Annotated in this window: 107 protein-coding genes (2 of these 107 cut by a window edge); 37 read left to right on the top strand and 70 right to left on the bottom strand. The window is 70.9% G+C overall.

Translation table 11 applies throughout. The features are described from left to right. From ACFUTX_RS14615 to ACFUTX_RS14630, 4 genes are all read left to right on the top strand, one after another. Positions 1 to 123, top strand: partial view of a TlpA family protein disulfide reductase gene (locus tag ACFUTX_RS14615; protein ID WP_378866154.1) — the end only. The gene continues 315 nt to the left of window position 1, outside the view; the window shows 123 of its 438 coding nt (coding positions 316–438); the start codon falls outside the window, past its left edge; the stop codon is at positions 121 to 123. After that, the gene (locus ACFUTX_RS14620) at positions 116 to 652 is read left to right on the top strand and encodes a DUF4395 domain-containing protein (RefSeq protein ID WP_378866157.1); all 537 of its coding nucleotides are present in this window, start codon (positions 116 to 118) and stop codon (positions 650 to 652) included. Before ACFUTX_RS14615 ends, ACFUTX_RS14620 begins: the two co-directional genes overlap by 8 nt. Before the next feature lie 123 nt (positions 653 to 775). After that, on the top strand, positions 776 to 1,201 hold the full coding sequence (locus tag ACFUTX_RS14625) for an OsmC family peroxiredoxin (RefSeq protein ID WP_378866160.1): 426 nt from the start codon (positions 776 to 778) through the stop codon (positions 1,199 to 1,201). Then, positions 1,194 to 2,120, top strand: a complete 927-nt coding sequence (locus ACFUTX_RS14630; protein WP_378866163.1) for a TIGR01777 family oxidoreductase — start codon at positions 1,194 to 1,196, stop codon at positions 2,118 to 2,120. The genes ACFUTX_RS14625 and ACFUTX_RS14630 overlap by 8 nt, the downstream gene beginning before the upstream one ends. Here the strand turns inward: ACFUTX_RS14630 and ACFUTX_RS14635 are convergent, their stop codons facing one another. Further along, positions 2,121 to 2,570: a hypothetical protein gene (locus ACFUTX_RS14635; RefSeq protein ID WP_378866166.1), complete on the bottom strand. Its 450-nt coding sequence runs from the start codon at positions 2,568 to 2,570 to the stop codon at positions 2,121 to 2,123. Continuing rightward, positions 2,567 to 3,385 (bottom strand): 4-hydroxy-tetrahydrodipicolinate reductase, encoded by an 819-nt coding sequence (gene dapB, locus ACFUTX_RS14640; RefSeq protein WP_378866169.1) that lies wholly within the window; start codon positions 3,383 to 3,385, stop codon positions 2,567 to 2,569. The genes ACFUTX_RS14635 and dapB overlap by 4 nt, the downstream gene beginning before the upstream one ends. A gap of 58 nt (positions 3,386 to 3,443) precedes the next feature. On the opposite strand from dapB, the gene ACFUTX_RS14645 reads away from it, so the two are divergent. After that, positions 3,444 to 3,953, top strand: coding sequence for a GNAT family N-acetyltransferase (locus tag ACFUTX_RS14645; protein ID WP_378866171.1), 510 nt, complete (start codon positions 3,444 to 3,446; stop codon positions 3,951 to 3,953). Here the strand turns inward: ACFUTX_RS14645 and ACFUTX_RS14650 are convergent. The 3 genes from ACFUTX_RS14650 to ACFUTX_RS14660 all read right to left on the bottom strand — a co-directional run bounded on the left by ACFUTX_RS14650 (position 3,941) and on the right by ACFUTX_RS14660 (position 8,235). Then, positions 3,941 to 4,543: a histidine phosphatase family protein gene (locus ACFUTX_RS14650; RefSeq protein WP_378866456.1), complete on the bottom strand. Its 603-nt coding sequence runs from the start codon at positions 4,541 to 4,543 to the stop codon at positions 3,941 to 3,943. The genes ACFUTX_RS14645 and ACFUTX_RS14650 overlap by 13 nt on opposite strands. A gap of 98 nt (positions 4,544 to 4,641) precedes the next feature. Continuing rightward, positions 4,642 to 5,682 (bottom strand): aldo/keto reductase, encoded by a 1,041-nt coding sequence (locus tag ACFUTX_RS14655; RefSeq protein ID WP_378866174.1) that lies wholly within the window; start codon positions 5,680 to 5,682, stop codon positions 4,642 to 4,644. A gap of 273 nt (positions 5,683 to 5,955) precedes the next feature. Continuing rightward, complete coding sequence (locus tag ACFUTX_RS14660; protein WP_378866177.1) at positions 5,956 to 8,235, bottom strand: polyribonucleotide nucleotidyltransferase; 2,280 nt, start codon at positions 8,233 to 8,235, stop codon at positions 5,956 to 5,958. Between the two features lie 319 nt (positions 8,236 to 8,554). Between ACFUTX_RS14660 and ACFUTX_RS14665 the strand changes: the two genes are divergently transcribed. The 3 genes from ACFUTX_RS14665 (at position 8,555) to ACFUTX_RS14675 (ending at position 9,346) form a co-directional block, all read left to right on the top strand. Continuing rightward, the gene (locus ACFUTX_RS14665) at positions 8,555 to 8,893 is read left to right on the top strand and encodes a hypothetical protein (RefSeq protein ID WP_378866180.1); all 339 of its coding nucleotides are present in this window, start codon (positions 8,555 to 8,557) and stop codon (positions 8,891 to 8,893) included. A gap of 72 nt (positions 8,894 to 8,965) precedes the next feature. Further along, positions 8,966 to 9,148, top strand: a complete 183-nt coding sequence (locus ACFUTX_RS14670) for a DUF5302 domain-containing protein (protein WP_378866182.1) — start codon at positions 8,966 to 8,968, stop codon at positions 9,146 to 9,148. A gap of 12 nt (positions 9,149 to 9,160) precedes the next feature. Next, on the top strand, positions 9,161 to 9,346 hold the full coding sequence (locus ACFUTX_RS14675) for a hypothetical protein (protein WP_378866185.1): 186 nt from the start codon (positions 9,161 to 9,163) through the stop codon (positions 9,344 to 9,346). A 48-nt stretch (positions 9,347 to 9,394) separates the two neighbouring features. On the opposite strand, the gene ACFUTX_RS14680 is transcribed toward ACFUTX_RS14675, so the two are convergent. Continuing rightward, entirely contained in the window at positions 9,395 to 10,846 is a 1,452-nt protein-coding gene (locus tag ACFUTX_RS14680) for a cation:dicarboxylate symporter family transporter (protein WP_378866188.1), read from the bottom strand. 115 nt (positions 10,847 to 10,961) lie between these two features. On the opposite strand from ACFUTX_RS14680, the gene ACFUTX_RS14685 reads away from it, so the two are divergent. Genes ACFUTX_RS14685 through ACFUTX_RS14695 form a run of 3 tightly spaced genes read left to right on the top strand, consistent with a single transcriptional unit; the run spans position 10,962 to position 13,583 of the window. Then, a complete protein-coding gene (locus ACFUTX_RS14685) occupies positions 10,962 to 11,642 on the top strand; it encodes a YrhK family protein (protein WP_378866191.1) in 681 nt (226 codons plus the stop codon). Between the two features lie 4 nt (positions 11,643 to 11,646). Next, on the top strand, positions 11,647 to 12,900 hold the full coding sequence (locus tag ACFUTX_RS14690) for an ATP-binding protein (RefSeq protein WP_378866194.1): 1,254 nt from the start codon (positions 11,647 to 11,649) through the stop codon (positions 12,898 to 12,900). After that, positions 12,897 to 13,583, top strand: coding sequence for a response regulator (locus ACFUTX_RS14695; RefSeq protein ID WP_378866197.1), 687 nt, complete (start codon positions 12,897 to 12,899; stop codon positions 13,581 to 13,583). The genes ACFUTX_RS14690 and ACFUTX_RS14695 overlap by 4 nt, the downstream gene beginning before the upstream one ends. Positions 13,584 to 13,589: 6 nt before the next feature. Here the strand turns inward: ACFUTX_RS14695 and ACFUTX_RS14700 are convergent, their stop codons facing one another. Continuing rightward, positions 13,590 to 15,569 carry a glycosyltransferase gene (locus ACFUTX_RS14700; RefSeq protein ID WP_378866200.1) on the bottom strand — a complete coding sequence of 660 codons (1,980 nt, stop codon included), beginning with the start codon at positions 15,567 to 15,569 and terminating at the stop codon, positions 13,590 to 13,592. A gap of 140 nt (positions 15,570 to 15,709) precedes the next feature. Between ACFUTX_RS14700 and ACFUTX_RS14705 the strand changes: the two genes are divergently transcribed. Both ACFUTX_RS14705 and ACFUTX_RS14710 read left to right on the top strand, forming a co-directional pair. Then, positions 15,710 to 16,312, top strand: a complete 603-nt coding sequence (locus ACFUTX_RS14705; RefSeq protein ID WP_378866203.1) for a DedA family protein — start codon at positions 15,710 to 15,712, stop codon at positions 16,310 to 16,312. Positions 16,313 to 16,344: 32 nt separating this feature from the next. Then, positions 16,345 to 17,163, top strand: a complete 819-nt coding sequence (locus ACFUTX_RS14710; protein WP_378866206.1) for a DNA/RNA non-specific endonuclease — start codon at positions 16,345 to 16,347, stop codon at positions 17,161 to 17,163. A 22-nt stretch (positions 17,164 to 17,185) separates the two neighbouring features. Here the strand turns inward: ACFUTX_RS14710 and ACFUTX_RS14715 are convergent, their stop codons facing one another. Next, positions 17,186 to 17,830 (bottom strand): FMN reductase, encoded by a 645-nt coding sequence (locus tag ACFUTX_RS14715; RefSeq protein WP_378866209.1) that lies wholly within the window; start codon positions 17,828 to 17,830, stop codon positions 17,186 to 17,188. 1 nt (position 17,831) lies between these two features. Then, a complete protein-coding gene (locus tag ACFUTX_RS14720) occupies positions 17,832 to 19,037 on the bottom strand; it encodes an LLM class flavin-dependent oxidoreductase (RefSeq protein WP_378866459.1) in 1,206 nt (401 codons plus the stop codon). Between the two features lie 206 nt (positions 19,038 to 19,243). Here ACFUTX_RS14720 and ACFUTX_RS14725 point away from each other — a divergent pair, with 206 nt between their 5' ends. Together ACFUTX_RS14725 and ACFUTX_RS14730 are read left to right on the top strand one after the other, a co-directional pair. Next, positions 19,244 to 20,419, top strand: a complete 1,176-nt coding sequence (locus ACFUTX_RS14725; protein ID WP_378866211.1) for an acyltransferase family protein — start codon at positions 19,244 to 19,246, stop codon at positions 20,417 to 20,419. A 62-nt stretch (positions 20,420 to 20,481) separates the two neighbouring features. Beyond that, the gene (locus ACFUTX_RS14730) at positions 20,482 to 21,522 is read left to right on the top strand and encodes an isopenicillin N synthase family dioxygenase (RefSeq protein ID WP_378866214.1); all 1,041 of its coding nucleotides are present in this window, start codon (positions 20,482 to 20,484) and stop codon (positions 21,520 to 21,522) included. A 284-nt stretch (positions 21,523 to 21,806) separates the two neighbouring features. On the opposite strand, the gene rpsO is transcribed toward ACFUTX_RS14730, so the two are convergent. Beyond that, a complete protein-coding gene (gene rpsO, locus ACFUTX_RS14735; protein WP_005048780.1) occupies positions 21,807 to 22,076 on the bottom strand; it encodes a 30S ribosomal protein S15 in 270 nt (89 codons plus the stop codon). Between the two features lie 163 nt (positions 22,077 to 22,239). Here rpsO and ACFUTX_RS14740 point away from each other — a divergent pair, with 163 nt between their 5' ends. Both ACFUTX_RS14740 and ACFUTX_RS14745 read left to right on the top strand, forming a co-directional pair. Further along, the gene (locus tag ACFUTX_RS14740) at positions 22,240 to 23,547 is read left to right on the top strand and encodes an MFS transporter (RefSeq protein ID WP_378866217.1); all 1,308 of its coding nucleotides are present in this window, start codon (positions 22,240 to 22,242) and stop codon (positions 23,545 to 23,547) included. A gap of 83 nt (positions 23,548 to 23,630) precedes the next feature. Continuing rightward, complete coding sequence (locus ACFUTX_RS14745) at positions 23,631 to 24,641, top strand: DMT family transporter (protein ID WP_378866220.1); 1,011 nt, start codon at positions 23,631 to 23,633, stop codon at positions 24,639 to 24,641. Between the two features lie 12 nt (positions 24,642 to 24,653). On the opposite strand, the gene ACFUTX_RS14750 is transcribed toward ACFUTX_RS14745, so the two are convergent. The 3 genes from ACFUTX_RS14750 to ACFUTX_RS14760 all read right to left on the bottom strand — a co-directional run bounded on the left by ACFUTX_RS14750 (position 24,654) and on the right by ACFUTX_RS14760 (position 27,303). Beyond that, the gene (locus ACFUTX_RS14750; RefSeq protein ID WP_378866223.1) at positions 24,654 to 25,217 is read right to left on the bottom strand and encodes a YceI family protein; all 564 of its coding nucleotides are present in this window, start codon (positions 25,215 to 25,217) and stop codon (positions 24,654 to 24,656) included. 160 nt (positions 25,218 to 25,377) lie between these two features. Then, the gene (locus tag ACFUTX_RS14755; RefSeq protein WP_378866226.1) at positions 25,378 to 25,746 is read right to left on the bottom strand and encodes an FKBP-type peptidyl-prolyl cis-trans isomerase; all 369 of its coding nucleotides are present in this window, start codon (positions 25,744 to 25,746) and stop codon (positions 25,378 to 25,380) included. A 339-nt stretch (positions 25,747 to 26,085) separates the two neighbouring features. Then, positions 26,086 to 27,303, bottom strand: coding sequence for a PrsW family glutamic-type intramembrane protease (locus tag ACFUTX_RS14760; protein WP_378866229.1), 1,218 nt, complete (start codon positions 27,301 to 27,303; stop codon positions 26,086 to 26,088). A 63-nt stretch (positions 27,304 to 27,366) separates the two neighbouring features. Between ACFUTX_RS14760 and ACFUTX_RS14765 the strand changes: the two genes are divergently transcribed. Further along, positions 27,367 to 28,230: a fumarylacetoacetate hydrolase family protein gene (locus ACFUTX_RS14765; protein ID WP_378866232.1), complete on the top strand. Its 864-nt coding sequence runs from the start codon at positions 27,367 to 27,369 to the stop codon at positions 28,228 to 28,230. A gap of 43 nt (positions 28,231 to 28,273) precedes the next feature. Here ACFUTX_RS14765 and ACFUTX_RS14770 read toward each other — a convergent pair whose 3' ends face one another. From ACFUTX_RS14770 to ACFUTX_RS14795, 6 genes are all read right to left on the bottom strand, one after another. Continuing rightward, positions 28,274 to 28,762, bottom strand: a complete 489-nt coding sequence (locus ACFUTX_RS14770; RefSeq protein WP_378866235.1) for a DUF4190 domain-containing protein — start codon at positions 28,760 to 28,762, stop codon at positions 28,274 to 28,276. A gap of 116 nt (positions 28,763 to 28,878) precedes the next feature. Then, entirely contained in the window at positions 28,879 to 29,184 is a 306-nt protein-coding gene (locus ACFUTX_RS14775) for a DUF4190 domain-containing protein (protein ID WP_378866238.1), read from the bottom strand. Positions 29,185 to 29,274: 90 nt separating this feature from the next. Continuing rightward, a complete protein-coding gene (locus tag ACFUTX_RS14780) occupies positions 29,275 to 30,750 on the bottom strand; it encodes an aspartate ammonia-lyase (protein WP_378866241.1) in 1,476 nt (491 codons plus the stop codon). Positions 30,751 to 30,882: 132 nt separating this feature from the next. After that, positions 30,883 to 31,839: a phosphodiesterase gene (locus tag ACFUTX_RS14785; RefSeq protein ID WP_378866244.1), complete on the bottom strand. Its 957-nt coding sequence runs from the start codon at positions 31,837 to 31,839 to the stop codon at positions 30,883 to 30,885. 43 nt (positions 31,840 to 31,882) lie between these two features. Then, positions 31,883 to 32,215 carry a peptidase gene (locus ACFUTX_RS14790; RefSeq protein ID WP_378866247.1) on the bottom strand — a complete coding sequence of 111 codons (333 nt, stop codon included), beginning with the start codon at positions 32,213 to 32,215 and terminating at the stop codon, positions 31,883 to 31,885. Then, complete coding sequence (locus ACFUTX_RS14795; RefSeq protein ID WP_378866250.1) at positions 32,212 to 33,507, bottom strand: anion permease; 1,296 nt, start codon at positions 33,505 to 33,507, stop codon at positions 32,212 to 32,214. Before ACFUTX_RS14795 ends, ACFUTX_RS14790 begins: the two co-directional genes overlap by 4 nt. A gap of 201 nt (positions 33,508 to 33,708) precedes the next feature. Here ACFUTX_RS14795 and ACFUTX_RS14800 point away from each other — a divergent pair, with 201 nt between their 5' ends. Continuing rightward, positions 33,709 to 35,832, top strand: coding sequence for a S9 family peptidase (locus ACFUTX_RS14800; protein WP_378866253.1), 2,124 nt, complete (start codon positions 33,709 to 33,711; stop codon positions 35,830 to 35,832). A 159-nt stretch (positions 35,833 to 35,991) separates the two neighbouring features. On the opposite strand, the gene ACFUTX_RS14805 is transcribed toward ACFUTX_RS14800, so the two are convergent. From ACFUTX_RS14805 to coaBC, 6 genes are all read right to left on the bottom strand, one after another. Next, positions 35,992 to 36,549, bottom strand: coding sequence for a hypothetical protein (locus ACFUTX_RS14805; RefSeq protein WP_378866256.1), 558 nt, complete (start codon positions 36,547 to 36,549; stop codon positions 35,992 to 35,994). Between the two features lie 630 nt (positions 36,550 to 37,179). Further along, positions 37,180 to 38,208 (bottom strand): ATP-dependent 6-phosphofructokinase, encoded by a 1,029-nt coding sequence (locus ACFUTX_RS14810; protein WP_378866259.1) that lies wholly within the window; start codon positions 38,206 to 38,208, stop codon positions 37,180 to 37,182. A gap of 102 nt (positions 38,209 to 38,310) precedes the next feature. Next, positions 38,311 to 40,464 (bottom strand): DEAD/DEAH box helicase, encoded by a 2,154-nt coding sequence (locus tag ACFUTX_RS14815; protein ID WP_378866262.1) that lies wholly within the window; start codon positions 40,462 to 40,464, stop codon positions 38,311 to 38,313. A gap of 198 nt (positions 40,465 to 40,662) precedes the next feature. Beyond that, on the bottom strand, positions 40,663 to 41,310 hold the full coding sequence (locus ACFUTX_RS14820) for a hypothetical protein (RefSeq protein ID WP_378866265.1): 648 nt from the start codon (positions 41,308 to 41,310) through the stop codon (positions 40,663 to 40,665). A gap of 99 nt (positions 41,311 to 41,409) precedes the next feature. Continuing rightward, entirely contained in the window at positions 41,410 to 42,306 is an 897-nt protein-coding gene (locus ACFUTX_RS14825) for a glycerophosphodiester phosphodiesterase (RefSeq protein ID WP_378866268.1), read from the bottom strand. 77 nt (positions 42,307 to 42,383) lie between these two features. Beyond that, entirely contained in the window at positions 42,384 to 43,610 is a 1,227-nt protein-coding gene (gene coaBC / locus ACFUTX_RS14830) for a bifunctional phosphopantothenoylcysteine decarboxylase/phosphopantothenate--cysteine ligase CoaBC (RefSeq protein WP_378866462.1), read from the bottom strand. Positions 43,611 to 43,657: 47 nt separating this feature from the next. Between coaBC and ACFUTX_RS14835 the strand changes: the two genes are divergently transcribed. Further along, the gene (locus ACFUTX_RS14835; RefSeq protein ID WP_378866270.1) at positions 43,658 to 44,374 is read left to right on the top strand and encodes an NRDE family protein; all 717 of its coding nucleotides are present in this window, start codon (positions 43,658 to 43,660) and stop codon (positions 44,372 to 44,374) included. A 20-nt stretch (positions 44,375 to 44,394) separates the two neighbouring features. Here ACFUTX_RS14835 and ACFUTX_RS14840 read toward each other — a convergent pair whose 3' ends face one another. The 5 genes from ACFUTX_RS14840 to ACFUTX_RS14860 all read right to left on the bottom strand — a co-directional run bounded on the left by ACFUTX_RS14840 (position 44,395) and on the right by ACFUTX_RS14860 (position 49,394). Beyond that, a complete protein-coding gene (locus ACFUTX_RS14840) occupies positions 44,395 to 45,258 on the bottom strand; it encodes an aldehyde dehydrogenase family protein (protein WP_378866273.1) in 864 nt (287 codons plus the stop codon). Next, complete coding sequence (locus tag ACFUTX_RS14845; RefSeq protein ID WP_378866275.1) at positions 45,255 to 46,763, bottom strand: aldehyde dehydrogenase family protein; 1,509 nt, start codon at positions 46,761 to 46,763, stop codon at positions 45,255 to 45,257. Before ACFUTX_RS14845 ends, ACFUTX_RS14840 begins: the two co-directional genes overlap by 4 nt. A gap of 18 nt (positions 46,764 to 46,781) precedes the next feature. Next, the gene (gene deoC / locus ACFUTX_RS14850) at positions 46,782 to 47,789 is read right to left on the bottom strand and encodes a deoxyribose-phosphate aldolase (RefSeq protein ID WP_378866278.1); all 1,008 of its coding nucleotides are present in this window, start codon (positions 47,787 to 47,789) and stop codon (positions 46,782 to 46,784) included. 229 nt (positions 47,790 to 48,018) lie between these two features. Next, positions 48,019 to 48,978 (bottom strand): bifunctional riboflavin kinase/FAD synthetase, encoded by a 960-nt coding sequence (locus ACFUTX_RS14855; protein ID WP_378866464.1) that lies wholly within the window; start codon positions 48,976 to 48,978, stop codon positions 48,019 to 48,021. After that, entirely contained in the window at positions 48,975 to 49,394 is a 420-nt protein-coding gene (locus ACFUTX_RS14860) for a hypothetical protein (protein WP_378866467.1), read from the bottom strand. Before ACFUTX_RS14860 ends, ACFUTX_RS14855 begins: the two co-directional genes overlap by 4 nt. Positions 49,395 to 49,588: 194 nt before the next feature. On the opposite strand from ACFUTX_RS14860, the gene ACFUTX_RS14865 reads away from it, so the two are divergent. After that, positions 49,589 to 50,812 (top strand): peptidoglycan DD-metalloendopeptidase family protein, encoded by a 1,224-nt coding sequence (locus tag ACFUTX_RS14865; protein WP_378866281.1) that lies wholly within the window; start codon positions 49,589 to 49,591, stop codon positions 50,810 to 50,812. Positions 50,813 to 50,819: 7 nt separating this feature from the next. Here ACFUTX_RS14865 and ACFUTX_RS14870 read toward each other — a convergent pair whose 3' ends face one another. From ACFUTX_RS14870 to ACFUTX_RS14880, 3 genes are read right to left on the bottom strand one after another with little or no spacing between them, the layout of a single operon-like run. Beyond that, a complete protein-coding gene (locus tag ACFUTX_RS14870; RefSeq protein ID WP_378866284.1) occupies positions 50,820 to 51,188 on the bottom strand; it encodes a hypothetical protein in 369 nt (122 codons plus the stop codon). Then, the gene (gene truB / locus ACFUTX_RS14875) at positions 51,185 to 52,072 is read right to left on the bottom strand and encodes a tRNA pseudouridine(55) synthase TruB (protein WP_378866286.1); all 888 of its coding nucleotides are present in this window, start codon (positions 52,070 to 52,072) and stop codon (positions 51,185 to 51,187) included. Before truB ends, ACFUTX_RS14870 begins: the two co-directional genes overlap by 4 nt. Continuing rightward, entirely contained in the window at positions 52,072 to 52,758 is a 687-nt protein-coding gene (locus ACFUTX_RS14880) for a uridine kinase (protein ID WP_378866289.1), read from the bottom strand. Before ACFUTX_RS14880 ends, truB begins: the two co-directional genes overlap by 1 nt. A 61-nt stretch (positions 52,759 to 52,819) precedes the next feature. Here ACFUTX_RS14880 and ACFUTX_RS14885 point away from each other — a divergent pair, with 61 nt between their 5' ends. Further along, positions 52,820 to 53,686, top strand: coding sequence for an A/G-specific adenine glycosylase (locus ACFUTX_RS14885; protein ID WP_378866292.1), 867 nt, complete (start codon positions 52,820 to 52,822; stop codon positions 53,684 to 53,686). Positions 53,687 to 53,688: 2 nt separating this feature from the next. Here the strand turns inward: ACFUTX_RS14885 and rbfA are convergent, their stop codons facing one another. The 4 genes from rbfA to nusA form a co-directional block, all read right to left on the bottom strand. Next, entirely contained in the window at positions 53,689 to 54,126 is a 438-nt protein-coding gene (gene rbfA, locus ACFUTX_RS14890) for a 30S ribosome-binding factor RbfA (RefSeq protein ID WP_378866295.1), read from the bottom strand. Positions 54,127 to 54,275: 149 nt separating this feature from the next. Then, a complete protein-coding gene (infB, locus tag ACFUTX_RS14895) occupies positions 54,276 to 57,011 on the bottom strand; it encodes a translation initiation factor IF-2 (RefSeq protein ID WP_378866470.1) in 2,736 nt (911 codons plus the stop codon). Positions 57,012 to 57,123: 112 nt separating this feature from the next. Next, a complete protein-coding gene (locus ACFUTX_RS14900) occupies positions 57,124 to 57,375 on the bottom strand; it encodes a YlxR family protein (protein WP_378866298.1) in 252 nt (83 codons plus the stop codon). A 41-nt stretch (positions 57,376 to 57,416) separates the two neighbouring features. Next, positions 57,417 to 58,403: a transcription termination factor NusA gene (gene nusA, locus ACFUTX_RS14905; RefSeq protein WP_378866301.1), complete on the bottom strand. Its 987-nt coding sequence runs from the start codon at positions 58,401 to 58,403 to the stop codon at positions 57,417 to 57,419. A gap of 142 nt (positions 58,404 to 58,545) precedes the next feature. Here nusA and ACFUTX_RS14910 point away from each other — a divergent pair, with 142 nt between their 5' ends. Next, positions 58,546 to 59,367, top strand: coding sequence for a DUF1206 domain-containing protein (locus tag ACFUTX_RS14910; protein ID WP_378866304.1), 822 nt, complete (start codon positions 58,546 to 58,548; stop codon positions 59,365 to 59,367). 9 nt (positions 59,368 to 59,376) lie between these two features. Here the strand turns inward: ACFUTX_RS14910 and ACFUTX_RS14915 are convergent, their stop codons facing one another. Next, positions 59,377 to 61,440, bottom strand: a complete 2,064-nt coding sequence (locus tag ACFUTX_RS14915) for a PhoX family protein (RefSeq protein ID WP_378866307.1) — start codon at positions 61,438 to 61,440, stop codon at positions 59,377 to 59,379. Between the two features lie 183 nt (positions 61,441 to 61,623). Here ACFUTX_RS14915 and ACFUTX_RS14920 point away from each other — a divergent pair, with 183 nt between their 5' ends. Continuing rightward, a complete protein-coding gene (locus ACFUTX_RS14920; protein WP_378866310.1) occupies positions 61,624 to 62,145 on the top strand; it encodes a pyridoxamine 5'-phosphate oxidase family protein in 522 nt (173 codons plus the stop codon). Between the two features lie 18 nt (positions 62,146 to 62,163). Here ACFUTX_RS14920 and ACFUTX_RS14925 read toward each other — a convergent pair whose 3' ends face one another. After that, on the bottom strand, positions 62,164 to 63,963 hold the full coding sequence (locus ACFUTX_RS14925; RefSeq protein WP_378866313.1) for a proline--tRNA ligase: 1,800 nt from the start codon (positions 63,961 to 63,963) through the stop codon (positions 62,164 to 62,166). 103 nt (positions 63,964 to 64,066) lie between these two features. Between ACFUTX_RS14925 and ACFUTX_RS14930 the strand changes: the two genes are divergently transcribed. Next, positions 64,067 to 65,086: a 1-aminocyclopropane-1-carboxylate deaminase gene (locus ACFUTX_RS14930; RefSeq protein ID WP_378866316.1), complete on the top strand. Its 1,020-nt coding sequence runs from the start codon at positions 64,067 to 64,069 to the stop codon at positions 65,084 to 65,086. Positions 65,087 to 65,127: 41 nt separating this feature from the next. Here ACFUTX_RS14930 and ACFUTX_RS14935 read toward each other — a convergent pair whose 3' ends face one another. Beyond that, the gene (locus tag ACFUTX_RS14935; RefSeq protein ID WP_378866319.1) at positions 65,128 to 66,171 is read right to left on the bottom strand and encodes a hypothetical protein; all 1,044 of its coding nucleotides are present in this window, start codon (positions 66,169 to 66,171) and stop codon (positions 65,128 to 65,130) included. A gap of 92 nt (positions 66,172 to 66,263) precedes the next feature. Continuing rightward, positions 66,264 to 67,394, bottom strand: a complete 1,131-nt coding sequence (ispG, locus tag ACFUTX_RS14940; protein WP_378866473.1) for a flavodoxin-dependent (E)-4-hydroxy-3-methylbut-2-enyl-diphosphate synthase — start codon at positions 67,392 to 67,394, stop codon at positions 66,264 to 66,266. A gap of 120 nt (positions 67,395 to 67,514) precedes the next feature. On the opposite strand from ispG, the gene ACFUTX_RS14945 reads away from it, so the two are divergent. Then, the gene (locus ACFUTX_RS14945) at positions 67,515 to 68,753 is read left to right on the top strand and encodes a low temperature requirement protein A (RefSeq protein ID WP_378866322.1); all 1,239 of its coding nucleotides are present in this window, start codon (positions 67,515 to 67,517) and stop codon (positions 68,751 to 68,753) included. Between the two features lie 168 nt (positions 68,754 to 68,921). Continuing rightward, positions 68,922 to 70,862, top strand: a complete 1,941-nt coding sequence (locus ACFUTX_RS14950; RefSeq protein WP_378866325.1) for an anthranilate synthase family protein — start codon at positions 68,922 to 68,924, stop codon at positions 70,860 to 70,862. A gap of 16 nt (positions 70,863 to 70,878) precedes the next feature. Here ACFUTX_RS14950 and ACFUTX_RS14955 read toward each other — a convergent pair whose 3' ends face one another. The 3 genes from ACFUTX_RS14955 to ACFUTX_RS14965 form a co-directional block, all read right to left on the bottom strand. Then, the gene (locus ACFUTX_RS14955; protein WP_378866328.1) at positions 70,879 to 72,138 is read right to left on the bottom strand and encodes an RNA polymerase sigma factor; all 1,260 of its coding nucleotides are present in this window, start codon (positions 72,136 to 72,138) and stop codon (positions 70,879 to 70,881) included. Then, positions 72,135 to 72,500, bottom strand: coding sequence for a YciI family protein (locus ACFUTX_RS14960; RefSeq protein ID WP_378866331.1), 366 nt, complete (start codon positions 72,498 to 72,500; stop codon positions 72,135 to 72,137). Before ACFUTX_RS14960 ends, ACFUTX_RS14955 begins: the two co-directional genes overlap by 4 nt. Positions 72,501 to 72,578: 78 nt before the next feature. Continuing rightward, the gene (locus tag ACFUTX_RS14965) at positions 72,579 to 73,928 is read right to left on the bottom strand and encodes a M50 family metallopeptidase (protein ID WP_378866334.1); all 1,350 of its coding nucleotides are present in this window, start codon (positions 73,926 to 73,928) and stop codon (positions 72,579 to 72,581) included. A gap of 70 nt (positions 73,929 to 73,998) precedes the next feature. Here ACFUTX_RS14965 and ACFUTX_RS14970 point away from each other — a divergent pair, with 70 nt between their 5' ends. From ACFUTX_RS14970 to ACFUTX_RS14980, 3 genes are all read left to right on the top strand, one after another. Beyond that, a complete protein-coding gene (locus ACFUTX_RS14970; RefSeq protein ID WP_378866337.1) occupies positions 73,999 to 74,580 on the top strand; it encodes a hypothetical protein in 582 nt (193 codons plus the stop codon). Positions 74,581 to 74,651: 71 nt separating this feature from the next. Next, complete coding sequence (locus tag ACFUTX_RS14975; RefSeq protein WP_378866340.1) at positions 74,652 to 75,386, top strand: DUF1775 domain-containing protein; 735 nt, start codon at positions 74,652 to 74,654, stop codon at positions 75,384 to 75,386. A gap of 58 nt (positions 75,387 to 75,444) precedes the next feature. Continuing rightward, positions 75,445 to 77,109 (top strand): Mur ligase family protein, encoded by a 1,665-nt coding sequence (locus tag ACFUTX_RS14980; protein WP_378866343.1) that lies wholly within the window; start codon positions 75,445 to 75,447, stop codon positions 77,107 to 77,109. A 71-nt stretch (positions 77,110 to 77,180) separates the two neighbouring features. On the opposite strand, the gene dxr is transcribed toward ACFUTX_RS14980, so the two are convergent. Beyond that, a complete protein-coding gene (gene dxr / locus ACFUTX_RS14985) occupies positions 77,181 to 78,266 on the bottom strand; it encodes a 1-deoxy-D-xylulose-5-phosphate reductoisomerase (protein ID WP_378866346.1) in 1,086 nt (361 codons plus the stop codon). A gap of 34 nt (positions 78,267 to 78,300) precedes the next feature. After that, a complete protein-coding gene (locus tag ACFUTX_RS14990) occupies positions 78,301 to 79,266 on the bottom strand; it encodes an FKBP-type peptidyl-prolyl cis-trans isomerase (protein WP_378866349.1) in 966 nt (321 codons plus the stop codon). A gap of 182 nt (positions 79,267 to 79,448) precedes the next feature. On the opposite strand from ACFUTX_RS14990, the gene ACFUTX_RS14995 reads away from it, so the two are divergent. Beyond that, positions 79,449 to 80,165, top strand: coding sequence for a lysophospholipid acyltransferase family protein (locus tag ACFUTX_RS14995; RefSeq protein WP_378866476.1), 717 nt, complete (start codon positions 79,449 to 79,451; stop codon positions 80,163 to 80,165). A 94-nt stretch (positions 80,166 to 80,259) separates the two neighbouring features. Here the strand turns inward: ACFUTX_RS14995 and ACFUTX_RS15000 are convergent, their stop codons facing one another. Then, positions 80,260 to 80,733, bottom strand: a complete 474-nt coding sequence (locus tag ACFUTX_RS15000; RefSeq protein WP_378866352.1) for an OsmC family protein — start codon at positions 80,731 to 80,733, stop codon at positions 80,260 to 80,262. 51 nt (positions 80,734 to 80,784) lie between these two features. Here ACFUTX_RS15000 and ACFUTX_RS15005 point away from each other — a divergent pair, with 51 nt between their 5' ends. Both ACFUTX_RS15005 and ald read left to right on the top strand, forming a co-directional pair. Continuing rightward, complete coding sequence (locus ACFUTX_RS15005; protein ID WP_378866355.1) at positions 80,785 to 81,774, top strand: asparaginase; 990 nt, start codon at positions 80,785 to 80,787, stop codon at positions 81,772 to 81,774. A gap of 55 nt (positions 81,775 to 81,829) precedes the next feature. After that, entirely contained in the window at positions 81,830 to 82,945 is a 1,116-nt protein-coding gene (ald, locus tag ACFUTX_RS15010) for an alanine dehydrogenase (RefSeq protein ID WP_378866357.1), read from the top strand. A 48-nt stretch (positions 82,946 to 82,993) separates the two neighbouring features. On the opposite strand, the gene ACFUTX_RS15015 is transcribed toward ald, so the two are convergent. The 7 genes from ACFUTX_RS15015 to ACFUTX_RS15045 all read right to left on the bottom strand — a co-directional run bounded on the left by ACFUTX_RS15015 (position 82,994) and on the right by ACFUTX_RS15045 (position 94,213). Beyond that, a complete protein-coding gene (locus ACFUTX_RS15015; protein WP_378866360.1) occupies positions 82,994 to 84,559 on the bottom strand; it encodes an APC family permease in 1,566 nt (521 codons plus the stop codon). A gap of 11 nt (positions 84,560 to 84,570) precedes the next feature. Continuing rightward, positions 84,571 to 87,429: an FtsK/SpoIIIE domain-containing protein gene (locus tag ACFUTX_RS15020; RefSeq protein WP_378866362.1), complete on the bottom strand. Its 2,859-nt coding sequence runs from the start codon at positions 87,427 to 87,429 to the stop codon at positions 84,571 to 84,573. A gap of 89 nt (positions 87,430 to 87,518) precedes the next feature. Continuing rightward, the gene (locus ACFUTX_RS15025) at positions 87,519 to 88,364 is read right to left on the bottom strand and encodes a PP2C family protein-serine/threonine phosphatase (protein WP_378866365.1); all 846 of its coding nucleotides are present in this window, start codon (positions 88,362 to 88,364) and stop codon (positions 87,519 to 87,521) included. A gap of 51 nt (positions 88,365 to 88,415) precedes the next feature. Further along, the gene (locus tag ACFUTX_RS15030; RefSeq protein WP_378866368.1) at positions 88,416 to 90,488 is read right to left on the bottom strand and encodes an ABC transporter ATP-binding protein; all 2,073 of its coding nucleotides are present in this window, start codon (positions 90,486 to 90,488) and stop codon (positions 88,416 to 88,418) included. Continuing rightward, on the bottom strand, positions 90,485 to 92,218 hold the full coding sequence (locus ACFUTX_RS15035) for an ABC transporter ATP-binding protein (RefSeq protein ID WP_378866371.1): 1,734 nt from the start codon (positions 92,216 to 92,218) through the stop codon (positions 90,485 to 90,487). Before ACFUTX_RS15035 ends, ACFUTX_RS15030 begins: the two co-directional genes overlap by 4 nt. Before the next feature lie 144 nt (positions 92,219 to 92,362). Further along, positions 92,363 to 93,361, bottom strand: a complete 999-nt coding sequence (locus ACFUTX_RS15040; protein WP_378866374.1) for an aldo/keto reductase — start codon at positions 93,359 to 93,361, stop codon at positions 92,363 to 92,365. Positions 93,362 to 93,424: 63 nt separating this feature from the next. Beyond that, entirely contained in the window at positions 93,425 to 94,213 is a 789-nt protein-coding gene (locus ACFUTX_RS15045; protein WP_378866376.1) for a large exoprotein, read from the bottom strand. Between the two features lie 153 nt (positions 94,214 to 94,366). On the opposite strand from ACFUTX_RS15045, the gene ACFUTX_RS15050 reads away from it, so the two are divergent. Further along, the gene (locus ACFUTX_RS15050; RefSeq protein ID WP_378866379.1) at positions 94,367 to 94,852 is read left to right on the top strand and encodes a DUF4282 domain-containing protein; all 486 of its coding nucleotides are present in this window, start codon (positions 94,367 to 94,369) and stop codon (positions 94,850 to 94,852) included. An 18-nt stretch (positions 94,853 to 94,870) separates the two neighbouring features. Here the strand turns inward: ACFUTX_RS15050 and ACFUTX_RS15055 are convergent, their stop codons facing one another. The 13 genes from ACFUTX_RS15055 to prmC form a co-directional block, all read right to left on the bottom strand. Further along, positions 94,871 to 95,620 (bottom strand): YaaA family protein, encoded by a 750-nt coding sequence (locus tag ACFUTX_RS15055; protein ID WP_378866382.1) that lies wholly within the window; start codon positions 95,618 to 95,620, stop codon positions 94,871 to 94,873. Between the two features lie 110 nt (positions 95,621 to 95,730). Beyond that, positions 95,731 to 95,991, bottom strand: a complete 261-nt coding sequence (locus tag ACFUTX_RS15060; RefSeq protein ID WP_378811590.1) for a F0F1 ATP synthase subunit epsilon — start codon at positions 95,989 to 95,991, stop codon at positions 95,731 to 95,733. Between the two features lie 2 nt (positions 95,992 to 95,993). Then, positions 95,994 to 97,442, bottom strand: coding sequence for a F0F1 ATP synthase subunit beta (gene atpD, locus ACFUTX_RS15065; protein WP_378866384.1), 1,449 nt, complete (start codon positions 97,440 to 97,442; stop codon positions 95,994 to 95,996). A 22-nt stretch (positions 97,443 to 97,464) separates the two neighbouring features. After that, the gene (locus ACFUTX_RS15070; RefSeq protein WP_378866387.1) at positions 97,465 to 98,361 is read right to left on the bottom strand and encodes a F0F1 ATP synthase subunit gamma; all 897 of its coding nucleotides are present in this window, start codon (positions 98,359 to 98,361) and stop codon (positions 97,465 to 97,467) included. 20 nt (positions 98,362 to 98,381) lie between these two features. Continuing rightward, complete coding sequence (atpA, locus tag ACFUTX_RS15075; RefSeq protein ID WP_378866390.1) at positions 98,382 to 100,022, bottom strand: F0F1 ATP synthase subunit alpha; 1,641 nt, start codon at positions 100,020 to 100,022, stop codon at positions 98,382 to 98,384. A gap of 60 nt (positions 100,023 to 100,082) precedes the next feature. Next, positions 100,083 to 100,874, bottom strand: coding sequence for a F0F1 ATP synthase subunit delta (locus ACFUTX_RS15080; RefSeq protein WP_378866393.1), 792 nt, complete (start codon positions 100,872 to 100,874; stop codon positions 100,083 to 100,085). Further along, positions 100,874 to 101,458, bottom strand: a complete 585-nt coding sequence (locus tag ACFUTX_RS15085; RefSeq protein WP_378866396.1) for a F0F1 ATP synthase subunit B — start codon at positions 101,456 to 101,458, stop codon at positions 100,874 to 100,876. Before ACFUTX_RS15085 ends, ACFUTX_RS15080 begins: the two co-directional genes overlap by 1 nt. Positions 101,459 to 101,488: 30 nt before the next feature. Then, positions 101,489 to 101,728: an ATP synthase F0 subunit C gene (atpE, locus tag ACFUTX_RS15090; RefSeq protein WP_056121278.1), complete on the bottom strand. Its 240-nt coding sequence runs from the start codon at positions 101,726 to 101,728 to the stop codon at positions 101,489 to 101,491. A gap of 46 nt (positions 101,729 to 101,774) precedes the next feature. Further along, positions 101,775 to 102,566: a F0F1 ATP synthase subunit A gene (gene atpB / locus ACFUTX_RS15095; protein WP_378866479.1), complete on the bottom strand. Its 792-nt coding sequence runs from the start codon at positions 102,564 to 102,566 to the stop codon at positions 101,775 to 101,777. Between the two features lie 131 nt (positions 102,567 to 102,697). Next, entirely contained in the window at positions 102,698 to 103,225 is a 528-nt protein-coding gene (locus ACFUTX_RS15100; protein ID WP_378866399.1) for a hypothetical protein, read from the bottom strand. Further along, the gene (locus ACFUTX_RS15105) at positions 103,222 to 104,385 is read right to left on the bottom strand and encodes an MraY family glycosyltransferase (RefSeq protein WP_378866402.1); all 1,164 of its coding nucleotides are present in this window, start codon (positions 104,383 to 104,385) and stop codon (positions 103,222 to 103,224) included. Before ACFUTX_RS15105 ends, ACFUTX_RS15100 begins: the two co-directional genes overlap by 4 nt. Continuing rightward, positions 104,382 to 105,068 (bottom strand): L-threonylcarbamoyladenylate synthase, encoded by a 687-nt coding sequence (locus ACFUTX_RS15110; RefSeq protein ID WP_378866405.1) that lies wholly within the window; start codon positions 105,066 to 105,068, stop codon positions 104,382 to 104,384. Before ACFUTX_RS15110 ends, ACFUTX_RS15105 begins: the two co-directional genes overlap by 4 nt. Before the next feature lie 62 nt (positions 105,069 to 105,130). After that, the gene (gene prmC / locus ACFUTX_RS15115) at positions 105,131 to 106,009 is read right to left on the bottom strand and encodes a peptide chain release factor N(5)-glutamine methyltransferase (RefSeq protein WP_378866408.1); all 879 of its coding nucleotides are present in this window, start codon (positions 106,007 to 106,009) and stop codon (positions 105,131 to 105,133) included. A gap of 98 nt (positions 106,010 to 106,107) precedes the next feature. On the opposite strand from prmC, the gene cysK (ACFUTX_RS15120) reads away from it, so the two are divergent. Genes cysK (ACFUTX_RS15120) through epsC form a run of 3 tightly spaced genes read left to right on the top strand, consistent with a single transcriptional unit; the run spans position 106,108 to position 108,614 of the window. Continuing rightward, on the top strand, positions 106,108 to 107,046 hold the full coding sequence (gene cysK / locus ACFUTX_RS15120; protein WP_378866411.1) for a cysteine synthase A: 939 nt from the start codon (positions 106,108 to 106,110) through the stop codon (positions 107,044 to 107,046). 27 nt (positions 107,047 to 107,073) lie between these two features. Next, positions 107,074 to 108,027, top strand: coding sequence for a cysteine synthase A (gene cysK / locus ACFUTX_RS15125; RefSeq protein WP_378866414.1), 954 nt, complete (start codon positions 107,074 to 107,076; stop codon positions 108,025 to 108,027). Next, positions 108,024 to 108,614, top strand: coding sequence for a serine O-acetyltransferase EpsC (epsC, locus tag ACFUTX_RS15130; RefSeq protein WP_378866417.1), 591 nt, complete (start codon positions 108,024 to 108,026; stop codon positions 108,612 to 108,614). Before cysK (ACFUTX_RS15125) ends, epsC begins: the two co-directional genes overlap by 4 nt. Positions 108,615 to 108,760: 146 nt before the next feature. Here epsC and ACFUTX_RS15135 read toward each other — a convergent pair whose 3' ends face one another. The 3 genes from ACFUTX_RS15135 to rho form a co-directional block, all read right to left on the bottom strand. Next, positions 108,761 to 109,162, bottom strand: a complete 402-nt coding sequence (locus ACFUTX_RS15135; protein WP_378866420.1) for a hypothetical protein — start codon at positions 109,160 to 109,162, stop codon at positions 108,761 to 108,763. 141 nt (positions 109,163 to 109,303) lie between these two features. Next, a complete protein-coding gene (gene prfA / locus ACFUTX_RS15140) occupies positions 109,304 to 110,383 on the bottom strand; it encodes a peptide chain release factor 1 (protein ID WP_378866482.1) in 1,080 nt (359 codons plus the stop codon). Positions 110,384 to 110,415: 32 nt separating this feature from the next. Beyond that, on the bottom strand, positions 110,416 to 112,155 hold the 3' portion of the coding sequence (rho, locus tag ACFUTX_RS15145; protein ID WP_378866423.1) for a transcription termination factor Rho. It continues 387 nt past the right edge of the window; 1,740 of the gene's 2,127 nt are visible here — the last part of the coding sequence; its start codon lies off the right edge, out of view; its stop codon occupies positions 110,416 to 110,418.

Raw genomic sequence — 112,155 nt, forward strand, 5'->3', positions numbered from 1 at the left:
ACCCCGACCACCCTCGTCCTCGACCGGGACGGCGTGATCCAGACCCGGTTCGGCGGCACGCCGAGCCGCGAGGTGCTCGAACTCGAGCTCAACCGTCTCGCCTCGGAGGGCGCCCATGTCTGACCCGTCGACCCCCCGCGGCATCGATCCGCGCGGGCCGCGCTTCGTCGCCGGCATCACCGCGGTCCTCCTCCTCGTCGACGTCCTGCTCGGCCTGACCGGACTGTCGACGGCGCAGACGAGCACCGGAGGCTGGGCGCTCCCCTCGGCCACGCTCGCCGAGCGGGCGCTGGACCCCGCGTTCCTGCTGCTGCTCGTCATCGCGCTGCTCTTCCTGTGGTCGGTCGTGTCGCCGCGCACCGCGCCGTGGGGTGCGCTGTACCGCACCGCCGTCGCGCCCCGGCTGAAGCCGCCGACCGAGCTGGAAGACCCGCGCCCGCCGCGCTTCGCGCAGGGCGTCGGGCTGTTCGTGACCGGCATCGGCCTCGTGCTGCAGCTGTTCGGCGTTCCGCTGGCGCTCCCCATCGCGGCCGCCATGGCGTTCGTCGCGGCGTTCCTCAACGCCGCGTTCGGTCTGTGCCTGGGCTGCCAGCTCTACCTCGTGCTGCAGCGCGCGGGCCTCGTCGGACGCGCCCGGCCGGCCGCCGCCTGACGGCCCTCCGCGGCGGCAGCGAACACGCTCACGAGGCGTCGTCCACCCATCGCGCCAGGCCCTCGCCGCCGGTTAGGCTGACCGCGAGGCGCCCGGTCGGGGCGCGCGAGACGGAGGCACCCCATGACGGTCACCAGCGAAGCCACCACCGCCTGGAAGGGCGACCTCTTCACCGGCGGCGGCGAGGTGACGTTCGTCTCGTCCGGCCTCGGCACCTTCGAGGTCAACTGGAAGGCGCGCAGCGAAGGGTCGACGTCGACGACGACGCCCGAAGAGCTCATCGCCGCAGCCCACTCCTCGTGCTTCAGCATGGCGTTCTCGCTGGCGCTCGCCGAGAACGGCACTCCTCCGGAGTCGATCGACACGACGGCATCCGTCACCTTCAAGCCGGGCACGGGCATCACCGGAAGCCATCTCAACGTCAACGCGGTCGTGCCGGGCCTCGATGCCGAGACCTTCGAGCGGCTCGCGCAGGCCGCGAAGGCCAACTGCCCCGTGTCGCAGGCGCTCGCCGGCGTCGAGATCACGATCGAGGCGACGCTTGCCTGATGCCGAGGGCGCCGAGGCTGCGACGCGTCGTGTCGTCATCGCCGGCGCCTCCGGGCTGATCGGCTCCGCGCTCACCGAAAGCCTTCGCGCCGACGGTGTCACGGTCACCCGCCTCGTGAGGCACCCCGCCACGGCACCGGATGAGGTCGAGTGGCTGACGGACGACCGGCCGCTCGACCCCGGCGCGCTGGCGGGCGCGGAGGCCGTCGTCGGTCTGAACGGGGCGAGCATCGGCCGGTTCCCCTGGACGTCGGGGTACAAGAAGACCCTCCTGTGGTCGCGGGTCACGCCGACCGCGGCGCTCGCGCGAGCCGTCCGCGAACTGGGAGCGGATGCCCCGGCCTTCGTGTCGGCGTCGGCCGTGGGCTACTACGGCTCGGTGCCCGGCGAGCGCCTCGACGAGCAGTCTCCGCGCGGCGACACGTTCCTGGCGGATATCTGCGGGGAGTGGGAGGCGGCGGCACTGGGAGCGGGCGACGACGCGCGCGTGGCCCTGCTGCGCACCGCCCCCGTCGTTCACAAGGAGGGCGTGCTCAAGCCGCTCCTGCTGCTGACCCGACTCGGGGTGAGCGGGCCGATCGGCCGCGGGACGCAGGTGTGGCCGTGGATCTCGCTCGACGACGAGGTGCGCGCGATCCGGCACGTCATCGACGCCGGCCTCACCGGGCCGGTGAACCTCACCGGGCCCACGCGCGCCACCGCGAACGATCTGGGCTTCGCGCTCGCCCGGCGGATGAACCGGCCGTTCGCCCTCCGGGCACCCGTGTGGGCGATACGGACCGCGCTCGGCGCCGACGCCACCGAGGCCATCCTGACCTCCGACGCCGACGTCGCCCCCGCCGTGCTCGAGGCATCCGGTTTCACCTTCCGTCACCGCACGGTCGAGGAGGCCGTCGCCGCCGCGGTGCCCGCTCACTGATCAGGCGCGGCGGTCGTCGCCCTCGAGGCGGATCGCGCGGCGTACCGCCTCGCGCGCCCGGCGTCGATCGCCGGCGGCGTCGTAGACCAGGCCGAGCCGGTACCAGCTGCGCCAGTCGTCGGGGTGGGCCTCCGCGTCGGCGCGGTACGCCGGGAACAGGGCATCCGCCTCGGAGCGCTCGACGCGCCCGCTGGGACGCACCGCGACCTGTTCCGTGGGCAGACCGCCCTCGGCTTCGAGTCGGCGCCCGAGCCGTTCGGCGCGCACGCCGAACCACAGCTCGCGTCCGAGTGCCCACAGCGCCAGCAGCGGCAGCACGAGGAGCGCCGCGCCCATGAGCACGCCGACGGTGTCTCCGCTGGTCAGGAGGAGCCAGGCGCGCTGACCGACCAGCACGATGTACACCGCGAGGAGCACCGCCATCACCGCGACGCCGATGCGCGCGCTCATGCGCTCGTGACCCGGGCGACCTGACCGGGCACGTCGCCCTCGTCGACCGGTCGCGATGCCGGCGCTGCCGGTCCGGGCCGGCGCAGGCCCAGATCGAGGAAGCTGTCGAGACCCACGATCACGCCCTTCGCATCCAGGGCGGCGGCGAGCGCGAGACGGATGCCGGGGCCATAGGCGAGCGCCGGCTCGATGGTGTCGTGCACCACCGTGAGGCTCTCCCCCGGCCCGGACAGGATCGTCTCCTGCCGCGCGACCACCCCCGGCCGTCGCAGCGAGTGGACCGGGATGCTCGCGACCTGCTGACCTCGGGCTCGCTGGTCGACGTGGGGCGACTCGACCGGTCCGACCTCGGTGCGCGCGGCCGCGATGAGCTCGGCGGTCCGCACGGCTGTCCCGCTCGGCGAGTCGATCTTGGTCTCGCGGTGCGCCTCGACGATCTCGACCGACGGGAAGAAGGGCGCGGCCACCGCCGCGATGGCCGAGCCGATCACCGAGCCGAGCGAGAAGTTCGGGATGAAGACCGCACCGGTGCCGGCCGCCTCCACGAGCGGCCTCACGAGGGCGATCCGCTCCGCGGACCACCCCGACGTGCCCACGAGCACGTTCACGCCGCGCTCGATGGCGGCGCGGACGATGTCGATCGACACCGCCGGCGTCGAGGCATCCACCACGAGGTCTGCGCCGTCGAGGTCTGCCAGCTGCGAGCGGGAGGACAGCACGGCCGAGACGTCGAAGCCGTCCTCGCTCTCCACCACGTCGCGGATGATCCCGCCGAGCTTGCCGGTGCCGCCCACGATGGCCACGCGCGTCGTCATGTGGACCATCCTAGGCGGGCGCCTCCGCCGGTCTCGGCGCTCCACCTAGGCTGGACGAATGGCCTCCGTCCGCGACTCCCCCGTCGACGCGCACGACGCGCACGAGCTCCTCGCCGAGTACTTCCGCTCCCGCACGGAGGGCTTCGCCGAACTCGACGTGGAGTACACCACCACGTTCCCCGCTCCGGCGGCTTTCGTGCCGCCGGCGGGCGTCTTCCTCGTGCTGGACGACGACGAAGGCCGGCCAGCGGGGTGCGGAGGCATCCGGCACATCGCGGACGGCCCATCGGGCACCCGCTACGAGGTCAAGCACCTGTATCTGCGGCCGCAGACCCGCGGCCGAGGGTGGGGACGACTGCTCATCGACACCCTCGAGTCCCGTGCCCGGGAGCTCGGCGCGCGAGAGCTCGTGCTCGACACGCACCACTCGCTCGAAGCCGCCGCGGCGCTGTACGCCCGCACGGGCTTCGTCGCCATCGACCGTTACAACGACAACCCCAACGCCTCGCGCTGGTACGGCAAGGTGCTGACCCCCGCGTCCGAGCGGATGCCGGGTCAGACGGGGTAGACCTCGGGGAGGCCCGTGCGCAGCTCCACCGGGAGGTGCGCCATGTCGTTGTGAGAGAGGAGCGTCCACGGCCGCCCCTGCTTCTGCGCGATGACAGTCAGGCCGCAGTGCGCCTGGTTGAGCGTCATCCACCGCCACTCCTGCGCCTGCAGCACCTCGCGCACGAACCAGCCGATGACGAAGTTGTGCGTGATGAGCAGCTCGTGCACCTCGCCCCGCTTGCGGGCGAGATACTCCGCGACGGCGTCGGCCATCTGCGCCCTGCCCGCTTCGATCTCGGCCTCGGTCACCGAGCCGAAGAACGGCTCGTACGCCGCCGGCGTGTCGTCGGTCATCCCGGTGGGGACGCAATCGAAGAGAAGCGCGGAGGGCTGCGGCTCGAGCGACGGCATGCGCTCCTTGACCGCCGCGGCGGTCTGGCTCGCGCGCTGCAGCGGGGAGTGCCACACGGCATCGAACGGCACGCCCGACAGCCGGTCGGCGAGGAGGGATGCCTGGCGCCGACCCCGCGGCGAGAGCGGGCCGTCGACGAGGCCGTGCTCGGCATCCTGGTGCTCACCATGTCGCACGAGGTAGATGTAGTGCGTCACGCAGCTCACTCCGTCGGGGGTCACGTGCCCCGACGGGACACCTCTTCCACCCTACGTCACGGGACGGTCACGGCCGGGGCGCCCCGGGCGGGAGTCGCCTACTCGGCGGCGCGTGCGATGTCGGACAGCTGCGACCGGCTCAGTCGGACGCCCACGCCCTGGACGAGCTCTTCCACCTGCTGGGGCGCGTACGCGTTCACGATCGGCGCCGTGACGAGCTTCTGGGCCAGCAGCCAGGCGACCGCGACCGCGGCGTCGGGGACGCCGAGCTCGGAGCCCACGAGGTCGAGCGCCTTGAGGGTGCGGCTGCCGCGCCGGTTCAGGTTCGCCGCCAGCTGCGCACCGCGCACCGACAGGGTGCCGCGCTGGCGGGTGCGCTGACGACCTGCGAGGAACCCGTGCTCGAGCGCGTGCGACGGGGTCACGGCCATGCTCTGCGCACCGGCGACCAGACGCAGGTCGGCGTCGAACTCGTGCCGGCGCAGGATGTTGAACGGCACGTCGAGCACGGTGATGCGGGGATACCCGGCCGACGAGAAGATGCGGGCCTCGACCAGCTGCGCGGCCGTGTAGCCGATGGCGCCGACGGCGCGGACCTTGCCGCTCTCGACCAGCCATTCCGCGGTCGCGAGGGTGTCTTCGAGGACGGCCGTCGAGTCGGTCGTCGCGTCGAGGTAGAGCACGTCGATGCGGTCGGTCCGCAGCCGCGTCAGGGATGCCTCCACCGCCCGGACGAGGTTGACGGGGCCGAGCCCCGGGTTGTCGGCGTGCCCGCCGACCCGCACGGCCACCGCGATGTCGTCGCGCAGTCCTCGCGAGTGGAGCCACTGCCCGATGATGTGCTCGCTGCGACCGGCTGAGAAGCTGTCGGACGTGTGGACGGCGTTGCCCCCGAGCTCGACATACGTGTCGAGGATGCTGTGACTGGACTCCAGGTCGACGTTCCAGCCGAACTCGGCGCCGCCCAGGATGAGAGGGAACACCGACACGCCGCTCTCGCCGAGCGCGACACGGACGTTCGAACCGACCGAAGGACCCTGGACCGGGATCGGGGCGGACGGGTGCGCGGCCTGCGGCGCGACGGCGCTCGGGCGGGGGCTCTCCGAGGAGAGCGCCGCGTCAACGCCGAAGAAAGCCATGTCCCACCCCCACGACGGCTTCCGACCGGAACCCTCGTGATCACCGATTCCGCACCCCCCGGCGCGTTATCTATGAGGGTAGGCCAGTCCTGCGACATCCCCGGTCGATGGCGAAGACTCGCGGTAAACATTCCATAACGCTTTGGTCACGGGCAGGGGCCACCCGCTGTCGGTGCGCGGCGCGGTCGCCGGGCGTGACCGGCCGCGCGGCACCGACGACGGATGCCCGCCTCCCCCGGAGGGGAGACGGGCATCCGGATCCTGCGACGAGGATCAGCTCTCGACGGGAGCCTCCGCGGTCTCGGCCGCGGCCGGCGCCGCGTCCTGCTCGGCGGCCTCTTCGAGAACCGGCTCGAGCGACAGCTTGCCGCGGTCGTCGATCTTGGTGATGCGCACCAGCAGCTTCTGGCCCACGCCCAGCACGTCTTCGACGTTCTCGACGCGCTTGCCGCCCGCCAGCTTGCGGACCTCGCTGACGTGCAGCAGACCGTCCTTGCCGGGAAGGAGCGAGATGAAGGCGCCGAAGGTCGCGATCTTCACGACCGTGCCCAGGAACTGCTCGCCCACCTCGGGGTTCGTCGGGTTCGCGATCGCGTTCACCTGAGCGCGCGCCGCCTCGGCCGACGGGCCGTCGGTCGCTCCGATGTACACCGTGCCGTCCTCCTCGATGGAGATCTGCGCGCCGGTCTCGTCCTGGATGGCGTTGATCGTCTTGCCCTTGGGCCCGATGAGCTCGCCGATCTTGTCGACGGGGATCTGCACGCTGATCACGCGCGGGGCGGTCGGGGCCATCTCGTCGGGACCGTCGATCGCGGCGTTGAGCACACCGAGGATCGTCAGCCGGGCGTCCTTCGCCTGGGTCAGCGCGGCGGCGAGCACCGACGACGGGATGCCGTCGAGCTTCGTGTCGAGCTGGATCGCCGTGACGAACTCGCTCGTGCCCGCGACCTTGAAGTCCATGTCGCCCAGGGCGTCCTCGGCGCCGAGGATGTCGGTCAGCGCGGCGTAGCGCGTCTGCCCGTCGACCTCGTCCGACACGAGACCCATCGCGATGCCCGCGACGGGAGCGCGCAGCGGCACGCCGGCGTTGAGGAGCGACAGGGTCGACGCGCACACCGAACCCATCGAGGTCGAGCCGTTGGAGCCGAGCGCCTCGGACACCTGACGGATCGCGTAGGGGAATTCCTCGCGGCTGGGCAGCACCGGCACGAGCGCGCGCTCGGCGAGGAAGCCGTGCCCGATCTCGCGTCGCTTGGGGCTGCCCACACGGCCGGTCTCACCGGTCGAGTACGGCGGGAAGTTGTAGTGGTGCATGTAGCGCTTGCTCGTGACGGGCGACAGCGAGTCGATCTGCTGCTCCATCTTGAGCATGTTCAGCGTGGTGACACCCAGGATCTGGGTCTCGCCGCGCTGGAAGATCGCCGAACCGTGGACGCGAGGGATGACCTGCACCTCGGCGTCGAGCGGACGGATGTCGGCGAGGCCACGGCCGTCGATGCGGACGCCCTCCGACAGGATGCGGCCGCGGACGATCTTCTTCGTCACCGACTTGTAGGCGGCGCTGAACTCGAGCGTGGCCACCGCGGGAAGCTCGCCGGCCTCGACGGCCGCGAGGAGATCCGCCTTGACGGAGTCCTTGATCTCGTCGTCGGCGTTCTGGCGCTCCTGCTTGTCGGCGATCTGGTACACCGGCACGAGGCGGTCGTATGCACGGCCCGCCACGAAGTCGTAGACCTCCTGGCTGTACGGCAGGAAGACCGGGTAGGGCTGGATCTCCTTCGCCGCGGCGTTCGCCACGACGTTCTGCGCGGCGACGAGCTCCTTGATGAACGGCTTCGCCGCCTCGAGGCCCTGGGCCACGATCTCTTCGCTCGGCTTCGTGGCGCCGGCCTTGATGAGGTTCCAGCTGTGCTCGGTGGCCTCGGCCTCGACCATCATGATCGCCACGTCGCCGTCGGGCAGCACCCGGCCGGCCACGACGAGGTCGAACACGGCCTCTTCGAGCTGAGTGACGGTCGGGAATGCGATCCACTGGTCGGCGTGCTCGCCGTGGCCCGGGATGAGCGCCAGGCGCACACCGGCGATCGGACCCGAGAACGGCAGACCCGAGATCTGCGTCGACAGGGACGCGGCGTTGATGGCGAGGGCGTCGTAGAACTCGCCCGGCGCGATCGAGAGCACTGTCACGACGATCTGCACCTCGTTGCGCAGGCCGTCGACGAACGACGGGCGCAGCGGGCGGTCGATGAGACGGCAGACCAGGATCGCCTCGGTCGAGGGGCGGCCCTCGCGCCGGAAGAACGAGCCGGGGATCTTGCCCGCGGCGTACGAGCGCTCTTCGACGTCGACGGTGAGCGGGAAGAAGTCGAATCCTTCGCGCGGCTGCTTGCTGGCGCTGGTCGCCGACAGCAGCATCGTCTCCTCGTCGAGGTAGGCGGCGACGGAGCCCTGCGCCTGCTGCGCGAGGCGCCCGGTCTCGAACCGGACTGTGCGGGTGCCGAAGCGTCCATTGTCGAGGACGGCTTCAGCGGCGGTGATTTCCGGACCTTCCAAGAGGTCCCTCCTTCTTTGTTTAGGCTCGCGGGTCCGTGTGACGCGCGAGCATCTCGAAGGAGCAGGAACAGGCAGATCTCGGCGCGCGGCTGTCGCCGCGATGTTCGCGCCAGCACTGGCCACCAGTAGAAATCCACCCTCCGTCGATCGAAGGAGAGGAGACCACCACAGGGGACCAGCTAGCTGCCGGCCTGCTCCGTGAGCTCATGTTGAATTGAGCGGATGCCTCGAAGGCAGCCTCAGCGATCCTATCAGCGGGCGGCTCCCCGCGCCGCGAGGCGCCCCTGATCCGCCCGCGACGCCCTGCTATCGTCCCCCCATGACCGACCAGACGGCTCCGGCCCCGGGCGCACCCGCGACCCCGACGTCCCACCGCGGCCTCGCCGTGGCCGCCGCGATCCTGGGCGTGAGCACGGTCGCCACGCTCGCGATCGGCTGGGCCCTCGCCGCGAACGCCGCCGGGATGGAGGGCCTCGGGATCGCCGTGATGACCCTCTTCGCGATCACGATCGTCGGGGTCGTCTCGCTGACCGTCGGGATCTTCGCCGTGGTCCTCAGCCGTCCCCGGTGGCCGGCGGTGGTGGGGCTCGTCCTGACCGTGGCGCCGCTTCTCTTCGTCGCGGCGCAGTTCGTGCCGTGGAGCTCGCTGCGCGGCTGAGCCCGACGATCCGCACGTGCCGGGCCCGGCAGAGCCTGGCGCGTCCGGGCGACCGTGCCTAGGGTTGGGGTCATGAGCACCGACGAGAAGCCGGCGGGCGCGGCATCCGAAGAGATGAAGCGCAAGTTCAAGGAAGCGCTCGACAGGAAGAACGCGCAGCACCGCGAAGGCGAGGCGCACATGGACGGCGATTCGGCGATCCACGGCACCCATGGCGCCGTCACCAAGCGCGAGTTCCGGCGCAAGAGCGGATGACGCGGGTGTGACATGAGCGACTTCCGCGAGCGCATCCCCGACGACGAGCGCGAGGTGCCGATCGACGACGAGACGGAGTTCGAGCTGCCGCCGGCCACGCTCGACCCCATGGAGTCGGTCGAGGAGCAGATGGACGACCTCGACCTGGAGGAGCGGGAGGCCGCGATCGAGGCGGGCGAGATCGACCCCAGCCCCTGACGCGTGAGCGGGCCCGCCCGCACCGGCGGACGGGCCCGGCGGCCTTGGTCAGGAACGGGTCGCCGCCACGCGCTCCCTGGCCCGCTGCTCCTTCGCCTCGGCCTCGGCGACGGCGGCCTCTTCGAGGCCCTGCACGCCGACCGCGTCGCCCGACTGCGACATCCCGTCGTGGCCGTCGCCCGAGAGCGTCGTCTCATCGAACGGCAGTCCGCCCGCGAGCACGCTGCGGGCACGGTCGGCGTCGAACTCCTTCGTCCAGGCGCCGATGAGCACCGTCGCCACGGCGTTGCCCGTGAAGTTCGTGAGCGCGCGACCCTCCGACATGAAGCGGTCGATCCCCACGATCACGCCGACGCCGTTGACCAGGTCGGGGCGGTACGCCTGCAGACCCCCGGCGAGAGTGGCCAGGCCGGCTCCGGTGACGCCGGCCGCGCCCTTCGAGGCGATGATCATGAACACCAGCAGTCCGATCTGCTCGCCGATCGACATCGGCGCCCCCATCCCGCTGGCGATGAACAGCGATGCCATCGTGAGGTAGATCGCGGTGCCGTCGAGGTTGAAGGAGTACCCGGTGGGCACCGTGATGCCCACCACCGGCTTCGACACGCCGAGGTGCTCCATCTTGGCGATGAGGCGCGGCAGGGCCGACTCGGACGACGACGTGCCGACGATGAGCAGGTACTCGCGGGCGAGGTACTTCACGAGGCTGAAGATGTTGATGCGCGTCACCGCGTACAGCTGCGTGCCGAGAACGCCGACGATGAAGACGACGCACGTGATGTAGAAGGCGATCATGAGGGTTCCCAGCGCCCAGATGGCCGCCACGCCGGTGTTGCCCACCACGGCCGCGATCGCTCCGAAGGCGCCGATCGGCGCCAGCCACAGGATCATGCCGAGGATGCGGAAGACGAGCGCCTGCAGGTGCTTGACGGCGTTCATGATCGGCTGGCCCTTGTCGCCCATCTGCTGCAGCGCGAAGCCGACCAGGAGGGCGATGAAGAGCACCTGGAGGACGCTCTCGCCGGTGAACGCGGAGAAGAACGTCGTCGGGATGATCCCCAGGACGAACTCCTGCGTGGTCTTCGCCTCGCCGGTCGCCTCGTAGCTCGAGTTCGCCATGTCGAGACCCTGGCCGGGGTGGATGATGTTGCCGACGACGAGACCGATCGCGAGCGCGAACGTCGACATCACCATGAAGTACAGCAGCGCGAGGCCGCCGATCTTGCCGACGGTCGCGGCTTTCGCGATCGAGCCGACCCCGACGACGATCGTGCAGAAGATGATGGGCGCGATCATCATCTTGATCAGTGCCACGAAGCCCTCGCCGAGGGGCTTCAGCGCGACGCCGACCTCGGGCCAGACGAGGCCCACGACGGCGCCGAGCACCACGGCGGCGATCACCGCGATGTAGAGCCACGTGTGCTTGTCCCACGCCTGCTTGCCGCGGCGCCAGTTGAAGCCGGGAAGTGTGAACGAAGTCGTCCGTGTCGAAAGAGCCATCATCGCCTCCAAGGGATGGACAGTCGCTGTCCTCTTCGTGCCGGGAGTTCCGCCGGCGTGTCCTCCAGCGTGCGAGGACGCGCGCGCAGGGACGAGTTGTGGTCGTATTGGTCGCATGACGACGCCCTCGCCCACTCGACGGCTCCGGCGCGAAGCCTGGGGCTTCGCGGTCGGCTCCCTGTGCTTCCTCGCCGGATCGCTGCCCTTCTACGCGGCCTGGGCCGGAGCGGTCGGCACGAACACGACCTTCTTCGTCGGCTCGATCTTCTTCACCCTCGCCGCCTTCATCCAGTTGAGCCTGAGCGGCAGACGCCTCCCCCGCGGCGAGATGTCGGCGCCCGATCGGGCCGACTGGTGGGCCGCGGCGATCCAGTTCGCCGGCACCCTTCTGTTCAACGTGTCCACGGGAGTCGCGCTGGCTGCGGCGATCGCGCAGCCCGACGCGGTCGGGGTCGGGTGGGTTCCCGACGCCTGGGGTTCGGTCGCCTTCCTCGTCTCGAGCGCACTCGCCGTCGTGGCGACCAAGGACCGCGGGCTCCTGTGGGACTGCGACGCCCGCACGTGGCACGGGACGGTGCTGAACTTCCTGGGGTCGGTCGCCTTCGGCATCTCGGCGGTCGGCGCCTACGTCTCGCCGTCCACGGGCGACCTCGTCAACGAGGAGTGGGCGAACGGCGGGACCGCGATCGGGGCGGTGTGCTTCTTCGTCGCCGCGCTGCTGTCGCGGCGGACCATCCCGCGGGAGGAGCCACGGCACGTGAGGGGCGAGGATGGAGACAGCGCGAGAGGGGGGTGATGCGATGCCGCAGCGCACAGCGAACCGCAGTGCGGCGTCGCGGGTGTTCCTCGTGGTCGCGTGCGCGGTGGCGGCCGCGGCCGCGCTGCTGGCCGTGCTGCTCGTGCTCGACGCGCAGCGGTCCGCGCGCACCGAGGCGGAAGAGGTCACTCGCGCCGTCGCGTCCTCCCTCGCCGTGACGCCCGCCGTCGCCGCCGGTCTCTCGGGCCGCGACGACCTCCAGCCCTTCGCCGAATCGGTCATGGACGGCGCCGGCGTCGACTTCGTGACGATCATGACGCCGGACGGCACCCGGGTGACCCACCGCGACCGCGACCAGATCGGGCGCCCCTACCTCGGGACGATCCCCGGGTCCGCGAGGGTGATGACCGAGGAGTTCACCGGGACGCTGGGCCCCAGCGTCCGCACGATCGCCCCGGTCACCAGCGCGTCGGGCGATCTGGTCGGCTGGGTGTCGGTCGGTGTGACCGTCGGCAGCATCACCGGCGACATCCTCCCCCGTCTGCCGGGCGTCTTCGCCATCGCGGCGGGTCTGCTGGCCGCGGGAGTGGTCGGGGCCTATCTCGCCCAGCGCACCACGCGGCGCGTGGCCGGCGACCTCCCGGCGGGGACGATCCGCGACGCCCTCTCGTCGTACGAGTCCGTCCGAACGCTCGGCGAGGCTCTGCGTGCGCAGACGCACGAGCACGGCAACCGCATGCACACCGCGGTGTCGCTGCTCGAACTCGGCCGCACGCGCGAGGCGATCGAGATCCTCACCGAGACGTCGCGCCAGAGCCAGGCGCTGGTCGATCAGGTCGCCGCCCGGCGAGGCGGCGACCCGACGGTGGGCGCTCTGCTCCTCGGCAAGGCGTCCCAGGCACGCGAGCGGGGCGTCGAGTGGATCGCCGACATCGACGAGCACGCTCCCCGCAGCACGCTGACGCCGGTGGACGCCGTGTCGGTGGTCGGGAACCTCATCGACAACGCTCTCGATGCCGCGGCATCCGGCCCCTCGCCGCGGTGGGTGCGCGTCGCGTTCACGACGACGGACGACGGGATGCTGCGCATCGACGTCTCCGACAGCGGCACGGGTGTCCCTCCCGAGCTCGCGGACCGCGTCTTCGAGCGGGGCTTCTCGACGAAGCCGGCCGACGCGGCGGGACGGGGCGTCGGTCTTCCGCTGGTCCGATCCATCGTCGAGAGCGCGGGAGGCTCGGTCTCGCTCTCGCCCGACCCGACCGTGTTCACGGTGCTGCTGCCAGCGGTGCGCGGATGATCGGCGTGCTGCTCGTCGACGACGACGCCCTGACGCTCGAGCTCCATCGGACCTACCTCGAACGCCTCGAGGGCTTCGAGGTGGTGGCCGAGTGCACGGGTGCGAGGGCCGCGATCTCGGCCGTGCTCGAGCACGGCGCGGGGATCGACCTCGTTCTGCTCGACATCACCATGCCCGACGGGACGGGTCTCGACGTGCTCCGGCACCTGCGTGCGCGCGGAGCGGACGTCGACGTGATCGCCGTCACCGGGGTGCGCGATGCGGACGTCGTGCGCCAGATGGTCGGACTCGGCGTAGCCCAGTACCTGGTGAAGCCGTTCAGCTTCGGGATGTTCCGGGAGCGCCTGGAACAGTACGTCGACTACCGTCGTCGCGCACGGGCCGCGGCCGGAACGACGACGACCCAGTCCGAGATCGACGCGCTGCTGGGCGCCCTGCGTCCCGCGGCGTCGGTGGACCTGCCCAAGGGGCTCTCCGCCGACACCCTCGCGCGCATCACCGAGGACGTGCGTTCGCACGAACCCGTGTCGGCGGCGGAGTCCGCGGCCCGGCTGGGGATCTCCCGGGTCTCGGCGAGGCGCTACCTCGAGCACCTCGTTGCGGTGGGGGCGGTGCAGCGCGCCCCCCGGTACGGCGCGCCGGGGCGGCCGGAGTCGGAGTATCGGAGCCGCCCGGGCGGCTGACCGCGGTCACGACAGCTCGGACGCCACCGTCGCCGGCACATCTCCGCGTCCCGGCACGACCACATACGCCGAGTGCTTGGCGTCGACACCATCGCCGGCGGTGCGGCCGCGCATGCGCCGCCACAGCCACGGGAGGGCGTCCCGCCGCAGCCAGGTGCCGGGGAATACGGGATCGTCGTCGGCGTGGAGGGCGGCGTCGAGGCCGCCGAGGGCCTCCGCGTCGCGCACGCCGAGGAGATCGGCCGCCCGGTAGGCGAGGAAGCGGTGACCGCGCGAGCGGAGATGCACCTTGTCGTCGGCCCACAGATCGAGGTCGCCGATCGCCGGCACAGCCTCGAGGTCGAGCAGCATCGCACCCGTCGAGGCGGCGATCCGTCGCAGCTCCGACGCGAAGCGCGCGAAGCGCCGCGCGAAGAGGAGCGCGGCCCGCCGCCGCGGCAGGAACGGCGTCACCAGCAGGACATCGGCGCCCGCGGCACGCAGCACCCGCACGGCCGACTCGAGCTCGGCGGCGAGCGCGGCGACGTCGACCCGGAGAGCGACGAGGTCGTTGGCCCCCATGAGGATCGAGACGAGGTCCGGCCGCAGGGCGACCGCCGTCGGCAGCTGGTCGGCCGTGAGGTCGCGCATGCGACGGCTGCGCACCGCGAGGTTCGCGTAGCGGAACGGCGTCGCGCCGTTGCCCTCGTGCGCGAGCAGCTGGGCGAGCCGGTCGGCCCACCCCCGGTGGACGCCGTCGGGCATGCGCGACGTGTCGCACAGCCCCTCCGTGAGCGAGTCGCCGAGCGCGACGAACCGCGTCCATCCGGGGCGGCCGGACCGCGCCGGACGCGGCGCCGACGGCCGGATGCCGGCGCGCTGCAGCAGCGCGTCGTCGATGGGCCGCAGCATCCGGGCGTCTTCGTAATGGCCGACGAGCTGTCGGCAGACGGCGTCCCACGTGCGGTCGCGCACGGAGTGGGAGGCGGCGGTCGAGAAGGCCCGGCGCTTGCCCTCGTCGCCGGCCAGATCGGCCACGCGGGCGCGCAGCTCGCGCAGGTCGCCGGGGCGGTAGAGCCACCCGTCCACGCTGGATCGCACGAGATCGACGGGGCCGCCCGTGCCCGTGGCGACCACCGGCACACCGCTCGCGAGGGCCTCCTGGATCGTCTGGCCGAAGGTCTCGCTCTCGCCGGGGTGGACGAAGACGTCGAAGCTCGCCAGCGCCGCAGCCAGGTCGTCGCCCGCCAGGTGGCCGGTGAAGACGGCGGTGGGCAGGGCGCGTTCGAGCGCCGCCCGCGAGGGGCCGTCGCCGACGATCACGAGGCGTGTGCCGGGAAGGCCGGCGAGGGCGCGGAGATCCTCGACCTGCTTCTCCGGCGCCAGGCGCCCCATGTATCCGACGATCGTCTCGCCGGGCGCGACGCGGGCCCGCCACTGCTCGTCGCGGCGGTCGGGCGAGAACTGCGCGGTGTCGACGCCTCGCCCCCACCGTCGCAGCCGGTCGACGCCCAGCTGCTCGAGCTGGCGGACGGACGCCCCTGACGGCGCGAGCGTCAGGGTCGCGCGGCGGTGCAGTCGTGCGACGTGGCGTTCGACGAGGGCTGTGGCGCGGGGCATGCCGTACTTCTCGGCGTAGGCCACCACGTCCGTCTGGTAGACGGCCACCGACGGCACGCGCAGCGCGTCGGCCGCGGCGAGCCCCTGCCACCCCAGGACGAACGGCGACGCCAGGTGCACGACGTCGGGCCGGAAGTCGCGCAGGATGCCCGTCAGCCGGGCGGCGCGGGCGAAGACGACGCGCACCTGGGGGTAGCTCGGGAGCGGAACCGAGCGCAGCAGCTCGGTGCGGGCGCCGTGCAGATCGTCGGCGACATCGCCCGCACGCGGCGCGATCACGAGCGTCTCGTGTCCGTGGGCGGCGAGGTGACGAAGGACGTGGAGCACCGATCCGGTGACCCCGTTCATGTGCGGGAGGAACGATTCCGCGAGGAGTGCGACTCTCACGGTTCCAGGGTGGGGGCCGCGCGCGGCACCGGATGCCTCGACCCGGCGGGCTTCCGCGAGAGTTCACCCGATGCACCGCGGCGCGTCACCGGACGGGTGCCGTTGGTACTCCGTTCACCGCGGACGGGTAGCAAGGTGACGTGCTCGAGGACCTGCTCTCCACGGTGGCGATGAGCCCGTGGGCGCTTTCCCTGCTGTTCGCCCTCGTGATCGCCGACGCGTTCCTGGTGGTCGTGCCGGGTGAGGCCGCGGTCACCGCGTTCGGGGCGCTGGCGGTTTCGCAGGGGGAACCGGCGCTGTGGGCGGTGGTCGCCGTCGCGGCCGTCGCCGCGGCGTGCGGCGACGCGGCCTGCTACGTCGTCGGCCGGACGATCGGCCTCGAGAGGTGGGGCTGGATGCGGCGGCCGCGGGTGCGCGCCGCGTTCGCGTGGTCGCGGACCCGCCTGGAGCGCCGCGCGGCTCTCGTGCTCTTCACCGCGCGGTTCATCCCGTTCGCCCGGCTGGCCGTCAACCTCACCGCGGGCGCCAGCCGGGTCCCGGCGCCGCGGTACCTCGCGATCGCGTCGTGCGCCGCGCTGGCGTGGGCGGCCTACCAGGCCTTCATCGGCGCGACCGTCGCCGCCCTGCTGCCGGGCGGTCCGGTGGTCGCCGTGGTGGTCTCGGTGGCGCTCGCGGTGGGGATCGGGGTCGCGATCGACGCGATCCTGGCCCGCCGTCTGCGCGGGAGGACCACGGATGGATGACCGGCGTCGCAGGCGGGCGCGAAGATGGTGCGATGGCAGCTGAGACCGGGTACGACGACCGTTTCCTGGGGATCCCCGTCCCCCTTCCCGTCCCGTTGGGGGACGCCGAGGTGAAGGTGCTCCCCTACCCGCGGTTCACGGTGGTGCTCGACCCGGATCGCGGGCTGGCCGTGTCGACGGCGGTCAACATCGACGGCGCGTCGCTTCGAGACCTGCCGCGCACCGGCGAGTGGCGCCTCGACCCGCGGGTGTCGGCCGCCGAGCAGACCGGACCGGCGGTGTACGCCGGCAACGACCTCGACCGGGGGCATCTGGTGCGGCGTCGCGACCCGGGATGGGGCACGGTCGCCGAGGCCACGGCCGCGACCGAGGCGACGTTCTTCTACACCAACGCCGCGCCGCAGGCGGGAGCGTTCAACCAGTCGAAGGAGCTGTGGCTCGGGCTCGAGGACCACGTCCTCGCGTACGCCGACTCCACCGACCAGCGGATCAGCGTGTTCACCGCGCCGGTGCTCGCGCCCGACGACCCGCTGTACCGCGGCACCCGGCTCCCCCGGCGATTCTTCAAGGTCGCCGCGTGGGCGACCGACGACGGTGCCGGTGGTCGCCTGCTGCAGTCCGCGGGCTTCGTGCTCGACCAGTCCGAGCTGATCGCCGACGCAGGACCCACGCTCGCGGTGCCGCCGCTCGGGGCCTTCCGCACCTTCCAGGCACCGGTCTCCGACATCGAGACGCTCGCGGGCGTCGACCTCGGGCCGCTCGTCGACGCGGATGTCCTGCGACGCACCGGGGTGCGCGAGGCGGACGCGTGGCATCCCCTCGCGCACCCGGGCGACATCTTCCTCGGCTGAGCGGCGGCGTCCGGGTGCCGGCTCACTCGCCGGCGAGACCGCCCAGCAGGTGGCCGAACGAGCGACCCTCGCCGAGGTAGTTGGCGGGGTCGAACGGGTCCTCGCTCTTGGCCGGCTCGCGCCGCGCAATCGCCTCGGCCAGTTCGCGCGCGCCGCGCTCGATCCGCTCGCCGAGAGGGGCGACCTGGTCGCCCGAGGCTCCCCAGTCGCTCGATGCGGCGAACACGCCGGTCGAGACCGGCTCGGAGTGGAGGTAGGTGAACAGCGGCCGGATGGCGTAGTCGATGGCCAGCGAATGACGCGCCGTGCCCGCGTTCGCACCGATCAGAACGGGCTTGCCGGTGAGCGCATCGGGGTCGAGCACGTCGATGAACGACTTGAACAGACCCGAGTAGCTCGTCGAGAAGATCGGCGTCACGGCGATGACGGCGTCCGCGGAGACGACCGCGTTGATCATCGACTCCAGGGCGGGCGGGGCGAACCCGGTGAGGAGGTTGTTCGTCACGTCATGCGCGTAGTCGCGCAGTTCGAAGACGTCCACCTCGACCTCGATGCCCCGCTCCGCCAGGTGCCGTGCGGTCGCCCCGGAGAGGCGATCGGCCAGCATCCGCGTGGAGGAGGGGTTCGACAGGCCCGCCGAGAGCACCGCGATGCGTCGCGTGGCCATGTCAGGCTCCCATTCGGGTCGCGGCGGCGCCGAAGGCGGAGCCGGCCGGGGCGGGCGCGTCCTGGTACGGCGAGCCCGCCGTCAGGTTGTCGCCGCGGTTCGCGCCGGGGACGGCCTGGCGGGGGGCCTGGTCGCCGTAGGTCGCGGCGACGAGGTTCGCGTGGGTCGGGGCATCCGGAACCTCGGCGGGGCGGTCCTTCTGCAGCTCGCGCCGCAGCACCGGAACGACCTCGCCACCCAGGATGTCGAGCTGCTGGAGCACCGTCTTCAGCGGCAGACCCGCGTGGTCGATGAGGAACAGCTGGCGCTGGTAGTCGCCGTAGGTCTCGCGCATGGACGCGTAGCGGTCGATGATCTGCTGGGGCGAGCCGACCGTCAGGGGCGTCATCTCGCTGAAGTCCTCGAGCGAGGGTCCGTGACCGTAGACCGGCGCGTTGTCGAAGTACGGCCGGAACTCCCGGACCGCGTCCTGCGAGTTCTTGGCCATGAAGACCTGGCCGCCCAGACCCACGATCGCCTGTTCGGGAGTGCCGTGCCCGTAGTGGGCGAAGCGCTGCCGGTACAGCGTGATGAGCCGCTGGTAGTGCTCCTTCGGCCAGAAGATGTTGTTGGCGAAGAATCCGTCTCCGTAGTAGGCGGCCTGCTCGGCGATCTCGGGCGTGCGGATCGATCCGTGCCACACGAACGGCGGCACACCGTCGAGGGGACGCGGCGTGGAGGTGAATCCCTGCAGCGGTGTGCGGAACTGGCCCTCCCAGTCGACGACGTCCTCACGCCAGAGGCGGTGAAGGAGGTTGTAGTTCTCGATGGCCAGCGCGAGGCCCTGGCGGATGTCCTTGCCGAACCACGGATACACCGGGCCGGTGTTGCCGCGGCCGAGGATCAGGTCGGCGCGACCGCCGGACACGTGCTGGAGCATCGCGTAGTCCTCGGCGATCTTCACCGGGTCGTTGGTGGTGATCAGCGTGGTCGCGGTCGACAGCACGAGTCGCTCGGTCTGGGCGGCGATGTACGCCAGGGTGGTCGTGGGCGACGACGACCAGAACGGCGGGTTGTGGTGCTCGCCGAGGGCGAAGACGTCGAGTCCCACCTCCTCGGCGTGCTTGGCCACGGTGATGGTGTTGCGGATCTTCTCCGCCTCACTGGGCGTGGTGCCGTTCGTCGGATCCTCGGTGATGTCGCTCACCGTGAAGATGCCGAACTGCATTCCGGACCACGTGGTGCTGTCGCTCACGATCGCTCTCCCGCTTCTGCGTCAGGGCGGGTTCTCCGCTCGAGACGAATCTATGCAAATGAATGTATCTCGTGCAACGCGTGCAGTCCCAGGTTATTCCCGAGCCGGCGACGACGGCCGCTTTCGCCGGCGCCGGCGCCTCACGGCACTACTCTGGTGACGGCCGGCGAGGAGGATCGATGACCGACAGCGGGAATCCGCCCCCGGCGGCGACCGGCCAGGTCGCTCGCCCCCGACGACGGGTGCCCTTCTGGGACAACGCCCGATTCGCCTGCATCGTCCTGGTCGTGCTCGGCCATGCGGTGCAGCGGCTCACCTACGACTCCGACATCGCGCTCGGGCTGTACTTGCTCATCTACGCGTTCCACATGCCCGCGTTCGCGGTGATCTCGGGCTACTTCTCGAAGTCCGACGCGCCGACACGACGGCAGATGGCGCGCATCATCACCGACATCCTCGTTCCCTACGTCATCTTCGAGGGGCTGTGGACCCTCTTGAAGTGGGTGGTCGAAGGCCGCGCCAATCCGAACCTGACCGAGCCCTCGTGGACGCTCTGGTTCCTCCTCGCACTGGGCATCTTCCGGCTGGTGCTGCCGTACCTCGCGCTGCTGCGGTGGCCGCTGCTGTGGACCGTACTGATCTCGATCGGCGCCGGGTACCTCCCCAACATCGACTCGACGTTCTCCCTGTCGCGCACGCTCGGCCTGCTGCCCTTCTTCACGCTCGGCTGGTGGCTGCGCGAGCACGACGTCGTCGAGCGGTGGGGCCTGCTCCGGCAGCGCCCGTGGTGGGCGCTCGCCGGGGGCATCGGCATCTTCGCCGCCGCCGCGTGGGCCGCCTGGTTCTTCGTCGACGACTGGCGGGCGATGAATCTGCGGGAATGGCTGTTCTACGACGACAACTACGCCGCCATCGGCGGCACCCAGTGGTGGGCGGGCGGCGTCCGCCTGGCGCTGATGCTGGTCGCCGTCGTCCTGAGCACGGCGTTCTTCGCACTCCTCCCACGGCGCACCCACTTCTGGACGCAGTTCGGGCAGTACACGATGTACGTCTACCTGCTGCACTCGTTCGTGCTCTACCCGTTCCGGGAGTCCGGCGTGCTGCGCGACCTCGACCCGACCTGGCTGTGGCTGCCCCTCGTGGTCGTCGCGTCGGTGCTCATCGCCCTGGGACTCGCGACGAAGCCGGTGCGGCGCGTGTTCCGGCCGCTCATCGAGCCCCGCCCGGGGTGGCTGTTCGCCGACCGGTCGCTCGCCGCGAGCGAAGGACGCCGCAACGACCCCACCGGCTCCCGGCGCCCGCGTGAACCGGCGGCGCCACGTCGCGCGCACGCCGACCCGCGGCAGAACGGCTGAGGTCGAGGGTAACCCTCGGTAACAGACGAGCGGATGCCGCGGCATCCGCTTACTCTCGCTCCATGACCGACCTGAACCTGCCGATCCTCGATCTCTCCCAGCTCGACGAGGGTCCCGAAGCCGCCGCCCGGTTCCGGGAAGAGCTGCGGACGGCGACCCACGATGTGGGGTTCTTCTACCTCACGGGCACCGGCGTCACCCCCGAGCTGGAGTCCCGGCTGCACCGGGCGGCCCGCGACTTCTTCGCGCTGCCGGAGGCCGACAAGCTGGCGATCGAGAACGTCAACAGCCCGCACTTCCGCGGGTACACCCGCATCGGCGGCGAGCGCACGCAGGGCAAGGTCGACTGGCGCGAGCAGATCGACATCGGCCCGGAGCGCGAGGCCGTGACCGATCCCGCTGCCGCCGACTTCTTCCGGCTGGTGGGACCGAACCTGTGGCCGCAGGCGCAGCCCGAGCTGCAGGACGTCGTGTCGGAGTGGCACGACCACCTGTCGGGCGTGGCGCGCAAGCTGCTGCGGGCATGGGCGCTGTCGCTCGGAGCGCCCGAGAACTACTTCGACGAGCACTTCGGCGAGCCCTCCACGCTCATCAAGATCGTGCGCTACCCCGGCAAGGAGGACCCGACCCCGCAGCAGGGCGTCGGCGCCCACAAGGACTCCGGCGTGCTCACGCTGCTGTGGGTGGAGCCGGGCAAGGGCGGCCTCCAGGTCGAGCGCATCGACCCGGTCACCGGCGAGTCGCACTGGGTCGACGCTCCCCCGGTGCCGGGCGCCTTCGTCGTCAACATCGGCGAGCTGCTCGAGTACGCCACGCAGGGTTACCTCATCGCGACGAACCACCGGGTGATCTCGCCTCGCTACCCCGACGACCGCATCTCGGTGCCGTTCTTCTTCAACCCGGCGCTCGACAAGCGGCTGCCGCTCATCGAACTGCCGCCCGAGCTCGCCGCCCAGGCACGCGGGGTCACGCAGGATCCCGCCAACCCGATCCACGCCCTCTACGGCGAGAACGCGCTCAAGTCGCGCCTTCGCGCGCACCCGGACGTGGCGGCGATCCACCACGCCGACCTTGTGGAGGCGCGGGCCGCGAGCGCGCAGTAGCCGCGCCCCGACGGCATCAGGCGATCCGGCCGACGCAGGACGATCCTCCGCAGAACGTCCTGCGTCGGCGGAATGGCCTGTCCCGGTGCACGGCGACGGGCACGCATCGACCGCCGCCCGGAAATGACGAAGGCCTCCCCACACCGTGGGGAGGCCTTCCAAGAATGTTTTGCGCGATTGAACGCTGGGTGCGATGCCCGATCGACCCTGCGCCGCTCAGCGGCGCAGACCGCATCTCGATACGCGCCCTCGGGCGCTACTCGATGACCAGGCTTGGTCGTCGCCTAGCGGCGAAGACCAAGTCGCTCGATGAGCGAGCGGTAACGGTTGATGTCGATGTCCTGGAGGTAGCCCAGGAGACGGCGGCGCTGACCGACGAGCAGGAACAGACCACGACGCGAGTGGTGGTCGTGCTTGTGCTCCTTCAGGTGCTCCGTGAGGTCCTTGATGCGCTGCGTCAGCATCGCGACCTGCACCTCGGGGGATCCGGTGTCACCGGGGTGCGTCGCGTACTCTTCGATGATCGCCTTCTTGACGTCTGCTTCCAGTGCCATAAAGTGATCCCCTTTCTCGTCGTTGCGCGGTGCCCGACGCCGGATGCGTGAGCTCTCTTTCTCCGCGGCCGATCTAACGGCAACCTCAAGAGTCTACCAGCCGGATCGGCCCGCGCGGAACGGCCCGAACCTCGGCACCCGCGCCCCGGGTTAGCCTCGTGGGATGCCCCGCTTGCGTCGCGACCACTTCATCGACCTGCGGCCCTTCACCACCAGTCCCGCCTTCGCCCGCATGTGGATCGGGTCGACCCTGGCCGGGCTCGGCGGTCAGCTGACCATCGTCGCCATCATGCTGCACATGTACGAGCTCACCGGCTCCACCTTCGCCGTGGCGATGATCGCCGTCGCGGGGCTGGTTCCGATGATCGTGGCCGGTCTCTACGGCGGCATGCTCGCCGACGCCTTCGACCGGCGCACCGTCGCGCTGATCGCCGCCGCGGTGACCTTCGCGTCGACCGTGGTGCTCGCCGTGCTCGCCTGGAGCGAGCTCGAGACCGTGTGGTGGCTCTACGCGCTCAGCATCGTCAACTCGTCGGCGAACTCGATCGTGATGGCGGCGCGGCAGGCGATCGTGCCCCGGCTGCTCCCGCGCGAGCTGCTGCCCGCGGCATCCGCTCTCGGCGGCATCACCGTCGGGATCATGGTCATGGCGGGTCCCGCACTGGCGGGCGTGCTGGTCGCGCTCGTGGGATACGCCTGGACGTACACGCTCGACGTGGTGCTGATGACCTCGCTGTTCCTCGGCCTGTGGACCCTCCCCCGGCTGCTGCCCGAGGGAGAGCTGGTTCGTCCCGGGCTGGAGTCGCTCAAGGACGGCGCCCGGTTCCTGCGGCGCGCGCCGAACATCCGGCTGCAGTTCGTGCTCGACATCATCGCGATGACTTTCGGCCAGCCCCTGGCGCTCTTCCCGGCCATCGGCGCCGTGCTGCTCGGCGGCGGACCGATCACGACCGGCATCCTGACGGCGTCGGTCGCCGCCGGTGCCTTCCTGTCCAGCCTCTTCTCCGGTCCCGTGGGCCGGGTGCGGCACCACGGCCTGGGCATCGAGCGGGCGATCCTCGTCTACGGCGGCGCCATCGCGGCGCTCGGCGCCGTGCTCGGTGCGGCGGCCCTCGGGTGGTTCTCCCCGGGGATGGTCGGCGAGACGTCGCCCAACCTCGTGCTGATCTCGCTGGCGTGCCTGACCCTGGCGATCGCGGGCGCCGCCGACAACGTCAGCTCGATCTTCCGCAGCACGATGGTGCAGGCCGCCGTGCCCGACGCGATCCGCGGAAGGCTCCAGGGCATCTTCATCGTCGTGGTGGCCGGCGGCCCCCGCCTGGGCGCGCTCTACGCGGGAACCCTCGCGACGATCACGTCGCTGTGGTTCCCGCCGCTGCTCGGCGGATTCGTGATCCTCGCGCTGGTCGGCCTGCTCGTGCGCGCGAGCCCGAGGTTCCGGGCGTACGACGCCGAGCACCCCGAACCGTAGCAGGACGGCCGCGCATCGGCGGATTTCGGACGTCGCATCCGGTGCCGGTCGTCGGGGTCGGCGGTCGGGCGTAGAGTCGCCGGGTGTCCACCGCTCGCACCCGCACCACCGCGACCGCAGTCGCCTCGAACGCCGAGGCGGCACCCGCCGAGCGCGCGTCCGGCTCGGCGTGGGTCACCACCCAGTTCGTCCTGGCAGGCGTCGTGTGGGGCGCGAGCTTCCTCTTCATGAAGGTCGCGCTCGAGGGCATCTCCCCCGCCCAGGTGGCGTGGACGCGGATCATCCTCGGCGCCCTGACGCTCGGCGCGCTCGTGCTGCTCCGCCGCGAGAAGATGTCGCGGAGCCTCGTCGTGTGGGCCCACCTGACGGTGCTGGGCCTCACTTTCTGCGTGATCCCGTTCCTGCTGTTCTCCTGGGCGCAGCAGCACGTCACGTCGGGCGTCGCCAGCATCTTCAACGCCACCACTCCGATCATGACCGCGATCATGGCGTGGCTGGTGTTCCGGGTCGAGAAGCTCCGGCTGCTGCAGATCCTCGGCATCGGCGTGGGAGTGCTCGGCGTGGTCGTCATCATGGCGCCGTGGCAGGGCCTGGCGTTCGACGGCAGCCTCGTCGCCGAACTCGCGATCCTCGGCGCGACGGCGAGCTACGGGTTCAGCCTGGCCTACATGCGAAGATTCGTGTCGAACACGGGGATGTCGGCGCTGGCGTTCACCTTCGGCTACATCGCCATGGCGGGGGTCGTGATGGCCCTGCTGACGCCCTTCCTCGTGCTCACGCCGGTGCGGCTCGACGCGGGGATCGTCGTCAGTCTCCTCCTGCTGGGATGCCTCGGCACGGGGTTCGCGTACGTGTGGAGCCAGAACTCCGTGCGCGCGTGGGGTCCGACCCGCGCGTCGACCGTCACGTACATCACGCCCGTCGTCGGCGTCGTGCTCGGCATCCTGATCCTCGGCGAGACGGTGTCGTGGAACGAGCCGGTGGGCGCACTGGTCGTGTTCCTCGGCATCCTGCTCGCGCAGGACCGTGTGCGCATCGGGCGCCGGAACGACGAAGGGACGGATGCCGCAGCATCCGTCCCCCGTCAGCGCTGAGGTTCGCCGATCTCAGTCCTGCTGCAGCGCGCCCTGCAGCTCGAGCGTGATCGTGATGTCCTTGCCGACGAGCACCCCGCCGGTCTCGAGCGCGGCGTTCCACGTGAGCCCGAAGTCCTCGCGGTTGACGACCGTCTTGGCGGTCGCGCCGGCCTTGTAGTTGCCCCACGGGTCGGTGCCGAAGCCGCCGAACTCGAAGTCGAAGGTCACCGGCTTGGTGACGCCGCGGATCGTGAGGTCGCCGTCGACGAGGAAGTCGCCGTCCTCGATGCGGGTCCGGGTCGAGCGGAACTCCATGGTCGGGTGGTTCTCGACGTCGAAGAAGTCCGCCGAGCGCAGGTGGTTGTCGCGGCCCTCGTCGTTGGTGTCGACCGAGGCGACGTCGACGCTGGCCTCGACCTTCGCGTCGAGCGGGTTCTCCGGCGCGACGAGGGTGGCGCTCTTCATGCCGAAGGTGCCGCGCACCTTCGAGATCATCATGTGGCGCACGCTGAAGGTCACCTCGCTGTGCGAGGGGTCGAGCACCCAGGTGCCCGTCTTGTAGCCGGGAACGTCGATCGTCGTGGAGTCGGTCATGGTCTTCCTTCGTGTCGGGGTAGCCGCCGAGGGCGGCGGGCATACCGACCCCAACAGGGGGTCGGGTCAACTCTATTCCCGTGAATGGAAAATTCTTCGCGCCGGAATGACGAGGGGCGGATGCCGCAGCATCCGCCCCTGTCAGGAAATCCGGTGCGGCTCAGCCGACCGCGATGAGGTCGATGATGAAGACGAGCGTCTTCCCGCCGAGGAAGTGACCGCCAGCCGGTCCGTACGCCAGGTGCGGCGGGATGACCAGCTCGCGGCGGCCGCCGACCTTCATGCCGGGGATGCCGTCCTGCCACCCCTGGATGAGCCCGCGAAGGGGGAACTGAATGCTCTCGCCCCGGTTCCACGACGAGTCGAACTCCTCGCCGGACTCGTACTCGACACCGGCGTAGTGGACGGTCACGGTGTCGCCGGGCTTGGCCTCGGCTCCGTCGCCCACGATGATGTCGCGGATGACGAGCTCAGTGGGCGCGGGCCCTTCGGGCGCGTCGAACTCGGGCTTGGTGCGGTCGTCTGTCATGGTTCCATCCAACCCGAGGGCTCCCGCCGGGTCAACGCGGGGGTCTTGACATGCTCGCGAGGCCCCCGGCATCCTGGGGAACGGACCAACTCAGCGCTCGGTAGTCACGCAGGCATCGCCGCGGCACCGGGCGCTGAGTCTTGCTACGGACGAACTCAATGCGCGGAGCGCGTTGAGTCCGTCGCGTAGCAAGATCGAGTGCGCCGCGCAGCGGCGTGTATCGAGATCTCGCCCCTCCGCCTCCCTCCCCCGGGCGATACGCGCGGGATGGGGCGCGGAACCGGCGCGACACCCCGCATGCGCGGGCGCGGCGCGCATAACCCGCGCCCCAGACACGGTCTACGGCGCGAACAGCGCGGCGCGAGCGGCGACGGTGCGCTGCAGGAGCACGCCCTCGTCTTCGGCGGCGTGCGGGTCGCGGCCGGTGATCGCTCGCTGGCGCGCCGCGGCGAGGGCCGTGGCATCCGTGATGAATCCCTTCATCAGGGCCGTCCGGTCGCCCCGCAGCGTGCTCGCCCAGGCGAGGCCCGCCTTGCGGCCGGCGGGGGTCGCGAGCATGTCGACCTCCTGCGCCGTGAACCATCCCGCGTCGGCGTAGTCGCCGAGCCGGCGTCGGGTCAGTCGCGACTCCTCCCGGCGGAGGGCGAGGATCCCGAGGATGAACCCCACGAAGAGCGGCACCTGGAGGGTGAGGTACAGCTGCCAGAAATCACCCAGCACCGCGGAGGCGTTCCAGATCGCGTGCAGGATGGTGGCCCCCATCATCCCGACGATCCACGGGCCGACGGCGGCACCCGCCCGCGCCCCGCGTCGCGCGGCCAGCCCGAGCGCGAAGCCGGTGACGCTGGTGAACATGACGTGTGCGAAGGGCGAGAGGATGCCGCGCATGAAGAACGTGGTCGTGGTGTCGGCCGCGCCGCCCTCGATGAAGCTGATCGCGAAGTACTGGATGTTCTCGGTGAACGCGAAACCCGCGCCGATGAGCGCGCCGTAGACGATGCCGTCGACCGGCCCGTCGAACGCGCGGCGCGCCGTCGCGAAGATGATGAAGACACCCAGCCCCTTGCCGAACTCCTCGACGATCGGCGCCTGGATGATCGCCGACACCGCGTCGCCCGCGGGGGACGACGCCGTCCCGAGGACCATCGTCAAAAGCAGATCCACGCCGAGGGCGATGCCGACGGCCGCGATGGCTCCCCACGCCACCGCGAAGACGACGAGGTTGCGCGGCTCGGGCTCCCACCGGTCGATGATGCGCACCGAGATGAGCACGGCGGTGAGCGGCACGAGCGCCAGCACCATGCCGATGAGGGATGCCGCGGGCCCGAGGGCCTGGAGGAAGTAGCCGATCAGCGCCACGAGCACCAGCACGAGGATGCCGGCGATCCAGATCGGCGCCGTGCGACCGCGACGCGGCGGCACCGGCATCGCCGGCGGCGACGTGGACGCGGCGGGGATGATCGCCGGAGACGCGATCCGCGGCTGCGCGAGCGCCGAGGGGAAGGGCGGCGGAGTCAGCGACGGGCGGGAGCGGTCATCCCCCAGGTTCGACGTCATGCGCACAGCCTAAGCGTGCGGAGCGCGACCGCCGCCGGCAACGGTGACGGGTAGGTTGGAGGAATGCGTTTCGCCCATGTGATCCGGCCTGGGTCGGACGACCCTCGACTGGTGCTCGTGGACGACGGGGACGCGATCTTCGTCGAGGACCTCTTCGAGGGGGCGCCGCGCTTCCTCGAAGACCTCATCTCCGGTGGCGACGTGCTCCTCGAGAAGGTCGCCGACGCAGCCGACCGCGGGACGCGGCATCCGCTCGGCGAAACCCGATTCGCGTCTGCCCTGCTCACTCCGCCCCTCATCCTCGCCATCGGACTGAACTACGCCGCTCACTCGAGCGAACTGGGACTCAAGACCGACTCCACGCCGACGGTGTTCGCGCTCTGGCCGAACTCGCTCAGCGGCCACGACGCGACCACCGTGTGGCCGCGCTCACTGAGCGAGTCGGTCGACTACGAGGCCGAGCTGGGTGTGATCATCGGCCGGGCGGCGAAGGACGTCCGCCCCGAGGAGGCACTCGATCACGTGTGGGGCTACACGGTGGTCAACGACATCACGGCCCGCGACATCCAGTACTCCGAGGCGCAGTGGTCGCGATGCAAGTCATTCGACGGCTTCACTCCCACGGGGCCGTTCGTCGTCACCGCCGACGAGGTTCCCGACCCGCAGGATCTCCACATCTGGACCGTTCTCGACGGAAGGACGATGCAGGACGCCTCGACCGCCCAGATGGTGCGACCGGTGGCCACGCTGATCTCGCACCTGTCGCAGTCGGTCACCCTGATGCCCGCGACTCTCATCTCGACGGGCTCGCCCGGTGGCGCCGGCTACTCCCGCGACCCGCAGGTCTTCCTGCGCGACCGCTCCACCGTGACCGTAGGGATCGACGGCATCGGCGAGCTGACCACGCACTGTCGCATCACCGGCTGACTCCCGCGGCGCCGCCCGCGTCGAGCGGCACCGCGGCAGCGTGTTACGGGCAGCCCGACAGCGTGATCGTGGTGCCGCCGATCTCGTGGACCCCGTTGCCGTACTCCGAGCACAGCCGCAGGAACTCCGCGGTGGCCGCCGGAACGATCACGGCGAACACGATGATCAGCACGATGATGCCGATCACGATCAGCACCGAGCTGATGATGATGGCGGCGAGGGCCCAGCCGTTCTTCTGTCCCGCCTTGCGGCTCTGCACGAGCGCCACGATGCCGAGGATGAGCGCGATCAGCTGCACGAAGAACGACAGGATGAAGGCGACGATGCCCAGGGTGCGGCCGGGCACGGCGGTATCGGCCGGCGGCCCGTAGGCGGGCGGCGGGGCGGCCGGGTACTGCGGCTGGCCGTACCCCGGCGGCGGGCTCTGCGGCTGGCCGTACGCGGGCGGCGGAGTCTGCGGCTGACCGTACGCGGGCGGGGCGGGCGGCACGTTCGAGGCAGGCGGATCGGCGGGGTTCTGCGGGTCGCTCATGTCGTTCCTTCCGTGAGGATCTCGCAAACGACGGTATCGGCGCACGGCACGCGGGGCAATGACACACGACGAAGCCCCCTCGCTGCGGTCTGCGGCGAGGGGGCTCGGGTCGGACGTCAGCTGCTGATGCTCGCCGCGGTGGCGAAGAACACCGCGAACAGGATGCCGCCCAGGATGCCGAGGATCAGGAAGATCCAGCCCAGGATGATCGCGATCTTGGCCGGGGTGTTCTCGAAGCCGGCCTTGCGGCTCTGCGAGCGGGCGACGTAGCCGAGGATCAGGCCGAGCAGCGAGATGAAGAACACCGCGACGAGCGCGACGATGCCGAGCACCTTGCCCGGGTCTTCCGTCGGCGCGGCGCTGTACGTCGGCGGGGCGGAGGCGTACTGCGGCGGAACGCTCGTGTTCTGCGGGTCGGTCATGGAGTATTTCCTCTCAGGTGGACTTTGGCACGACCGTAGCGGTGCCGGGCCCTCCGGGCAAACACCCGGCCGACACGGCGCGTCACAGACTCAGATCTGCGGATCGTCCACCATCACCGGCACCTCCGAGGCCACGACCGGAATGGATGCCGTGATCACCTCCAGTCCCGACAGACGCGCCGGTGACAGCTGCTTGGTGACCTCCTCGCGCGACATCAGTCCCGCCTCGACGACGAGGTCGGCGACGTTGCGGCCGGTGAGGAGCGCGGTCTTGGCGAGGGCCGCCGCGGCCGCGTAGCCGATGAACGGGGTGAGGGCGGTGATGACGCCGACGGATGCGCCGACCATCGCTCCCAGCCGCTCGCGGTTCGCCGTGATGCCGTCGACGCAGTTGATGCGCAGCGTGTGCATGGCTCGGCGCATCCAGGTGATCGACTGGAAGATGGAATGCGCGATCACCGGTTCGAAGGCGTTGAGCTGCAGCTGCCCGCCCTCGACCGCCATCGTCACCGTGAGGTCGGCGCCGGCGACCGCGAACGCGACCTGGTTCACGACCTCGGGGATGACGGGGTTCACCTTGCCCGGCATGATGCTCGACCCCGCCTGCCGCGCGGGGAGGTTGATCTCGCCCAGGCCGGCCTGCGGACCCGACGAGAGCAGGCGCAGGTCGTTGCAGATCTTCGAGAGCTTGATGGCGTTGCGCTTGAGCGACGACGAGAACGACATGAAGGCGCCCGTGTCGCTGGTCGACTCGACGAGGTCGGTGGCCAGATCGAGGTCGAGGCCGCTGATGCGACGGAGGTGCTCGAGCACCGCCTTGCTGTAATCCGGGTGCGTCGTGATGCCGGTGCCGATGGCCGTCGCGCCCATGTTGATCTCGTAGAGCAGGTAGGCGTTCTCGTTGAGCCGGCTGTAGTCCTCGCCGAGCGTGGTGGCGAAGCCGTGGAACTCCTGCCCGAGCGTCATCGGAACGGCGTCCTGCAGCTGCGTGCGGCCCACCTTGAGGACGTCGCGGAACTCGACCGCCTTGGCGAGGAAGGCGCGCCGCAGCAGGTCGAGCTCTTCGAGCAGCGTCTGCAGGTCGAGGCCGAGGCCGACCTTGATCGCCGTCGGGTACACGTCGTTCGTGGACTGGCTGCGGTTCGTGTCGTCGATCGGCGACAGGAAGGCGTAGTCGCCCTTCTCGCGTCCCGCCAGCTCGAGCGCGATGTTGGTGATCACCTCGTTCGCGTTCATGTTGGTCGACGTGCCGGCGCCGCCCTGGATCACGCCGACGACGAACTGGTCGTGGTACTGCCCGTCGATCACGAGCTGCGCGGCCCGGTCGATCAGGTCGGCCTTTTCGGGGCTCAGCACCCCGATGTCGCGATTGGCGCGCGCCGACGCCTGCTTGACCATAGCGAGGGCGCGGACGAGGTCTTTGTAGACCGAGATCGGCCGCTTCGAGATGGGGAAGTTCTCGAGCGCGCGGGCGGTGTGGATGCCCCAGTACGCGTCGGCCGGGATCTCGAGGGATCCGAGGGAATCGGTCTCAGTACGTGTGCGCATCGTTGCGTCGGAAGCCATGGTTGCAAGTCCTTGTGGGTGTGTTCACGGCGGTGTGGAGCCTCTCTCACCCTACGCGGGGTGGCCGGCACGATCCGTGTACAGCGGGTACATCGGTCTGCCGCCCCTGTACGCCGCGTCTATGGCGCGGTCTCAGGCGCGTTTGCGCGAGAAGGCCTCGAGCCGCTCCTGCGGCGTGAGCTGCGACATCCGCTCGACCCACTCCGCCGAGAAGTAGTCGCCCGTGGGCGCGTCGACGACGGGCACCACCGCGTGCGTGATCGTGTGGTCGTAGACGTGGACCAGGTGGAAGGACTGCCCGGCATCCATGCCGTTGACCTCGACCCCCGGACGAGCGAGGTTCATGGTGTAGCAGGTGGCTGCCGCGACGCTCACCGGAACCCCCGCGAACGTGCCGCTCGTGGAGTAGTGCAGATGACCCGCCAGGATCGCCCTCACATCGCTTCCCTCGATCACGCGTGCGAGCCGGGCCTGATCGCGCAGCTCGAGGATGTCGAAGAGCGGCACGTGCGAGGGCAGGGGCGGGTGATGCAGGGCCAGGACCGTGCCCAGCGGAGCCGGCGTGGCGAGCTGCTCGCGCAGCCATTCGAGCTGCGCGGCGTCGAGGTCGCCGTGATGCCAGCCCGGCACCGTCGAGTCCAGCGCGATGAGGCGCAGTCCCCCCAGATCCCACACGCCCGTGATGGGCTCCTCTGTGGCGTCCAGCCCGAGCAGGTCGCGGCGCATCGCGGTGCGCTCGTCGTGGTTGCCGGCCACCCACACCACCGGCGCACCCATCCGCGCGGCCACGGGAGCGACCGCCTCGCGCAGGGCGGCGTACGCGGCCGGCTCGCCCAAGTCGGTCAGGTCGCCGGTGAAGACGATGGCATCGGGACGGATGCCGGTGGCCTCGGCGGCCTCGAGCGTGCGAGCCAGGTTCGCCGCCGTGTCGAACCGGCCCGCGAGTGCGCGGTTGTCGGCGAGGAGGTGGGTGTCGCTGAGGTGCAGCAGCGTGCGGCGCGCGGGCGGGTACTGACCGAACCGGACGGGCCCGGGGTCCGCCGACGCTTCGTCCGCCTCGGCGGCGTCGGGAGGTTGCGGTGACACCATGGCTTCAGCCTACGACGGGGCGCCGACGCGGCCCCCAGCGGGGTCAGTGGTTGAAGACGATCAGCAGCAGGCCGCCGAGGACCGCGAGCCCCGCGACGGCGAACGAGGCGTAGGCGCCGACCAGTGCGACGCGCTTCTGCGCGACGGTGAGCGGATTCTTCTTCGCCGCCTTGGCGGCAGCCTTCTCGGCCCGGCGCGCCTCCTTCTCGGAGATGACCGTGATCGCGTCGGTGAACTCCGCAGGGGCGACGACGGGCGGGCGACCCGCTCTCACGAGCAGCCGAAGACCCGTCGCGTACGCGGTGACCACGATCGTCGCGGCCAGGAACGCGGCGACGAACACCTCCACGAAGGCGATCCAGTTGATGGTGATCACTTCACGCCCCCGTCCCTCGGTGTGCGAGCAGACCTCTCCGCCGCCTTGGCGGCCTTCTTCTCGGCCGCCGCGTGGGCGGCCACCCGCCGGGCCTCCTCGCGGGCGAGCGCGCGCTGACGTCGCGTCGGCGGAGGGTTGCGCTTCACCTTGACCGCCTTGCCGGAGTCGGCGACCTCGCTCATCGCGTTCGAGGCGGTCACCTCGTCGCGCCGCGAGCGGAGGAAGAGGCCGAGGATGATCGCGACCGCGAGGATCGCGTCGATGACCACGCCCCACACCGGCAGCCACACGACCAGCAGCGCGGCGAGCGCGCCGACCGCTCCCGCGGCCGGAAGCGTGAGGATCCAGCCGACCATGATGCGCCCGGCGGTCCGCCACCGCACCTGGGAGCCGCGGCGGCCGAGGCCCGAGCCGATGACCGAACCGGACGCGACCTGCGTGGTCGACAGGGCGAAGCCCAGCGCGCTCGACGCGAGGATCGTCGAAGCCGTCGACGACTCGGCCGCGAAGCCCTGGGCGGGCTTGACGTCGGTGAGGCCCTTGCCGAGCGTGCGGATGATGCGCCAGCCGCCCATGTAGGTCCCCAGCGCGATGGTCACGGCGCACGCGACGATGACCCACGTCTGCGGCTCGGGATCGCTCGCCGACTGCAGACCCGACGTGATGAGCAGGAGCGTGATGATGCCCATCGTCTTCTGCGCGTCGTTGGTGCCGTGCGCGAGCGCGACGAGCGAGGACGTGAAGATCTGGCCGACCCGGAAGCCGTCGCGGCCGTCGGGCTTGCCGTCGTAGCGACGCGTGATCGCGTAGGCGAGCTTGGTGGCGGCGAAGGCGATGATGCCCGCCGTCAGGGGCGCGATGACCGCCGGAAGGATCACCTTCGACATCACGACCCCGAAGTCGATCGCCGAGACCCCGACGCCGACGATGGTGGCGCCGATCAGGCCGCCGAACAGGGCGTGGGACGACGAGGACGGCAGCCCGAGCAGCCACGTCAGCATGTTCCACGTGATCGCGCCGATGAGCCCCGCGAAGATGATCTCCGGGAAGAGCGTGGACGAGATCTCGGATTCCTTGATGATCCCGCCCGAGATCGTCTGTGCGACCTCGGTCGAGAGGAACGCGCCCACGAGGTTCAGCAGCGCCGCGAGCAGCACCGCGGTCTTCGGCTTGAGGGCGCCGGTCGCGATCGGCGTGGCCATCGCGTTCGCGGTGTCGTGGAAGCCGTTCGTGAAGTCGAAGAACAGCGCCAGTGCGATGACCAGCACGATGATGAGGGTTGCGGTTTCCACCGTTCGCTTTCCGAGAGGGGGTGTGGAGAAGGTGCCGACGGGATCGGCGTGACGAACGAACAGTTCACCTCGAGTTCAGGAACCGGCAACCGGCCAGAAAGAATCCTTACACCGCCCCGCCGCCGGGTCAACTCGACCGATGGCGGCCTGCACGGCCCCCAACGGCATCCGCACGGGCTCCGACGCGGCTAGCGTGGACACGTGACCGTCCACGACACGCCTGCCGCAGCATCCGCCCCCGTCGCCGACCCTCGTCCGATCGTCCGCAGCCATCACGGCGACGACGTCGAGGACCGCTACGAGTGGCTGCGGGCGAAAGAAGACGCCGCCGTGGTCGCGCATCTCGAAGCCGAGAACGCCTACACGCAGGCGCGCACGGCCCACCTCGCCGGGCTGCGCGACCGCATCTTCGACGAGATCAAGGGCCGCACGCTCGAGACCGACCTCTCGGTGCCCACCCGCCGCGGGCAGTGGTGGTACTACGGCCGCACCGTCGAGGGCAAGCAGTACGGCATCCAGTGCCGGGCTCCCCTGTCATCGCCCGACGACTGGACGCCCCCCGAGCTCTCCCCCGACGTCGACGTCCCCGGTGAGCAGGTGCTGCTCGACGCGAACGTCGAGGCCGACGGGCACGAGTTCTTCTCGCTCGGAAGCTTCGAGATCTCCAACGACGGCACGCTGATGCTCTACGGGGTCGACGTCGCCGGCGACGAGCGCTACACCGTCCGCGTGCGCAACGTCGTCACGGGTGAGCAGCTGCCCGACGAGATCCCCGGCACGTTCGCCGGCGCCACGTTCTCGCCCGACGGCAGGTTCATCGTGTACACGACCGTCGACGACGCGTGGCGGCCCGACACGGTGTGGCTGCACGAACTCGGAACCCCCGTGGACAGCGACGCGAAGCTCTTCCACGAGCCGGACGAGCGGTACTGGGTGGGCGCCGGGTTCACCCGCAGCGACCGCTATCTGATGATCGAGGTGGGCTCGTCGATCACGTCGGAGGAGTGGCTGGTCGATGCCGACGACCTCCGCGCCGAGCCGCGGGTCGTGTGGCCGCGCCGCGAAGGCGTGGAGTACGAGTCGGCGCACGCGGTGGTCGACGGCGAAGACGTGCTGTTCGTGCTGCACAACGAGGACGCCCTGGACTTCGAGCTCGTGCGGGTCGCGGCATCCGACCCCGCCGGCGCACGCGCGGTGGTCATCCCCCACGAGCCCGGGCAACGACTGCTCGGGGTGTCCACGTTCCGCGACTGGGGTGTCGTGGGCTACCGCCGCGGCGGACTGGCCCGCCTCGGGATGCTCGATTACGCCACCGGCGACGTGCGCGAGCTCGCCTTCGACGAACCCCTCTACGCCGTCGGGTCCGGCGGCAACCCGGAATGGGCTCCGCCGCTGCTGCGTGTCGGCTACGGGTCGTTCGTCACGCCGGGCACCGTCTTCGACTACGACGTGGCGACCGGCGAGCTGCTGCTGCGCAAGCGCCAGCCCGTGCTCGGCGGGTACGACCCCGAGGAGTACGCGCAGGCCCGCGTGTGGGCCACGGCGCAGGACGGCACGCAGATCCCCATCTCGCTCGTCTGGAAGCGCTCGTTCGGCGAGGCGGGGGCCGAGCCTCGGCCGCTGCATCTCTACGGCTACGGCTCGTACGAGCACTCGATCGAGCCCGGATTCTCGGTGCCGCGGCTGTCGGAGCTCGACCGCGGCGTCGTGTTCGCGGTCGCGCACGTGCGCGGCGGCGGCGAGATGGGTCGCCAGTGGTACGAGGACGGCAAGCTGCTGCACAAGCGCAACACGTTCACCGACTTCGTCGACTGCGCCCGGCACCTGGTCGAGAGCGGCTACACCGCACCGGACCGCATGGTGGCCGAGGGCGGCTCGGCCGGCGGGCTGCTCATGGGTGCGGTCGCCAACCTCGCCCCCGAGCTGTTCGCGGGCATCCTCGCCGATGTGCCGTTCGTCGACGCCCTCACGACCATCCTCGATCCGTCGCTCCCCCTCACCGTCATCGAGTGGGACGAATGGGGCGACCCGCTCCACGACCCCGAGGTGTACGCGTACATGAAGTCGTACTCGCCGTACGAGAACGTGCGGACGGATGCCGCGTACCCGCGCATCCTGGCCGTGACGTCGCTCAACGACACGCGCGTGCTCTACGTCGAGCCGGCGAAGTGGGTCGCGAGGCTGCGCGAGGTCGGCGCCGACGCACTCCTCAAGTGCGAGATGGTCGCCGGCCACGGCGGTGTCTCGGGGCGCTACAACGCCTGGCGCGAGCGCGCCTTCGAGCTGGCCTGGCTGCTCGACGTCCTGGGCGTCGCCGACGCCTGACCGCGGCATCCGCCCTCTCTTCGCGTCCGACGGGTCTGCGTGTCCCACTATTGCGAAACCATGTCCCACTTCGGCGGGCCTGACGGCGACCAACGGCGGAGAAGTGGGACACGCGACCTCGTTCGGCGCCGATTCAGCGCGGCAGATCGATCGGTCCCGTCACAGACCCGGACGCCAGCCCGAACGAATCAGTGCCTCGCGGACCTTCCGGACTGCCAGCACACCCGAGCCCCGCACGTGGTGGTTGAGAAGGCGCACGTGATCCCAGCCCGCATCCCGGATCCGGTCCCATCGATCGGCGTCACGAGCGAACTGGACGGGGTCGTCGGCATGCACTCGTCCGTCGTACTCGGGCGTCACATTCCAGTCGGGGTACGCGAGATCGAGCTCGGCGATCAGCATCCCCGAGGAGTCGCGGAGCAGCCATGCGACCTCGGGCTCGGGCAGCCCCGCACGGACGAGCAGCAGGCGAAGTCGCGTCTCGCGAGGTGACCGCACTCCGACCCGCACCCAGCCAAGAGCACGCCGGAGCACGCCGCTCCTGTCGCCCATCGTCTCGATCTCGGCCGACAGATCCGCGACCGACGCCATCGGTCGCTCGCCGCTCACAAGAAAGTCCGCTGCCGCGATCAAGTCATCGAGCCGCCAGTTGACGGCGGCCTGGCGCCATGCGCGCACAGGGTTCTCGATGGCTGTGAAGGTCGGGTGATCGATCACGGCCGACTCACGAGTCTGCAGCCGGTGCCCGATGACCCCGTCGATCCTCGGCTCACGCGATGGCCGATGGGCGGATACGTGAACCGCCGGTCGATACGGCCACTCGGGCGTCGGCGCCCCGAACAGCAGCAGTGCGGTCTCGTGACTGAAGAATTGCCACGGGCGAAGACGCGGCGCGAGCTCCTGGCAAGATCGCTCAACGGTGTCGGCGGGCCGCCCGCCGACCGCTCGGACGCCGTGAAACGGCCGACGGAGATCGGATCTCGTGAGGCGGTCGCGCGAGACGCCCAGCGCCACCGCTTCTGCGACTGTGAAGACGGACGGGAGCTGCGGTGGGAGTGGCGCGGGGCGTGGCATCCGTCCACCGTGGCGTACGGCAGGATCGGGAAGGCGGGCGCCGCTCCTGTCTGTGGGCTGGCGCGCCAGACGCGGAGGTGTGAAGGAATCCCTGAAGAGCGATGTCCCACCTTCTGTCGCGTAGCACCGGGGGTGGCTCAAGATCTCGGGACACGGCGCCGAAAAAGTGGGACACAGAAACCCGACCACGGGGGAGGCCGCGGTCTGCTGTGTCGGCGAGACTCGGCGCACCCGGCAACGCCGGGCGATCGGATCAGACGCTCCGCGCGGCGGTCAGCCGAAGAGGGCCGCGGCCTCTTCGTAGCGGTAGAGCGGGACGGTGTTCAGCTCGCCCAGCGCGTCGGCGAAGGGGACGCGCACGATGTCGGTGCCGCGCATCGCCACCATCTGCCCCCACGATCCGTCGACGACCGCGTCGGCGGCGTGCAGTCCCAGGCGCGTCGCGAGCACGCGGTCGAAGCCCGACGGCGAACCGCCGCGCTGGATGTGGCCGAGCACCGTCGCGCGGGTCTCGATGCCGGTGATCCGTTCGATCTCGGGTGCCAGCACCTCGCTGATGCCGCCCAGGCGCGGCCGGTTGAACGCGTCGAGCCCCTTGTCGCTGTAGGCCTCGTCCTGCCCCTTCAGCTTGAACCCCTCGGAGACGACGATGAGCGGTGCGCGACCCCGGTCGTGCGCGCGCGACACGAGCCCCGCGATCTCGTCGATCGACATGGGCACCTCGGGGATGCAGATCGCGTGCGCACCGGCCGCGATGCCGGCGTGGAGCGCGATCCAGCCCACGTGACGGCCCATGACCTCGGCGACCATGCACCGCTGGTGCGAGTCGCCGGTCGTGCGCAGGCGGTCCATCGCGTCGGTGGCGATGTTCACCGCCGTGTCGAAGCCGAACGAGTAGTCGGTGGCGCGCAGGTCGTTGTCGATCGTCTTCGGCACGCCGAGGACGTTGATGCCGTCGTTCGACAGGCGGTTCGCGGCCGCGAGGGTGCCTTCGCCGCCGATCGCGATGATCCCGTCGATGCGGTGGCCGTACATCGTCTTCGCGATGTTCTCGGCGCCGCCCCGGGGACCCTCGTAGGGGTTGGTGCGGCTGGTGCCGAGGATGGTGCCGCCCACCTTCGACAGACCCTTCACCTCGTGCCGCGTGAGGGGGAAGAAGTCACCGTCGACCACACCGCGCCAGCCGTCGCGGATGCCGACGAACTCGAGGTCGTAGGCCGTCGTGCCCTTGAGCACGACGCCGCGGATGACCGCGTTGAGTCCGGGGCAGTCGCCGCCGCTGGTCAGGATGCCGATCTTCATAGCTGTGGTCCTCGCTGTCGGGTGAAGAGTGTCGGCGACGCTGCCTCACCCGAGATTAGTGCCCGGATGCCGCGGCCTGCCACACGGCGCCGCCGCGCCCGCTCACTCGGCGCCGAGCGCCTGCCGTGTCAGGTGCATGAGGGCCGACAGCTGCACCGAGTCGCTGGACTGCGGGTCGACGACCTGACCGTCGAGGGCGCGCTGCGCGAGCCCCTGCTTCGCGTCGATGAGCTCGGCGATCTTCGTATCGATCGTGTGCGCGGCGATGATGCGCCACGCGGTGACCGGCTCGTCCTGGCCGATGCGGTGGACGCGGTCGATCGCCTGCGTCTGCTCGGCCGCCGTCCACGACAGCTCGGCCAGCACGACGTTGGACGCCGCCTGCATGTTCAGGCCGACGCCGGCGGCCGTGAGCGAGCAGACCGCGACGCCGACGCCCGGATCGTTGTTGAAGTCGTCGATCGCCTGCTGACGCACGGGAGTCGTCTGGTCGCCGCGGATCGACACCGACCGCAGCCCGGCTGCGGCGAAGTGCGCCTCTGCGGCGTCCATGACGTCGATGTGCTTCGCGAAGAAGACGACCTTGCCGACGGAGCGCTGCAGCTGCACCGCATAGTCCGCGGCGAGGAGGGCCTTGGCCTGGCCGATCTTGCGCACCATGGTGAACACGTTCTCGGAGCCGGTGCCGGCCGCCTTCGACTCGTCGAGCTCGTTCTGCGCGACGAGGCGCACGATGTCGTCGTCGACTTCGCCCGGGGCGAGGCCACGGTCGCCGCGAGCCTCGATGATCCGGCGGTAGCGGGCGGCGAGACGCTCCCCCAGCTCGCGCTCGGCCTGGCGGATGGAGCGGCCGAACTCGTCGTCCAGCTCGACGGGGAGGTCGGCGATGAGCTTGTCGGGCAGATCGGCCGCGACATCCTTCTTCTTGCGGCGGACGATCCCCATCGAGATCACGGCATCGCGGGCCTCGGGGTAGAACGCCTTGTCGGCGGGTGTGAGGCCGGTGTCGTCGAGCTTCTCCATGAGCTCGGGACCCGGCTTCTCGCCCGTGGTCCACCCGAGGAACCGCCAGATCGCGTCGAAGTCCTCGACGTCGTTGATGAGCGGAGTGCCCGTGAGGGCGAGCAGCAGCGGGTTGCGCACCTGCTCGCGGATGCGCCCGGCGAGGGCCAGCACGTTCTGCGACCGCTGCGACGACAGGTTCTTGATGAAGTGGGCCTCGTCGACGACCATGCCCTTGAGACCCAGGTCTCCCAGCCACGACAGGTGCCGGTCGAGCACCTCGTAGTTGACGATGAACACGTCGGCGAACGCGTCGATGCCCTCGCCGTCGCCGTGGATGACGGTGGCGCGTCGCTGCGGCGTCCACCGCTCGACCTCGCGCGCCCAGTTCATCTTCACGACGTTCGGGACGACGGCCAGCAGCGGGTACGCGCCGGCGACGGATGCCGCGAGCACGGACTCCGCCGTCTTTCCGAGGCCCGGCTCATCGGCGAGGAGGAACGTGCGGTGGCCGCGGCGGACCGCCTCGAGGAACCGCGACTGGTGCGGCATGACCTCGAGGCTCTTCGGCGACACCCGGTCGAACTCGGGAACCGGCGGAAGCTCCATCGACGCGGCGGCACCACCGGCGCCGGTCTCGAAGGCCTTGTACAGGGGACCCATCAGCTCCCAGCCGTCGAGGCGGCGACGAGGGGTCTCCTTCGGTGCGCGCATCGCCAGGTCTGGCGCGAGGAACGGGTTGGCCTCGCGACGGGCGACGACCTGAGGCGGCACGACCTGCCGCTCCGCGAGCGCGGCGGGGACGACGGGGGCCGCGGCGGGCGCGACGTCGGTGATGATGAGCTCGTCGGGCGCGAGCTCGGCGCCGGATTCGAGGAGCCAGTCGCGGCGCATGCGCCGCGCGACCGGCGACGTCGCCTGGTCGACCTCGAGCAGCTGGATGAGGGACGTGTCGCGCGCGGCGGTCTTCGCGAGGATGGTGGCCACGCCGTCGAGCCGCTTGAGCAGCTCGGCGCGTGCGGCGTCGGTGACGGCGGTGTCGGCCTTGACGCGAGCGCGTTCCTCGCGCACGAGGAAGGCGATCACCTGGAACTTGACGCGGTTGGTGGGCCCGAGCTTTCCGCGCTGAGCCTTGGCTTCGACCTCGCGCACCTTGCGGGCGAGGATCGGGATGATGGGCGCCTCGTCGTCGCGGCGGGCCGACGAGGTCTTCCGACGTCGCGCGGACGTCTGGGCGGGTGCCGTGGTCGGCATGCTCCTCCTGAGCGTGTGTGCCGGCAGGCCGGCGATGATCGGCTGCGGGGCCGAGACTGCTGGTGCTCCCGCGGGCGGCATGCATGCCGTCGCGAACGCGGGACGGGCGGATCTCGTCGCCGGCCGCGGGCACTCGCTTCTGCGAGCTGCGGCGTCGGCAGCGGACTCCCTGCCACCAGTCTAGCGGACGGAGGCCGGCTAACCCCAGATGGTGGCGACGATGTCTTCCGTGTAGCCCTCCGGCGAGAAGTTGATCCACGCCGTGGACACCCACCCGCCCTCACCGACGTAGTGCGTCTCGCCGCTGGTGTACTCCTTGTCGTCGAGCGTGACGCCCTTCTGCTCCATGCGGCAGACGGTCCCGTCACCGAGAGGCTGGCAGTCGAAGCCGGACTCCCCGAGCTCGCGCGCCACCGTCTCGGACTGGTCGGCGTCGAGGGCCGTCACGTTGGTGGCGAGGCCGAACTCGCTCGGAACGCCCCACGTGCACCGCAGGGTGGCGGCTCCGCCGTCGATGATCTGGATGAGGTCGACGTTCTGCGTGGAGAGCATCGTGACGCCGGGGTCGTTGAGCGGCGGGTTCTCGCTCTCGAGAGCGGCGCGCATCTCGCCGGAGTAGATGTCGTCGCAGCTCTCCGGCACCTCGAGCGTCGCGCCGGGGGTCTGGGTCTCGATCGGCGTCGGCGTGGCTCCCGGCGGCCGCGGACTCACCGACGGCGTCGCGTCGGCCGTCTGCTGGGGCTCGGGGGCGGCCGCCTGACACCCGGCGACGAGGAGCGCAGCGGCGGCGAGCGCCAGCCCGCCGGTCAGCGTCCGGAGCAGTGTCGGGCGTCGATCGTGCGGCATGGCGCTCCTCGGAGGGTCGACGTTGGGGACCTCTCGACCCTACGACGGCGCCCCGCGCCTGCCGGCTGACGCGCCGGTCGGATGCCGCACCCGGCGCGGCTAGGGACTGGCGGCCGCGCGCTGCCACTCCGACAGCGTGGCGGGATCGTCGGTCACGATCCCGTCCACCCCGAGCGCCGTCATGGCGTCCCACTGCGCGTCGTCGTTGAGCGTGTACACCACCACCCGTGCTCCGGCCGCATGAAGCTCGTCCACGACCTCCGGCCGCGCGAGCACGGCCTTGCGGTGGACGACGACGCCGCTCACGTCGGCCTGCGCGGCGGCGGCGACGACGTCCTGCGGCAGGTGCTTGAGGATCAGCAGCCGAGACACCACCTCCGACTCGGCGGCGCAGAGGGCGAGCGTGCGGGCGTCGAAGCTCGCGAGGGCGACGCTGCCTTCGAGGTCGCGCGACGAGACGTCGGCCAGCGCGCGGGCCACCGCCGCGGCATCCCACACCCCCTTCAGCTCGATGATCGCGCGACCTCCCGACCGGGCCACCACGTCGAGGAACTCCGCGAACGTCGGCACGCGCGTGCCCGCGAAGGCGGGGTCGAACCACGAGCCCGCGTCGAGCCGACGCACCTCGGCCAGCGTCAGGGACGCCAGCCGTCCGGTGCCGTCGGTCGTGCGGTCGACCGTCTCGTCGTGCATGAGCACCGGGTGTCCGTCGGCGGTGAGCGCGACGTCGACCTCGACGTACGGGTAGTGGCCGGTGAGCGCGGCGGAGATCGCGGGCAGCGTGTTCTCGGGGACCGTCGCCGCGCCGCCGCGATGACTGGCGATGAACGCCGCGTCTCCGGGGGTTCGCGTGCCGCCCCAGAGGTCCGTGGCGCTCACGCGCGCGGGGCTCACGCCGAGGAAGGCGATCACGAGGCTCGCGACGGCGAGCACGCAGACGACGAACAGCGACGGGCTCCGGTCGCGGGCGCGATCGGATGCCTCGGAGTAGGGCATCGGGCATGTCCTCCGGGTGGCGTCCCACGTCTTCGTCGACGTGGTGCGATCACTCTACCGGCGCCGTTACCGATCCGTTACTCAGGATTCGCGCGGATTCTGCGCACCGCGTCCCACAGTGCGTCGGCGACCTGCCGCTTGGTCCCGCCCGCCTCGCCGACGACCTCGCCGTGGGCGTCGAGCAGCGTCACGTCGTTGCGCTCCGCCTCGAAGCCCTGGGCCCAGCCCACCTCGTTGACCGCGAGGATGTCGGCTCCCTTGCGCACCGCCTTGCGACGTCCGCGATCGAGCACCGTCTGGCCCGCCTGGGGCGTCTCGGCCGCGAACCCGACGACGATCTGCCCGGCACGACGGTCGCGGACGAGACCGGCGAGGATGTCGTCGTTCTCGATCAGGTGCAACGTGATCCCGGGTCCGCCCGCCGCATCCTTCGACAGTTTCGCGTCGGAGACCTCGGCCACGCGGTAGTCGGCCACCGCCGCCGCCATGACCACCACCTGGGCGTCGGCCGCCTCCGCCGCCACGGCGTCGGCGAGCTCCGCGGCGGTCCCTGCCCGCGTGATCCGAACCCGCGGGAGACCGGATGCCTCGGCCAGCACGCCCTCGTCCACGTGGGCGGCGATCAGCACGACCTCGGCACCGCGCTGCGCTGCGGCGACGGCGATCGCGATTCCCTGCCTGCCGCTGGAGCGGTTGCCGATGAAGCGCACCGGGTCGATCGGCTCGCGCGTCCCGCCCGCGCTGACGACGACCCGCGCGCCGTCGAGGTCGCCGCGCGCGTGCCCAGCCTGGGCGAGCGCCGCCTCGAGGATCTGCTCGGGCTCCGACATCCGTCCCGGCCCGCTGTCGCCGCCGGTGAGCGCGCCGTCCTCGGGGCCGACCGTGAGGACGCCGCGGGCGCGCAGCGTCGCGATGTTGTGCGCCGTGGCGGGGTGGTTCCACATCTCGGTGTGCATCGCCGGCGCCACGACGACCGGCGCCGTGGTGGCGAGTAGGGTCGTTCCGAGGAGATCGTCTGCCAGTCCGGTCGCCATCTTCGCCAGTGTGTTCGCGGTCGCGGGCGCCACGATCACCAGGTCGGCCGCTTGGCCCAGGGCGACGTGGCGGACGCGGGCGACGTCATCGTGGACGGAGGTCGTGACGGGGTGGCGGCTGATCGCCTCCCAGGTCGGAAGACCGACGAACCGCAACGCGTCGTCGGTCGGCACGACGTGGACCTCATGGCCTTCCTTCACGAGCAGGCGCACGAGGTGCACCGTCTTGTAGGCGGCGATCCCGCCGGTGACTCCGACCACGACGAACACCATCCGATCTTGGCACGACCGGGATCGCCTCAGACAGGAGCCGCCAGATGTGCACCGTCGTCATCCGCGTCCCCGAGTCGGCGGGCGAGCCGACCCGCGTCCTCGCGATCCGCGACGAAGACCCGGCGCGGCCGTGGAACCCGCTGGGTCCGTGGTGGCCGGAGGCGCGGGACGGCGTCGTCGGGGTGCGCGACGTCCGGGCGGGAGGCGCCTGGCTCGCGGCCGACCCCGCTGCCGGCCGACTCGCGGTTCTGCTCAACCGGGCCGACGTGTCGACGCGCCCTGAGTCCGAGCTCACCTCTCGGGGGACGATCGTTCTCGACTCGGTCGCCGGACAGCCGCCGTCGGGCCAGCCGCGCACGCACGGCTTCAACCTCGTCGAGGTCGACGCCGGGGGCGCCCGCGTCACGACCTGGGACGGCGATTCTCTGACGACTCGGCGACTGTCGCCGGGCACGCACATGGTCGCCCACGACAACGTCGACGACGACGGGACACCGCGCATCGCGGCGTGGCTGGAGGAGTTCCGTGCCGCCTCCCCCGCGGCCGAGGCACGGTGGTGGATGCCGTGGGTCGAGGTCCTCCGTCGGTCCGCGGAGCTGGAGCCCACCGACGACCGCGCGATCATCCGCGACAACCGGCCGCACGGGTATCCGACGCTGTCGCTGCTGGCGTGCGTGGCGTCGGTGTCGCCGGACGGCGTGGACGTGCACTACGGCGAACTCGACCGACCCGGCCACTGGGGCGGCCTCGACCTGGCCTGACACCCCCGGCCGCGACCCCGCTACACCAGGCTCTTCGTGTGCCAGACCGTCTTCGTCTCGGTGAACGCCGCGATCCGGTCGAGGCTCGGGGACGCGGCATTCGGCCCCTGCTCGGGCGGCAGCACGCGCGTCAGCGTCTCGGCCGCGGCGATCTGCAGATCGACCCAGTCGAGGTCGCCCGCGCCGACCAGGTCGAGGCCGTGCACGTCGGGATGCGCCGCCAGCCACGGGGCGATCTCGGCCGGCGAACCGGTGAGCACGTTGACCACACCGCCCGGAACGTCGGAGGTGGCGAGCACCTCGGCGAGCGAGATCGCCGACAGCGGGAACCGCTGCGACGCGACGACCACGACCGTGTTGCCCGACACGAGCGCCGGCGCGATCGCCGACACGATGCCCAGGAGTGCGGTGTCCTGCGGGGCGATGACCGCCACCACGCCGGTGGGCTCGGGCACGGAGATGTTGAAGTACGGGCCTGCGACGGGGTTGCCGTTGCCCGCGACCTGACCGAACTTGTCGCACCACCCCGCGTACCAGACCCACCGGTCGATGGCCTCGTCGACCTCGGCGGCGGCGGCGTTCGCCGGGGCCCCGGTCTGCTGGACGATCTCGTCGACGAACTGGGCCCGACGGCCCTCGAGCAGTTCGGCCACGCGGTACAGCACCTGGCCGCGGTTGTAGGCGGTGGCGCCCGACCAGCCCTTCACGGCGCCGCGCGCGGCGACGACGGCGTCACGGGCGTCTTTGCGCGATGCGAGGGCCGCGTTCGCGAGGAACTCGCCCTTCGGCGTGGCCACCTCGTAGGTGCGCCCGGACTCGCTTCGGGGGAAGGCGCCGCCGACGAACAGCTTGTACGTCTTGGGCACGGACAGTCGCTTGCTCACAGTGCTTCCTTCCCGGTTCCGATCGCCCGATCACGGCTCGAGGCGGTGTCCGGCAGCGTGGCGACCGGCCCCGGTCCCTTCAGGTAGGCGAGCAGACCGTGGCGGCCGCCCTCCCGCCCGTAGCCGGACTCCTTGTAGCCGCCGAACGGAGACGACGGATCGAATCGATTGAACGTGTTGGCCCAGACGACGCCGGCCCGCAGACGGTCGGCGACCGCCAGGATGCGAGAACCCTTGTCGCTCCAGATACCGGCCGACAGCCCGTACGGGGTGTTGTTCGCCTTCTCGATCGCCTCGGCCGGCGTCCGGAAGGTCAGCACCGACAGGACCGGCCCGAAGATCTCGTCGCGGGCGATCCGATGGCTCGCCTGCACGTTCGTGAAGATCGTCGGGGCGAACCAGAATCCGTTCTCGGGGATCACGCAGTCCGCGCTCCAGCGCTCGGCGCCCTCTTCTTCGCCGATGCGGCTGAGCTCGCGGATGCGGTCGAGCTGCTCGCGCGAGTTGATGGCCCCGATGTCGGTGTTCTTGTCGAGCGGGTCACCCAACCGCAGGGTCGACAGACGCGTCTTCAGCCGGTCGACGACCTCGTCGTGGATGGACTCCTGCACGAGCAGGCGGCTGCCGGCGCAGCAGACGTGCCCCTGGTTGAAGAAGATGCCGTTGACGATCCCCTCGATGGCCTGGTCGATCGGGGCGTCCTCGAACACGATGTTCGCCGCCTTGCCGCCCAGCTCGAGCGTCAGCTTCTTGTCGGTGCCCGCGACGGCCTTGGCGATCTCGCGGCCGACCGGCGTGGAGCCGGTGAAAGCCACCTTGTTCACGTCGGGATGCCGCACCAGCGCCGCACCGGTGGATCCCGCGCCGGTCACGATGTTCACGACGCCGGCGGGGAGGTCGGCCTGCTGCAGGATCTCGGCGAAGATGAGGGCCGACAGCGGCGTCGTCTCAGCGGGCTTGATCACCACGGTGTTGCCCGCCGCGAGCGCCGGGGCGATCTTCCACGCGAGCATGAGCAGCGGGAAGTTCCAGGGGATCACCTGCCCCGCGACACCCAGGGCGCGGGGGTTCGGGCCGAGCCCGGCGTAGTCGAGCTTGTCGGCCCACCCGGCGTAGTAGAAGAACCAGGCGGCGACGAGAGGGACGTCGACGTCCCTGCTCTCCTTGATCGGCTTGCCGTTGTCGAGGCTCTCGGCGACCGCGAGCTCGCGCGCACGCTCCTGGACGAGCCGCGCGATGCGGAACAGGTACTTGCCCCGGTCGCGCCCGCTCATCGTGGACCACGTCTTGTCGTAGGCGCGTCGCGCAGCCGCGACGGCGGCATCGACATCCGCCTCGCTCGCCGTGGCGATGGTGGCGATGTGCGTCTCGTCGGCGGGAGAGATGGTGGCGAACGTCTCTCCGCTGCCCGGCCGGAACTCGCCGTCGATGAACAGCCCGTACTCGTCGCGCAGATTCAGGATCGCGCGGGACTCGGGGGCGGGGGCGTACTCGAGGAAACTCATTCTCTTCTTCCCGGTGTCTCAGTCGATGGTCACGTAGTCGGCGCCGGAGTAGTGACCGCTCTTGAGCTTCTGACGCTGCAGGAGCACGTCGTTGAGCAGGCTCGAAGCGCCGTAGCGGAAGAGGTGCGGCTGGAGCCACTCCTCGCCGACCGTCTCGGCGACCGTGACGAGGTACTTGATGGCGTCCTTGGAGGTGCGGATGCCGCCGGCCGGCTTCACGCCGACCTTCTCTCCGGTGGCGCGGTGCCAGTCCCGCACCACCTCGAGCATCAGCAGCGTCACCGGCAGCGTGGCGGCGGGCTGCACCTTGCCCGTGGACGTCTTGATGAAGTCTCCCCCGGCGAGGATCGAGAGCCACGACGCGCGCTTGATGTTGTCGTACGTGCTGAGCTCGCCGGTCTCGAGGATCACCTTGAGCGAGGCGTAGGATCCGTCGGCGCGGCGGCAGGCCTCTTTCACGCGCGCGATCTGATCGAACACCACGCCGTAGCGGCCCGCGAGGAACGCGCCGCGGTCGATGACCATGTCGATCTCGTCGGCGCCGTGGGCGACCGCGTCGGCGGTGTCGGCGAGCTTGATCTCGAGGGACGCGCGACCGCTGGGGAACGCCGTCGCCACCGCCGCCACGCTGACGCCGCCCTCGTCAGGGTCGCCGTGCGCGGAGCCGAGCGCCTCGACGGCGTAGGGGACCATGTCGCCGTACACGCACACCGCGGCCACGCGCGGGCAGGTCGGGTCGGACGCATCCGGATGGAGCGCCTTCGCGACGAGGGAGCGCACCTTGCCCGGGGTATCGGCGCCCTCGAGGGTCGTGAGGTCGATGAGCTCGATGATCTTGTCGAGCGCCCAGGCCTTCGACGAGGTCTTGATCGAGCGGGTGCCCAGACCCGCGGCGCGCTGCTCGAGGCCCACCGCGTCGACACCGGGGAGTCCGTGCAGGTAGCGGCGCAGAGTGGTGTCGTCGGGTTCTCCGCCGAGCAGCGCGACGGCCCGCTCGGGCAGCGTCTGCAGTTCGGTGCGGCTCATGGCTCTCCCTCTGTGTCGATGTGCGTTCGAGGGCCGGGCCCTCAGGCGCTCGAGCGTGCGGACGTGCGCGTGGGCTCCGCAGTCTCCGGCCTGGACGCAAAGGACAAGCCTACCCCGGCGGGCGAGCCGTCCACGGGGCCGGCGACGCTCCCGCGCCACCCGTCGATCGCGTCCACGGCTCCGATGCTAGAGCCGGCGGAGCGACGGGTCTACGGCGGACGATGGACGCTCAGCCGAGGATGCGGCGCACCTCGGCGACATCCGCGTCGATCTGCGCGACGAGCGCGTCGACCCCCTCGAAGGCGACGGTGCTCCGGATGCGGGCGGTGAACTGCACCTCCACGCGGTGCCCGTAGAGGTCGAGGTCGGTCTCGTCCAGGACGTACGCCTCGACCTGCCGGCTGGCGACATCGTCGAACGTGGGGTTGGTGCCGACGCTGATAGCTGCCGGAAACCGGATGCCGGGCCTCAGTCCGTCCGTCGAGCCCTCGTCGATCAGCCACCCGGCGTACACCCCGTCGGCGGGGATGAACCCCTCGCACTCCGACGACAGGTTCGCCGTGGGATACCCCAGCTCGCGGCCGCGCTTGAGACCGTGCACGACCTCGCCCCACACGGACGGCGCCCGACCGAGCAGCTTGGCGGCCGTCTCGACGTCGCCCTCGGCGAGGAGTTCGCGGATCCAGGTCGACGAGACGCGGCGGCCCGCGGCGTGGGCCCGGACGTCCGCGACGACATCCACGTCGAATCCGAACTCGCGACCGAGTTCAGCCAGCATCGTCGGGTCGCCCTGGCCGCCGCGGCCGAACCGGAAGTCGCTGCCGACGAGCACCGTGCGCACGCCGAGCGCCTCGACGAGCACGTGCTCGACGAACTCGCGCGGCGTGAGCCCCGCCAGCGCCTCGTCGAAGCGGAGGACCAGGGTCGCGTCGATCCCCGTCTCGGCGAGCAGCTGGATCTTCTGGTGCACGCCGATGAGATTCGGGGGGCACAGCTCGGGACGCAGCAGCGCGAGCGGGTTGCGGTCGAACGTCACGGCGACGACGCGCGCGCCGCCGGTCGCGGCGTCCACCCTCGCCCGGTCGAGGACGGCCCGGTGCCCGGAGTGCACGCCGTCGAACTTTCCGATCGCGACGACCGACGGCCCGAAGTCGGCCGGGACCTCGCTGGGGTCGCGGAAGACGATCACGACGACGCCACGGCCGGCTCTGCGTCGACCGTCCTCGCGGCCGGGCGGTGCGTCAGCAGCCACCACAGACCGAAGAAGGGGAGGACGAGGGGCACGAAGAGGTAGCCCAGGCCGAACCACGACCACACGCTCGGGTGCGCGAACAGCTCGGGCAGCACGAGGCTGAGGGTGCCGACCACCAGGACGCCGACGAGCTCGAAGACGATCGCGATCCACGCCACGACGTACCAGGCCCGCGACCCGGCGAAGATGAGAGCCAGAGTGGCCACGATGTAGACCACGGCCGACAGCGCGGAGAGCGTGTAGGCCAGCGGCGCCTCGTCGTATCGTTCGACGATCTGCACGAAGGAGCGGCCGGTGGCGGCGAGCGCCATGATCCCGTAGACGATGACGAGGACGCGTCCGATTCCGGTCATGCGGCGGCGCGGGCGAACAGACGATGACATGGCGCTTCAATCCTACGTGCGAGCGTCGGACGCGGTTCGTGAATCGGACGGCGTAAACCACATCTGTCCCATCAGTGGACAGACACACCGGGAAGTGACAATATTCACAGCACGGACCCCCAGCCGCTTCCCCAGTCCACTTCCCCAGATCCTGCGAGTTGCTCATGCGATCTTTCCGCGCCCTCCTGCTTGCCGGGGCCACCGCGGCGGCCCTGACGATCGGCGGCATCGCTCCGGCCACCGCGGCGTCGCTTCCGGCGGCCGTCACGCCCACCCCGACGCCCACCCCGAGCGCGTCGACTGCTGCGCCGCAGACCACGCCGACGCCGACGCCCACCCCGGCCGTCACGCCCAAGCCCACGGCCACGACGCCGGCGCCCGCGACGCCCTCGGCTCCCCAGCCGGCCGCCACGGCGACGCCCAGCCCCACCCCGAAGCCCACCGCGACACCGACGCCGAAGCCGACGACGCCTCCGGCGCCCGTCTTCCGCCAGCCTCTCGCCGCGAAGTCGTACACCGTCTCATCGCACTTCGGCCCCCGCTGCATCCCCGTTCAGGGCGGCTCCACCTATCACTACGGCGTCGACATGGCCGCCCGGGCCGGTCAGCCGATCTACGCGATCGCGGCCGGCGTCGTCACCGCCACGGTCACCGGCACCTCTTCGCGCGCGGGCTACATCGCGGTGCGCCACACCATCTCCGGGGCTCAGTACACGTCGATCTACATGCACATCTGGTCGGCGACCACCCACGTGAAGGTGGGCCAGACCGTGAGCGCCGGCCAGCGGATCAGCCAGGTCGGCAGCAGCGGCGTCTCGTCGGGCAACCACCTGCACCTCGAGCTGTGGAAGGCGACGTCGACCGGATCGGCGGCGCAGAACGCGGCCACGTTCCTCAAGCCGCGCGGCGTCGACCTGTACGCCGCCGCCGCCGCAGTCAACGCGAAGCCCACCCCCGCCACCTGCACGTACTACACCGTCGGCGGAGTGAACTTCCGCACCGGTCCGTCCACGTCGTACTCGATCATCCGGATGCTGCCGCGCGCGACCGCGGTGGTGCACGTCCCCGGCACGATCACCACCGGATTCATCCCGGTGCGCGTCGGCTCGCAGCAGGGCTGGGTGTCGGCGGGTCTCGTGACCCCGACCAAGCTCACGCCCGCCCCCGCGGCGGTCCCGCCGCCCGCACCGGCACCCAAGCCGGCGACCTACGCGACCACGGCCGCGCTGAACCTGCGCGCCACGGCGTCGATGTCGGCGAGGATCCAGCTCGTGATCCCCAAGGGTGCCAACGTGGGGCCGATCGCCGCGTCGAGCGGCGACTGGCGCAAGGTCACCTATGCGGGCAAGACGGGCTGGGTGCACTCCGCGTACCTCGTCAAGCGGTGACGCGGAGTCAGGCGATCTGAATCGTCCAGATCACCTGCATGCGCCACACCATGACCGCGACCGCGAGCGCGACGACCCCCATGATGACGGTGCTCCACCGGCTGCGCTCGATGAGCGCCCAGCCGACGCCGGCGATGGGGAGCAGCGCCGCGGAGACGAGGTAGACCCAGAACTCCAAGGCGCTCCCCGTGGGCGGATTGCCGACGAACGGCGCGACGATCGCCACGATGATCTGCGCCACGAGGAGCAGCTCGAGCAGCGCGAGGGAACCGACCGTGAGGTCGCTCGGGCGCCGGCCGGCCAGACCGGCGACGATGCAGAGAAGTCCGGCACCGACCGCGACGACGACCTGCACGATCGTGAACCACAGGATCATCGAGAAGCCTCCTCGGGCATGTTCATGATGCTCTTGACGTCGTCACCGCGCGCGCCGACGATCCCCACCAGCGCGCCGCCGGGGTCGATCGCCGCCGACGGTTCGGCGCGAAGTCGCCCGGCCGCGCCGGTGAGTCTCTTGCCGTGCCGAAGGTCGCGGGCCTCGTCGGCGGTGACGTCGAACCGCCCCAGCACGGCCGCGGCGGCCACCGCCGGTGAGAGCAGGGCATGCTCCGCGATCGCGTCGATGCCGGCGGCGTCGGCGACGCGGAAGGCGCCGATGCGGGTGCGCCGCAGCACGGTGAGGTGCCCGCCGACGCCGAGCGCGCTGCCGAGGTCGCGGGCGAGCGAGCGGATGTACGTGCCGCTGGAGCAGTCGACGCTCACGTCGAGGTCGATCCGGCCGTCGGAGCGCCGCTCGTCGCGCACGTCGAACCGCGAGACGGTCACATCCCTGGCTCTGAGCTCGACCGCTTCGCCTGCGCGGGCCAGGTCGTAGGCTCGGCGGCCGTCGACCTTGATCGCCGAATAGGTGCTGGGCACCTGGGAGATGCGACCGGTGAGCGCGCCGATCGCCTCGCGGATCGACTCCGCCGACAGGGACGAGGCATCCGCTGTCGACACCGTCCGGCCGTCGGCGTCGTCGGTGTCGGTCGCGACGCCGAGGCGGATGGTGGCCTCGTACGTCTTGTCGAGACCGACGATGAACGTCAGCAGCCGCGTCGCCCCTTCGACGCCGAGGATCAGCAGGCCGGTCGCCAGCGGGTCGAGCGTTCCGGCGTGACCGACCTTGCGCGTCCCGAGCGCCCGACGGGCCCGCGCGACCACGTCGTGCGAGGTCATGCCGCCGGGCTTGTCGACGAGCAGCAGTCCAGGCGACGGCATCAGCAGAAGTCCCGGAAGACGCGGCGCGGGTGGGAGAGATCGCCGTTGTCGACGATGGCGGATGCCGCGAGCTCGGGCTGCGCTTCGCGCCGGTAGAGCTCCTGCGCCTCCCGGTGCAGGACATTGGCCGGAGCGGCCGGGTCGGGATCACTGCCGTCGCGGATCGCCAGCCGCGCGTCGGCCACCTTCTCGGGCACGTCGAGCCAGAGGGACCAGTCCCACAGGTCGCGAAGCTCGAGACGGTGGAGGAACACCCCGTCGACGATCAGCACGGCGTCGCGCGGCGCCGTGACCCACTGGGCCTCCGCGGGCGCGTCGCGCACCACGTCGAAGGCCGTGAGCTGGAAGCCCGTCGCCCCCGCCGTCTGCGCGCCGTCGCGGAACGGGTCGAGGAGCACGCGCCGGAAGGTGGCGAGGTCGAACGCGTCGCGATAGTAGCCCTCAGCGCTGCCCCGCCCGCGCGCGAAACGCTCGGCTCGCGGCCGGTGAAAGCCCGCCATGCTGGCGCGGTAGACCGACGATCCCGCTTCGGCGAACACCTCGGCCAGGCCGTCGGCGAACGTCGCCTTGCCCGCCCCGTCGATGCCGTCGACGGCGATCACGACCCGGCCGCCTCCGAAGAGGTGCCGGACCTCGTCGCGGAGCTCGCGCCACAGTGTGGTGGCCGGGGTGACGGGAAGCCGCATGCGTCCAGCCTACGGCGGCTCCGGGACCGGCCCGGGCGGCGACGAGCCTAGGCTGGAGCGCATGCCCGACCTCGCGACCCCGCTGATCGCGTGGTACGCCGGCAATGCGCGCGACCTGCCGTGGCGGCGACCCGGTTTCGGAGCGTGGGGCACGCTGGTGAGCGAGTTCATGCTCCAGCAGACCCCCGTGAACCGTGTCGTGCCGCACCTGGCGGCCTGGCTGGAGCGGTGGCCCGACCCGGCGTCGCTGGCGGCGGAGCCTCCCGCCGAGGCGGTGCGCCAATGGGCGAACCTCGGCTATCCGAGGCGGGCGCTGTGGCTGCATCGTGCAGCGGTCGAGATCCGCGACCGCCACGGCGGGGTGGTGCCGCGCGATGTCGACGCCCTCCTCGCGTTGACGGGGATCGGCGACTACACGGCCCGCGCGGTGGCGGTCTTCGCTTACGGCGACCGGCACCCGGTGGTCGACACGAACACCCGGCGCGTTCTCGCCCGCGCCGTCGACGGGAGGTCGCAGCCCGGGCCGCCCGCGCGGCGGGATCTCGCCGCAATGGAGGCGATCCTGCCGGCGAGCGAGGCGGAGGCCGCGGTCGTGAACGCCGCGGCCATGGAGCTGGGCGCGATCGTCTGCACCGCCCGCAACCCGCGCTGTGAGCGGTGCCCGCTCTCGGACCGCTGCGCGTGGCGCGCAGCGGGGTACCCCGACACCGGCGACGAGCGGCGCCGGCAGGCGCGCTACGAAGGGAGCGACCGGCAGGCGCGTGGTGCGGTGATGAAGGCGCTGAGGGATGCGGCGGCCCACGCCGTCCCTCTCGACGACGTCGCGGCGGACTGGCCGGATGCGGCGCAGCGCGATCGGGCGATCGACTCCCTCATCGCGGACGGGCTGGCCGAGGCATCCGACGGACTCCTCCGCCTGCCGGCGTGAGCTCAGGCCTCTTCGTCGTCGTCCTCGCGCGGCTTGAGGTAGGGATCGGCGTCGCCGGCGTAGTTCGCGGACGACGCCAGGCCCGCCACCGCCTCGTCGCGCTCCCGCGCCTCGCGCAGGAGATCGGCGATGTGGTCGGCGTTCTCGGGGATGGCGTCGGGGATGAACTCCAGCGACGGCGTGAGACGCACGTTGAGGTGCTTGCCGACCTCGGAGCGCAGCATCCCGGTCGCCGAACGGAGCGCCGCCGCCGACGCCGCCCGCTCCTCTTCGGAGCCGAGCACCGTGTAGAACACCGATGCGTGCTGCAGGTCGCCCGTGACGCGGACGTCGGTGATGGTGACGAACCCGAGGCGCGGGTCGCGGAGCCCCTTCTCGAGTCGCTCCGCGAGGATCACGCGGATGCGGTCACCCAGTCGTGCTTGCCGTTCCCCTGCCATGTCCCTAACCTCTCTGCCCTTCGTGGCGGACGCTGAGTCGGTCCCGGCGGAGGTGGAGGCGACGGAGTCGCTCAGACAGTCGGGGTCTTGGGGGTTCCCGTTGTCTGAGCGACTCCGTCGCCGGAGCCGTAGCCGAGACCAACCGAGGATCAGCCGCGCGGCTTCTCCACCATTTCGGTCGTCTCGATCTCGTCGCCGACCTGGATGTCGTTGTACTTGCCGAGGCCGATACCGGCTTCGAAGTCGGTGCGCACCTCGGTGACGTCGTCCTTGAAGCGGCGCAGCGACTCGATGGCCAGGCCATCGGCGATCACGACGCCGTCGCGGATGACGCGCGCCTTGGCGTTGCGCGTGATCGTGCCGGAGCGGACGATGACACCCGCGATGTTGCCGAACTTCGAGGAGCGGAACACCTCGCGGATCTCGGCCACACCGGACTGGACCTCTTCGTACTCGGGCTTGAGCAGACCCTTGAGCGACTGCTCGACATCGTCGATGGCGTTGTAGATGACCGAGTAGAACCGGACGTCCACTCCTTCGCGCGCGGCGCGCTCGCGCGCCTTGGTGTCGGGGCGGACGTTGAACCCGATGACGATCGCGTTGTCGATCGTCGCCAGGTTGATGTCGGACTCGGTGATCGCACCCACACCGCGGTGGATGATGCGCAGCTGCACCGACTCGTCGACCTCGATCTTGAGGAGCGACTCCTCGAGCGCCTCGACGGCACCCGACACGTCGCCCTTGATGATGAGGTTGAGCGACTCGACCTTGCCCTCTTCGAGAGCGCGGGTGAAGTCCTCGAGCGAGATGCGCTTGCGTGCCTTGGCCAGCTGGGCGTTGCGCTCGGCGGCCTCTCGCTTCTCGGCGATCTGGCGCGCGGTGCGGTCTTCCTCGGTCACGATGAACGTGTCGCCGGCGCGCGGCACCGAGTTGAGGCCCTGCACCTGGACCGGACGCGACGGGTAGGCCTCTTCGACCGGCTCGCCGTTCTCGTCGATCATCGCGCGGACGCGGCCGTACGCCGTGCCGGCCACGATGGCGTCGCCGACGCGCAGCGTTCCCGACTGGATCAGCACCGTGGCGACCGAGCCGCGGCCCTTGTCGAGCTTGGCCTCGATCGCGACGCCGCGGGCGTCCTTGTTCGGGTTGGCCGTGAGGTCGAGACCCGCGTCGGCCGTCAGCAGGACGGCGTCGAGAAGCTCCTGGATGCCGGTGCCCTGGCGCGCCGAGACGTCGACGAACATGACGTCGCCGCCGTACTCCTCGGCGACCAGGCCGTACTCGGTGAGCTGCTGGCGCACCTTGGCCGGGTTGGCCTCGGGCTTGTCGACCTTGTTCACCGCGACCACGATCGGCACGTTCGCCGCCTGGGCGTGGTTCAGCGCCTCGACCGTCTGCGGCATGATGCCGTCGTCGGCCGCGACGACGAGGATCGCGATGTCGGTGACCTGCGCACCACGGGCACGCATGGCCGTGAAGGCCTCGTGACCGGGCGTGTCGATGAACGTGATCGCCCGCTCGATGCCGTCGTGCTCGGTCCACACCTGGTAGGCACCGATGTGCTGCGTGATGCCGCCGGCCTCGCCCGCGACCACGTTGGTCTGGCGGATGGCGTCGAGCAGTCGCGTCTTACCGTGGTCGACGTGACCCATGACGGTGACGACCGGGGGCCGTATCTCGAGGTCTTCCTCGTTCTCGGCCTCCAGCTCGGCCTCGAGGTCGAGACCGAAGCCCTCCAGGAGCTCCTTGTCTTCGTCCTCGGGCGAGACCATCTGGATCTTGTAGCCGAGCTCGGCGCCCAGCACCTCGAACGTCGCCTCGTCGAGCGACTCGGTGGCCGTGGCCATCTCACCGAGGTTGAACAGGATCGTCACGAGCGTTCCGGGCTGGACGGTGTAGCCGTTCAGCGCCTCGAGCTTGTCGGCGAAGTCGGCGATCGACGCGCCGCGGCGGAGACGGATCGTCTCGCCGTTGCCCTTCTGGACGTTGACGCCGCCGACGACCGGCGCCGACCGCATCTCGAATTCCTGCCGCTTCGCGCGACGCGACTTGCGCTGCTTCGACTTGCCGCCGCCCTTGCCGAACGCACCCGCGGTGCCACCGCCGGGGCCGCGGCCTCGACCGCCACCGCCGCCGGGACGACCGGCGAAGCCGCCGCCGGGGGCACCGGCACCGGGTGCGCCGGGACGCTGGAACCCGCCGCCGCCGGGGCGACCGGCACCGCCGGGACGCTGCTGGAACGGCGCGCCGGGACGACCGCCGCCACCGGGACGACCGGCGCCGCCGGGACGCGGGGCGCCCGGACGCGGGGCGCCGGGACGCGGCGCCTGGGGACGCGGGATGTTGCCCGGCGTCGGACGCTGGCCCATGCCCTGCGCCGACGCGAAGGGGTTGTTGCCGGGACGCGGGCCGGCGGGACGCTGGCCCATGCCCTGCGAGGAGGCGAAGGGGTTGTTGCCGGGGCGCGGAGCGGCGCCGCCGCCCGGACGCGGGGCGCCCGGGGTGGGGGCGCCCGGCTTGGGGCCGGATGCCGCGGGCGCTGCGGGAGCCGCCGGAGCGGGAGCAGCCGGCGCCGAAGCAGCCGGAGCGGCGGTGTCGGCTGCGGCCGCGGGGGCGGCGGGAGCGGCCGGCGCGGGTGCCTTCGGGGCCGGGGCGGCCGGAGCCGCGGGACGGGCAGGGCCCGGACGGGCCGCCGGGCGCGCCGGAGCGGCCGGCTTCGCGTCGGCGGGCTTGGCGGCACCCTCGGCCTCGAGCGCGGCGCGCAGCTTGCGCGCCACAGGCGGCTCGATGGTCGACGAGGGGCTCTTGACGAACTCGCCGAGCTCCTTCAGCTTTGCAAGGGCGACCTTGCTGTCGACGCCGAGCTCAGAGGCGATCTCGTGCACGCGTGGTTTGGCGTTTGCCACAATTCTCCTGTCTGGGGTCTACCCAGGCAGGGCAGACCACTATTGGCGGACGGGTCTCATTTCGAGCCGTTCACTTTGTTTCCATAGCCGTTCAGCCTTTTCGCTGGATGTGCTGTTCGATGGTCTGCGTGTCAAGCGGGCCTGACACACGCAATGCCCGCACGAAAGCGCGGCGCCGCAGCGCGGCATCCACGCATTCGCTGGTCTCGTGCACCCACGCGCCTCTTCCCGGCATCACCGCACGCTCGTCGGGGACGAGGACGGAATCGATGGAGACCACCCTGAGGAGGGCGGACCGGGGAGCACGCGTGCGGCATCCGACGCACGTGCGTACAGGTTCCATGTTACACCCCTGACCGGGTGACGACTCCGGGCCCCGGGCGGTCACGACTCCAGGATGCTGTCGGGCTGGATGTCGATCTTGGCGCCGGTGAGCTTCGCGGCGAGCCGGGCGTTCTGCCCTTCCTTGCCGATCGCGAGCGACAGCAGGTAGTCGGGCACGAGCGCCCGGACGGCCTTGTTGGAGGCATCCAGGATGAAGCTCGACGTCACCTTCGCGGGCGACAGGGCGTTCGCGACGAACCTGGCGAGCTCGGGGTCGTAGTCGACGATGTCGATCTTCTCGCCGCCCAGCTCTTCGGTGACGGCGCGCACCCGACGACCCAGCTCGCCGATGCACGCGCCCTTGGCGTTGATCGTCGGATCGTTCGCCATGACGGCGATCTTGCTGCGGTGGCCGGCCTCGCGGGCGAGCGAGACGATCTCGACGAGTCCGGCCGCGATCTCTGGCACCTCGAGGGCGAACAGCTTGCGGACGAGCCCGGGGTGCGTCCGCGAGACGGTGATCTGCGGTCCCTTGGCGCCCTTGGACACCGACGTCACGTAGACGCGCAGCCGCGAGCCGTGCGGGTACTCCTCGCCCGCCACCTGCTCCTCGGGGGGAAGGATCGCCTCCACGGAGCCGAGGTCGACGTGCACCATGCGGGGATTGGGCCCCTGCTGGACGACGCCGGCGACGATGTCGCCCTCCTTGCCGCGGAACTCGCCGAGGACGGCGTCATCGGCGATGTCGCGCAGACGCTGGCTGATGACCTGCTTGGCGGCGAAGGCGGCGATGCGGCCGAAGTCCTCGGGGGTGCTCTCCTCTTCGCCGACGACGGCTCCCTCGTCATCGAGGACCGGCACGAAGACGGCGACGTGGCCGGTCTTGCGGTCGAGCTCAGCGCGAGCGCCCTCGGGCAGCTCTCCGGTGGGGGACGTGTGCTTGGCGTAGGCCGTGAGGATCGCCTGCTCGATGATCCTCACGAGTTCGTCGAAGGGGATCTCCTTCTCGCGCTCGACGGTCCGCAGCAATCCGAGATCGATGTCCATCCTGGCCTCCGTATTCAGCTCTCACCGGCGCATCCTGCCGCCGGAACCCTCTAACGTTACCGGATGCCGCGCCGCTCGACGCTGTTAAGCCGCCGGACGGCCGAGCGTCCGCGACCTGCGTCGTGCGACGTAGGCTGACCCCATGCCGGCACCCGCAGCGAAGACCGTCGCCCGCGAGGCCGAGTCGAACTCCGCCTTCGAGGCCACGGCCCGCGCGGGGTACGTCGCGAACGGGCTGGTGCACCTGGTGATCGGCGTGATCGTGCTGGTGATCGCGTTCGGCGGCCGCGCCGAAGGCGACCAGGCCGGGGCGCTCAAGGCCGTCGCAGGCGCCCCGCTCGGATTCGTGCTGGTGTGGGTCATCGCCATCGCGCTCGGCGCGCTCGGCGTGTGGCACATCGCGGAGGGCGTCCTCGCCCGCGACCGGTCGGGCGACGTGAAGGGGGCGGCGCGGAAGTGGGGCCGGCGCGCGGCGGAATGGGGGCAGGGTCTGGTGTTCCTGGCCCTCGGGCTGATCGCCGCGGCGGTGGCCGTCGGAGCGCGCCCCGACGCCGAGCAGACCGCCGAGGCCGCGAGCCGCGGCCTGCTGTACCTTCCCGGCGGACCGATCGCGCTGTTCCTCATCGGCGTCGGGATCGGCGCGGGCGGCGTCGCGTTCGTCGTGATGGGAGTGCGGCGCAGCTTCCGCAAGCGCGTGCGGATTCCCGAGGGTGCACTGGGACGCAGCGTCGCCGTGGCGGGGATCGTCGGCTTCGTCGCGAAGGGGCTCGCGCTCGTCATCGTCGGCGTCCTGCTCGTGATCGCCGCGGTGCGTGACGATGCCGAGACCGCCGGCGGCCTCGACGGCGCCGTGGACGCGCTGCTGAATCTCGCGCTCGGGCCGCTCCTCGTCGCAATGGTGGGCGCCGGGCTGGTGGCCTACGGCGTCTTCACGGTCGCCAGGGCGCGCTACGCCCGGATGTGAGGCGCCGCCCTACCGGCGGTAGACCTGCACCACCGAGGGACGCGGCGCGTTCGGCACGTCGCCCGGCCCGGCCGACCCGTAGTCGGGGAACAGCGAGGTCGGTGCGGCGACCGTCCCGCCTTCGCCGGGGTGCTGCACGGCGACGAACACCAGACCCTCGCGGTCGTGGATCACCGGCCCGCAGGTCTCAGCCTCTCGCGGCACCGACAGGAACTGCTGGACGTGCCCGCGCTCGGGCCCCTCGAGAGGCACGAGGAAGAGGCCGTCGTTGTAGCCGATGGTGCTCGGGGCGCCGTCGGTCGAGATCCAGAGGTTGCCCTTCGAGTCGAACGCGACGTTGTCGGGGCACGAGATCGGTGACACGAGCTCCTTCGGGAAGCCGGCGAAGTACGAGTTCGCGAACACCGCGGGGTCACCGCAGAGGAGGAGGATGCTCCATCCGAAGGTGGTGCCGCCCTGCCCGGCGGTCTCGGTCAGCTCGATGACGTGCCCGTAGCGGTTGCCCGTGACGGGGTTGGCCTCGTCGACGGTGGCGGCCGAGCGCGAGGAGTTGTTCGTCAGCGCGAGGTAGACCTTGCCCGTCTTGGGGTTCGGCTCGACGTCCTCGGGGCGGTCCATCTTTGTCGCACCCACGGCGTCCGCGGCGAGCCGCGTGTGGACGAGCACCTCCTCGACGGTGAAACCGGGGACGGCGCTCTTGCCGTTGAGGGTCAGCGGGATCCAGCTGCCCGAGCCGTCGAACCGGCCGTCGGAGGGGAGCGCCGCGGTGCCGGTGATCTCGCCGGCCGGCGAGTCGCCCGAGAACTTCGCGACGTAGAGGTCGCCCTCGCTCAGGAGCGTGAGGTTCTTCTTGCGCGAACCCGACATGCGGTGCTTCGAGACGAACTTGTACAGGTAGTCGTTGCGCTCGTCGTCGCCCATGTACGCCACGACCCGGCCGTCCTTGGCCACGATGACGTTGGCGCCCTCGTGCTTGAAACGGCCCATGGCGGTGTGCTTGCGGGGCGTCGACGTCGGGTCCTGCGGGTCGATCTCGACGATGTACCCGAAGCGGTTCGGCTCGTTGACGTACCCGGGGTCGTGCGCGTTGAACCGGGGGTCGTAGGCTTCCCAACCCGTCGAGGTCGAGGTCGACGCGGTCGACTGGTAGCGCTTCTGGGCGGGGGTGTCGGCCGCCCAGGCGAAGTAGCCGTTGAAGTTCTCCTCGCCCGAGAGGATCGTCCCCCACGGGGTGGTCCCGCCGGCGCAGTTGCCGAGCGTGCCGCGCACCCAGCGACCTTCCGGGTCGCCGGCGGTCTTCACGAGGTCGCTCCCGGCAGCGGGGCCGGTCAGCTCGAAGACCGTCTCGACGGTGATGCGGCGGTTGCGCTTGCCCCCGACCACGTACGACCAGGGCTCGCCGGTGCGCCGGCGCCGGATCTCGACGACGGACATGCCCTGCGCCGCCTTGTAGATGTCGCCGCGGCGGCGCAGTTCGGCGGGATCGGTCGTGGGGGCGAACATGAGGTTCGGGTTGACGTACTCGTGGTTGTTCACGAGCACGCCGGTCTTGCCGCTCGGGTCGGCGACGATGTCGAGGTAGTCGCTGTTGTAGCCGAACTGGAGCGCCTGCGCCTGCGGCGATTGGGCCGCGAAGTCGAAGGCGGGCGCGCCGCGGAACAGCGGGTCGCCCCAGCGGATGATCGGCTCCCACACGTACCCGTCGGGCACGGTGAACTGGTCGACGGATGCCGCGACCGGTGCGATCGGCGTGAAAGGCAGGCTGCTGCGGGCCGGGCGGCCGAAGGCGGCACCGGCGCCGCCGATTCCCGCCGCGGACGGGCTCGACACGGGAGACGCTCCCCCGCCGGCCGTGACGGCGACGGAGACGGCGGCCGCGGCGCCGAGACCGAGCAGGGCGCGGCGCGAGAGCGCGGTGCGGGCCACTTCCTGGAACGTCTCGTTGTGCGAGGTGTTGCACTCCGGGTTCGTGCAGGCGTTCGCGCACTTGAGCTGGCACGTCACCGACAGCCGCTTGCCTCGGGCGTGGTCTGCGAACGGCAGCGATCGGCGGTGATCCTGGGTGATGCTCACGGCGTTTCCTCCTGACTCGGCGACGTCGCCAGCCTCGTGCGCGCGGGAGACATCGGCGAGAAGCGAAGGTGAACGACAGCGGGCCACCCGATGAGAACGGCCTCATTCGCGAGCGGTGGTAGGCCGCGGCATCCGTCCTGTCAATGGCTTGTCGCGGCGCCGGTGCCGGAGGAGCGTCGGGGCATGGCAGAGACGACACCGAACGAGGTGACCGGAACCGAGGCGATCCAGCGCGTGCGCGAACTCGTCGAGGACATCGACTTCACGATGCTGACGACGCGCGACGCCGCGGGCAACCTCGTGAGCCGGCCGATGAGCACGCGGCAGATGGACGACGCGGGCAACATCTGGTTCTTCACGCTCGAGCACACGAAGAAGGTCGAAGAGGCCGAGACCGATCCCGAGCACGACGTGGGGCTGTCGTACCTGGACGCGAAGGACCACCGGTACGTATCGGTCGCCGGCCGCGCCGCCGTCGTCCACGACCGGGCGAAGATGGCGGAGCTCTACTCCCCCGACCTCGACATCTGGTTCGAGAACGGCCTCGACACCCCCGACATCGCTCTGCTTCGGGTGACGCCGGTCGAGTGCGAGTTCTGGGAGCCCGCGCACGGCAAGCTCGTGACCGCCGCCGGCATGCTGAAGGCGCTGGTGACGAAGGACACGCCCGACGACACCATGCGCCACGGCCGAGTCAGCTGCTGACCCGGGCCGCCCCCGTTATCAGCGGGACGTGAGGGCAGCGACCGCCTCGGCCACCGGAACCACGGTCCGGTCGCCGGTGCGGCGGTCCCACAGCTCGACCTGCCCGTCGGCGGCGCCGCGGCCGACGATCAGGATCCGCGGCACCCCGACGAGCTCGGCGTCGCCGAACTTGACACCCGGCGAGACCTTCGCGCGGTCGTCGTAGAGCACGTCGAGACCGGATGCCTCGAGCTCGGCCGACACCTTCTCGGCGAGGTCGAACGCCACGGCGTCCTTCCCCGTCGCCACGACGTGGACGTCGAACGGCGCGACGGAGGCGGGCCACACCAGGCCGCGGTCGTCGTTGTTGAGCTCGGCGAGGATCGCGAGGATGCGCGTCACGCCGATACCGTACGAGCCCATGGTGACCGTGACGAGCTTGCCGTTCTCGTCGAGCACCTTCAGCCCCAGCGTCTCGGCGAAGAAGCGGCCGAGTTGGAACACGTGCCCGATCTCCATGCCGCGGGCGAGTTCAACCGGGCCGGAGCCGTCGGGCGCCGGGTCGCCGGCGCGCACGTCGGCCACCTCCACGAACCCGTCGCCGGTGAAGTCGCGGCCGGCGACGAGGGTGTGGACGTGCTTCTGGTCGATGTTCGCGCCTGTCACCCAGGAGGTGCCGTCCACGACGCGGGGATCGAGCAGGTAGCGGATGCCGGTCGCCGACTCCTCTCCGAGCACCGGTCCGGTCTCGGACCACGGGCCGATGTAGCCCTTCACGAGCAGCGGGTTGTTCTCGAAGTCCTGCTCGGTCGCCGGCTCGACCGCGGCGGGCGCGAAGGCGACCTCGACGCGCTTGTCGTCGACCTCGCGGTCGCCGGGGATGCCGACGATGACCAGCTCGCGCGTGCCGTCGAGGTGGGTGAGCGCGAGCACGACGTTCTTCAGCGTGTGAGCCGCCGTCCACGCGGTGACGTCGTGGGTGGCGGGACCGGCGATGCCGGGCGCCGGGGCCTCGAGGTGCGCGTTGGCGTGGTCGACGAGGGTCTGGATGGTGGGCGTGTCCGGCGAGTCGAAGATCACCGGCTCACCGAGGCCGTCGAACGGAAGCGCGTCGGGGACGGTCGTGGTGTACGCCTCGACGTTGGCCGCGTAGCCGCCGGCCGAGCGGACGAACGTGTCTTCTCCGACGGCGATCGGGTGCAGGAACTCCTCGGAGCGCGCGCCGCCCATCAGGCCGTTGTCGGCCGCGACGATGACGTACTCGAGGCCCAGACGCTGGAAGATGCGCTCGTACGCGTCGCGCTGCGCCTGGTACGAGGCATCCTGGCCCTCGTCGGTGTAGTCGAACGAGTATGCGTCCTTCATGGTGAACTCGCGGCCGCGCAGGAGCCCGGCGCGCGGACGCGCCTCGTCGCGGTACTTGTCCTGGATCTGGTAGATCGACAGCGGCAGATCCTTGTACGACGAATAGAGGTCTTTGACGAGGAGCGTGAACATCTCTTCGTGCGTGGGCGCGAGCAGGTAGTCGGCGCCCTTGCGGTCGTGCAGGCGGAAGATGCCGTCGCCGTACGACGTCCACCGGCCCGACTGCTCGTACGGCTCGCGGGGCAGCAGCGCCGGGAAGTGCACCTCGTACGCGCCGGCGTTCGCCATCTCCTCGCGGATGATGCCCTCGATCTTCGCCTTGACCTTCAGGCCCAGTGGCAGCCATGTGAAGATGCCGGGCGCGGCGCGGCGGATGTAGCCGGCGCGCACGAGCAGCCGGTGGCTCGTGACCTCGGCATCGGCCGGGTCTTCGCGGAGGGTGCGGAGGAAGAAGTGCGACAGACGGGTGACCACGAGGGTCAAGTCTAGGCCGGGCGGATGCCGCGACCCGATCGGCCGGTCCGAACGGAGGCCCGCTTGCGATATATTGCATATCGATTGTAGGCAAGGAGACCCGATGAAGCTCGACCAGTTCCCCCGCTACCCGCTGACCTTCGGGCCGAGCCCGCTCCAGCACCTGAAGCGCCTGAGCCAGCATCTCGGCGGCGCCCGGGTCTGGGCGAAGCGCGAGGACGTCTCCAGCGGCCTCGCGTACGGCGGGAACAAGATCCGCAAGCTGGAGTACATCGTCCCCGACGTCATCGCCTCCGGCGCGGATACCCTCGTCTCCATCGGCGGATACCAGTCCAACCACACCCGTCAGGTCGCCGCCGTGGCCGCCCACCTGGGGCTGAAGGCGCGGCTGGTGCAGGAGAAGTGGGTGCCCTGGGACGACCCCGTCAACGACAAGGTCGGCAACATCCTCCTCTCACGCATGATGGGCGCCGACTCGCGGCTCGACGACTCCGGTTTCGACATCGGCATCCGCGATTCATGGAAGAGCGCGCTCGCCGAGGTCGAGGCATCCGGCGGCACGCCCTACCCCATCCCCGCCGGCGCGTCCGAGCACCCGCTGGGCGGTCTCGGATTCGCCAACTGGGCCTTCGAGGTGGCCGAGCAGGAGAAGCAGCTCGGCGTGTTCTTCGACACGATCATCGTCTGCACGGTCACCGGCTCGACCCACGCCGGAATGGTCGCGGGGTTCGCGGCGCTCGAAGAGCTCACCGGGGTCCGGCGCCAGGTGCTCGGAATCGACGCGTCGGCGACGCTCGCGAAGACCCGCGATCAGGTGGCGAGGATCGCCCGTCACACCGCCGAGCTCATCGAGCTCGGCCGCGACCTGCGCGACGACGAGATGCAGGTGCTCGACGGGTGGGCGGGTGAGCTGTACGGAATCCCGGTCGACTCGACGATGCAGGCGATGGCGTTGGGCGCTCAGTTGGAGGCCATGATCACCGACCCCGTGTACGAGGGCAAATCGCTGGCGGGGCTCATCGACCTCGTGAGCTCGGGAGAGATCCCGCGCGACTCCACGGTGCTCTTCGCCCACCTCGGAGGCCAGCCCGCGATCAACGCGTACCACGCGCTCTGGAGCTGACCCGCGCCTCGCGAGACACACGGGCGATGCGCTACCGCGGGTCAGCGTCCTCGCAGGGCACCGACAAGGGACCCGAGGAAGCCCTTATGCTCCTCCTCGCTGATGCCGACGGGAACGCCGACCAGGTTGGGCCCGACGGCGGCGACGAGGAGGGAGTTCCCCCCCTCCAGCGCATCGAGGCCGGGAGCGTGGACGGCGGCGTCCGCACCCGGCACATCGAACGGCTCGCTGAGGGCCACGGCGGCGGCCTGCGGGAAGTCGGGCGCCCCGCCCGGCCAGAGCGCGAACGACGTCGAACTCAGGTGACCGTCGGATCCGTCGTCGACGGCCGTGCACCACAGGAAGAGTCCGTGATGGCTGGTGACGCGCGCCGGAGCGCTGCCTTGCCCGAAGCGCCCATCGAGCCGCGACGTCGGCGTGAGGACACCCGCCGACACCAAGTACTGCACCACGTCGGCGCAATCGGCGAACGACCACCAGTCCGCCGTTCGGGTGGCAGCGTAGGGAGGCGGGAACTGCGCAGCGCGCTCGGCGACGGTCGCCGCCGCTGCGTCGGCGATCGCCGTGACCTCGCCGAGCTGCTCCGCTCCCGTCGTCGAGATCGTGCCGGCTCTCACCCAGACCCACAGCCCGTCATCTGTCCGCTCCGTCGCGCACTGCACCAGGTAGGCGACCGTGCAGCCCGACGTCCCGGCGCCTCCCGCGACGGGCGCAGCGGAGTCGGTCGGATAGACCGAGACCATGAGCTCCCCACCCATGTAGGACTCCGTGGATCCCCACCAGCACTCCACTCCCCCCAGCCGACCGTCAGCGTCCGGAGACCACCTCGCGCGTAGCGGAGCCATGGCGACGCCCAGCAGCTCGCTCACCTCGGCGTCGGTGAAGACCGCGGTGCAGTCGCCCTCGAAGGCCGCGACCCCCTCAGGATCGAGCGTCGGCGTCGGACTCGGCGTGGGTGTCGCAACGTTTCGCGAGGGCGTGGGAGACGACGTGACGGACCCGGCGTCGGGAGCGGCGGAAGTGCAACCCGCGAGGAGCGAAGCGGCGAGGATCACAGCTGCAGAGCGGAGGACGAGGCGACGCACCCGTCGAATCTACTTCCGTGCGGCTCACCGCCCCCACCGCGGAGACGTCGATCCGGTAACGCTTTTCCTAGACCCGTGAGACGCGGGCCGCGTCAGCTCGTGACGACCTGCGCGGTGCCGAGCGGGGCGTTCGGCCCCATCTCGTCGGCGATGCGGTTCGCCTCCTCGATGAGGGTGGCGACGATCTCGGACTCGGGCACCGTCTTGATGACCTGGCCCTTCACGAAGATCTGACCCTTCCCGTTGCCCGAGGCCACGCCAAGGTCGGCTTCGCGGGCCTCGCCCGGGCCGTTCACGACGCATCCCATCACGGCGACGCGGAGCGGCACCGTCATGTCCTTCAGTCCCTCGGTGACGTTGTCGGCGAGCGTGTAGACGTCGACCTGCGCGCGCCCGCAGGACGGGCACGAGACGATCTCGAGCTTGCGCTCGCGGAGGTTGAGGGACTGCAGGATCTGGTGGCCGACCTTGACCTCTTCGGCGGGCGGCGCCGACAGCGAGACCCGGATGGTGTCGCCGATGCCCTCGCCGAGCAGGATGCCGAAGGCCGTCGCGCTCTTGATCGTCCCCTGGAACGCCGGCCCCGCCTCGGTGACGCCGAGGTGCAGCGGCCAGTCGCCGCGCGCGGCGAGCAGCCGGTAGGCCTGCACCATCACGACCGGGTCGTTGTGCTTGACCGAGATCTTGAAGTCGTGGAAGTCGTGCTCCTCGAACAGCGAAGCCTCCCAGACCGCGCTCTCGCAGAGCGCCTCCGGCGTCGCCTTGCCGTACTTCTCGAGCAGCCGCTTGTCGAGCGACCCCGCGTTCACTCCGATGCGCAGCGACACCCCGGCCGCCTTCGCCGCGGCGGCGATCTCGCCGACCTTGTCGTCGAACTGACGGATGTTGCCGGGGTTGACGCGCACCGCGGCGCAGCCGGCGTCGATCGCCTGGAAGACGTACTTCGGCTGGAAGTGGATGTCGGCGATGACGGGGATCTGGCTCTTCTTGGCGATGATGTGGAGCACGTCGGCGTCGTCCTGCGACGGGACGGCGACGCGCACGATCTCGCAGCCGGACGCGGTGAGCTCGGCGATCTGCTGGAGCGTCGCGTTGATGTTCGTCGTCGGCGTCGTGGTCATCGACTGCACGCTGACGGGGGCGTCACCGCCCACCAGCACCTTGCCGACCTTGATCTGGCGGCTCTTGCGGCGAGGGGCGAGCGTTACGGGGACCTTGGGCATCCCGATGTTCACGGCTGGCACGCCACCAGCCTAGACGCGCCGGATGCCGTGGGGCTGGCCGTGGGCTGAACGGATGCTGCGCTGCGGCGTCCGGCGGCGCGTCGGTGTATCTTCGCCGCCATGACGGTGAATCATCTCTTCACCCGCATGACCGGGCGCGACCCGCAGGAGGCTCACCGGTCGGCGACGCCGCTGGAGCTGCTGTTCGACCTCGTCTTCGTGGTCGCCTTCAGCCAGGTGGGCACCCAGATGGCGCACTACCTCGAGCTCGGCCACACCGACACGGCCCTGATGGGGTGGTGGTTCGCGACGTTCGCGACGGCCTGGGCGTGGATCAACTACGCGTGGCTCGCCTCGGCGTACGACACCGACGACGTGTACTTCCGCATCGCGACGATGGTGATCATGATCGGGGTACTGATCGTGGCGCTGGGGGTGCCGGACACCTTCCACTCGATCGACGAGGGCCTCATCCTCGACAACACCGTCGTGGTGGCGGGGTACGTCATCATGCGGATCGCCACGATCGCCCTGTGGCTGCGGGTCGCGCGCGACGATCCGCACCGGCGACGCACCGCCCTCGCGTACGCGGGCAACATCGCGATCGCGCAGGTGGGGTGGATCGCGCTGATCTTCCTCAGCCTCCCCATCAGCACGACCTTCACCATCTCGTTGATCCTGGTGCTCTTCGAGCTCGCCGGGCCGGTCTTCGCCGAACTGCGGTTCGGACGCACGCCGTGGCATCCGCATCACATCGCCGAACGCTACGGGCTGCTGCTGATCATCACGCTCGGCGAGGTCATCCTCGGCACGATTCTCGCGATCTCGGCGGTGGTCGAGGACCAGGGATGGACGTTCGAGACCGCGGTCGTCGCGTTCGGCGGGGTCGCTCTGGCGTTCGGGATGTGGTGGATGTACTTCGCGATCCCATGGGGCATGGTGCTCAAGGCGCACCGGGATCGCGCGTGGGGATGGGGCTACCTGCAGATCCTCATGTTCGGATCGGTGGTCGCCGTCGGAGCGGGGCTGCACGTGGCGGCCTACGTGATCTCGCACGAGGCCCACGTCGACGCGGTGTTCGCCGCGCTCACGATCGCCATTCCCGTGCTCGCGTTCGAGACGCTCCTGTTCGTGCTGTACTCGCTGCTGCTCCTGCAGGTCGATGTCTTCCATGTGTGGCTGTATCTCGGCGTGATCGCCGTCCTCGCCGTGGCGGTGGGCGCGGTCGCCCTGGGTGCGTCGCTCGGGCTCGGCATCCTGCTCATCGCCCTGTCCCCCGTCGTCGTGGTCGTCGGGTACGAGACGGTCGGGTGGCGGCACGGTCAGGAGATGCTCGCCCGCGCGACCGCTGCCGAGTGAGCGCCCTCGACGGGATGCCTCGGCCCACCCTGTGGTAGGTTCGGCGCATGTCCGCGCGTCTCACCTGGTGGCTCACCGCATAGGCGGTGGGTTCGCGCGACCTCAGACCGCCTTCGGGGCGGTCTTCTTCTTCGTAGGGCTGACCGCCCCCACGACGAAAGACCGATCATGACCGGGCCCGCCCATCCCTCCCTCCTCGACCTGGCTGCGCGCGGCGTCCCGTTCGCCGTCATCGCCCGCGAGCCGTCGACCGTCGAGATCCTCACCGGCGACGTCGTCGACGTGGAGCTTCTCGCCGACATCCCGCTGCGCGATCCCGATGGGACGCCCCGCGAGGTCCTCGCGCTCGTCCCGTTCCGACAGGTGCGCGAGCGCGGCTTCGAATGCCACGACGACGGCGCCCCGCTGCGGTGCCTCGTCGTACGCGAGCACGCCACCGTCCCGCGCGACGGCCTGCTGGCCGGCCTCCCGACCGACGCGGTGCCGCTCACCGATGCGGGCTTCGACATCGGCGACGAGGAGTACGCCGACATCGTCCGCACGGTGATCGCCGACGAGATCGGCCGGGGCGAGGGCGCGAACTTCGTGATCCGCCGAGACTTCACCGCGGCGGTGGCGACGGATGCCGCGACCGCGGCCCTCACGTGGTTCCGCGCTCTCCTCGAGCACGAGCGAGGCGCGTACTGGACGTTCGCGATCGTCACACCCGGTCATGTCGCCGTGGGTGCGAGCCCCGAGGCGCACGTGAGCGCACGGGACGGGTTCGTGACCATGAACCCGATCTCGGGGACTTTCCGCCACCCCGCCGGCGGCGCCACCGCCGAGACGCTCACCGACTTCCTCGAGTCGACGAAGGAGACCGAGGAGCTCTTCATGGTGGTGGACGAGGAGCTGAAGATGATGAGCGCCGTCTGCTCGGACGGCGGTCGGATCACCGGCCCGCACCTGAAGGAGATGTCGCGGCTCACCCACACCGAGTACGTGCTGCGGGGCCGCAGCCGCCTCGACCCCCGCGACATCCTTCGCGAGACGATGTTCGCCCCGACGGTCACCGGTTCTCCGATGCAGAACGCCTGCACGGTGATCACCCGCCACGAGCGGACGCCTCGCGGGTACTACTCCGGCGTCGCGGCGCTCTTCACGCCGCGCGGAGCCGGCGTCCTCGCCGACGGGGGGCCGTCCCACGACCTGGACGCCCCGATCCTGATCCGGACGGCCTACCTCGAGGACGGCCGCCTGCGCGTGCCGGTGGGCGCGACGCTCGTGCGCCACTCCGACCCCTACGGCGAGGTCGGCGAGACGCACGGCAAGGCGGCGGGTGTGCTGGGAGCGATCGGTGCGATCGCCCGCGAGATCGCGACCGCGCAGCCCGACGCGATCGACGAGGACGCGCCGGCCCCGGCGCCGCGCCCCCTGGCCGAGGATCCGCAGATCGCCGCGCTCCTGGCCTCGCGCAACGCCCGGCTGGCGTCGTTCTGGCTGGAGCCGCAAGGCGACGGCGGTGGCCCCTTCGAAGGTCGCGGGGCGCTGGTGGTCGACGCCGAAGACCGCTTCACGACGATGCTCGCCCACCAGCTGCGCCACCTCGGGCTGGCGGCACGGATCGTTCCGTGGCACGAGGTCCGCGACGACGAGATCGACGCGGCCGAGCTCGTGGTGTGCGGGCCAGGACCGGGCGACCCCCGCGACCCGGCGAGCGCCCGCATGCGCCGCATGCGCGAGATCGTCGCACGCCGTCGCGCCTCGGGACGCCCGCTCCTCGCGGTCTGCCTGAGCCACCAGATCCTCGCCGACTCGCTGGGGATCGATCTCGCTCCGCTCGCGAGCCCGCACCAGGGCCTGCAGAAGACGGTGGACGTGTTCGGCGTCCCGGCGTCGATCGGGTTCTACAACACCTTCACCGCGCGTGTGCCGGTCGGGACCCTGTACGCGGGGGTCGCCGAGGCCGCGGTCGAGGCATCCACCGGCGACGTCTACGCACTGCGCGGCCCGGGCTTCGCATCGGTGCAGGGGCACCTCGAGTCGATCCTGTCCCGCGACGGCATGACGACGCTCGAACGACTGGTCGCGCACGCGCTGCAGCCGTATCCGGAAGGCGCGCACGCCTGACGCGCTCGAGGGCTGCTCACCGCTCCAGGCGCTCGGCGAGCAGACGCCGCTCGGCCTCGTTGGCGGTGAGCTCGAGCGCCGTGAGGTCGGCGGCGAGCGCCTCGTCGTCGCGGCCGAGCTCGCGCAGCAGGGCCGCGCGCACCGCGTGCCAGAGGTGCGACCTGTCGAGGGTGCCGGCGAGCGCATCGACCTCCTCGAGCGCGGCGGCCGGTCCCGCCACGCGCGCGAGCGCGACCGCACGGTTGAGCCGCACGACCGCCGAGCGATCGTAGGCGAGCAGCATGTCGTAGAGCGTGAGCACCTGTAGCCAGTCGGTGGCGGAGGCGTTGGGCGCATCGGCGTGGCAGGCGGCGATCGCCGCGTGAAGCTGCCACCGGCCCGGCCGGCGCAGGCGCGCCGCCCGCTCGAGCACCGTTCGCGCCTCCGCCAGCAGGGCCGGATCCCATCGGGTGCGGTCCTGGTCGCCGAGCAGCACGAGCGCGCCGTCGACCGCCCGGGCGGCCTCACGCGCACGGTGGAACGCCAGCAGCGCGAGCAGTCCCAGCGCCTCCGGCTCGCGCGGGAGCGCGTCGGCGATGACTCGCGCCAGCCACAGCGCGTCGTCGGCGAGGTCGCGGTCGGCCGATGCATCGCCGCCGGCGACGAGGTGCGCCTCGCTGTACATCACCGAGACGATCGTCAGCACGATGTCGAGGCGCTCGGCGCGCTCGGCGCCTTCGGGGATGCGCAGGGGGATGCCCGCCCGGCCGATCTTGCGCTTGGCCCGCACGATCCGCTGCCCGACCGCCGACTCGGCACTGAAGGTCGCCCGCGCGATCTGGGCGGTCGTGAGTCCGCAGACCGCGCGCAGGGTGAGCGCGAGCTGGGCGTCGGGCGAGAGCGCCGGGTGGCAGCATCCGAAGAGCAGCGGCAGCCGTTCATCCGCGTCGGGGGCCACGCCGTCGACCTCCGCCGGCCCGGGGCCGTCGCCCACGAGGAGCGGGAGCCGCTCCCGCATCCCGCGGTCGCGTCGCAGCAGATCGAGCGCGTTGTGCCGAGCCGCCTGGAGCAGCCACGCGCCGGGCTTCGGCGGCACGCCCCGCACCCGCCACGACCGCAGCGCCTCCTCGACCGCCTGGGCGACGGCCTCCTCGGCGAGGTCGAGACTCCCGAACGAGCGGGTCAGCGTCGCGACGAGCTTGCCGGACTCGTCGCGCACCGTCCGGGAGAGGAGGACGTCGGATGCCGCGGCCCCGCCTGCCGGGTCGCGCGGGGCCCCGGCATCCGTCCCGCTCATTCGAACTGGCTGTAGTCGGTCACCATCGGCCGCACCTCGACGGAGGTGCCCGGCAGCTCGAGCATGGGCCAGGTCCGCGCGAGCGCGAGCGCCGCATCGAGGTCGGGCACGTCGATCACCGAGAAGCCCCCGACCGCTTCGCGCGCCTCGGTGAAGGGGCCGTCGACGACGACCGGGCCCTCGGCGCCGTGGCGGACGGTCGTGGCCGTCGTGACGGGCTGGAGTTCGGCGCCGCCGTCGCTGATGTCGGCGGAGTGCTCCTCGAACCACTCGTAGACCCGGCCGTAGACCTCTTGCGCCCGCTCGGGCGGAACCGCGGCGTCGAGTTCGGGGGTCGAGGTGAACATGATCACGTACTTCACGGTCGTGTCCTTTCGTCAGTGGAACCGTTTCATCTCCACAGCGACCGGACAAGGCCGTTTTCGACACGTCCGCGAAAATCAGGGACCGAAGATCGAGAGCGGGTTGACGATGTCGGTGAGGATCAGCGTCGCGCCCATGGCGATGAGGGCGACGACCACGACGAAGGTGACCGGCACGAGCTTGGTCGCGTCGACCGGCTTCGGCGGCGGCCGGCGGAACAGCTTCGCCCACGCCCGCTTGATGCCCTCCCACAGGGCGACGGCGATGTGACCGCCGTCGAGCGGCAGCAGCGGGATGAGGTTGAACACGAACAGCGCGATATTGAGCGACGCCAGCAGCGACAGGAGTCCAGAGATCCGGTTGACGACCGGCGTGTCCGCCGCGGCCACCTCGCCGGCGATGAGACCGGCGCCGACGATGCTCAGCGGTCCGTCGGGGTCGCGCTCCTCACCGGTGAAGAGCGTCGCGCCCGCCTCCCACACCTTCACCGGCAGCTGCCAGATGATCCCGGCCACGGCACCGACGTTCTCGACGGCCGTCTGCGGGCCCGCCCAGATCGGCTGGCGGACGTACTCGACCTCCTGGCGGATGCCGGCGATGCCGACCTCGCGGGTCTGGGGTTCGCCATCGGCGCCGACGACGGCACGCCCGCGTTCGTCGGTCACCGCCTGCTCCACGGCGACCGGCGTCAGGCTCACGGTGCGGGGCTCGCCGTCGCGCTCGACGGTGAGGTCGATCGACTCGCCGGGCGAGGCCTGGATCAGGGCGGCCGCGTCGGCGAAGGTGTCGATGGTCTGCCCGTCGACGGCCACGATGACGTCACCCGGCTCGATGCCGGCCGCAGCGGCCGGCGCGGCGGGGTCGGATGCCTCGCACGCGGTGCGGTCCTCGCTCGTGGGAATGATGCACTCGCTCACCGCGGCGACCGTCGTGCTCGCCGTCTGCACGCCGATCCCCGACAGGAGCACCGCGAACAGGACGACCGCGAACAGCAGGTTCATGACCGGCCCGCCGAGCATGATCACGACGCGCTTCCACACGGGGAGCCGGTAGAAGACGCGGTCGTCGTCCGCGCCGTGCAGGGTCTCGTCGTTGGCCGCGCGGGCGTCCTGGACCATGGTCGCGAAGAAGCCCCCACCGGCCCTGCCCGCTTGCCCGCGCGCAGAGGCGGCCGCGAGCTCCTTGGGCGAGGGCGGGTACATGCCCGCCATGGAGATGTAGCCGCCGAGGGGGATGGCCTTCACGCCGTATTCGGTCTCGCCGATCCGGCGCGACCACAGCGTGGGGCCGAAGCCGATCATGTACTGGCCGACCCGCACGCCGAACCTCTTGGCCGGCCACAGATGACCGAGCTCGTGGAGGGCGATCGAGACGGCGAGCCCCACCACCAGCAGGACGACGCCGATCACGAACGCGAGTGCTTCCACATGCTCACCGTACCCGCGTCGTGCTCTGAGTTGGCCGTGACCGCCGGGCACGTCGCCTAGGCTCGACCGGGTGACCCCTCGCCAGCTCCGCACGCTTCGCGGGGCCGCGGCGGCGTGGGTCGCGACCGTGGTGGCGGCGACGTCGCACACGCTCGCCGGCGGAGGAGCACCCGCGCCCGCGCTGGTCGGCGTGATCGGCGTGCTGGCGTCGCCGGTCGGCATCGCCCTGGTCGGCCGCCGGCTCTCGGCGTGGCGGGTCGGGGCGGCGGCGGTGACCGCGCAGCTCCTCTTCCACGTCGCCTTCGCGCTCACCGCGGGGGTCGACCCGGCCGCGTCCGCCGGTCACGCGCATCACGGAGCGCCGGCGGTCCTCACCGGTTCCGCGCACCTCTCGCTGGACGCCCCGATGGTCGTCGCCCACGTCGTCGCCGCGGCCGCGACGGTGGTCGGGCTGTTCGGCGGGGAGCGGATGCTGCGTGCCCTGGGCCGCGGCATCCGGACCCTTCTTCGGCGCACCGTCGTCAGCGTCTCGCGGCCGCTGACGGCTCGTCAGGTCTCGGCGCCCGCCGTCGCCGACGCGCCGGCGCTGCGCGCCTTCCTCTCGGTCCTCTCGCGCCGGGGCCCGCCGGCGCGCGTCGACGCGGTCGCCTGACCGCGGCATCCGCCGGCACGCGCTTCGGGCGTGTGCCGCTGCTTCGTGCACCCTTCGACGAAAGAGAAACCATGACCACCTCCCTCCGTTCCGCTCGCGCCCGCCGCACCGCCCTGATCGGCGGTGCTGCCGGCGTCACCCTGGCTCTCGCCGCCCCGCTCGCGGCGTCCGCTCATGTCCACGTGGATCCCGGCGCGGTCGCGGCCGGCACCACCTCGACCCTGACCTTCGCGTTCTCCCACGGCTGCGACGGCTCGCCCACGACCGCGCTCGTCATCGACATCCCCGAGGGGATCGGGAACGTCACCCCGCTCGTGCAGGGCGGCTGGACCGTCAGCCGCGAGACCGGCGACGACGGCATCCCGACGCGGGTGACCTACACCGCCGAGACGCCGGTCGAGGACCACCTGAAGGCGACCGTCGCGATGGACGTGCTGTTCGACGAGTCCGCGGCCGGGAGCTCGATCGCCTTCCCGGTGGTCCAGACGTGTGTCGACGGCGAGATCGGCTGGACGCAGGTCGCCGAGGCCGGCCAGTCCGCCGACGACCTGGAGTCCCCCGCGCCGGTCGTCGCGGTCGGGGCGGTCGGCGACGAGTCCGGGGGTCACGGGCACGCCACAGAAGCGGCACCCGCCCACTCCGACGACGACGCCGCCGACAGCGGCGGCGAGGCGGCCGGAGCCGCCGACGCCGGCGCGGGTGCGGGGGGCGACCCGGTCGCCCGGTGGCTGGCGGCCGGCGGGCTGGCGGCCGGCATCGCGGCCCTCGCGGTCGTGCTCGTGAGGGGGCGCGCCCGCAAGAGCTGAGCCCGCGTCGAACGGGCGTGGGGGTTCGGAGGGCACCGGATGAGAGGATGGATCCGCCATGCCGACCGAAGCGCCTTCGAACCTCCCGCCCGTCCTGCGACCGGACGCCCCGCCCGTCCACCGTCTCGTCGACCTCGCCGACACGTTCGGCATCGGGGTACGCGGCGATGTGTCGCAGGCCTCCCTCTCGGGCCTCACCCTCGCCACCGCCGACCTCCGGCCGGGTGACGTCTTCGTCGCCGTCCGCGGCGTGAACCGGCACGGCGCCGAGTTCGCCGGCGCGGCGGCCGAGAAGGGCGCGGTCGCGGTCGTCACCGACGAGGCCGGCGCCGATCTGGCCGAGGCGAGCGGACTCCCGGTCATCCTCGTCGACGACCCCCGCGGCATCCTGGGCGAACTCTCCGCCTGGGTGTATCGCACCGGTCGCGACGACGACCTCCCGCTCCTGTTCGGCACGACCGGCACCAACGGCAAGACGAGCGTCTCGCACCTGCTCGAGGGCATCCTGGGCCAGCTCGGCGCGACGACGGGCCTGTCGTCGACGGCCGAGCGTCACATCGCCGGCCAGATCGTGGTGTCGCGGCTGACCACCCCCGAGGCGTACGAGATGCACGCGCTGCTCGCGCTCATGCGGGAACGCGGCGTCGAGGCGGTCGCCGTCGAGGTCAGCGCCCAGGCCCTCAGCCGCCGCCGCGTGGACGGCATCGTCTTCGACGTCGCGGGGTTCACGAACCTCACCCACGACCACCTCGACGACTACGCCGACATGCGCGAGTACTTCGAGGCGAAGCTTCCCCTCTTCCTCCCCGACCGCTCTCGCCGGGCCGTGGTCTGCGTCGATTCGGAGCAGGGCGCCGAGGTCGTGGCGCGCAGCCAGGTGCCGACCGTCACCGTGGGCACGCCCGCCCTCGCGTCGGATCCGGATGCCTCGGCCGCCGCCGACTGGGTCGTCGAGATCCTCGACGAGCGTCCCGTGGGCACCCTGTTCCGGCTCACCGCGCGCGACGGCCGCACCCTGACGACCCTCGTCCCGGTGATCGGCCGCCACATGGCCGCCAACGCCGGACTCGCGATCGTGATGATCCTCGAGGGCGGGTACGCGTGGGACCGGCTCGTGGCCGCGCTCGACGGCGGACGGATCGAGGCGTACCTTCCCGGCCGCACTGAGCTCGTGTCCGGTGAGACGGGTCCGGCGGTGTACGTCGACTTCGGGCACTCCCCCGACGCCTTCGAGAAGACGCTCGCCGCGGTTCGGCGCGTGACCCCTGGGAAGGTGCTCATGCTGTTCGGGGCGGACGGCGACCGCGACGCCACGAAGCGCCACGACATGGGACGCACCGCGGTGGACGGCAGCGACATCCTCGTCATCACCGACCACCACCCGCGGCACGAAGACCCGGATTCCATCCGGGCGACGCTGCTCGAGGGCGCGCGGCGTGCCCGGCCCGATGCCGAGATCCTCGAGTTCTCGCCTCCCGAGCGCGCGATCATCGAGGCGGTCGCGCTCGTCGGCGAGGGCGACGCGATCCTCTGGGCCGGCCCGGGGCACCAGGACTACCGCGACATCCGCGGTGTGCGCACACCGTACTCCGCGCGCGAGCTGGCCCGCCGCGCCCTGCGAGCGGCCGGGTGGCCGGTGCCCGAGCCGCACTGGCCGGTGCCGTACCCGGACGACGAGACGCCCGCCTCGGATCCGCTCCGCCCCGCCTTCCCCGACGCGTAGCGATTCCGGCGCGTCGGCGGGTCGGGCGGTGAGCCCGGCGCGTCGGGCGGTGAGCCCGCGGCGCGCCCGCTTCAGCCCCGCGCGGCGATCGCCGCGTCCGCCTCCTGCCGCGCCCAGCGCTCGGCGTCGGCGAGCGAGGATCGGTCCAGCGTCGTCGGCGCCTCGTGCTCGTCCACCACGCGGTCGATGACGTCGAGGATGCCGAGGAAGCTCAGCCGCCCCTCGTGGAACGCGTCGACGGCCTGCTCGTTGGCCGCGTTGAAGACTGCCGGGAAGGTGCGACCCGCCCGGCCGACCTGCTTGGCCAGGCGGACGGCGGGGAACGCGTCCTCGTCGAGTGGTTCGAAGGTCCAGGATGCCGCGGCCGTCCAATCGAGCGGACGACCCACACCCGCCACCCGGTGCGGCCAGTCGAGCCCGAGCGAGATCGGAAGCCGCATGTCGGGCGGCGACGCCTGGGCGATCGTCGACCCGTCGGTGAACTCGACCATCGAGTGCACGATCGACTGCGGGTGGACGACGACGTCGATGTCGCCGTACGGCACATCGAACAGCAGGTGCGCCTCGATGACCTCGAGCCCCTTGTTGACCAGCGTCGCGGAGTTCGTCGTGACGACGCGGCCCATGTCCCACGTGGGGTGCGCGAGTGCCTCCGCGGGCGTCACGTCCTCGAGCGACGCGCGGCTGCGACCGCGGAAGGGACCCCCGGAGGCGGTGAGCACGAGCCGCCGCACCTCGGCGCGGTCTCCCGAGCGCAGTGCCTGGGCGATCGCGGAGTGCTCGGAGTCGACGGGCACGATCTGGCCGGGCCGCGCGAGCGCGGTGACGAGGTCGCCGCCGACGATCAGCGACTCCTTGTTGGCGAGCGCCAGCGTGCGCCCCGCCTCCAGCGCGGCGAGGGTCGGCCCGAGGCCCACCGATCCGGTGATGCCGTTGAGCACGACGTCGGCCTCGACATCCCGCACCAGCTGCTCGGCCTCGTCGGCGCCGAGGGCGACGTGCTCGACCCCGAACTCCGCCGCCTGAGCCTCGACCGCCGCGCGCTTCGAACCTGCCGACAGCCCGACGACCTCGAAGCGACGCGGGTTGGCCCGGATGACGTCGAGCGCTTGCGTCCCGATGGATCCGGTGGAGCCGAGGACGAGGACGCGACGCATCGCGCTAGCCTACCGGCGGGTCGCCGGCACCGGGTTACTGACCGGTCGACGCGCGCTGCACGCCCAGGATGTCGATGACGAACACCAGCGTCTCGCCGGTGAGGTCGCTCTCGTTGATCTCGCCTTCGCCGTAGCCGAACTCCGGCGGGATCACCACGAGCACCTGCGAGCCGACCGCCTGACCCTCCAGCGCCTGCTGGAAGCCCTGGACCACGCCGGTCGTCTCGAACTGGCTCGGTTCGCCGCGGCTCCAGCTGGAGTCGAACTCGGACCCGTCGGACCACTTGACGCCGCTGTACTGCACGAACACCGTGTCGCCCGACTCGACGGTGGCGCCGTCGCCCACCTTGAGCTCGGCGATCTCGACCTCGGTGGGCGGCTCCTCGTCGGGGATGGTGACACTCGGCTGGCCGTTGTCGGCCAGGGTGACCTCGGGCATGCCGGCGACGGGCTCCTGCTCCTCGCCGTCGGCGGTCGTCGGCAGCTGCTCGACCGACTCGGCGACGATGACGAGGTTCGACCCGCCCTCGCCGAGGAGCTCGCCGGGGATCGTGAACGCGGTCGACGACCCCAGCGGCGTGCACAGGACGGCGCTGCCGGCGAGGCCGCCGGCGTTGACGATGAACGGCACCAGGCCGCTGTCGTCGGCCGACAGCGTGGCGGTGTCGAGGACCACGTCGCCGCTGGACGGGTCGACCACGAGGTACTGGCCCGACACGAGCTGACCGACGGCGAGGTCGTCGCCATCGCCCTCGGACGTCACGGTGCGCTGCAGCTCGGCGAACTCGAGGTCGTCCGGCACCTCGGCCGTCAGCTCGGGCGCGTCGCCCGACACCGTCACGGCGTCGGAGTCGGCGCCGGACTGGGGGTCGAGCCCGCAGTCAGCCGCAGACGTCGAGGTCGGAGTGGCCGACGGCTCGGCGGAGCCGCCGGCGCAGCCCGCGAGGATCACGGCCGACAGGGCGGCGACGGACAGAGCGACGAGCGGGCGAATGCGCACAGTGGGACCTCGAGTCGATTGCGGGGACGCTCCATCCTTTCGCATCTTTCCTCTGTCTGGGCTGAGAACCCGTCATGCCCGCGCCGGCATGCACGCGGGGGTACCCTCGACGGGTGACCCCCGACCTGGTTCCCGAGCCGGAAGCCGCGGCCGCCAAAGCGCCCGCCCCGCAGCGGACCCGGATGGGGGCGACCTACTTCCTGGGCCGCTTCGTGCTGACCCCCCTCGCGCGAGGGCTGTACCGTCCGCACCTCGAGGGCCGTGAGCTCGTCCCGAAGACCGGGCCGGTGATCTTCGCGAGCAACCACCTGTCGTTCATCGACTCGATCGCCATCCCCGTGGCGGCTCCTCGGCCCGTGCACTTCCTCGCGAAGGCCAGCTACTTCGACGGGCCCGGCATGAAGGGCTGGGCGTCGCGCGAGTTCTTCACGGCGATCGGCGCCATCCCGGTCCAGCGCGGCGCCGGGCAGGCCGCGCTCGACGCGCTCGACCAGCAGCGGATGCTCCTCGAGCAGGGCAGCGCGGTGGCGCTCTACCCGGAGGGCACACGGTCACTCGACGGCCGCCTCTACAAGGGGCGCACCGGCGTGGCGTTCCTCGCGCTCCAGACCGGCGCCCCCGTCGTGCCCGTGGGCCTCATCGGCACCGACAAGGTCATGCCGGTCGGCGCGAAGCGGCCCGCTCTGCGCCCGCGCGCGACCATCCGATTCGGCGCACCCCTGCACCTCGGGCACCACGGCCCGGCGACCTCAGGACGAGCGCGCCGCCTGGCCACCGACGACATCATGGCGGCGATCCACGCGCTGTCGGGCCAGGAGCTCGCGGGCGCCTACAACGAGGTGCCGGCTCACACGCCGATCGAGCGCATCAAGCAGGTGCTCCCCCACGAGCGCCGCTGACGGGCTCGGGCGTCGAGAACACCGGAGACACGCCGCGCGGCCGGGGATTCCAGTGGCGCCGGCCGGCGATTCTCCTCAGTTTTCGACATCTGGCTCAGCCGGCGACGACCACCGTCGGCTCGTGACGCACGGGGAAGTTGACCGAGTTCGCGATGAAGCACCAGTCGTGGGCCTGCGCGTGGGCGGCGGTCGCGGCATCCGTCATCGACGCATCGGCGACGGTCACCCGCGGGCGCAGGACCACCTCGCGGAAGGATCCGCCGCCGCGGCCGTCTTCGACGAGCACCCCGGAGGCGTCGTCCTCGTAGCCGACGACGACCACGCCGACCGTCACGCATGCGTGCAGGTACGACAGGAGGTGGCACTCGCTGAGCGCGGCGAGCAGGAGGTCCTCGGGGTTCCAGCGCGCCGGGTCGCCGCGGAAGGGCTTGTCGGACGAGGCCAGCAGGGCGGGCTTGCCGTCGATCTCGATCGTCGAGGAGCGGTCGTAGTCGCGGTAGCCCGACGTCCCCGTGCCGCGATCGCCGGTCCACGTGGTTCGGACGGAGTATCGATGCTCACCCCACATAGGCACAGTCTGTCATGCAGGGCGGGGTCGTCCCTTCGGTAGGCTGGCCGGGTGCCGCAGACCATCGCCGCAGCCGACGCCGTGGAGCTTGCCGTCGTCGAGCGCAGCGGGTTCGTGGAGTCCCGCCACTCGGGTATCGCGGTGGTCCTCGGCGCAGACGGCACCATCGTCGAGAGGCTGGGCGACCCCTCGGCGCTCGTCCTCCCCCGATCGAGCCTGAAGCCGCTTCAGGCTCTGGCGTGCCTCTCGGCCGGCGCGTCGCTCGACGGCGAGCGCCTGGGCCTGGCCACCGCGAGCCACTCCGGCACCGACCGGCACGTGGCGGTCGTCCGCGACATCCTCGCGGCGGCCGGCGCCGGCGAGGAGGATCTCGGCTGCCCTCCCGCGTGGCCCGGCGATGCGGGCACGCGCGACGAGATGGTGCGCGAGCGGTCCGAGCCGGCCCGCGTCCGCATGAACTGCTCCGGCAAGCACGCCGCGATGCTGCTGGCATGCGCCGCGAACGGCTGGAGCACCGCCGACTACCTCGAGCCGCAGCATCCGCTCCAGGTCCACATCCGCGAGGTCGTCGAGCGTCTGCTCGGCGAAAAGGTCTCGGCCACCGCGATCGACGGCTGCGGGGCACCGGTGTACGCGACCACCCTGTTCGGGCTCGCGCGGGCGATCCACCGGATCGGGACGGCGTCGTCGACCTCTCCGTTCGCCCTTCACCGCAGCGCCGGCACGCTCGTCCAGGCGGTCCGCGCCCACCCGTGGACGATCGACGGCCCCGGCCGGCCCGACACCGTGGCGATCGAGCGGCTGGGCGTCTTCGCCAAGGGCGGCGCCGAGGGCGTCATGGTGATGGTCGCGCCGAACGGCACCACGGTGGCCCTGAAGATGCTCGACGGCAGCAGCCGGGCCACGACGGCGGTGGCGCTGCGCCTCCTCGAGCGCGCGGGCGCGCTGGCTTCGGCGGATGTCGCGGCCACGATGCAGCAGCTTCCGCTGACGATCTCCGGCGGCGGGCAGGTTGTCGGGGCGATCCGCCCCGCTTTCTAGAGGCGCTCCCACGAGGGGCCGAGCGCTCCAACGGCGGAGCGGAAAGGAACGCACCATGAGGATCAGCGTCCCCACCGAGGTCAAGAACAACGAGTACCGTGTCGCTCTCACTCCCGCCGGCGTGCACGATCTCGTGGCGGCCGGCCACGAGGTGTTCGTGCAGCGCGGTGCCGGAGCCGGGTCGTCGATGCCCGACGCCGAGTACGACGCCGCAGGCGCCACGCTGCTCGACGACGCCGCAGAGGTGTGGGCGAAGGCCGAGCTGCTGCTGAAGGTCAAGGAGCCGATCGAGAGCGAGTACGGGTTCTTCCGCGACGACCTGGTGCTGTTCACCTACCTCCACCTCGCCGCCGACCGTCCGCTGACGGAGCGGCTCGTGGCGGACGGCGTGACCGCCATCGCCTACGAGACGGTGCAGGTCGCGGGCGGCGGTCTTCCGCTGCTCGCCCCCATGAGCGAGGTCGCCGGGCGCCTGGCGCCGGCGGTCGGCGCGGCGACGCTGATGCGGTCGGCGGGCGGTCTGGGTCTGCTGATGTCGGGGGTGCCGGGCACGCGGCCGGCGCGCGTCACGGTGATCGGCGGCGGGGTCGCGGGGGCGAACGCCGCGGTGATCGCTGTGGGACTCGGCGCCGATGTCACCGTCTTCGACACGAACGTGCAGCGGCTGCGCTACCTCGACGATCACTTCCAGGGCCGGATCAAGACGGCGGCGTCGAATCCGTTCGATCTCGACCGGGCGGTCGTCGACTCCGACCTCGTGATCGGGTCGGTGCTCATCCCGGGGGCGAAGGCGCCGAAGCTCGTGACGAACGAGATGGTGTCGCGCATGCGGCCGGGAAGCGTGCTGGTCGATATCGCGGTCGACCAGGGCGGATGCTTCGAGGACACCCGTCCGACGACCCACGCCGATCCCACGTTCCGGGTGCACGACAGCGTCTTCTACTGCGTCGCGAACATGCCCGGCGCGGTGCCGAACACGTCGACGTCGGCGCTCACCAACGCGACCCTCCCCTACGTGCGGCAGATCGCACGCCGCGGGTGGCGGGAGGCGCTGCGCAGCGACCCCGCTCTCGCGGCCGGCTTGAACGTGGTGGCGGGGACCGTCGTCAACGCGGGTGTCGCGACCGCGCACGACGTGCCGCTCGCGTCGCTCGAGTCGGCGCTGGCGTAGCGGGCGGATGCCGCGGCCGGTCTGACCCGACCGGTCAGACCCGCCCGTTCAGGCGAGCCCGCCGTCGATGGACCGGCTGTAGTCGGCGGGGTCTTCGGGGACGAGCACCTCGGTGTCGCGGTTCAGGCTCTGGCCGCGGAAGAACGGCTTCGACCGCGGGAAGAGGAACCACAGGAACATCAGCACGACCCCGATGGCGAGCGCGCCGATGCCCATGACGAACGTGCCGCCGATGCCGAGGAGCACGGTGTACCCGTAGTCCACGTCGTACATGTCGATCGCCGACTGGATGAACGCGTAGGTGAGCATGCCGGCCCCGAGGAGCGGGAACAGGAAGCGGTAGAGGAAGTTCCGCGGCGAGTCGAACAGCTCACGGCGGAAGTACCAGACGCAGGCGTAGCCGGTGATGGCGTAGTAGAACGCGATCGCGAGACCGAGGGACAGGATGGAGTCCTGGAGGATGTTTTCGCTGATCAGCGTGAGTCCGACGTAGTACACGATGGCCACGATCCCCATGACCAGCGTCGAGAACGAGGGCGTCTTGTAGCGCGGGTGGACGGTCGCGAAGCGCCGCGGCAGCGCCTTGTACGCGGCCATGGCGAGCGTGCCGCGGGCGGTGGGCAGGATCGTCGTCTGGGTCGACGAGATCGCGGAGATCATCACGGCCACGACGAGCACCCAGCCGAGCGGGCCGAGGAGCCCGTCCTTGATGGCGAGGAAGAAGTCGTCGGCGTTGGCATCGTTCCCTAGCCCGGTGCCGGTGTCGCCGAGACCGGCGTACATCATCGCCGCCACGGTCACGCCGACGTAGGTGACCAGCAGGATCACGGTGGTGAGCAGCGCCGCCCGACCGGGGATGCGCGTGGGGTCCTTGGTCTCCTCGTTGAGGGCGAGGCAGGTGTCCCAGCCCCAGTAGATGAACAGCGCGAGGAGGATGGCCTCGACGAAGCCGGACCATTCGGTGAAGGCGAACGGGTTGAACCACGACCAGTCGAAAGGGGTCGGGTCGGGGGCCGATCCGGCGAAGAAATGCCACAGCGCGGCGACGACGAAGATCGCCAGGGCGATGTACTGGATCGCGAGGAGGATGTTCTGGATCCGCTCGCCGATCTCGACGCCGCGCCAGCTGACCCAGGTCATCGCGGCGATGAAGACGACCCCGGTCGCGGTGACGAGGGGCACGTTGTCGGCCAGGAGCGCGCCCTCGGGGTTGCGCACGATCCCGTCGATGAGCGCCCAGAAGTAGATCCCGGCGATCTGCGCCAGGTTGGCGAGGACGACCATGCCGGCCACCGCGACACCCCACCCGCCCAGCCAGCCCACCCAGGGGCCGAACGCCTTGGTGCCCCAGGTGAAGGTGGTGCCGCAGTCGGGCACCGCATTGTTGAGCTCTCGATACGCGAACGCGATGAAGAGCATCGGGATGAAGGCGATGACGAACGCGATGGGCGCCTGTGCGCCGACCGCGAGCACGACGAAGCCGAGCGTGGCGACCAGCGAGTAGACGGGGGCGGTGGAGGCGAGGCCGATGACGGTGGAGCCCCAGAGTCCCAGCGTCCCTGCTGCGAGTCCTTTGCCCTCCGGTCGTGCGAGATCGATCGGGGATGTCGTCATAGAAGGCGACGCTAGGGGCGCGGCCGGGGGCGGTCAAGGTTGCCTGCGGGACGAACCGGCCGGATCTGCCGGGCCGGAAGGACGATGCGCGCGGGCTCGGCTCCCGCGGCGATCAGCCACGCCCGGCCCCGCCCGGGCTCGCAGTAGGGTGGCACCTCGCGGGCACCGGTCAGCAGACGCAGCTCGGGCCCGCAGGTCGCGTCGACGACCAGGTCGTGGTCGCCCCGGACATCGGCCAGCAGCCGCCAGTGCCGCTGCCAGTCGTCCGGTTCCCCGACGACGACGAGCGGATCGCCGGCGACGGGCGGGTCGGTGGCGTAGGCGTCGATGGACACGCACCGGATGCCGCGCTGCTCCCACGCCTCGAGAGCTGCCCGCGCCGCGGGTGACCGTCGGGTCACGAATCCGGTCAGCGGGGACGTCGGCGCCCAGTCGTCGGCGGCGGTCGGCGGAGCCCCCGGCGTGGTGGGCGGTGCGAGCGCCGTCTGCAGCACGATGCCGTCCGCGTCTCCGCGCCCGGGCGGGGCGCCCGCGGCGAACTGCTGGATGTCGCCCCCGGCGGCCAGGTGCTCGGATCGCGTCGGGAACGGCAGGCGCACGCGTCGAGGAAGCAGCTCCATCAGCCGGACGAGGGGTCCGGAGAGCCGGTGCGCCCCCGCGACGACCAGGTATCCGCCGGGGCCCGTTCCGCGGATCACGGTGTCCAGTCGCTCGGCCACGACGTGCGCGTGGTCGGGTGGCAGGCGGGCGGTGAGCGCGTCCAGGTCGTCGATGCAGACCACGGTGCCGGGCGCCGGGGGCTGCGCGACGAGTGCGGCTGCGGCATCCCATACCCCCTCGGGCTCGGCCGGGAATCGAAGCGCGTCGGACCCCGCCTGAGCGGCGATCAGCTCGACCGCATTCGTGACGCCCGAGCGCGGCCCGCCGACGATCAGCACCCCACGGTCGGCCGCCTCGATGACGACCGGGGTCTGCCGTTGCAGATCGGGCTCGTCTCCGAGCCCCAGGAGCAGGCCGCCGGGAGCCGCATGCCGCGAGCGCAGGTCGTCGAGCGGAAGGAGCGACGGAAGTGCGGGCAGCCACGGGCGGCGGATCGCGTGCACCTCGGCGTGACCGGATGCCGCGACCACGTCGGTGTCGTCCGAGAGGGCGATGCGCACGCGCTGCGGCGCGGTGTCTCCGGCGCGGCGGACGTACGCGTGCCCGCGACCCGCGGACCCCCCGGGGAGGTGCGCCGCGTCGTCCGCCCCGAGCACGGCGCGGCTGTCGGCGGCGTCGGTGACGCGGAGGCTGATGCGCAGCGGGCAGTTGGCGAGCAGGCTCTCGCGGATGACGCCCGCCGCCCGCTGGGTCCCGATGACGAGGTGGATGCCCAGCGCTCGCCCCCGCGCCGCCACGTCCGTGAACACCGCGTGCAGCTCGGGATGGTCGCCCAGCAGCGCCGCGAACTCGTCGACGACCACGACGAGACGGGGAAGCGACACCCTCGCATCGCGGATGTCGCGCGCGCCGGCGCCGGCGATCGCCCCCTCGCGGGTGCGGATCTCGGCGCGCAGGCTCTCGATCGCCCGACGCGCTCCGGTGCCGTCGAGGTCGGTGATCACCCCGGTCACGTGCGGGACGCCGGTGAGCGCATCGAAGGCCGTACCGCCCTTGAAGTCGGCGAGCAGGAAGACGACATCGCGCGGCGAGTGCGTGCGGCACAGCGAGAGGATCCACGTGATCAGGAGCTCGCTCTTCCCGGACCCGGTCACGCCGGCCACGATCGCGTGCGGGCCGTCGGCGACGAGGTCGACGATCGCCGGGCGCGCACCGTGCCTCCCGAGCACGGCCGGCAGCGACCCGTCCTCTCGCGGACCGGCGTCGTCGACCACCTCCGACAGCGAGATCGCGCCGGCGCTGCCGAGCGCCAGGCCCAGCGTGCGCTCGGCCCGCACTCTCAGGCCGTCGGCGATCGACTCGGCCTGGTCGCGCGCGAGCGCTTCGACGCGCACCGGCGTCGCATGACCCGCGTACTCCAGCCGGGCGACCTCGGGAGAGGACACCGTCAGCACGACGCCGCAGCGCGGCGGCAGCGGCTCACCGGGGAGAGCGCGGGCCACCGCGAGATCGGCCTCGGCGGGCACCGGTTCTCCCGGCCCGACCACCGCGAGAACCCGGGTGCCCGCCGTCGCCGCATGCGGCAGCCGAGCCGCCCAGGCGAGCTCGTCGCCGGAGGCGGTCGCCACCGCGAGCCCGCCCGGAGGCATCGCGAGACAGAGCTGCAGCGTCAGCGCCCGCTGAACCGCCGCGGCGATCACGGGCGGTCCCACCACCACGATGCCGGCCGATGCCGGAACCACCACCGGCGCGTGGGACAGCCGGCCCGCCTGCGCCCGCAGCGCCGCATCCGCATCGTCGCCGAGCCCTCCCGTCACCCGCACCACGCTCGGCACCTCTCCGTCGCCGACGACGAGGGCGTCGAGGCGTTCGGGGGCCGCGCGCCACACGTCGTCGTCGCGCGCGATCAGCGATGCGACATCGGGATGCCGCGCCCACGCGCGCTGTCTTTCGAGCTCGTGTCGCTGCTCGATCGCACGGGAGATGCTGCTTCGCTCACGCTGTGCCTCGGACTCGTGCCGGCGACGCTCTCGGCGAGCGCTGCGCGCGGCGTCGGCGAACGTCGCGGTGGCGATCAGAGGCCCCAGCAGAGCGAGCCAGAGCGACATCGCCGATCCCGTGACGAGCCAGAGGCCGACCGCGCCGAGCAGCGGGACGATCGCCGCCACGACGGGGAGGGCCGGTCGACCCGGCGGCGACCAGGGGGCGGGCAGCGTCAGGGGTTCAGCGAGGTCGCCGATGGCAGGGAACCCCGCTGGCGGGGCCGTCACGGCAGGGGTGGGAGCGAAGCGCACACCTCAGTCGATCGCAGTTCGGCCCGCGGTGCGGAGCGTTCGTATCGGGTCGCGGAGAGAGGCGCTCAGCGGACGGCTGTGGAGGAGCCGGATGCGTCGCCGCTGCGGGGGGCGGTGTCGTCGTTGATGTCGTCGTCGTGCACGTCACCGTCGCCCACATCGAGGACGATGATGGTGATGTTGTCGCGCCCGCCGTTCTCGAGCGCGGCATCGAGCATGGCCTGCACCGCATCGGCCGGGTCGGGGTTCTCGTCGAGGAAGTGACGGATGCCGTAGTCGGTGAGCTCTTTCGTGAGGCCGTCGGAGCAGATCACGAACCGGTCGCCGCGGGCCACGTCGAGCCTGACGTAATCGGGTGTGACGCCTTCGCTCGGTCCGACCGCCCGGGTGATCACGTTGCCGTACGGGTGGTTCTCTGCCTCTTCGGGGCTGAGCCGGCCGGAAGCGATGAGCTCCTGCACGACGGAGTGATCGGTCGTGATCTGGATGATGGAGCCGTCGCGCACGAGGTAGACGCGCGAGTCGCCGATGTTGAGCGTCACCCAGTGGGCGGCGTCTCCGCTGGTGTCGAGGTAGACCCCGGTGAGGGTGGTGCCGGTGCCGTCGTCGGTGGCCTCGGGGTGCGCGGCGATGTCCTTCACGGCTTTCGCGAGGGCCTTCTCGATCGCCTTTGGCGTGACAGCGCCGGACTCGGCCAGCGGCTTCAGCCGGTCGATGGTGCTCGCGCTCGCGATCTCACCGCCGACGTGCCCGCCCATCCCGTCGGCGACGACGAACAGCGGGAACGCCGCGAAGACGGCGTCCTGGTTCACTTCCCGTCGACGGCCGGTGTCGGTCACGGCCGCCCAGGAGAGTTTCAGCGATCCGCCCGGCACGTCTACCGTGCGCGACTGGGTGGATACCTCGGGCACGCCCACGTCCTCCCGATCGACTCTCGCGGGACCAGTCGGCTCGCCGCGTCCTCACATCCTAGTAGGTTCCGGTTCGGCGTCCCCGCCGCCGGGCGCCGCGGGCGTGCCCGACAGCGACGGCGCGACCGCGTCCTCGGCACCCTGCGGGTCGGCGGGCACGTCGGCGCCCATCGGCGCTTCGAACTGCGCGTTGTAGAGGCGCCAGTATGCGCCGTGCGCGGCGAGGAGCTCATCGTGAGTGCCCTGCTCCACGATCGCCCCGTTCTCCATCACGAGAATGAGGTCGGCGTCGCGGATCGTCGACAGCCGGTGCGCGATGACGAACGCCGTGCGGTCCTCGCGCAGCCGCGACATGGCGCGCTGGATGAGCAGCTCGGTCCGCGTGTCGACCGAGCTGGTGGCCTCGTCGAGGATGAGGATCCTGGGGTCGGCGAGGAACGCACGGGCGATCGTGACGAGCTGGCGCTCCCCCACGCTCAGATTCGTCGCCTCGTCGTCGAGGACCGTGTCGTAGCCGTCCGGGAGCGCGTGGACGAAGCGGTCGACGTAGGCGGCGGTGGCCGCGGCGACGATCTCCTCCTCCGAGGCATCCGGGCGCCCGTAGGCGATGTTCTCGCGGATCGTCCCGGAGAACAGCCACGTGTCCTGCAGCACCATCCCGGTGCGCGACCGCAGGTCGTCACGCGTCATCCGCCGCGTATCGACGCCGTCGAGCGAGATGCGGCCGGAGTCGACGTCGTAGAACCGCATGATGAGGTTCACGAGCGTGGTCTTGCCCGCGCCGGTCGGCCCGACGATGGCGACCGTGCTGCCCGGTGCGGCCGCCATCGAGAGATCCTCGATGAGCGGCGTGTCGGCTGTGTAGCGGAACGACACGTCCTCGAAGGCCAGCCGGCTCGCCTGGTCGGGGGCCGTCTGCGGCTCGGCGTCGTCGGGCTGCTCCTCCGGCTCGTCGAGCAGCTCGAAGACGCGCTCGGCGCTGGCGACACCCGACTGCAGCAGGTTCGCCATCGATCCGAGCTGGCTCAGCGGCTGCGTGAACTGGCGCGAGTACTGGATGAACGCCTGCACGTCGCCGATGGAGAGCAGGCCCGCGGCGACCTGCAGGCCACCGACCACCGCGATCGCGACGTAGACCAGGTTCCCGACGAACATCATCGCCGGCATGATGATGCCCGAGACGAACTGGGCGCCGAAGCTCGCACGGTACAGCGCCTCGTTCTCGGCGGCGAAGTCGGCCTCGACCTCTTTCTGGTGCCCGTAGACCTTCACGATGGAGTGACCCGAGAACGTCTCCTCGACGCGCGCGTTCAACACCCCGGTCGAGCGCCACTGCGCCACGAACAGCTTCTGCGACCGCCGTGCGACGACCACCGTGATCAGCAGCGTCAGCGGGATCGTCACGAGGGCGATCACGGCCAGGAGGGGGGAGATCACGAACATCATGACCATCACGCCGATCACGGTCAGCAGCGAGATGACGACCTGCGAGAGCGTCTGCTGCATCGTCTGGCCGATGTTGTCGACGTCGTTCGTGACGCGGCTGAGGAGTTCGCCGCGCTGCACCTTGTCGAAGTACGCCAGCGGCAGCCGATGGACCTTGTCCTCCACCTGCAGCCGCAGGCGGTGCATCGCCCGCTGGACGACGCCGTTCAGGATGCGCGCCTGCAGCCACCCGAACACGCTGGCCAGCACGTACACCGCGAGGACGGCCCCGAGGATCCAGGCCAGCTGCTCGAAGTCCACGCCGGCGCCGGGGGTGAAGTCCATCGAGGCGATCATGTTCGCCTGATCCTGATTGCCCTCGGCGACGAGTTGATCCACGACCTGCTGCTGGGTCACGCCCGCCGGAACCTGCAGCGACACGAAGCCCGCGAAGACCACGTTGGTGGCATTGCCGAGCAGCTTCGGCCCGATGACCGAGAGCGCGACCGAGAGCACCGAGAACACCAGCACCACGATCAGCAGCGGCATGTCGGAGCGGAGCGTCGCGAGCAGCCGCTTGGCGCTCGGCCCGAAGTGCTGCGCTTTCTCGCCGCCGGTGACCTGCCCCATGGGGCCCCGCTGCATCGGCATGCGCTGCATCGGCATGCGGGGCGGGGTCTCCCGCTGCGTGCCGCTCATGCCGCCGCCTCCGCAGCGAGCTGGGATTCGACGATCTCGGCGTACGTCTCGTTCGTCTCCACGAGCTCGTCGTGGGTGCCCACGCCGACCATCCGTCCGTGGTCGAGCACGATGATCTGGTCGGCGTGGCGGATCGTCGAGACGCGCTGGGCGACGACGATCCTCGTGGCGTCGGGCAGCCGGGTGTCCAGAGCGCGCCGGAGCGAGGCATCCGTCCTCAGATCCAGGGCAGAGAACGAGTCGTCGAAGATGTAGATCTCGGGCCGCTTCACCAGGGCGCGCGCGATCGCCAGCCGCTGCCGCTGACCGCCCGAGACGTTCGTGCCGCCCTGGGCGATCGGCGCCTCCAGGCCCTCGGGGAGCGCCTCGACGAAGTCGCGCGCCTGCGCGAGGTCGAGTGCCCGCCAGAGGTCGTCATCGGATGCCTCGGCATCGCCGTATCGGAGGTTCGACGCGATCGTGCCGGAGAAGAGGAACGCCCGCTGCTGCACGAGCCCGATGCGCTGCCACAGCTCGTCGGGGTCGTAGTCGCGCACATCGAGTCCGTCCACCCTGACGGCACCCGCGGTCACGTCGAACAGCCGGGCGACCAGGCCGATGAGCGTCGTCTTGCCCGCGCCGGTCGAGCCGATGATCGCGGTCGTCGTGCCCGGCTCGACGGTGAACGAGATGTCGTGGAGCACCGCCTCGTCGGCACCCGGGTAGGCGAAGTCGACGTGGTCGAACTCGACGCGTCCGGCCGGGACGGGCGCCGGCGCAGCGGCCGCCGGGGCCGACACCGACGGCTGGGTCTCGAGGACCTCGCCGATGCGGTTCGCGCACACGGCGGCGCGCGGGATCATCACGAACATGAAGGTCGCCATCATGACGCCCATCAGGATCTGCATGAGGTACTGCAGGAACGCGAACAGCGTGCCGATCTCGACCCCGTTCTCCTGCACCTGCCACGCGCCGAACCAGATCACCGCGACGCTGGAGACGTTCATCACGAGCATGACGGCGGGGAACATCAGCGCCATGAGATTCCCCGCGCGCAACGCCGTCTCCTGGACGTCGTCGCTCGCGCTCGCGAAGCGGGCCCGCTCCTCGCGCTCCCGCACGAATGCGCGGACCACCCGGATGCCGGTGAGCTGCTCGCGCATGATCTGGTTGACGCGGTCGATCCGCTTCTGCATTCGGGTGAACGCCGGCACCATCCGCCACACGATGAGGCCCACGATCACCAGCAGCACGGGAATCGACACCGCCATCAGCCACGACAGCCCGGCATCCTGGCGGACCGCCATGATCACGCCGCCGATCGCGAGCATCGGGGCCGAGATCATGAGCGTCGCCGACATCTGGACGAGCATCTGCACCTGCTGCACGTCGTTGCTGTTGCGTGTGATGAGCGACGGAGCCCCGAACTGACCCACCTCGCGCTGCGAGAACGCGACGACGCGGTGGAAGAGGTCGGCGCGCAGGTCGCGGCCGAGACCCATCGCCAGGCGGGAGCCGAAGTACACGGCGATGATGGCGCACACGATCTGCACGAGGCTGACGGCGAGCATCACCCCGCCGGTCTCCCAGATGTACGGGATGTCGCCCGTGACGACGCCGTTGTCGATGATGTTCGCGTTGAGGGTCGGCAGCAGCAAGGACGCGATCGACTGCGCCAGCTGGAACACGACCACGGCGATGATGAGCGCCCACGCGGGCCGCAGGTAGCGCGCCAGCAGCTTTCCCAGCACGGTGATCCTTCCCGTGCGCCCGCCCGCCGCGGTCCGCGTCAGCGGTGTCGCACAGACTGCGACGCTACGCCGGGCGGGCCAGCGGTGACAAACCTCGCGCGTACGCCCTGGGCGAACCGGTGCGCGAGCCGCTGCGGATGCCGGTCAGACGCGCGCTCCGGGGTCGTCGGGCAGCGGGAACAGCGCGTCGATCGCGGCGATGTCGTCGGGGGTCGGCTCCCACGCGGTCGCGGCGGCGGCGTTCGCCCGCACCTGCTCGGGACTGGTGGCACCCGCGATCACGCTCGCCAGCGGGGGCCAGGCCAGCAGCCACCCGAAGGTGGTCTCGAGCATGGTGATCCCGCGCTCGGCGCAGAAGGCCGCGTACGCCTCGAGGGCATCCCACGGCGCCTCCTGCCACACGTGCTGGCGCTGCCGCATGATCCGCGTGTCGGCGGGGGCGTGATCGCGGCTGAACTTGCCGGTGAGCAGCCCGTTGTGCAGCGGGAAGTAGGGGAAGAAGCCGAGCCCGAACCGCTCGACCGCCGGAAGCACCTCGCGCTCGGCGGCGCGGGCGAGCAGGCTGTAGTGGTTCTGCGCCGAGACGAACGGCACGCCGGAGCGCTCCGCGGCGACGTAGTGCGCTTCGGCGATCTGCCAGCCGGCGAGGTTGGAGTGACCGATGTAGCGCACCTTGCCCTCGCGCACGAGGTCGCCGAGCACGTCGAGCGTCTCTTCGATGGGGGTGTGCGGGTCGGGCGTGTGCAGCTGGTACAGGTCGATCCAGTCGGTCTGGAGTCGGGTGAGGGATGCCTCGACCGCGCGACGCACGTACGACCGTGACGCCTTCGACCCGGCGGCGGGATACCCCATGTCTCGGCCGAAGTGACCGAACTTCGTGGCGAGCACCACCTGGTCGCGGCGCCCCTTCAGCGCCTCTCCCATGAGGGTCTCGGACAGACCCGGCTCCTTGCCGTACATGTCGGCGGTGTCGAGGAACGTCACGCCGGACTCGATCGCGGCGTCGAGGACGTCTCGCGTGCCCGCGAGCGTCTCGGTGCGGGTGCCCGGGCGGCCGAAGTTGTTGCAGCCGAGCCCGACGGCCGAGACGAGCAGGCCGGACGCGCCGACGCGGCGAAGCGGAACGGGAGGTTCGGTGGTCATCCCTCCACGTTAGCCGGACGACGAAGACCCCTCGCCGGGGCGAGGGGTCTTCGTGTGAATGGGTCAGGCCCGGGGCGCGTCGGGTCCGGCGGGCGGCTCCGTCGCGGGGGGCTCCGTCGCGGGGGGCTCCGTCGTCGGCGGCTCGGCCGCGGGCGGGGTGGCGGCCGGCGGGGTCGCGGGAGGCGTCACCGGAGGCTCGGCCGCCGCCGGCGGCGTGGACGACACGGGAGGTGCGGGCGGTGCGGCGGGAGGCGCGGGCGGCGGCGTGTAGCCGGCGGGCGGCTGATAGCCGGCCGCGGGTGCGTAACCGGCCGGCGCGGTCGCCGGGTTCGACGGGTAGCCGCCGGCCGGCACCTGGTTCGGGACACCCGACCACGTCGTGTTGTCGGCGAGGAAGTTCCCGGCCCACGGGGCCGCGGGGATGGCGGTGTTCCAGCGCGAACGGTCGAACGCGTTGATGCCGAGCCAGACGATGGGGAGGAAGAAGTAGAGGATGAGCCACACGGCTTCCTTCTGCAGCTTCAGTCCGACGCGCCAGGCCGCGAGCAGGGTGTAGATGAACGCGGCGAGCGGGAACAGACCGCCGATGACGGGAACCCAGCTGAGCACGATGCTCGCACCCCACAGGATCAGCAGCCACCACGGATTGAGATCGCCGAGCTTCACGAAGATCAGCGTGTTGTAGACAGGGACCCACGCGCGCCACTTGCCCTGCACGCCGGCCTTCTCGAAGATCTTCATCAGGAACCACGACGTGAGCACGTAGCCCGCGATGGCGAGGATGAAGAGCAGGGGCGCCAGGACGAGCCAGAAGGCGATCAGCCCCCCGACTCCGTAGTCGTCGTCGTACATGAACGTCCTCTCCGGAACGATCGTCGATGCACGCATCGAGCGGGGCGCCACGCCCCGCGCCACACATGCTAGCGACGCGTCCGCGCGCGTGTCAGCAGGAAAAGGGCGTTTCGGGGGCTGACCCCCGCAGAGCCGGTGGATAGCCTGAGTCCCATGAGCGACTCCACTCCCCCCGTCCCGCCGCTGCCCGACCGGTCCGCCGCGGAGGCGGCACGGGTGACCGAGCCGGCGGCCACGACGCCGGCCTATGACCCGGCGACCGATCCCGACAACACGGGGGTGCCGACCTCGCTGGGCGACGATGCCACCGCGATCGGCCGCGGTTTCTTCGCTGCACTGTTCGACCTGAGCTTCCGCACGTTCATCACGCGTCGCCTGGCGAGCGTGTTCTACCTGGTGGGTCTGATCGCCATCGCCATCGGCTTCATCGTGTACCTGGTGAACGGGATCGTGGGCGGAGTCTCGCTGCTCTGGTACAACACCGGCGCGGGGATCACCGCGATCATCGCGACGGTCATCATCGTCCCGTTGGTGGCATTCATCGCGATCATCGCGCTGCGGTTCATCATCGAGGCGGTGGTCGCCCTCATCGCGATCGCGGAGAACACCGAGCGCACGGCGCAGCACACGCGCCGCTGACCCTTCCCGCGGGCCGGCTCAGGCGAAGAGTTGGAGTTCGCCGGCGTCGCCCGGCTGCACGCGAAGGCCCGCGGCATCCGCCCACCGTACGAAGCCGTCCCGCGACGCCACTCGCGGGCGTTCCTCGGCGAGCCGGCGCACGAGGGCGCCCTTGGCGTGCTTGTTGAAGTGGTTGAGGGCGCGAACGGCACCGCCCGCTCCCTCGGCGACCACCCGGACGTACGCCGACGGTGTCGTGGCCGGCACGGGTCCCAGGGCCACGTAGGCCTCGGAGCGCAGGTCGAGCACGAATCTCGGCTGTTCCGCCGCGAGGGCGGTGGTCACGGCATCCGCCCACCATCGCTTGAGCGAAGGAAGACCGGGAAGCGACGCGGCGGCGCCCAGTCGGTAGGCGGGGATGGGGTCGAGCGCTCCGACGGGTCCGAACGGGGCCGAGTGCACGAGGACGTGGGCTCCCAGCCAGCGGCGGGCGGCGGCGGGGAGGGATGCGGCGTCCAGCGCGTCGAACAGGACGCCGGTGTAGCGGTCGACCGCCGGCATCGTGGGCGCCTCGCGCAGGGCCGCGTTGACGGCGATCTCGCCGCGCTGGCCGGTGCTGAGCTTCAGAACCCGCGCGCTCTCGTCTTCGTCCGCTGCGAGCGACACCAGCGCGTCGATGACGGCTTCCCGCTGCGGGGACAGCGAGGGGAGGGCGAGGGATGCCGGGTCCAGAGGCCGGCCGCGCCCGCCGGGGCGTTTGGTCTCGGAGGGCGGCAGGAGGATGAGCATGGTGTCTTCCGGGGGGGCCGTTGGGGCGGGTGCGCTGCGCTGCGGGTTTCGATGGAGAGACGAAACGCCCCGGATCCGCGGACGGATCGGGGGCGTTTCGGTCTACGAGGTCAGGAGATCAGCGCCGCGTTGCCGGCGACGATGGTGAGGTCGTCGCCTTCCATGGAGAGGAAGCCGTCCTGCGCGTTCGCGATGATCTTCGTGCCGGAGGTTTCGGTGATGCGCACCTGGCCTTCGGCGAGGATCGCGAGCACCGGCTCGTGTCCGGTCATGAAGCCGATCTCGCCCTCGACGGTCTTCGCGACGACGAGCGACGCCTCTCCCGACCAGACCTCCGCGTCGGCGGAGACGAGACTCACGTTGAGCGGCATGATCAGCCGTTCTCCTTCTGGATGCGAGCCCACGCCTCTTCGACGTCGGAGATGCCGCCGACGTTGAAGAACGCCTGCTCGGCGACGTGGTCGAAGTCGCCGCGGACGATCGCGTCGAACGACTCGATGGTCTCCTTGATCGGGACCGTGGAGCCCTCGACACCGGTGAACTTCTTCGCCATGTAGGTGTTCTGCGAGAGGAACTGCTGGATGCGGCGCGCGCGGGCGACGACGACCTTGTCTTCCTCGGAGAGCTCGTCGACACCGAGGATCGCGATGATCTCCTGCAGCTCCTTGTTCTTCTGCAGGATCTGCTTCACGGCGGTGGCCACGCGGTAGTGGTCCTCGCCGATGTAGCGCGGGTCGAGGATGCGGCTCGTCGAGGCGAGCGGGTCGACGGCGGGGTACAGACCCTTCGACGCGATCTCACGCGAGAGCTCGGTGGTGGCGTCGAGGTGGGCGAACGTGGTCGCCGGCGCCGGGTCGGTGTAGTCGTCGGCGGGCACGTAGATCGCCTGCAGCGAGGTGATCGAGTGGCCGCGGGTCGAAGTGATGCGCTCCTGCAGGATGCCCATCTCGTCGGCCAGGTTGGGCTGGTAGCCCACCGCGGACGGCATGCGGCCGAGCAGCGTCGACACTTCGGAGCCCGCCTGCGTGAAGCGGAAGATGTTGTCGATGAAGAGCAGCACGTCCTGCTTCTGCACGTCGCGGAAGTACTCCGCCATCGTGAGGGCCGACAGGGCGACGCGCAGACGCGTGCCCGGCGGCTCGTCCATCTGGCCGAAGACGAGGGCGGTCTTGTCGAAGACGCCCGCCTCTTCCATCTCGTGGATCAGGTCGTTGCCCTCACGGGTGCGCTCGCCGACACCGGCGAACACCGACACACCGCCGTGGTCCTGCGCGACGCGCTGGATCATCTCCTGGATGAGGACGGTCTTGCCGACGCCCGCACCGCCGAAGAGGCCGATCTTGCCACCCTGCACGTACGGGGTGAGCAGGTCGATGACCTTGATGCCGGTCTCGAACATCTGGGTCTTCGACTCGAGCTGGTCGAAGTTCGGGGCCTTGCGGTGGATGCCCCAGCGCTCGGTGACCTCGATGGTCTCGCCCGGCTCGGCGTTGAGCACCTCGCCGGTCACGTTGAAGACCTTGCCCTTGGTGACGTCGCCGACGGGGACCGTGATGGGGCCGCCGGTGTCGCGCACCTCCTGGCCGCGGACCATGCCGTCGGTCGGCTTGAGGGAGATGGCGCGGACCAGGTCGTCACCGAGGTGCTGGGCGACCTCGAGGGTGATCTCGGTCGACTCGCCTTCGATGGTGATGGTGGTCTTGAGCGCGTTGTAGATGTCGGGCAGCGAGTCGTGCGGGAACTCGACGTCGACGACCGGACCGGTCACGCGCGCGACGCGGCCGACGACCGCGGTCTCGGTCTTCTCTGCGGTGAGGCTCATGGCTTCTTCTCTTTCGTGTGGTCTATTTGCCCGACGCCAGGGCGTCGGCGCCGCCGACGATCTCGGCGATCTGCTGAGTGATCTCGGCCTGGCGGGCGTTGTTGCGCAGGCGCGTGTAGTCGGTGATGAGCTTGTCGGCATTGTCGCTGGCCGACTTCATCGCCTTCTGGGTGGCGGCGTGCTTGGCGGCCGACGACTGCAGAAGGGCGTTGAAGACGCGGCTCTGGATGTACACCGGCAGGAGCGCGTCGAGCACCGTCTCGGCGTCCGGCTCGAACTCGTACAGCGGGTACACCTGAGCGGACTCGTCGGCCTCGGCCTCGACGACCTCGAGGGGAAGCAGGCGCACCTGCTCGGGCGACTGCGTCATCATGCTGACGAAGCGGTTGTAGACGAGGTGGATCTCGTCGACCCCGCCGTCTTCGCCGCCCCGGTCGTACGCGTCGAGCAGTGTCGCCGCGATCTCCTCGGCCGTGTGGAAGTGCGGGGTGTCGGTGTCACCCGTCCACTCGGCCGCGGCCTCCATCCGGCGGAACTGGAAGTACCCGACCGCCTTGCGGCCGATGAGGTAGTACACCGGCTCCTTGCCCTGCTCGCGCAGCAGCTGCGCGAGCTCGAGGCCTTCGCGGAGGATCTGCGAGTTGAACGCGCCCGCGAGACCGCGGTCGGAGGAGAAGATCACGACGGCGGAGCGGCGGATCGTCTCTCGTTCGACGGTCAGCGGGTGATCGACGTTCGAGTGCGTCGCCACGGCGGAGACGGCCCGCGTCACGGCCCGCGCGAAGGGCGACGACGCGCGCACACGCGCCATCGCCTTCTGGATGCGCGAAGCCGCGATGAGCTCCATCGCCTTCGTGATCTTCTTGGTCGTCTGAGCAGAACTGATCTTCTGCTTGTAGACCCGCAGTTGTGCGCCCATGGTTCCTGTCCGGCTCCGCCTTAGCGGCGACCCTTGACGATCTTCTCCTGGTTCACGTCGTCGGCCTCGGCCGCCGCGACCTCTTCGTGCCCGGGCTTGCCGATGGCCTGGCCCTTGCCGGCCTGGAACTCGAGGACGAACTCGTCGATCTTCGCGCCCAGCTGCGCCGCGGTGTCGTCGTCGAGGACGTTGGTGTCGCGCAGGGTGTCGAGGATCGTCGTGTTGCGACGGAGGTAGTCGAGCAGCTCGCGCTCGAACGACAGCACGTCTTCGACCTCGATCGAGTCGAGCTTGCCGTTGGTGCCGGCCCAGATCGAGACGACCTGCTCCTCGACCGGGTACGGGGAGTACTGCGGCTGCTTGAGGAGCTCGGTGAGGCGGGCACCGCGAGCGAGCTGGCGACGCGACGCGGCGTCGAGGTCGGACGCGAACATCGCGAACGCCTCGAGCGAGCGGTACTGCGACAGCTCGAGCTTGAGCGTGCCGGAGACCTTCTTGATCGACTTGACCTGTGCGTCACCGCCGACTCGCGACACCGAGATGCCGACGTCGACAGCGGGACGCTGGTTGGCGTTGAACAGGTCGGACTGCAGGAAGATCTGGCCGTCGGTGATCGAGATGACGTTCGTCGGGATGTAGGCCGACACGTCGTTCGCCTTTGTCTCGATGATCGGCAGACCGGTCATCGACCCCGCACCCAGCTCGTCCGAGAGCTTCGCGCAGCGCTCGAGCAGACGCGAGTGCAGGTAGAAGACGTCACCGGGGTACGCCTCGCGGCCCGGCGGGCGGCGGAGCAGCAGCGACACGGCGCGGTAGGCCTCGGCCTGCTTCGACAGGTCGTCGAAGATGATGAGGACGTGCTTGCCGTCGTACATCCAGTGCTGGCCGATGGCCGAGCCGGTGTACGGAGCCAGGTACTTGAAGCCGGCCGGGTCGGAGGCGGGAGCGGCGACGATGGTGGTGTACTCCATGGCGCCGGCCTCTTCGAGCGCGCCCTTCACGGAGGCGATCGTCGAGCCCTTCTGACCGATGGCGACGTAGATGCAGCGCACCTGCTTGGTCGGGTCGCCCGACTCCCAGTTGGCCCGCTGGTTGATGATCGTGTCGAGAGCGATCGCGGTCTTGCCGGTCTGGCGGTCGCCGATGATGAGCTGACGCTGGCCGCGGCCGACGGGGATCATGGCGTCGATCGCCTTGATGCCGGTCTGCAGGGGCTCGTGCACCGACTTGCGCTGCATGACGCCGGGCGCCTGGAGCTCGAGTGCGCGGCGGCCCTCGATGCCGGTGATCTCGCCGAGACCGTCGATGGGGTTGCCGAGCGGGTCGATGACGCGGCCGAGGTAGCCCTCGCCGACGGGGACCGAGAGGACCTCGCCGGTGCGGGTGACGGGCTGGCCGGCTTCGATGCCCGAGAACTCGCCGAGGACGACGACACCGATCTCGTGCTCGTCCAGGTTCTGGGCGAGGCCGAGCGTGCCGTCCTCGAACGTCACGAGCTCGTTCGCCATGACGCCGGGAAGACCCTCGACGTGCGCGATGCCGTCGGCGGCGTCGATGACGGTGCCGACTTCGGTCGCCGCCGCGCCGGTGGGCTCGTAGGCGGCGACGAAGTCCTTCAGCGCGTCACGGATGACGTCGGGGCTGATTGAGAGATCTGCCATTGTTTTCCTTCGTTCATGGGGCCTCGGCCCCGAAGTCTCCGCCTCGCGGCGGGAAGTCTGTTAGCCGGCCAGCCGCTGACGCAGGTCGGCCAGGCGCGACGAGACGCTCGCGTCGATGACGTCGTCGGCGATCTGCACGCGCAGGCCTCCGACCACGGTCTCGTCCACGACGGTGTTCAGCGACACGGCGGTGCCGTAGCGCTTCGACAGTGCCGCGGCGAGACGCTCGGTCTGCGCGGCATTGAGCGGCGTCGCGGCGAAGACGGTCGCCACCTTCCGCCCGCGCTGGTCGGCGACGACCTTCGTCGCACGCGACAGCAGCTGCCGTACGCGCCGCTCCCGCGGCTGCTGGACGAGGGATGCCGCGATCAGCGTGGTCGCGCGGCTGGCGCGCCCACCGAGAAGCTTCTCGACCAGGGCTCCCTTGGCGTCGGCGTTGCCGAGCCGGCTGCCGAGAGCGAGCTCGAGCTCGGGGTTCTCGGCCACCGTGCGCGAGAAGCGGAACAGCTCCTCTTCGACGTCGGCCGTCGGCTCGGCGAGCGCTGCGGCGCGGACGGCGAGCTCTTCGATGCCGTCGACGAGTTCGGCAGCCGACGACCAGCGCTGCGAGACCACGGTGGTCAGCAGTGACGCGGTCGCGGGCTTCACCGCCCGGCCGAAGACGGCGGCCACGACCTGCCGGCGCGCGTCGACGGGGGCGGCCGAGTCGGCCAGCGCGCCGCTCAGCTGCGACGAGTCGCCCACGGCCCGCGCGGCGGCGAAGAGCTCGCCCGCCACGTCGAGGTCGATGCCCGACGTGGCGTCGAGCGCCTGCGTCGTCGCCGCGATGGCCTGAGTGGTCGCGCTGCCCATTACGCCCTCGGTCCCTGAGGCTGCCCGGCAGCCTCGGCCTCGGATGCCTCGAGCTCGGCGAGGAAGCGGTCGACGACGGCCTGGGCCTTCTTGTCGTCGGACAGCGTCTCGCCGATCACACCGCCGGCGAGGTCGAGGGCGAGCGTGCCCACCTCGCTGCGCAGCGACACGAGGGCCGTCTGGCGCTCGGCTTCGATCTGCGCGTGAGCGGTCGACGTGAGGCGCGCGGCCTCGGCGGATGCCGTCTCCTTCGCCTCGGCGACGATCTTGCGGCCGTCCTCACGGGCGGCGTCGCGGATCTCACCGGCCTCGCGGCGGGCGTCGGCGAGCTGAGCGGTGTACTCCTCGAGCGCCGCCTCGGCCTTGCGCTGAGCCTCGTCGGCCTTGGCGATGTTGCCCTCGATGGCAGCGGAGCGCTCGTCGAGCAGCTTCTTCATCCGGGGAAGGGCGACCCTCCAGAAGATGACGAGAATGACGATGAAGCACACCGACGACCAGATGATGTCGTACCAGGCGGGGATGAGAGGGTTGTGCGCTTCCGCAGCACCCTCTTCCGCGGCGTACGCGACAAGAGCGTTCAGCATCCTGTCTCCTTAGTAAGAGGTCGGTTCGGTTCAGGCGTAGCCGAAGATGAAGCCGGTAGCGATGCCGATGAAGGCGAGCGCCTCGGTGAAGGCGATACCGATCCACATGAGCACCTGCAGGCGGCCGGCGAGCTCGGGCTGGCGCGCCACGCCCTCGATCGTCTTGCCGACGACGATGCCCACGCCGATGGCCGGACCGATCGCGGCCAGGCCGTAGCCGACGGTGGCGATGGAGCCGGTGACCTCGGCGAGAACCGTAGTTGCGTCCACGGGGGTGTTTCCTTTCGGTTGTGGGCGGCCTTCCGGCCGTCCCGTATCAGTGCTCTTCAGCGACCGCGAGCTGGATGTAGACCGCGGTGAGAAGGGCGAAGACGTAGGCCTGGAGGACGGCCACCAGGATCTCGAACAGGGTGAAGACGAAGCCGAACGCGAGGCTGCCGGCGCCGAGGATCGACCACCAGCCGCCGAGGTCGACGATGAAGAACTGCGTGGCGGCGAAGAACAGCACGAGCAGCAGGTGGCCGACCATCATGTTCATGAGGAGTCGGAGCGTCAGCGTGATGGGCCGGATGATGAAGGTCGAGATGAGCTCGATCGGCGTGACGATGAAGTAGATCGGCCACGGCACGCCCGAGGGGAAGAGCGAGTTCTTGAAGAAGTTCTTCGGGCTCTTCTTGATGCCGGCGTAGATGAACGTCACGTAGCTGACGATCGCGAGCGTGAGCGGCACCGCGATGATGCTCGTGCCGGCGATGTTCAGGAACGGGATGATGCCCGTGATGTTCATGAACAGGATCATGAAGAACATCGTCGTGAGGATGGGCAGGAAGCGCTGAGCGTCCTTCTTGCCGAGGAGGTCTTCGCCGATGTTCACCCGGACGAAGTCGAGGCCCATCTCGACGAGGCTCTGGAAGCGCCCCGGGACGACCTTCATGCGCCGGGTGCCGAGCCAGAAGATCAGGACGACCGCGATCGTCGCGAGGAACTGGATCAGGTGGATCCGAGTGATCGGCACACCGGCCAGGGTCGTGAGAACCTCAGGGAAGAACTCATCGATCGTAGGACCGTGGAACTCCGGCGGAGCATCCGCAGCAAAGGGGGCGATCAGGGTCGCAGCTTGAGTAGTCAGCGCTGGCTCCAGCTTCGGGGCATCGGTCGAGAACCGTTGCGACGATGGTCGGTGAGCGTCACTCCGCGAAAATCTCGCGGAGCGAGCGTGGCGGGCGCGAGATCAGCCTATCAAACTCCTGGCGTGCCGGAATCCGCGGCGGGGCGATCCTGCGGGGACTGGGCATGAGCGTCGCGGCGGTCCCCCGCGTCGGGGTCGGTAGGCAGCTGGACGTCGCTGACGTGGGGCACCCGCATCCGGGTCAGGACCACGACGTCGACGGCGAGGGACGCGAGCACGCTCGCCACGAGCGCGAGGAAGAACACGGTCGGATCGATCCACGGCTGACCGCGCAGCACGAAGAGCAGGACGAGGAAGACGACGAATTTCAGGATCCATCCGCCGAGCACGATGCCGAAGAAGATCGGCACGTAGAGCGCGTCGCCGTACCAGCGGTTGGCGATGAGGATGCTGATGACGGTGATCGCGAGGAACGCAGCGCCGACGAGCACGCCGGCGAGCCCGCTCCAGAGCCCGTTCGGACCGGCCACGAGGTAGCCGACGAGGCCGGCGATGACGGCGAGGCTCCCGGCGACGATCCCTCCCCACACCAGGACGGTGCGGAGGATGGGGGTGCTCGAAACGGGGTTGGGGCTCATCGGGCGTTCTCCAGGACGGGTTCGGGTCGGGGCGCGGGGCGGCGCGAGGGCATGAGGGTGACGACGAGGCAGGCCGCGGCGCCCACGACGCCGAACGCCACGCCGAGCAGGTAGTCGCCGGGCCACCCCTCGGACGTGCCGATGTACATCAGCAGCACCGAGAGGCTCACGATGGCCGTCCACGCGTAGAAGATCAGCACGGCGTCGCGGTCGGAGTGACCCATGTCGAGCATGCGGTGATGCAGGTGCTTGCGATCGGGCGAGAAGGGCGACTTGCCCTGCGACATCCGCCGCACGACGGCGAGCCCGAAGTCGAGCAGCGGCAGCAGCACGACCACCACGGGCAGGAGGATCGGGATGAACGCGCCGAGCAGCTGCGAGCGACCGAACTCGTCGTTGTCGCCGATCATCGCCGGGGTGATGCTGCTCGTGACGGCGATCGCCGAGCAGGCCATGAGGAGCCCGATCATGAGCGCGCCCGAGTCGCCCATGAAGAGCCGCGCGGGGCGCCAGTTGAGCGGCAGGAACCCGATGCACACGCCGATCAGCACGGCGGCGATGAACGAGGCGAGGTTGAAGAACGAGCTCGCCCCCGTGTCGCGCGCGAGCATGTACGAGTACGCGAAGAACACGCCGTTGGCGATGAGGGCCACCCCGGCGACGAGCCCATCGAGACCGTCGATGAAGTTGACCGCGTTCATGACGACGACGATGGCGAAGACGGTGAGGGTGAAGCTCATCCAGCTGGATCCCATCGCGATCCCGCCGATGGGGAGCGAGTAGATCTGCAGCTCGCCGAACCACGCGATGATGCCGGCGGCGAGAAACTGCACGCCGAGCTTGATCATCCAGTCGATGTCCCAGAGGTCGTCGGCGACCCCGATGACGACGATGAGGAAGGTGGCGCCGAGGATCGCCCAGATCTGGACGGGCTCGCTCCAGATGATGGCGAAGAACGGATGCTGCGAAGAGACGAGGAACGCGGCGACGACGCCGACGAACATGGCCACACCGCCGAGGCGGGGCGTGGGCGTCTTGTGCACGTCCCGCTCGCGGATGCCCGGGTACAGCTTGTACTTCAGGCTCAGTCGCCACACCGTCCATGCCAGCGCGAAGGTGACGGCGGCGGTGAAGAGGATCGTGAAGACGTACTGCTTCACGAGGTGCTCGGCTCGTCGGGGTCGGGCTCCAGTAGATCGCCCAACACCTCGCGTAGCCGCTCGCGCGAGACTGCTCCCTCGCGCAGGACGCGCACGACCGGCTTGCTCCCGCCCACCAGGCTCGTCGCGTCGACGATGGTCGAGGCGATCCCGTCCGTCGACATGCCGTCGCCGAGATACACCGCGACGCTGTCGCCGAGCATGTCCTCGGCGTCCTCGGGGGCGATCGCGGCGGCCATGCCGGTGCGGTTCGCGCTCGACACGGCGAGCGGGCCGGTCTCTTCCAGGAGCTCGAGCGCGATGCGGTGCGCGGGCATCCGCACCGCGACCGTGCCGCGGGTCTCACCGAGGTCCCACGACAGCGACGGCTGGGCGGGGAGGACGATGGTGAGCCCGCCGGGCCAGAACTCTTCGACCAGCCTCTCGACCGGCTCGGGCACCTCGGCGACGAGCGCGCGGAGCGTCGCGATGCCGGCCACCAGGACGGGCGGGGGCATCTGGCGGGTGCGGCCCTTGGCGTCGAGCAGGCGCTGCACGGCGGTCGCGCTGAAGGCGTCGGCGGCCACCCCGTAGACGGTGTCGGTGGGGATGACGACGAGCTCGCCACGGCCGATGGCCTGGCGCGCATGGCGCATGCCGGAAAGCAGCTGCGCCTCATCACGGCAGTCGAAGATGGGGGACATGTCGCGCACAGTCTAATTGCGACGTCCCGGACGCACGCTGGACGCCGCCCGGAAGGCTCCTGCTACGGCCGGATCGCGGTGGTCGCGCGGTCGCGCATCGTGAGGTCGGGATGGGTCGCAGCGGCCCGCCAGCCGTCGGCCGTGAGGATCGCGCGGATCGCTTCGCCCTGCCACTCGCCGTGCTCGATCACGATCGTGCCGCCGGGGTGCGCCAGCCGCAGGCCGACGCCGCTGAGCACCCGCACGACGTCGAGGCCGTCCTCTCCCCCGTACAGGGCGGCGGGCGGGTCGAAGAACCGCACCTCCGGATCGCGCGGGATCGCGGCATCCGGAACATACGGCGGGTTGGAGGCGACGACCGACACCGTGCCGTCGAGCTCGGGGAATGCGTGCTCGAGGTCGATGAACGCGAGCCGCGCGTTGTCGGCGGCGACGTGGGCGAAGTTCTCCTTGGTCCAGATGAAGGCGTCGACGGAGTTCTCGGCGGCGTAGACCCGTGCGTGCGGCACCTCGGTGGCCATCGCGAGGGCGATCGCGCCGCTTCCGGTTCCGAGATCCACCGCGATGGGGCTGGGGGATGCCGCGGCCCGCAGCGCGTCGATCGCGAGCTGTGCGACGATCTCGGTCTCGGGCCGGGGCACGAACACCCCGGGGCCGACGTGCAGCTCGAGGTGGCGGAAGGGCGCCACGCCCGTGATGTGCTGCAGCGGCTCGCGGGTCGCGCGCCGCTCGACCGCGTCGTCGAGGCGTGCCGCGTCGGCGGCGTCGATCGGGTCGCCGCGGAAGGCCGCCGCCTGCACGCCCCCGCGGCCGAGGCCCAGCACGAACGCGGTCAGCAGCTCGGCGTCGACCTCGGGGTCGGGAACGCCGGCGTCGGCGAGGCGCGCGATCGCGGCGCGGAGCGCGTCGGACAGCGACGAAGAGCGTGCGGGGCCAGGCATGAGCCCGTCCAGCCTAAGCCCCGTCATATTGGACGCGGAGCGGATGCCTCCCCCTAGGCTTGTGCCACCCGCAGACCTCTCCTTTCGAAAGGCCCGTCATGACCGGCATCCATCCCGACATCACCTCCGCCTTCGGAAACACCCCGCTGGTGCGCCTGAACCGGGTCGCCGAAGGGCTGGGCGGCAACGTGCTCGCCAAGCTCGAGTTCTACAACCCGGCCTCGAGCGTCAAAGACCGGCTCGGCATCGCCATCGTCGACGCCGCCGAGGCCTCCGGAGAGCTCAAGCCGGGCGGCACCATCGTCGAGGCCACGAGCGGCAACACCGGCATCGCACTCGCGATGGTCGGGGCCGCGCGCGGCTACCGCGTCGTGCTCGCCATGCCGTCGTCGATGTCGATCGAGCGGCGCCTGCTGCTCAAGGGCTACGGCGCCGAACTGGTGCTGACCGACCCGTCAGGCGGCATGAAGCTCGCGATCGCGAAGGCCGAGGAGCTCGCCGCCGAGATCCCGGGCGCCGTGCTCGCGCGCCAGTTCGAGAACGAGGCGAACCCCGCCATCCACCGCAAGACCACGGCCGAGGAGATCATCCGCGACACCGACGGGCAGGTGGACTACTTCGTGGCCGGCATCGGCACCGGCGGCACGATCACGGGCGTCGGCCAGGTGCTCAAGGAGCGCGTGCCGAGCGCGAAGGTGGTCGCCGTCGAGCCGGCCGATTCGCCCCTCCTGACCAAGGGAACCCCCGGTCCGCACAAGATCCAGGGCATCGGGCCCAACTTCGTCCCGGCGATCCTCGACCGCGAGGTCATCGACGAGGTCTTCGACGTCGAGTTCACCGACGCGATCGACACGGCACGCGCGGTCGGCACGAAGGACGGCATCCTCGTCGGCATCTCGTCGGGTGCCGCCGTGTGGGCCGCTCTGCAGATCGCCGCGCGTCCCGAGGCCGCCGGCAAGAACATCGTCGTGATCATCCCCTCGTTCGGCGAGCGCTACCTGTCGACCGCGCTCTTCGAGAACCTGCGAGAGGATTGAGGCACACCGCTTTCAGAAAGGCGTTCCGTGCCCGGCATCCATTCCGACATCACCACCGCGTTCGGTGAGACCCCGCTCGTGCGGCTCAACGCGCTCACGCGCGGCCTCGACGCCGAGGTGCTCGCCAAGCTCGAGTTCTACAACCCGGGATCGAGCGTGAAGGACCGTCTCGGCTACGCGCTCGTCACGGCGGCCGAGCAGGCAGGCGAGCTGAAGCCGGGCGGCACCATCGTCGAGTCGACGAGCGGCAACACCGGCATCGCGCTGGCGCTGATCGGCGCGGCGCGCGGGTACAAGGTGATCCTGACGATGCCGGCGTCGATGTCGAAGGAACGCCGCACGCTGCTGAAGGCGTACGGCGCGCAGCTGGTGCTCACCGACCCCTACAAGGGCATGACCGAGGCGGTCGCCGAAGCGCGCCGCATCGTCGACGAGACGCCGGGCGCGATCCTCGCCCGCCAGTTCGAGCATCAGGCGAACGCCGAGATCCACCGGCGCACGACGGCCGAGGAGATCTGGCGCGACACCGAGGGCCGCGTCGACTACTTCGTCGCCGGGTCGGGAACCGGCGGCACGATCACCGGTGTCGGCCAGGTGCTGAAGGAGCGCAACCCCGACGTCCGGATCGTGGTGGTCGAGCCCAAGGACTCCCCCATGCTGTCGGAGGGCCGCGCCGGCGGCCACCGCATCCAGGGCATCGGGCCGAACTTCGTGCCCGACGTGCTCGACCGCTCGGTGATCGACGAGATCTTCGATGTCGAGTTCGACGATGCGATCCGCGTCGCCCGGGAGCTCGCGACGGCCGAGGGCATCCTCGCAGGCATGTCGGCCGGAGCTGCGGTCTGGGCGGCGCTGGAGATCGCCGCCCGTCCCGAGGCGGCGGGCAAGCGGATCGTGGTGCTGGTGCCCGACTCGGGCGAGCGCTACCTGTCGACGGCGCTGTACGAGCACCTGCGCGAGCCCGAGAAGGCCGCGTCGTGAGCGAGCGCGTCGGCCTGCTCGCACGGGTGCGCGAAGACCTCACGGCCGCGCGCCTGCGCGACCCGGCAGCGCGCAGCGGGGTTGAGATCGCGCTCCTCTATCCGGGGCTGCACGCCATCTGGGCGCACCGGGTGTGGCACGCGCTGTGGGTCCGCCGGGTGCGTTTCGTCGCCCGGGCGGGTTCGCAGGTCACCCGCTGGCTGACCGGCATCGAGATCCACCCCGGCGCGACGATCGGGCGTCGATTCTTCATCGACCACGGCATGGGCGTCGTGATCGGCGAGACCGCCGAGGTCGGAGACGACGTCATGCTCTACCACGGGGTGACGCTGGGTGGTCGTCAGCGCGAGGGCGGCAAGAGGCATCCGACGATCGAGGACGGCGTCGCGATCGGTGCCGGTGCGAAGATCCTCGGCCCGGTCACCGTCGGCGCAGGCTCGGTCGTGGGAGCGAACGCGGTGGTGACGAAGGATGCCCCGCCCGACAGCGTGCTCGTCGGGATCCCCGCCAAGCCCCGGCACCGGCGCGACGGCGAAGACACCCGCGCCCTCCTCACGGCCCCCGAGTACCCCGAGTACCACATTTGACGCGACGCGCGGCCGATCAAGATCGAGTAGCCCGGCCGAAGGCCGCGCGTATCGAGATCTCCCGCCCACGGCGCCTCCCCCGCAGATCGAGTGCCGCCGCAGGCGGTGTATCGAGATCCCCCCGCGATCAGCACCGGGCGGCCCGGTCAGGGGGTGCGGCCCTGGTCGACCTTCTTCTTGATGAACAACGGCGGGAGCAGCCAGGTCGCGAGCGCGGTCACGAGCCACACGATGAGCGTGCCGATGATCCAGGCGACGGGGCCGTCGATGCCGATGCCCGCCGCGGGGATGAGCACGGCGATGAGGAGCGCCACGAAGGTCGACAGCAGGCCCACTCCCCCGACGAGCGCGTTGGCGTGACGGCGGGTGAGTGTGAAGATCCACGGCGTCAGCACGCTCTGCAGGATCGCGAAGATGACGACGGCGAGCAGGATGCCCCACCAGTCGTTCCAGTGGAGCGAGAACCCGGGCAGCAGCAGGTCGGCGGCGACGAGACCGAGGAACGCCGACACCAGGAAGATGAGGGCACGGATGACGAGGGTGATCACGCGCTGAGCCTAGCGCCGAGGCATCCGGTTCTCGATGGGACCACCGCGCCCCGCGCTACCGTAACCGGCGTTCGCGCCTCGCCCGAACGGCCGCGCGTGCCGGGAAAGGCCCGCGCGAACCCCGCGCCGGCAGCCCCGGGGTCAGGCGTCGCCGCCGAGCGCCGCGAGCCGCGCCTCTTCGTCGGCCTGGATCGCCGACTCGATGATGGGCTCGAGCGCGCCGTCCATGACCTGGTCGAGGTTGTACGCCTTGTAGCCGGTGCGGTGGTCGGCGATGCGGTTCTCGGGGAAGTTGTAGGTGCGGATGCGCTCGGACCGGTCCATGCCGCGGATCTGCGACTTGCGGGCGTCGGATGCCGCAGCTTCGAGTTCTTCCTGCTGCCGCGCGAGCAGCCGGGCACGCAGCACCCGCATGCCGGCCTCGCGGTTCTGGAGCTGCGACTTCTCGTTCTGCATCGAGACGACGATGCCCGTCGGCACGTGGGTGATGCGCACCGCCGAGTCGGTGGTGTTCACGGACTGCCCGCCCGGTCCGGACGACCGGAAGACGTCGATCTTGAGGTCGGCCTGGTTGATCTCGATCTCGTCGGGCTCGTCGACCTCGGGGAACACGAGCACACCGGTGGTCGAGGTGTGGATGCGTCCCTGCGACTCGGTGGCGGGCACGCGCTGCACGCGGTGGACGCCGCCCTCGTACTTGAGGTGCGCCCACACCCCCTGCGCCGGGTCGGACGACGAGCCCTTGATCGCGACCTGCACGTCCTTGTAGCCGCCGAGGTCGGACTCGTTGCGTTCGAGCAGCTCGGTCTTCCACCCCTTCGAGGCGGCGTACTGCAGGTACATCCGCAACAGGTCGGCGGCGAACAGCGCCGACTCGGCGCCGCCTTCGCCCTGCTTGATCTCCATGATCACGTCGCGTGCGTCGTCGGGGTCGCGCGGGATCAGGAGGCGCCGCAGGCGCTCCTGGGCGTCGGCGAGCCCGGCTTCGAGCGCCGGGATCTCTTCGGCGAACGCGTCGTCCTCTTTGGCGAGTTCGCGCGCCGCGTCGAGATCATCGGATGCCGCGGCCCAGTCCTCGTACGCCTTCACGATGCGCGACAGCTCGGCGTAGCGCCGGTTGACGCGCTTCGCCCGGGCGGCGTCGGCGTGCACCGCCGGGTCGGAGAGCTCGGCCTGGACGGCGGTGTGCTCCTCGATCAGTCCTCGGACGGAGTCGAACATGGCGGGTTCGGCCACGTGGTGCTCCCCGAGGTTCAGCGGATGCTGTTGTCGTCCGCGTGGCTGCGTCCGCCGCCGTGGCCGGTGGTCGGCGCCGGGATCGACTTCTGCATCTGAATGAGGAACTCGACGTTCGACTGGGTCTCTTTGAGCTTGCCGAGCACGACCTCGAGGGCCTGCTGGGGCTCGAGGCCGGCCAGGGCACGGCGGAGCTTCCAGGTGATCTTGACCTCGTCGGGCGACAGGAGCATCTCTTCGCGGCGGGTGCTCGACGCGTTGACGTCGACGGCCGGGAAGATGCGCTTGTCGGCGAGCTGGCGGTTGAGGCGCAGTTCGCTGTTGCCGGTGCCCTTGAACTCCTCGAAGATGACCTCGTCCATCTTGGAGCCGGTCTCGACGAGAGCCGTGGCGAGGATCGTGAGCGAACCGCCGTTCTCGATGTTGCGCGCCGCGCCGAAGAACCGCTTCGGCGGGTACAGCGCCGACGCGTCGACGCCACCGGTGAGCACGCGGCCCGAGGTCGGTGCCGAGATGTTGTAGGCGCGGCCGAGGCGGGTGATCGAGTCGAGCAGCACGACCACGTCGCGGCCGAGCTCGACCAGGCGCTTGGCGCGCTCGATCGCCAGCTCGGCGACCGTGGTGTGGTCTTCTGCCGGGCGGTCGAAGGTCGAGGCGATGACCTCGCCCTTCACGGTGCGCTGCATGTCGGTGACCTCTTCGGGGCGCTCGTCGACGAGCACGACCATGAGGTGAACCTCGGGGTTGTTGATCGCGATGGCGTTGGCGATCTGCTGCAGCACGATCGTCTTGCCCGCCTTCGGCGGTGCGACGATGAGGCCGCGCTGGCCCTTGCCGATCGGCGCGACGAGGTCGATGATCCGCTGGGTGAGCTTCTCGGGCGCGGTCTCGAGGCGCAGGCGCTCCTGCGGGTAGAGCGGCGTCAGCTTGCCGAATTCGACGCGGGTCGCGGCGTCGTCGACCGAGAGGCCGTTGATCGCGTCGACCTTGACGAGCGCGTTGTACTTCTGACGGCTGGACTGCTCGCCCTCGCGCGGCTGCTTGATGGCGCCGACGACCGCGTCGCCCTTGCGCAGGTTGTACTTCTTGACCTGTCCGAGCGAGACGTACACGTCGCTCGTGCCGGGCAGGTAGCCCGACGTGCGCACGAACGCGTAGTTGTCGAGCACGTCGAGGATGCCCGCGATCGGGATCAGGACGTCGTCCTCGCCGATCTCGGTCTCGAACTCGTCGCCGCCCTGTGCGGTGCCGCCGCGGCGCTTGTTGCGCTGGCGGTTGCGGCCGCCGGACTGCGGCTGGTCGTCGTCGCTGTCGGCGTCCTTCGCGGGCTGTGCGGGCGCGTTCTGCCCGCCGTTCTGACCGTTCTGGCCGTTGCCGCCGTTCTGGCCGCCCTGGGCGTTGCCGCCCCGGTTGCGGCTGCGGCTGCGGCTGCGGCTGCGGCCGCGCGACGGCTGCTCGTCGGAGCCTTCGCCGCTCTGCTCGGCGCTGTCGGCGTCGGATGCCTCGGCCGGGGCGCCCTCGACGGGAGCCTCGCCCTCGGCGGGCGCGGCGGCGGGCGCCTCGGCGGTGTCGGCGGCGGATGCCTCGGCAACCGTCTCAGCTGCGGCGGGCGTCTCGGCCACGGCGTCGGCGGAGGGCGCCTCGGCGGCCTCGGGCTTGGGGTCGGTGCTCTTGGCGCGGCGGGGCTCGCGCTTGCGCGGCGCCTTCGCGGGAGCTTCGACAGCCGCGTCGGCGGGCGCGGCGGGGGCGACCTCGAC

Origin of the sequence: Microbacterium sp. NPDC057407, from assembly GCF_042803895.1 — a bacterium.
GTDB lineage: Bacteria > Actinomycetota > Actinomycetes > Actinomycetales > Microbacteriaceae > Microbacterium.

What these genes read in the sequence shown, in the direction of transcription:
- ACFUTX_RS14670 (WP_378866182.1), top strand. Translation starts at nt 8,966, where the DNA reads ATGAGCACCGACGAGAAGCCGGCGGGCGCGGCATCCGAAGAGATGAAG.
- ACFUTX_RS14930 (WP_378866316.1), top strand. Translation starts at nt 64,067, where the DNA reads ATGAAGCTCGACCAGTTCCCCCGCTACCCGCTGACCTTCGGGCCGAGC.
- atpA (WP_378866390.1), bottom strand. Translation starts at nt 100,022, where the DNA reads ATGGCAGATCTCTCAATCAGCCCCGACGTCATCCGTGACGCGCTGAAG.
- ACFUTX_RS15030 (WP_378866368.1), bottom strand. Translation starts at nt 90,488, where the DNA reads ATGAGCGGCACGCAGCGGGAGACCCCGCCCCGCATGCCGATGCAGCGC.
- truB (WP_378866286.1), bottom strand. Translation starts at nt 52,072, where the DNA reads ATGCCGTCGCCTGGACTGCTGCTCGTCGACAAGCCCGGCGGCATGACC.
- ACFUTX_RS14980 (WP_378866343.1), top strand. Translation starts at nt 75,445, where the DNA reads ATGCCGACCGAAGCGCCTTCGAACCTCCCGCCCGTCCTGCGACCGGAC.
- ACFUTX_RS14770 (WP_378866235.1), bottom strand. Translation starts at nt 28,762, where the DNA reads ATGAGCGACCCGCAGAACCCCGCCGATCCGCCTGCCTCGAACGTGCCG.
- ACFUTX_RS14820 (WP_378866265.1), bottom strand. Translation starts at nt 41,310, where the DNA reads ATGCCGCACGATCGACGCCCGACACTGCTCCGGACGCTGACCGGCGGG.
- ACFUTX_RS14825 (WP_378866268.1), bottom strand. Translation starts at nt 42,306, where the DNA reads ATGCCCTACTCCGAGGCATCCGATCGCGCCCGCGACCGGAGCCCGTCG.
- ACFUTX_RS14645 (WP_378866171.1), top strand. Translation starts at nt 3,444, where the DNA reads ATGGCCTCCGTCCGCGACTCCCCCGTCGACGCGCACGACGCGCACGAG.
- ACFUTX_RS14725 (WP_378866211.1), top strand. Translation starts at nt 19,244, where the DNA reads ATGACCGACAGCGGGAATCCGCCCCCGGCGGCGACCGGCCAGGTCGCT.
- ACFUTX_RS14740 (WP_378866217.1), top strand. Translation starts at nt 22,240, where the DNA reads ATGCCCCGCTTGCGTCGCGACCACTTCATCGACCTGCGGCCCTTCACC.
- rbfA (WP_378866295.1), bottom strand. Translation starts at nt 54,126, where the DNA reads ATGGCAGGGGAACGGCAAGCACGACTGGGTGACCGCATCCGCGTGATC.
- ACFUTX_RS15055 (WP_378866382.1), bottom strand. Translation starts at nt 95,620, where the DNA reads ATGCTCATCCTCCTGCCGCCCTCCGAGACCAAACGCCCCGGCGGGCGC.
- ACFUTX_RS15070 (WP_378866387.1), bottom strand. Translation starts at nt 98,361, where the DNA reads ATGGGCGCACAACTGCGGGTCTACAAGCAGAAGATCAGTTCTGCTCAG.
- ald (WP_378866357.1), top strand. Translation starts at nt 81,830, where the DNA reads ATGAGGATCAGCGTCCCCACCGAGGTCAAGAACAACGAGTACCGTGTC.
- ispG (WP_378866473.1), bottom strand. Translation starts at nt 67,394, where the DNA reads ATGCCCAAGGTCCCCGTAACGCTCGCCCCTCGCCGCAAGAGCCGCCAG.
- ACFUTX_RS14765 (WP_378866232.1), top strand. Translation starts at nt 27,367, where the DNA reads ATGCGTTTCGCCCATGTGATCCGGCCTGGGTCGGACGACCCTCGACTG.
- ACFUTX_RS14975 (WP_378866340.1), top strand. Translation starts at nt 74,652, where the DNA reads ATGACCACCTCCCTCCGTTCCGCTCGCGCCCGCCGCACCGCCCTGATC.
- ACFUTX_RS14775 (WP_378866238.1), bottom strand. Translation starts at nt 29,184, where the DNA reads ATGACCGACCCGCAGAACACGAGCGTTCCGCCGCAGTACGCCTCCGCC.
- ACFUTX_RS14695 (WP_378866197.1), top strand. Translation starts at nt 12,897, where the DNA reads ATGATCGGCGTGCTGCTCGTCGACGACGACGCCCTGACGCTCGAGCTC.
- rpsO (WP_005048780.1), bottom strand. Translation starts at nt 22,076, where the DNA reads ATGGCACTGGAAGCAGACGTCAAGAAGGCGATCATCGAAGAGTACGCG.
- ACFUTX_RS14900 (WP_378866298.1), bottom strand. Translation starts at nt 57,375, where the DNA reads ATGGAACCTGTACGCACGTGCGTCGGATGCCGCACGCGTGCTCCCCGG.
- deoC (WP_378866278.1), bottom strand. Translation starts at nt 47,789, where the DNA reads ATGAGCCGCACCGAACTGCAGACGCTGCCCGAGCGGGCCGTCGCGCTG.
- ACFUTX_RS14755 (WP_378866226.1), bottom strand. Translation starts at nt 25,746, where the DNA reads ATGACAGACGACCGCACCAAGCCCGAGTTCGACGCGCCCGAAGGGCCC.
- ACFUTX_RS14815 (WP_378866262.1), bottom strand. Translation starts at nt 40,464, where the DNA reads ATGCCGACCACGGCACCCGCCCAGACGTCCGCGCGACGTCGGAAGACC.
- ACFUTX_RS14945 (WP_378866322.1), top strand. Translation starts at nt 67,515, where the DNA reads ATGACGGTGAATCATCTCTTCACCCGCATGACCGGGCGCGACCCGCAG.
- ACFUTX_RS14885 (WP_378866292.1), top strand. Translation starts at nt 52,820, where the DNA reads ATGCCCGACCTCGCGACCCCGCTGATCGCGTGGTACGCCGGCAATGCG.
- ACFUTX_RS14690 (WP_378866194.1), top strand. Translation starts at nt 11,647, where the DNA reads ATGCCGCAGCGCACAGCGAACCGCAGTGCGGCGTCGCGGGTGTTCCTC.
- ACFUTX_RS15000 (WP_378866352.1), bottom strand. Translation starts at nt 80,733, where the DNA reads ATGTGGGGTGAGCATCGATACTCCGTCCGAACCACGTGGACCGGCGAT.
- atpD (WP_378866384.1), bottom strand. Translation starts at nt 97,442, where the DNA reads ATGAGCCTCACCGCAGAGAAGACCGAGACCGCGGTCGTCGGCCGCGTC.
- ACFUTX_RS14665 (WP_378866180.1), top strand. Translation starts at nt 8,555, where the DNA reads ATGACCGACCAGACGGCTCCGGCCCCGGGCGCACCCGCGACCCCGACG.
- ACFUTX_RS14845 (WP_378866275.1), bottom strand. Translation starts at nt 46,763, where the DNA reads ATGAGTTTCCTCGAGTACGCCCCCGCCCCCGAGTCCCGCGCGATCCTG.
- ACFUTX_RS15050 (WP_378866379.1), top strand. Translation starts at nt 94,367, where the DNA reads ATGAGCGACTCCACTCCCCCCGTCCCGCCGCTGCCCGACCGGTCCGCC.
- ACFUTX_RS14635 (WP_378866166.1), bottom strand. Translation starts at nt 2,570, where the DNA reads ATGAGCGCGCGCATCGGCGTCGCGGTGATGGCGGTGCTCCTCGCGGTG.
- ACFUTX_RS15085 (WP_378866396.1), bottom strand. Translation starts at nt 101,458, where the DNA reads ATGCTGAACGCTCTTGTCGCGTACGCCGCGGAAGAGGGTGCTGCGGAA.
- ACFUTX_RS14680 (WP_378866188.1), bottom strand. Translation starts at nt 10,846, where the DNA reads ATGGCTCTTTCGACACGGACGACTTCGTTCACACTTCCCGGCTTCAAC.
- ACFUTX_RS14785 (WP_378866244.1), bottom strand. Translation starts at nt 31,839, where the DNA reads ATGGTGTCACCGCAACCTCCCGACGCCGCCGAGGCGGACGAAGCGTCG.
- ACFUTX_RS14750 (WP_378866223.1), bottom strand. Translation starts at nt 25,217, where the DNA reads ATGACCGACTCCACGACGATCGACGTTCCCGGCTACAAGACGGGCACC.
- ACFUTX_RS14910 (WP_378866304.1), top strand. Translation starts at nt 58,546, where the DNA reads ATGCCGGCACCCGCAGCGAAGACCGTCGCCCGCGAGGCCGAGTCGAAC.
- ACFUTX_RS15100 (WP_378866399.1), bottom strand. Translation starts at nt 103,225, where the DNA reads ATGAGCCCCAACCCCGTTTCGAGCACCCCCATCCTCCGCACCGTCCTG.
- ACFUTX_RS14715 (WP_378866209.1), bottom strand. Translation starts at nt 17,830, where the DNA reads ATGGCCACGCGACGCATCGCGGTGCTCTCGGCGGGCCTGTCGAACCCC.
- ACFUTX_RS14760 (WP_378866229.1), bottom strand. Translation starts at nt 27,303, where the DNA reads ATGACGTCGAACCTGGGGGATGACCGCTCCCGCCCGTCGCTGACTCCG.
- dapB (WP_378866169.1), bottom strand. Translation starts at nt 3,385, where the DNA reads ATGACGACGCGCGTGGCCATCGTGGGCGGCACCGGCAAGCTCGGCGGG.
- cysK (WP_378866411.1), top strand. Translation starts at nt 106,108, where the DNA reads ATGACCGGCATCCATCCCGACATCACCTCCGCCTTCGGAAACACCCCG.
- ACFUTX_RS14920 (WP_378866310.1), top strand. Translation starts at nt 61,624, where the DNA reads ATGGCAGAGACGACACCGAACGAGGTGACCGGAACCGAGGCGATCCAG.
- ACFUTX_RS14870 (WP_378866284.1), bottom strand. Translation starts at nt 51,188, where the DNA reads ATGATCCTGTGGTTCACGATCGTGCAGGTCGTCGTCGCGGTCGGTGCC.
- ACFUTX_RS15015 (WP_378866360.1), bottom strand. Translation starts at nt 84,559, where the DNA reads ATGACGACATCCCCGATCGATCTCGCACGACCGGAGGGCAAAGGACTC.
- ACFUTX_RS14620 (WP_378866157.1), top strand. Translation starts at nt 116, where the DNA reads ATGTCTGACCCGTCGACCCCCCGCGGCATCGATCCGCGCGGGCCGCGC.
- ACFUTX_RS15080 (WP_378866393.1), bottom strand. Translation starts at nt 100,874, where the DNA reads ATGGGCAGCGCGACCACTCAGGCCATCGCGGCGACGACGCAGGCGCTC.
- ACFUTX_RS14720 (WP_378866459.1), bottom strand. Translation starts at nt 19,037, where the DNA reads ATGCAGTTCGGCATCTTCACGGTGAGCGACATCACCGAGGATCCGACG.
- ACFUTX_RS14730 (WP_378866214.1), top strand. Translation starts at nt 20,482, where the DNA reads ATGACCGACCTGAACCTGCCGATCCTCGATCTCTCCCAGCTCGACGAG.
- ACFUTX_RS14810 (WP_378866259.1), bottom strand. Translation starts at nt 38,208, where the DNA reads ATGAAGATCGGCATCCTGACCAGCGGCGGCGACTGCCCCGGACTCAAC.
- ACFUTX_RS14865 (WP_378866281.1), top strand. Translation starts at nt 49,589, where the DNA reads ATGCGATCTTTCCGCGCCCTCCTGCTTGCCGGGGCCACCGCGGCGGCC.
- prfA (WP_378866482.1), bottom strand. Translation starts at nt 110,383, where the DNA reads ATGTTCGACTCCGTCCGAGGACTGATCGAGGAGCACACCGCCGTCCAG.
- ACFUTX_RS15040 (WP_378866374.1), bottom strand. Translation starts at nt 93,361, where the DNA reads ATGACCACCGAACCTCCCGTTCCGCTTCGCCGCGTCGGCGCGTCCGGC.
- dxr (WP_378866346.1), bottom strand. Translation starts at nt 78,266, where the DNA reads ATGCGTCGCGTCCTCGTCCTCGGCTCCACCGGATCCATCGGGACGCAA.
- ACFUTX_RS14625 (WP_378866160.1), top strand. Translation starts at nt 776, where the DNA reads ATGACGGTCACCAGCGAAGCCACCACCGCCTGGAAGGGCGACCTCTTC.
- ACFUTX_RS14675 (WP_378866185.1), top strand. Translation starts at nt 9,161, where the DNA reads ATGAGCGACTTCCGCGAGCGCATCCCCGACGACGAGCGCGAGGTGCCG.
- ACFUTX_RS15060 (WP_378811590.1), bottom strand. Translation starts at nt 95,991, where the DNA reads ATGCCGCTCAACGTGAGTCTCGTCTCCGCCGACGCGGAGGTCTGGTCG.
- ACFUTX_RS14955 (WP_378866328.1), bottom strand. Translation starts at nt 72,138, where the DNA reads ATGAGCGGGACGGATGCCGGGGCCCCGCGCGACCCGGCAGGCGGGGCC.
- ACFUTX_RS14685 (WP_378866191.1), top strand. Translation starts at nt 10,962, where the DNA reads ATGACGACGCCCTCGCCCACTCGACGGCTCCGGCGCGAAGCCTGGGGC.
- ACFUTX_RS14860 (WP_378866467.1), bottom strand. Translation starts at nt 49,394, where the DNA reads ATGACCGGAATCGGACGCGTCCTCGTCATCGTCTACGGGATCATGGCG.
- ACFUTX_RS14950 (WP_378866325.1), top strand. Translation starts at nt 68,922, where the DNA reads ATGACCGGGCCCGCCCATCCCTCCCTCCTCGACCTGGCTGCGCGCGGC.
- ACFUTX_RS14710 (WP_378866206.1), top strand. Translation starts at nt 16,345, where the DNA reads ATGGCAGCTGAGACCGGGTACGACGACCGTTTCCTGGGGATCCCCGTC.
- ACFUTX_RS14995 (WP_378866476.1), top strand. Translation starts at nt 79,449, where the DNA reads ATGGGGGCGACCTACTTCCTGGGCCGCTTCGTGCTGACCCCCCTCGCG.
- ACFUTX_RS14835 (WP_378866270.1), top strand. Translation starts at nt 43,658, where the DNA reads ATGTGCACCGTCGTCATCCGCGTCCCCGAGTCGGCGGGCGAGCCGACC.
- ACFUTX_RS14655 (WP_378866174.1), bottom strand. Translation starts at nt 5,682, where the DNA reads ATGGCTTTCTTCGGCGTTGACGCGGCGCTCTCCTCGGAGAGCCCCCGC.
- nusA (WP_378866301.1), bottom strand. Translation starts at nt 58,403, where the DNA reads ATGGACATCGATCTCGGATTGCTGCGGACCGTCGAGCGCGAGAAGGAG.
- ACFUTX_RS14880 (WP_378866289.1), bottom strand. Translation starts at nt 52,758, where the DNA reads ATGCGGCTTCCCGTCACCCCGGCCACCACACTGTGGCGCGAGCTCCGC.
- ACFUTX_RS15045 (WP_378866376.1), bottom strand. Translation starts at nt 94,213, where the DNA reads ATGTACGACGACGACTACGGAGTCGGGGGGCTGATCGCCTTCTGGCTC.
- ACFUTX_RS14780 (WP_378866241.1), bottom strand. Translation starts at nt 30,750, where the DNA reads ATGGCTTCCGACGCAACGATGCGCACACGTACTGAGACCGATTCCCTC.
- ACFUTX_RS15110 (WP_378866405.1), bottom strand. Translation starts at nt 105,068, where the DNA reads ATGTCCCCCATCTTCGACTGCCGTGATGAGGCGCAGCTGCTTTCCGGC.
- prmC (WP_378866408.1), bottom strand. Translation starts at nt 106,009, where the DNA reads ATGCCTGGCCCCGCACGCTCTTCGTCGCTGTCCGACGCGCTCCGCGCC.